This is a genomic window from Alcaligenes sp. (genome assembly GCF_050255915.1).
Lineage (GTDB): Bacteria > Pseudomonadota > Gammaproteobacteria > Burkholderiales > Burkholderiaceae_B > Alcaligenes > Alcaligenes aquatilis.
Genome location: NZ_JBFWIQ010000001.1, coordinates 412,446 through 505,241, shown reverse-complemented (window position 1 = coordinate 505,241; position 92,796 = coordinate 412,446). Strand labels below are relative to the sequence as shown.

General features: G+C 56.2%; 83 protein-coding genes and 2 tRNA genes (1 of these 85 cut by a window edge). 25 read left to right on the top strand and 60 right to left on the bottom strand.

Going from position 1 to position 92,796, the window contains the following annotated elements:
* Window positions 1–1,173: 1,173 nt before the first annotated feature.
* Window positions 1,174–2,637, top strand: a complete 1,464-nt coding sequence (gene rng / locus AB7E06_RS02250; protein WP_094196047.1) for a ribonuclease G — start codon at window positions 1,174–1,176, stop codon at window positions 2,635–2,637.
* Window positions 2,638–2,972: 335 nt separating this feature from the next.
* Here the strand turns inward: rng and AB7E06_RS02245 are convergent, their stop codons facing one another.
* The 3 genes from AB7E06_RS02245 to msbA all read right to left on the bottom strand — a co-directional run bounded on the left by AB7E06_RS02245 (window position 2,973) and on the right by msbA (window position 5,912).
* Complete coding sequence (locus tag AB7E06_RS02245; protein WP_395029508.1) at window positions 2,973–3,503, bottom strand: AAA family ATPase; 531 nt, start codon at window positions 3,501–3,503, stop codon at window positions 2,973–2,975.
* 126 nt (window positions 3,504–3,629) lie between these two features.
* Window positions 3,630–4,088: a hypothetical protein gene (locus AB7E06_RS02240; RefSeq protein ID WP_094196046.1), complete on the bottom strand. Its 459-nt coding sequence runs from the start codon at window positions 4,086–4,088 to the stop codon at window positions 3,630–3,632.
* A gap of 30 nt (window positions 4,089–4,118) precedes the next feature.
* A complete protein-coding gene (gene msbA / locus AB7E06_RS02235) occupies window positions 4,119–5,912 on the bottom strand; it encodes a lipid A export permease/ATP-binding protein MsbA (RefSeq protein ID WP_094196045.1) in 1,794 nt (597 codons plus the stop codon).
* Between the two features lie 148 nt (window positions 5,913–6,060).
* Between msbA and AB7E06_RS02230 the strand changes: the two genes are divergently transcribed.
* From AB7E06_RS02230 to AB7E06_RS02220, 3 genes are read left to right on the top strand one after another with little or no spacing between them, the layout of a single operon-like run.
* Window positions 6,061–6,966, top strand: coding sequence for a glycosyltransferase family 9 protein (locus tag AB7E06_RS02230; RefSeq protein WP_094196044.1), 906 nt, complete (start codon window positions 6,061–6,063; stop codon window positions 6,964–6,966).
* Window positions 6,963–7,727, top strand: a complete 765-nt coding sequence (locus tag AB7E06_RS02225) for a YdcF family protein (RefSeq protein ID WP_395029507.1) — start codon at window positions 6,963–6,965, stop codon at window positions 7,725–7,727. Before AB7E06_RS02230 ends, AB7E06_RS02225 begins: the two co-directional genes overlap by 4 nt.
* Window positions 7,724–7,984, top strand: a complete 261-nt coding sequence (locus AB7E06_RS02220; protein WP_094196042.1) for a YkgJ family cysteine cluster protein — start codon at window positions 7,724–7,726, stop codon at window positions 7,982–7,984. Before AB7E06_RS02225 ends, AB7E06_RS02220 begins: the two co-directional genes overlap by 4 nt.
* 62 nt (window positions 7,985–8,046) lie before the next feature.
* Here AB7E06_RS02220 and AB7E06_RS02215 read toward each other — a convergent pair whose 3' ends face one another.
* The 8 genes from AB7E06_RS02215 to hrpA all read right to left on the bottom strand — a co-directional run bounded on the left by AB7E06_RS02215 (window position 8,047) and on the right by hrpA (window position 21,394).
* Window positions 8,047–9,177, bottom strand: a complete 1,131-nt coding sequence (locus AB7E06_RS02215; RefSeq protein ID WP_395029506.1) for a glycosyltransferase — start codon at window positions 9,175–9,177, stop codon at window positions 8,047–8,049.
* 148 nt (window positions 9,178–9,325) lie between these two features.
* The gene (locus AB7E06_RS02210; protein ID WP_094196040.1) at window positions 9,326–10,510 is read right to left on the bottom strand and encodes a glycosyltransferase family 4 protein; all 1,185 of its coding nucleotides are present in this window, start codon (window positions 10,508–10,510) and stop codon (window positions 9,326–9,328) included.
* A complete protein-coding gene (locus AB7E06_RS02205; RefSeq protein ID WP_094196039.1) occupies window positions 10,507–11,223 on the bottom strand; it encodes a polysaccharide deacetylase family protein in 717 nt (238 codons plus the stop codon). Before AB7E06_RS02205 ends, AB7E06_RS02210 begins: the two co-directional genes overlap by 4 nt.
* Before the next feature lie 33 nt (window positions 11,224–11,256).
* Complete coding sequence (locus AB7E06_RS02200; RefSeq protein WP_108727883.1) at window positions 11,257–12,054, bottom strand: glycosyltransferase family 2 protein; 798 nt, start codon at window positions 12,052–12,054, stop codon at window positions 11,257–11,259.
* Complete coding sequence (locus tag AB7E06_RS02195; RefSeq protein WP_264672590.1) at window positions 12,027–12,869, bottom strand: polysaccharide deacetylase family protein; 843 nt, start codon at window positions 12,867–12,869, stop codon at window positions 12,027–12,029. Before AB7E06_RS02195 ends, AB7E06_RS02200 begins: the two co-directional genes overlap by 28 nt.
* Window positions 12,866–13,972 carry a glycosyltransferase family 4 protein gene (locus AB7E06_RS02190; RefSeq protein ID WP_264672589.1) on the bottom strand — a complete coding sequence of 369 codons (1,107 nt, stop codon included), beginning with the start codon at window positions 13,970–13,972 and terminating at the stop codon, window positions 12,866–12,868. The genes AB7E06_RS02195 and AB7E06_RS02190 overlap by 4 nt, the downstream gene beginning before the upstream one ends.
* A complete protein-coding gene (gene dnaE / locus AB7E06_RS02185) occupies window positions 13,969–17,445 on the bottom strand; it encodes a DNA polymerase III subunit alpha (protein ID WP_321278270.1) in 3,477 nt (1,158 codons plus the stop codon). Before dnaE ends, AB7E06_RS02190 begins: the two co-directional genes overlap by 4 nt.
* A gap of 157 nt (window positions 17,446–17,602) precedes the next feature.
* Window positions 17,603–21,394 carry an ATP-dependent RNA helicase HrpA gene (gene hrpA / locus AB7E06_RS02180; protein ID WP_395029503.1) on the bottom strand — a complete coding sequence of 1,264 codons (3,792 nt, stop codon included), beginning with the start codon at window positions 21,392–21,394 and terminating at the stop codon, window positions 17,603–17,605.
* Between the two features lie 72 nt (window positions 21,395–21,466).
* On the opposite strand from hrpA, the gene argA reads away from it, so the two are divergent.
* The 3 genes from argA (at window position 21,467) to AB7E06_RS02165 (ending at window position 24,962) form a co-directional block, all read left to right on the top strand.
* Window positions 21,467–22,822, top strand: coding sequence for an amino-acid N-acetyltransferase (gene argA / locus AB7E06_RS02175; protein ID WP_094196033.1), 1,356 nt, complete (start codon window positions 21,467–21,469; stop codon window positions 22,820–22,822).
* Between the two features lie 70 nt (window positions 22,823–22,892).
* A complete protein-coding gene (locus AB7E06_RS02170) occupies window positions 22,893–23,165 on the top strand; it encodes an oxidative damage protection protein (protein ID WP_009461661.1) in 273 nt (90 codons plus the stop codon).
* Between the two features lie 510 nt (window positions 23,166–23,675).
* A complete protein-coding gene (locus AB7E06_RS02165) occupies window positions 23,676–24,962 on the top strand; it encodes an EAL domain-containing protein (RefSeq protein ID WP_094196032.1) in 1,287 nt (428 codons plus the stop codon).
* A 105-nt stretch (window positions 24,963–25,067) separates the two neighbouring features.
* On the opposite strand, the gene phoU is transcribed toward AB7E06_RS02165, so the two are convergent.
* From phoU to alr, 12 genes are all read right to left on the bottom strand, one after another.
* Window positions 25,068–25,802 (bottom strand): phosphate signaling complex protein PhoU, encoded by a 735-nt coding sequence (gene phoU, locus AB7E06_RS02160; protein ID WP_009461659.1) that lies wholly within the window; start codon window positions 25,800–25,802, stop codon window positions 25,068–25,070.
* 87 nt (window positions 25,803–25,889) lie between these two features.
* Entirely contained in the window at window positions 25,890–26,573 is a 684-nt protein-coding gene (gene rpiA / locus AB7E06_RS02155) for a ribose-5-phosphate isomerase RpiA (protein WP_094196031.1), read from the bottom strand.
* Between the two features lie 39 nt (window positions 26,574–26,612).
* Entirely contained in the window at window positions 26,613–26,957 is a 345-nt protein-coding gene (locus AB7E06_RS02150) for a Spx/MgsR family RNA polymerase-binding regulatory protein (protein WP_427954930.1), read from the bottom strand.
* A 27-nt stretch (window positions 26,958–26,984) separates the two neighbouring features.
* Window positions 26,985–27,791, bottom strand: coding sequence for an ABC transporter permease subunit (locus AB7E06_RS02145; protein ID WP_427954907.1), 807 nt, complete (start codon window positions 27,789–27,791; stop codon window positions 26,985–26,987).
* Window positions 27,791–28,708, bottom strand: a complete 918-nt coding sequence (locus AB7E06_RS02140) for an ABC transporter permease subunit (RefSeq protein ID WP_108727887.1) — start codon at window positions 28,706–28,708, stop codon at window positions 27,791–27,793. The genes AB7E06_RS02145 and AB7E06_RS02140 overlap by 1 nt, the downstream gene beginning before the upstream one ends.
* Complete coding sequence (locus tag AB7E06_RS02135; RefSeq protein WP_094196027.1) at window positions 28,705–29,835, bottom strand: ABC transporter ATP-binding protein; 1,131 nt, start codon at window positions 29,833–29,835, stop codon at window positions 28,705–28,707. The genes AB7E06_RS02140 and AB7E06_RS02135 overlap by 4 nt, the downstream gene beginning before the upstream one ends.
* Before the next feature lie 5 nt (window positions 29,836–29,840).
* Window positions 29,841–30,947, bottom strand: coding sequence for a polyamine ABC transporter substrate-binding protein (locus AB7E06_RS02130; protein ID WP_094196026.1), 1,107 nt, complete (start codon window positions 30,945–30,947; stop codon window positions 29,841–29,843).
* Window positions 30,948–31,024: 77 nt separating this feature from the next.
* Window positions 31,025–31,744 carry a 3-deoxy-D-manno-octulosonic acid kinase gene (locus AB7E06_RS02125; RefSeq protein ID WP_094196025.1) on the bottom strand — a complete coding sequence of 240 codons (720 nt, stop codon included), beginning with the start codon at window positions 31,742–31,744 and terminating at the stop codon, window positions 31,025–31,027.
* Window positions 31,745–31,753: 9 nt separating this feature from the next.
* Entirely contained in the window at window positions 31,754–32,533 is a 780-nt protein-coding gene (locus AB7E06_RS02120; RefSeq protein WP_108727888.1) for a sulfite exporter TauE/SafE family protein, read from the bottom strand.
* 5 nt (window positions 32,534–32,538) lie between these two features.
* Window positions 32,539–33,924 (bottom strand): DNA repair protein RadA, encoded by a 1,386-nt coding sequence (gene radA / locus AB7E06_RS02115; RefSeq protein WP_094196023.1) that lies wholly within the window; start codon window positions 33,922–33,924, stop codon window positions 32,539–32,541.
* 9 nt (window positions 33,925–33,933) lie between these two features.
* Window positions 33,934–34,650: an SDR family oxidoreductase gene (locus tag AB7E06_RS02110; RefSeq protein WP_094196022.1), complete on the bottom strand. Its 717-nt coding sequence runs from the start codon at window positions 34,648–34,650 to the stop codon at window positions 33,934–33,936.
* Window positions 34,651–34,668: 18 nt separating this feature from the next.
* Window positions 34,669–35,799 carry an alanine racemase gene (gene alr / locus AB7E06_RS02105; protein WP_108727889.1) on the bottom strand — a complete coding sequence of 377 codons (1,131 nt, stop codon included), beginning with the start codon at window positions 35,797–35,799 and terminating at the stop codon, window positions 34,669–34,671.
* Between the two features lie 70 nt (window positions 35,800–35,869).
* On the opposite strand from alr, the gene hpnC reads away from it, so the two are divergent.
* Genes hpnC through hpnE form a run of 3 tightly spaced genes read left to right on the top strand, consistent with a single transcriptional unit; the run spans window position 35,870 to window position 38,883 of the window.
* Complete coding sequence (gene hpnC / locus AB7E06_RS02100) at window positions 35,870–36,730, top strand: squalene synthase HpnC (RefSeq protein ID WP_395029498.1); 861 nt, start codon at window positions 35,870–35,872, stop codon at window positions 36,728–36,730.
* A gap of 6 nt (window positions 36,731–36,736) precedes the next feature.
* Entirely contained in the window at window positions 36,737–37,600 is an 864-nt protein-coding gene (gene hpnD / locus AB7E06_RS02095; protein ID WP_094196019.1) for a presqualene diphosphate synthase HpnD, read from the top strand.
* On the top strand, window positions 37,597–38,883 hold the full coding sequence (hpnE, locus tag AB7E06_RS02090) for a hydroxysqualene dehydroxylase HpnE (protein WP_249461498.1): 1,287 nt from the start codon (window positions 37,597–37,599) through the stop codon (window positions 38,881–38,883). The genes hpnD and hpnE overlap by 4 nt, the downstream gene beginning before the upstream one ends.
* Window positions 38,884–39,114: 231 nt before the next feature.
* On the opposite strand, the gene speG is transcribed toward hpnE, so the two are convergent.
* The 5 genes from speG to alaC form a co-directional block, all read right to left on the bottom strand.
* The gene (gene speG / locus AB7E06_RS02085) at window positions 39,115–39,672 is read right to left on the bottom strand and encodes a spermidine N1-acetyltransferase (protein WP_427954901.1); all 558 of its coding nucleotides are present in this window, start codon (window positions 39,670–39,672) and stop codon (window positions 39,115–39,117) included.
* A 40-nt stretch (window positions 39,673–39,712) separates the two neighbouring features.
* The gene (locus AB7E06_RS02080) at window positions 39,713–39,892 is read right to left on the bottom strand and encodes a hypothetical protein (RefSeq protein ID WP_427954899.1); all 180 of its coding nucleotides are present in this window, start codon (window positions 39,890–39,892) and stop codon (window positions 39,713–39,715) included.
* Between the two features lie 94 nt (window positions 39,893–39,986).
* On the bottom strand, window positions 39,987–41,396 hold the full coding sequence (gene thrC, locus AB7E06_RS02075) for a threonine synthase (protein WP_125278009.1): 1,410 nt from the start codon (window positions 41,394–41,396) through the stop codon (window positions 39,987–39,989).
* On the bottom strand, window positions 41,396–42,694 hold the full coding sequence (locus tag AB7E06_RS02070; RefSeq protein ID WP_121738468.1) for a homoserine dehydrogenase: 1,299 nt from the start codon (window positions 42,692–42,694) through the stop codon (window positions 41,396–41,398). Before AB7E06_RS02070 ends, thrC begins: the two co-directional genes overlap by 1 nt.
* Window positions 42,691–43,878, bottom strand: a complete 1,188-nt coding sequence (gene alaC, locus AB7E06_RS02065) for an alanine transaminase (RefSeq protein WP_094196013.1) — start codon at window positions 43,876–43,878, stop codon at window positions 42,691–42,693. Before alaC ends, AB7E06_RS02070 begins: the two co-directional genes overlap by 4 nt.
* 166 nt (window positions 43,879–44,044) lie before the next feature.
* Between alaC and AB7E06_RS02060 the strand changes: the two genes are divergently transcribed.
* The 5 genes from AB7E06_RS02060 (at window position 44,045) to AB7E06_RS02040 (ending at window position 48,806) form a co-directional block, all read left to right on the top strand.
* Window positions 44,045–44,488, top strand: coding sequence for an Mth938-like domain-containing protein (locus tag AB7E06_RS02060; protein ID WP_094196012.1), 444 nt, complete (start codon window positions 44,045–44,047; stop codon window positions 44,486–44,488).
* The gene (locus AB7E06_RS02055; protein ID WP_108727897.1) at window positions 44,485–44,952 is read left to right on the top strand and encodes a peroxiredoxin; all 468 of its coding nucleotides are present in this window, start codon (window positions 44,485–44,487) and stop codon (window positions 44,950–44,952) included. Before AB7E06_RS02060 ends, AB7E06_RS02055 begins: the two co-directional genes overlap by 4 nt.
* A 52-nt stretch (window positions 44,953–45,004) precedes the next feature.
* Window positions 45,005–46,729: a PhoH family protein gene (locus tag AB7E06_RS02050; protein ID WP_108727898.1), complete on the top strand. Its 1,725-nt coding sequence runs from the start codon at window positions 45,005–45,007 to the stop codon at window positions 46,727–46,729.
* A gap of 116 nt (window positions 46,730–46,845) precedes the next feature.
* Entirely contained in the window at window positions 46,846–47,838 is a 993-nt protein-coding gene (gene pdxA / locus AB7E06_RS02045) for a 4-hydroxythreonine-4-phosphate dehydrogenase PdxA (RefSeq protein WP_427954928.1), read from the top strand.
* Entirely contained in the window at window positions 47,835–48,806 is a 972-nt protein-coding gene (locus tag AB7E06_RS02040; RefSeq protein ID WP_094196008.1) for a bile acid:sodium symporter family protein, read from the top strand. Before pdxA ends, AB7E06_RS02040 begins: the two co-directional genes overlap by 4 nt.
* A 304-nt stretch (window positions 48,807–49,110) precedes the next feature.
* Here AB7E06_RS02040 and AB7E06_RS02035 read toward each other — a convergent pair whose 3' ends face one another.
* The 12 genes from AB7E06_RS02035 to AB7E06_RS01980 all read right to left on the bottom strand — a co-directional run bounded on the left by AB7E06_RS02035 (window position 49,111) and on the right by AB7E06_RS01980 (window position 58,763).
* On the bottom strand, window positions 49,111–50,481 hold the full coding sequence (locus AB7E06_RS02035) for a replicative DNA helicase (protein ID WP_094196007.1): 1,371 nt from the start codon (window positions 50,479–50,481) through the stop codon (window positions 49,111–49,113).
* A 270-nt stretch (window positions 50,482–50,751) separates the two neighbouring features.
* Window positions 50,752–51,207, bottom strand: coding sequence for a 50S ribosomal protein L9 (rplI, locus tag AB7E06_RS02030; RefSeq protein ID WP_094196006.1), 456 nt, complete (start codon window positions 51,205–51,207; stop codon window positions 50,752–50,754).
* A gap of 18 nt (window positions 51,208–51,225) precedes the next feature.
* Window positions 51,226–51,498 carry a 30S ribosomal protein S18 gene (gene rpsR / locus AB7E06_RS02025; RefSeq protein WP_003802444.1) on the bottom strand — a complete coding sequence of 91 codons (273 nt, stop codon included), beginning with the start codon at window positions 51,496–51,498 and terminating at the stop codon, window positions 51,226–51,228.
* A gap of 89 nt (window positions 51,499–51,587) precedes the next feature.
* Window positions 51,588–51,905 carry a primosomal replication protein N gene (gene priB / locus AB7E06_RS02020; RefSeq protein ID WP_094196005.1) on the bottom strand — a complete coding sequence of 106 codons (318 nt, stop codon included), beginning with the start codon at window positions 51,903–51,905 and terminating at the stop codon, window positions 51,588–51,590.
* 13 nt (window positions 51,906–51,918) lie between these two features.
* On the bottom strand, window positions 51,919–52,317 hold the full coding sequence (gene rpsF, locus AB7E06_RS02015; RefSeq protein WP_003802446.1) for a 30S ribosomal protein S6: 399 nt from the start codon (window positions 52,315–52,317) through the stop codon (window positions 51,919–51,921).
* A gap of 143 nt (window positions 52,318–52,460) precedes the next feature.
* Window positions 52,461–53,264, bottom strand: coding sequence for a GTP cyclohydrolase FolE2 (gene folE2 / locus AB7E06_RS02010; protein WP_094198287.1), 804 nt, complete (start codon window positions 53,262–53,264; stop codon window positions 52,461–52,463).
* Window positions 53,265–53,413: 149 nt separating this feature from the next.
* Window positions 53,414–55,279, bottom strand: coding sequence for a 1-deoxy-D-xylulose-5-phosphate synthase (gene dxs / locus AB7E06_RS02005; RefSeq protein WP_094196004.1), 1,866 nt, complete (start codon window positions 55,277–55,279; stop codon window positions 53,414–53,416).
* A gap of 113 nt (window positions 55,280–55,392) precedes the next feature.
* A complete protein-coding gene (locus AB7E06_RS02000) occupies window positions 55,393–56,301 on the bottom strand; it encodes a polyprenyl synthetase family protein (RefSeq protein WP_108727901.1) in 909 nt (302 codons plus the stop codon).
* 1 nt (window position 56,302) lies between these two features.
* Window positions 56,303–56,569: an exodeoxyribonuclease VII small subunit gene (locus AB7E06_RS01995; protein WP_094196002.1), complete on the bottom strand. Its 267-nt coding sequence runs from the start codon at window positions 56,567–56,569 to the stop codon at window positions 56,303–56,305.
* Between the two features lie 194 nt (window positions 56,570–56,763).
* Window positions 56,764–57,615, bottom strand: a complete 852-nt coding sequence (locus AB7E06_RS01990; protein WP_427954890.1) for a sulfurtransferase — start codon at window positions 57,613–57,615, stop codon at window positions 56,764–56,766.
* A complete protein-coding gene (locus AB7E06_RS01985; RefSeq protein WP_094196000.1) occupies window positions 57,608–58,516 on the bottom strand; it encodes a DMT family transporter in 909 nt (302 codons plus the stop codon). The genes AB7E06_RS01990 and AB7E06_RS01985 overlap by 8 nt, the downstream gene beginning before the upstream one ends.
* Before the next feature lie 112 nt (window positions 58,517–58,628).
* Window positions 58,629–58,763 carry a hypothetical protein gene (locus tag AB7E06_RS01980; RefSeq protein ID WP_276310373.1) on the bottom strand — a complete coding sequence of 45 codons (135 nt, stop codon included), beginning with the start codon at window positions 58,761–58,763 and terminating at the stop codon, window positions 58,629–58,631.
* On the opposite strand from AB7E06_RS01980, the gene htpX reads away from it, so the two are divergent.
* Both htpX and AB7E06_RS01970 read left to right on the top strand, forming a co-directional pair.
* Window positions 58,762–59,643, top strand: coding sequence for a protease HtpX (gene htpX, locus AB7E06_RS01975; protein ID WP_094195999.1), 882 nt, complete (start codon window positions 58,762–58,764; stop codon window positions 59,641–59,643). The genes AB7E06_RS01980 and htpX overlap by 2 nt on opposite strands.
* 243 nt (window positions 59,644–59,886) lie before the next feature.
* On the top strand, window positions 59,887–61,551 hold the full coding sequence (locus AB7E06_RS01970; protein WP_094195998.1) for a Na/Pi cotransporter family protein: 1,665 nt from the start codon (window positions 59,887–59,889) through the stop codon (window positions 61,549–61,551).
* A gap of 104 nt (window positions 61,552–61,655) precedes the next feature.
* On the opposite strand, the gene polA is transcribed toward AB7E06_RS01970, so the two are convergent.
* Window positions 61,656–64,373 carry a DNA polymerase I gene (polA, locus tag AB7E06_RS01965; RefSeq protein ID WP_094195997.1) on the bottom strand — a complete coding sequence of 906 codons (2,718 nt, stop codon included), beginning with the start codon at window positions 64,371–64,373 and terminating at the stop codon, window positions 61,656–61,658.
* On the opposite strand from polA, the gene AB7E06_RS01960 reads away from it, so the two are divergent.
* The 4 genes from AB7E06_RS01960 (at window position 64,372) to hisM (ending at window position 67,344) form a co-directional block, all read left to right on the top strand.
* Window positions 64,372–65,040 carry a TIGR00730 family Rossman fold protein gene (locus tag AB7E06_RS01960; protein WP_094195996.1) on the top strand — a complete coding sequence of 223 codons (669 nt, stop codon included), beginning with the start codon at window positions 64,372–64,374 and terminating at the stop codon, window positions 65,038–65,040. The two genes, polA and AB7E06_RS01960, sit on opposite strands and share 2 nt — an antisense overlap.
* Before the next feature lie 102 nt (window positions 65,041–65,142).
* On the top strand, window positions 65,143–65,937 hold the full coding sequence (locus tag AB7E06_RS01955; protein WP_121738456.1) for an ABC transporter substrate-binding protein: 795 nt from the start codon (window positions 65,143–65,145) through the stop codon (window positions 65,935–65,937).
* 16 nt (window positions 65,938–65,953) lie between these two features.
* Complete coding sequence (locus tag AB7E06_RS01950; protein ID WP_042484236.1) at window positions 65,954–66,643, top strand: ABC transporter permease; 690 nt, start codon at window positions 65,954–65,956, stop codon at window positions 66,641–66,643.
* Window positions 66,643–67,344: a histidine ABC transporter permease HisM gene (hisM, locus tag AB7E06_RS01945; RefSeq protein WP_094195994.1), complete on the top strand. Its 702-nt coding sequence runs from the start codon at window positions 66,643–66,645 to the stop codon at window positions 67,342–67,344. The genes AB7E06_RS01950 and hisM overlap by 1 nt, the downstream gene beginning before the upstream one ends.
* A 99-nt stretch (window positions 67,345–67,443) precedes the next feature.
* Here hisM and AB7E06_RS01940 read toward each other — a convergent pair whose 3' ends face one another.
* The 10 genes from AB7E06_RS01940 to scpB all read right to left on the bottom strand — a co-directional run bounded on the left by AB7E06_RS01940 (window position 67,444) and on the right by scpB (window position 80,686).
* Window positions 67,444–67,902 carry a DUF1641 domain-containing protein gene (locus AB7E06_RS01940; RefSeq protein ID WP_203226718.1) on the bottom strand — a complete coding sequence of 153 codons (459 nt, stop codon included), beginning with the start codon at window positions 67,900–67,902 and terminating at the stop codon, window positions 67,444–67,446.
* Window positions 67,903–67,916: 14 nt separating this feature from the next.
* Window positions 67,917–69,107: an NAD(P)/FAD-dependent oxidoreductase gene (locus AB7E06_RS01935; RefSeq protein WP_094195993.1), complete on the bottom strand. Its 1,191-nt coding sequence runs from the start codon at window positions 69,105–69,107 to the stop codon at window positions 67,917–67,919.
* Window positions 69,108–69,470: 363 nt separating this feature from the next.
* Window positions 69,471–71,288, bottom strand: a complete 1,818-nt coding sequence (gene typA, locus AB7E06_RS01930; protein WP_427954883.1) for a translational GTPase TypA — start codon at window positions 71,286–71,288, stop codon at window positions 69,471–69,473.
* A 3-nt stretch (window positions 71,289–71,291) separates the two neighbouring features.
* Window positions 71,292–72,044, bottom strand: a complete 753-nt coding sequence (gene truB / locus AB7E06_RS01925; protein WP_022983561.1) for a tRNA pseudouridine(55) synthase TruB — start codon at window positions 72,042–72,044, stop codon at window positions 71,292–71,294.
* A gap of 33 nt (window positions 72,045–72,077) precedes the next feature.
* The gene (rbfA, locus tag AB7E06_RS01920) at window positions 72,078–72,491 is read right to left on the bottom strand and encodes a 30S ribosome-binding factor RbfA (protein WP_094195991.1); all 414 of its coding nucleotides are present in this window, start codon (window positions 72,489–72,491) and stop codon (window positions 72,078–72,080) included.
* 3 nt (window positions 72,492–72,494) lie between these two features.
* Complete coding sequence (infB, locus tag AB7E06_RS01915; RefSeq protein ID WP_427954880.1) at window positions 72,495–75,563, bottom strand: translation initiation factor IF-2; 3,069 nt, start codon at window positions 75,561–75,563, stop codon at window positions 72,495–72,497.
* 67 nt (window positions 75,564–75,630) lie between these two features.
* Window positions 75,631–77,115, bottom strand: a complete 1,485-nt coding sequence (gene nusA / locus AB7E06_RS01910) for a transcription termination factor NusA (protein WP_108727906.1) — start codon at window positions 77,113–77,115, stop codon at window positions 75,631–75,633.
* Complete coding sequence (rimP, locus tag AB7E06_RS01905) at window positions 77,112–77,603, bottom strand: ribosome maturation factor RimP (protein ID WP_094195988.1); 492 nt, start codon at window positions 77,601–77,603, stop codon at window positions 77,112–77,114. Before rimP ends, nusA begins: the two co-directional genes overlap by 4 nt.
* A 324-nt stretch (window positions 77,604–77,927) precedes the next feature.
* Window positions 77,928–79,754: a 23S rRNA pseudouridine(2605) synthase RluB gene (rluB, locus tag AB7E06_RS01900; RefSeq protein ID WP_427954877.1), complete on the bottom strand. Its 1,827-nt coding sequence runs from the start codon at window positions 79,752–79,754 to the stop codon at window positions 77,928–77,930.
* A 2-nt stretch (window positions 79,755–79,756) separates the two neighbouring features.
* Window positions 79,757–80,686 (bottom strand): SMC-Scp complex subunit ScpB, encoded by a 930-nt coding sequence (gene scpB, locus AB7E06_RS01895; protein WP_427954875.1) that lies wholly within the window; start codon window positions 80,684–80,686, stop codon window positions 79,757–79,759.
* 132 nt (window positions 80,687–80,818) lie between these two features.
* Here scpB and AB7E06_RS01890 point away from each other — a divergent pair.
* Both AB7E06_RS01890 and AB7E06_RS01885 read left to right on the top strand, forming a co-directional pair.
* A tRNA-Met gene (locus AB7E06_RS01890) sits at window positions 80,819–80,895 on the top strand.
* A 796-nt stretch (window positions 80,896–81,691) separates the two neighbouring features.
* Window positions 81,692–81,768: transfer RNA gene (locus AB7E06_RS01885), tRNA-Met, on the top strand.
* Between the two features lie 216 nt (window positions 81,769–81,984).
* On the opposite strand, the gene AB7E06_RS01880 is transcribed toward AB7E06_RS01885, so the two are convergent.
* Complete coding sequence (locus tag AB7E06_RS01880; protein WP_427954873.1) at window positions 81,985–82,950, bottom strand: hypothetical protein; 966 nt, start codon at window positions 82,948–82,950, stop codon at window positions 81,985–81,987.
* 129 nt (window positions 82,951–83,079) lie between these two features.
* Here AB7E06_RS01880 and AB7E06_RS01875 point away from each other — a divergent pair, with 129 nt between their 5' ends.
* Window positions 83,080–84,222: a GNAT family N-acetyltransferase gene (locus AB7E06_RS01875; RefSeq protein ID WP_230019158.1), complete on the top strand. Its 1,143-nt coding sequence runs from the start codon at window positions 83,080–83,082 to the stop codon at window positions 84,220–84,222.
* A gap of 5 nt (window positions 84,223–84,227) precedes the next feature.
* On the opposite strand, the gene phaR is transcribed toward AB7E06_RS01875, so the two are convergent.
* The 5 genes from phaR to AB7E06_RS01850 form a co-directional block, all read right to left on the bottom strand.
* A complete protein-coding gene (gene phaR, locus AB7E06_RS01870; RefSeq protein ID WP_094195972.1) occupies window positions 84,228–84,770 on the bottom strand; it encodes a polyhydroxyalkanoate synthesis repressor PhaR in 543 nt (180 codons plus the stop codon).
* Window positions 84,771–84,829: 59 nt separating this feature from the next.
* Window positions 84,830–85,567 (bottom strand): acetoacetyl-CoA reductase, encoded by a 738-nt coding sequence (phbB, locus tag AB7E06_RS01865; RefSeq protein ID WP_009457629.1) that lies wholly within the window; start codon window positions 85,565–85,567, stop codon window positions 84,830–84,832.
* A 126-nt stretch (window positions 85,568–85,693) separates the two neighbouring features.
* The gene (locus AB7E06_RS01860) at window positions 85,694–87,325 is read right to left on the bottom strand and encodes a PHA/PHB synthase family protein (protein WP_108727909.1); all 1,632 of its coding nucleotides are present in this window, start codon (window positions 87,323–87,325) and stop codon (window positions 85,694–85,696) included.
* Window positions 87,326–87,468: 143 nt separating this feature from the next.
* Window positions 87,469–88,236: a peptidoglycan editing factor PgeF gene (gene pgeF / locus AB7E06_RS01855; RefSeq protein ID WP_094195970.1), complete on the bottom strand. Its 768-nt coding sequence runs from the start codon at window positions 88,234–88,236 to the stop codon at window positions 87,469–87,471.
* A complete protein-coding gene (locus AB7E06_RS01850; RefSeq protein ID WP_125276929.1) occupies window positions 88,218–89,183 on the bottom strand; it encodes an RluA family pseudouridine synthase in 966 nt (321 codons plus the stop codon). The genes pgeF and AB7E06_RS01850 overlap by 19 nt, the downstream gene beginning before the upstream one ends.
* Before the next feature lie 95 nt (window positions 89,184–89,278).
* Here AB7E06_RS01850 and AB7E06_RS01845 point away from each other — a divergent pair, with 95 nt between their 5' ends.
* Window positions 89,279–90,076 (top strand): outer membrane protein assembly factor BamD, encoded by a 798-nt coding sequence (locus AB7E06_RS01845; protein WP_199827906.1) that lies wholly within the window; start codon window positions 89,279–89,281, stop codon window positions 90,074–90,076.
* Between the two features lie 253 nt (window positions 90,077–90,329).
* On the opposite strand, the gene AB7E06_RS01840 is transcribed toward AB7E06_RS01845, so the two are convergent.
* The 3 genes in view from AB7E06_RS01840 to AB7E06_RS01830 are tightly spaced (at most 51 nt apart) and all read right to left on the bottom strand, a layout consistent with a single transcriptional unit that may run on beyond the window.
* A complete protein-coding gene (locus AB7E06_RS01840; protein WP_108727911.1) occupies window positions 90,330–91,013 on the bottom strand; it encodes a TetR/AcrR family transcriptional regulator in 684 nt (227 codons plus the stop codon).
* A 51-nt stretch (window positions 91,014–91,064) separates the two neighbouring features.
* Complete coding sequence (locus AB7E06_RS01835) at window positions 91,065–92,360, bottom strand: TRAP transporter large permease (protein WP_094195966.1); 1,296 nt, start codon at window positions 92,358–92,360, stop codon at window positions 91,065–91,067.
* Window positions 92,361–92,362: 2 nt separating this feature from the next.
* Window positions 92,363–92,796: the 3' portion of a TRAP transporter small permease gene (locus AB7E06_RS01830; protein ID WP_108727913.1), read on the bottom strand. Its footprint extends 73 nt past the window's final position; the window shows 434 of its 507 coding nt (coding positions 74–507); its start codon lies beyond the right edge, outside the window; it ends in the stop codon at window positions 92,363–92,365.

The window sequence follows — 92,796 nt, the reverse complement described above, 5'->3', positions numbered from 1 at the left end:
GAGCAGAACCTAGAACTTTAACACAGAATTTTCTGATTTGTCAAGCTCCGGGTTTTACACCGTGTCAGTTACCTGACCAGTCATTCAAGCTTCGGTGCGGGCCTCTTGGCCAAGGCGGTGAAACTTGCCTAACTGCTCTCTGCGGCGCTTCCGGGAAAACCCTGTGTGTGCTGCAGCGAGAAAAGAACTATAGCACGATGATTTTCCGCCTTGCAAGCCTTCTTTGACATTTTTCTGGATATTTGAGGAGGAAAAATTCTGCAGAACGATGTAGCCGATTGATAACTATGAAGAATAACTATAAAAATAATTTTTTGATTAACTTCGAATTTTTGCCTACGGGCGGAAGACTTCAGCCCTCTACAGAGCAAAACATGGACTGACCGCTGTTTTCCTCAAAGAAATTCGTCAGATCATCCCCCCCACCCTCTGATAACTCTCCCTCCATATAGATAGGAGGGGAAATTCCTTCCCAAAATAGTCGTCTGTCGATGGATCGGCTGACTGACTGACTGACTGACTGACTGACTGACTGACTGACTGACTGACTGACTGACTGACTGACTGGATGGTTAGATGGTTGGATGGTTGGATGGTTGGATGGTTGGATGGTTGGATGGTTGGATGGTTGGATGGTTGGATAGTTGGATGGTTGGATGGTTGGCAAACAGGCTAGCGGCGGTAAACACACAGCGCCATGCCCTCGCCCCAAATCAAGAGTGTCTCTATATAGATAGGCGGTTGAGTGGCCTCCAAGATCGAGCACGATGCAGAGCTGTTAGCCGCTCGGGGCCCCGGTACGGGGTGTTGGGGCGAGTCAGACGACTTGCCGCAGTCGGAGTCACCATCGGGGATGCAAGCAGTCTGCTGTTTGAGCCCAAGGTTTGTGATTGGTCCGGGGGACCAATCACTGGGCGAGTTCAGACTGCGCCCTGATAGTGGCTCTGACAAGGGGACCGGCGCGTAGTCCGCCCCATCACCCCGTACCGGGGCCCTGAGCGGCGTCCTACATAGAGCGGCTAGAACCACATCCACCCCAAAGCAGCCTCCTGAACAAAGACAAGCAAAGCATTCATCACCCCTAAACACTCTATATAGTCATAAAGGCATAGCAGCCTCACTGACTTGGCCCTACACTAGCTCGGAACAGATATTCCTTTAGCGAAACTAACTATGCATGAAGACATCCTGATTAACGTCACTCCGTTTGAAACCCGTGTTGCCCTGGTCGAGCAAGGTGCTGTCCAGGAGATTCATATCGAGCGCAGCATCCAACGCGGCTATGTGGGGAACGTGTATCTGGGAAAAGTGGCTCGGGTTTTACCCGGCATGCAAAGTGCCTTTATTGATATAGGGCTGGAACGCGCGGCATTTATCCACGTGGCCGACTTGCGCCAGAATCGCGCCGAGCGCAATCAAGGTAGTGCGACCACACCAATTGAAAAGCTCCTGTTCGAAGGCCAGTCTTTATTAGTACAAGTCATCAAGGATCCTTTGGGCACCAAAGGCGCTCGTGTCTCGACGCAGATCAGCATTGCTGGCCGCATGCTGGTGTATCTGCCTTTTGATCCTCATATTGGTGTGTCGCAACGCATTGGTTCGGATGCTGACCGGATCGAGCTGCGCGAACGCGTCAGCCGTCTGATGCCCAAGGATGAAAAAGGCGGTTTTATCGTACGGACTCAAGCCGAATGCGCAACCGATGAAGAGATCAGTGCAGACCAGCTATACCTGCGCACCTTATGGACCCGTATTCAAGAGCGTATCCGCGAGCAAGGCGCCCCCTCTGTGCTTTATACGGACTTGAACCTGGCGCAGCGTGTTTTGCGCGATATGGTCACACCCAACACCCAGTCCATCGTGGTGGATTCGCGCACGGTCGTGCAAGAGATGAAGGAATGGGCACAGATTTATACGCCATCCGTGCTGGAGCGCATTAATCATCACAAAGGCAGCCGCGCCTTGTTCGATACCGCCCATGTCGATGAAGAGATCAACCGCGCCTTGTCACGTCGAGTGGATCTGAAATCGGGGGGTTACTTGATTATCGATCAGACCGAAGCTCTGACGACGGTAGATGTGAATACAGGTGGTTTTGTCGGCGGCCGCAACTTCGACGACACGATTTTCAAGACTAACCTGGAAGCAGCGATTGCCCTGGCCCGCCAACTGCGCCTACGCAATCTGGGTGGCATCATCATTCTGGACTTTATTGATATGGACGACCCCACTCACCGGGAGTCTGTCTTGCAAGAGCTGCAAAAAGCACTGGCCAAAGATCGTACTCGTGTGACGATCAATGGCTTTAGCCAGTTAGGTTTGGTGGAGATGACACGCAAACGCACGCGTGATTCCTTGGCGCACCAACTGTGTGAGCCCTGCCCCACCTGCCAATCGCGTGGTTCCGTACGTACGGCCCGTACCGTCTGCTATGAAATCCTGCGCGAAGTGCTGCGCGAGGCCAAGCAGTTCAACCCTAAAGAGTTCCGTATTCTGGCGGCTCAGGAAGTGGTGGATCTGTTTCTGGAAGAAGAAAGCCAGCATTTGGCCGTGGCGGGCGACTTTATCGGCAAGCCTATCTCCCTGGAAGTAGACCCGCACTACTCCCAGGAACAGTACGACATTATCTTGCTGTAAGTGCTCTGCTTTGGGATTGGCTGGGTAGCCAATCCCCTTCATCCCTTATCGCACGGCAAGATCTCTGCAGTCTGCAAGCAGGTATCACTCAATAGCGGTTTGGACTCAGTTGGCCAGCTCAATAGAACAAATCAAACAAATAGAGCAAAGCGCTTTATGTGCGCCATGAGTGGTTTGTCATAAAAGGCATCAACAAACACACCACTACACCCAGGCTAACGCTGTATTACAGCTCACTCGCGCGAGCATCGACACACACAAAGCCCAGACACACATGCAGAGGCAGTCAAGCAAACGGTATCTGGCAACTAACAGCCAGAAAACAAGCCCGTAGCCTATTCCGCAACCTGATGACGAATAACATTAAAGCCCTCTGACTGCTGCGGTGCTACAAAATAGCGGCTGAACAAATCAAACTGCGCTTCAGTTGCTTCAAAGGGATGTTCCCCACGGGCATTACGGGCATGCAAACGCGCTTTGCACACAGCATCAGCCACATCCAGATAATGCAGTTCGTGAGCCACGCCCGCGTTTTCAATCAACTCCCGCGCCCAAGCTCGTGTTGCCAGCGTGTTGGAGGGAAAATCCAGCACCACGGATACCCCGGCCTGCAACAGACCCGTAATATGCGGTGCCATGGCGGTACGCAACAAGCCGGAACAACGAGCGTAATCCTCCAAAGACCCAATTTGACTGGGATACAAGCTAGCCAGCCAAAAGTCTTCGCTGATCAGGACTGTCTTTGACTGCTCGGACAGTTTCTTGGCGAAGGTGGATTTGCCCGCCGCAATCTTGCCGCAAATCAGATAGAGCATTGTTGCCGTCACGGCGGTCTGTTTGACTTGGGTTGTAGAGGCAGAATCCATCATCTCTCTTATTAGAAGCAACTAAAAACAATAAACCCGCCTGAAAAGACGGGTCAAAAGCAGGTTTGTCCTGCCGTTTGGGCACCTCACGTATTGGAAGTGCCTCGTTGCGCAACGCTTGAACTATTACAGCGGTGCAACGGGGACAAAATCATCTTCGGGCAACACCTCTTTGGGCGCATCATCAGGATTGCACACGCCCGGAGCACGAATAGAGGTGAAGATTTCCTTGATTTCTTTTTTTACATCGGCACGGTAACTATAGACCTTGGCATCTACCCACCCCTTTTGCATCAAGGTCAGATCAATCAAAATACTGTTATCCCAACCCGCCCCCGGCTCCAGTTCATAACGCAAGGTGCCGTAGCTGGCCTGCCCCGGTTCCATCTTGAACACAGCGGCTTTGCCACACTCTGCCTGGTGCTTGAACAAGGCACGCTGAATGCTCACAAAATCCATATTGATGCGTCGCTCAGTCTTGAAAAAACTGGATCGACGCAAATCCTGTTCCCGCAATTCTGCATTCTGCTTGGCACATCCTGCCAACACAGCCAGCCCGGCCAGCGCAAGAATGATCTTCTTCATGATGTTCCTTATCGTGCAGCCTGAAGCCGCTTATTCGTTGAACTGAAACTGCATTTGGTAGAACCCGGCATACACACCATTGCGGGCCAGCAATTCGTCGTGACTGCCCTGCTCAATAATCCGCCCCTCATCCAGCACCAGGATTTGATCGGCATTTTGTACGGTAGACAGGCGATGAGCAATCACCAAGGTACTGCGCCCCTTCATCAAGGTTTCCAGAGACATCTGAACCTGACGCTCGGATTCGTTATCCAAGGCGGAGGTTGCTTCATCCAGAATCAAGATGGGTGCATTTTTTATCAGGGCGCGAGCAATGGCCAAGCGCTGACGTTGGCCGCCTGACAGGAAGTTGGCGTTCTCGCCAACCATCGTATCCAGGCCTTGAGGCAAACCCTCTACAAACTCACGCAGATTGGCTGCTTCCAGGGCCTCCCAGATACGCTCCGGTGAGACCTCGGCTCCCGCGCCATAAGCCACGTTTTGGCCGATCGTCGCCTCAAACAGCACCACATCCTGGCTGACCAAAGAAATCTGGCTACGCAAGCTGCGCAACGTCAGCTCTTCCGAGGGGATACCATCGACCCGCAACTGCCCGCTGCTTGGAATTAGAAAGCGCGGCACCATATTGGCCAGCGTGGTCTTGCCACTGCCGGAACGACCAACCAGCGCAATGGTCTGGCCGGGCTGCACCGCAAAACTGACCTCAGACAAGGTGTCGCGATGGGCGTTAGGGAAACGGTGAGAGACCGCATCAAATTCGATATGGCCACGAACGGGCTGCTTGAACTCCCGTGTTCCTGTGTCAGGCTCCGGATCCTGATCAACCAGCTTGAACACGCTTTCTGCCGCTACCAACATGCGCTGCATGGTGCCCGTAATATTGGTCAAACGCTTGATAGGGTCAAAAATCTGCCCCAAAGCAGCCATGAACGCCGCAAAACTACCGATAGTCAGTGTGCCGGTATTGGCCTGATACAAAGCCACAAAAATCACCCCGGCCACAGCGATGGACACAAACAACTGCGTAATGGGCGACAAGGCCGCATCCGCAGAAGCGGCGCGCATGGCAAAACGGCGCAGGCGCGCGCTCACGTACATGAAACGTGTGTTTTCACGCTCGTAGCCGTCAAACAGCTTGATGACACGCTGAGCATCAATGGCTTCGCTGACCACGCGGGTCAGCTCGGCGTTCATATTCACCGTATCGCGGTTAATGCGGCGCAAGCGACGCGACACCATCTTGGCAACAAAGACCGACGCGGGCATCACCAAAAACACGATGACCGTTAATTGCCAGGACATATAGAGCAAGACGCCCAGCAAGGCAATCACTGTCAGGGTTTCACGCACCACGACCGTGACCACCTCGGTAGCCACCCCGGTCATGGTGCCAGCATCAATCGTAAAACGGTTCAGCAAACGCCCCGTATCCCCTTGCTTGAACTCCGAGTCGGACAATCCCAGCAAGCGGGAGAACATGTCGCCACGTAAAGTCAGCAACATTTTGTTGGCGATCCAGGCAAACAGATAGGAGCTACCGTAACTGGTCACACCCCGCACAAACATCAGTCCGATCACGGCCAGCGGAATGGACCACATGTAATCAGGCTTGGCACCGGTAAAGCCATCGTCCAGCAACGGCTTCATGATCACCGCCAGCACCGGCTGGGTAGCCGAGGACAGACTGACCAGGATCAATGCCAACACCGCCACCTTCCAATAAGGCAGCAAACGGCTGTAAATGCGCCTCCAGAGATCGGATTTGACGGGATCGTGCCCAGCAGGCTTGATTTTGGTTTCTATGGCGTTGGACAACGAGGACACCCTATATACTATCTAATTGTGTTTATTCTAACGCTCATTGCCTGAATCGAGCGTCCCCGCTTTGGTTCGTTCTGCCTCGTTGTCCCTGTTCATGTCTGATCCCTCTGCCCTTTACCTACGATTGCCTAATTGGCTAGGCGATGCATGCATGAGCCTGCCGTGTTTACAGGCTCTGCTCGATACCGGTTTGCCCGTTGTGGTTTGCGCCCGTCCCTGGGCCCGCGAGCTGCTGTCGGCGTACCCTTTGCATGGCTTCATCCCCATGAGCAGCCACTGGCACCAGGATGCCAAAGCCATACGCCGCTATCGTCGCCAGCACGGCCATCGCCATGCGTATGGCCTGCTGCTGCCTGATTCGCTTAGCAGTGCGCTCAGCTTCAAACTGGCTGGCCTGCCAGCCTGCGGTTATCGGGACGACGGCCGTAGCCTTTTATTACGTTGGCCTTTAAATAAGCCGCAAAAGCGGTTGCACGCGGTGCAATCCTGGTTCTATATTGTTCAACAGGCTTTGAAGCTGTGGAATTTGAACCCGGCAGCCGAACAAGCCCCAGCCACCCTGGATTTGACGCTCAGCCCCCTGCAACGGCAAGAAGGCGACAACAGTTTGCGCCAAGCCGCCCTGCGCCCCGGTGACTATATTCTGATCGCCCCTACTGCAACGGGACTGCACAAAGGCCGCGTCAAAGTCTGGCCCTATTTCGACCAACTGACCCGACATCTGCAAGCCCAAGGCAAAACCGTCATTATGTGTCCTCCGCCCAACGAGCATGAGGCTGCCCTGCACAATGCGCCCAGCGCACGTTGTCTGCCGCCCCTACCCTTAGGGGCGTTTGCACGGCTTTGCCAACAGGCGCAGTGGGTAGTTTGCAATGACTCTGGCGTCTCCCATGTCGCCGCGGCCATCAAGGCGCAGCAGCTGACCTTATGTGGCGTCACCAACCCACAAGACACGGGCCCCTGGTCACCACGGGCGATCTGCCTGGGACGTGATGGCCAATGGCCTACGCTGAACGAAGTGGTGCAAGTGTTGGAGTCAGAACAGGAGCACCCATGAGCGTATCGAGCATCCTGACCAGCCTGGTCATTCCATTGAACTTGTTTGCAGCCCTATTACTTCTGGCAGTGTTGCTGTTTATCTTGCGCCAGCGTAAAACGGCTGCCGCCCTGGCCTTGGCCGGACTGCTCTGGACCGGTGCCTGGTCCCTGCCCGCCACCAGCCTGTATGCCGGTGGGTATCTGGAAAAAATGTATCCCTACCAGCCTGCTGAACAGGTGATGCAGGCCGATGCCATTGTGGTTCTAGGTGGCCACACTGCCCAAAACCGCAGTAATTGGTTCTTACCACAGACAGCCCAAAAGACATCGGCACGCGTAGAACGGGCGGCTGATCTGTATAAGGCAGGACGTGCGCCTTACATCGTCTTGTCGGGAGCAGCGCTGGACGGCGGCATCAGCGAGGCCAAGGTCATGGCCAACACCCTGAACAACCTGAATGTCCCCACCTCGGCCCTGCTGATGGAAAACGACAGCCTGACCACTCAACAAAATGGCGAATATACGGCCAAGCTGTTGCAAGAAAAGCAGGCCAAGCATGTCCTGCTGGTGACTTCAGCCTTGCACCTGCCACGTGCCATGGCCATTTTCCGCAAGCAAGGGGTTGATGTGATTCCAGCCGGTGCAGCCCCACAGTTAACGGTTCCGAACAGTCCCGGGTTTTCCAGGTGGAAACCCAATCTGATGGCCCTGCAGTCCAGCCGCTCCATCATTAAAGAATATGTCGGGATTCTGGTGTATTGGTCCCGAGGCTGGGCATGATTTGTCGCTCCGAATGCGGGGCCTGCTGTATCGCCCCCTCGATTTCCAGCCCTATCCCCGGCATGCCCCACGGCAAGCCAGCCGGTGTGCCCTGTATCCAGTTGGATGAGCAACTGCGCTGCCGGATTTTCGGCCAGCCCGAACGGCCTGCCTGTTGCTCTGGTTTACAGGCCTCGCCTGAAATGTGTGGCACCAAGCGCGAAGAAGCCTTGCTCTGGCTGGCAGAGTTGGAAACGCTGACAGCCCCCCAGCCCTAACGAGCGAGATAAAAAAAAGAGGTGTTCTGAAATACACTCAAAACGCCTCTTTGTATACACCCTTAATAAGCTGACGCTGACAGCGCCCGCGCTTTCAAATAGGCCTGATAGGTATCTACTGAAAAGCGTTGCGCGTCAAACCGCTTCTCTGCCCGCTTCCTGGCCCGTCTGCCCACCGTTTGCAAGCAATACTTCTGACACAGCATGTCTCGCACATGCGCTTCAATGGCCTCGACATCACCGCAAGGCACCACCCAGCCTTCATGCAAGTGTTCAATACTTTCAGGCAAGCCACCGGCATTGGAAATCAGAACTGGCAGCCCCAGTGCTAGGGACTCGTAACACGCGTAGGAGGCAGATTCTTTATAAGACAGCACAAAACCCACATCACATGCAGCCAACACCGAACGTACATCCTTGACCAATCCAGGAAAGAGCACTTGTTCGGCGCAACCCAAAGCCTGCACTTTTTCGCAGACGGCGGCGGCTGGCGGATCCCCCGCCACCACCACCCGGACTCGCTGTTTCAGCTCTGGTTCCAGACGAGCAACCGCCTCCACCAGCAGCAACCAGCCTTTTTCCAGATCGGTACCACCTACCGAGCCCAGCACCAGACAATTGTCAGGCAAAGTCGAGCCGAAGAGCGTCTGACGTGCGGCCCACTTTTCCTGCGGGCTCACTGGACAATAATGCTCCAGGTCCAGGCCGTGATAAATACGTTCCACATTGCAACGTCGGTAATCGGAATTAGCCAGTTGCCGCGCCACATAATCGCTAACGGCAATACAAAGATCCGTCCCAAAGCGCGCCCGCAAGCGGTTACCCACGCTATGGAGACGGTTGGTATTGTGTTTGGTCCAGATAATGACCGGAGGATTAGGCAGCGTTTTACAAGCGATCATGACATGGCGGTGATCGGTGCTGCCATTGCAATGCACGATATCAAAAGCCTCACGCTGCAAAAAACGGCGCAAACTCCATATCTCTGATAACGCCGTCCCGATACGGGCGGTGTACAGGCCCGGCAACACTCTGACGCCAGGTACCTGCAAAGCTTCACGATACAGTCGGCCTGTTGCCGGGACCGCCAGAGTGAAATCACACTGATGAGCCAGCCCACGCAACAAACCCAAAATATAGGTAACATGGCCTCCGCCATTACCGTGATGAATATCAGTGATCAGGACCTTCAAAACTCGCTCCGTCAGCGGCTATGAATGACAGGCAAATGCTCTGGCCGAGCATCTACGGGTCACAAAGTGTATCCGCTATTGCGCAAGCTGAACAATGACTGAACAGCAGTTTTGAAAATTTAATACCAATAACAAAGAAAACAGCGTTTTAAGCTTGGCGGCGAAGCAACACTTTTTGGTACAGCTCCTGATAACGACTTGCCACCGCAGGCCAACTGAACTGGGCCAGCAATTCCCGAGAGTTCTCGACCAGATTACGGGCCATCACCGGATCCTTGCTGATTTTCTCAATCGCTTGGGCCAGTTCCTGGGCATCTTCCGGATGGCTGAGCAGCAAGGCGTGATAACCACCCTGCACATATTGGGCAAAGCCGCACCACGGCGCCGGACTTAGGACGACCGGCAAACCATAGGACATGGCTTCCAGCGGTGCCATGCCAAAGCTGTCATTCAGGGTGGGATGCACGTAAATATCGGCAGCACGATAAAAGGGTTCGACGTTCGAGGTCTCGCCTTGCAAGATGACACGATCCTGCATATTCAGAGACTGCAACTGTTGGCGCATCTGATCTCGCAGGCCAGGTTTTCCACCCACCACCAACAGGCGGTAATGAGATGGCAATTTCGCCAAGGCCTCCAGCACCGTACTCAAGCCTTTGCGCAGGGGATTGCGCGCCACCAGCAGACAGACGACCTGCTCCTTGGTGAAACCCAAGGACTCACGCACTTTGGTACGCTCTTCCCCTTGCAAATCGGCTTGCGGCAAGGCCACGCCAGGAGCGATAACCGGATAATCGTGCACGCTGCCATAGGCTTGCTGCAATTGTTCGGCAATCAAGCCTGAAACGGCGACAACGGCATGAGGACCGGGCCGCAAACGGCGTTTTTCCAGACCCAGATAGCCCCAGACACGCGGGCTGAAGTAGGAACCCAGCTTTTTAAGCCAGGGCAAGGGTCGCACCCGCCAGTTGAAACGCACGGGGGTGACATGAACCACTTCCACGTCCCCGCACCACCCGTTCATGTGCGAATGCACAATATCAAAACCTTGGGCCGTGGCCTTGGCCGCCTTGCGGGCGAACAGGATGCCGCGTATCCAGCCAGGCCAGTGCGACCAATGACGGATAGGCACGTAGGCCAGCTTCAAGTCGCAACGACTGTCATACTCACGCGCAAACACGGTAATTTCGTGCTTTTCGGCCAGTTCACGCATCAGCTCCACGCCATAGGCCTCGGCACCGCCAAAGCGGTTACCAAAACGATCGACCACAAAAGCAATGCGTAAACGCTCGGCAATCGCAGCAGGCGTGTCGTGGATTTGATCTGAATTCATGAGCGGGAAACCGTACGGCGCTTGTCTTCCAGGCGTGTCACGCACTTTTGCACAAAGCGCAAAATATTGGTGGAACGCGAGACCGTCACGCGGGGCAGATCAAACAAGTCATCGTCCGAACGCGCCAGGCCACGATTGGTGGTGGTGGCGTTCAGATACCCTGCCTGGCGCACTTGCTCACGGATAGCCTGATTCTGATCGCCATAGGGATAGCAGAAAGCGCTGACTTCAACTTGCAGCGCATCTTGCAGCTCTGCCTTGGATTGCGCGATCTGGTAATGGGCAATTTCCGAGGACACATCAGTCAGATGCACATGGTCCAAGGTGTGCGAACCGGCTTCATGACCGGCATTTACCCAGGCGCGCAGCTCGGGCAAGGACATCAGACCGGAATGCGGCACACCTTTGGGTTGATCCCAGAAGTTGGAGCCGTCCAGATGCCGCGCAACAATGTAATTAGTGGCGGTAAAGCCCAACTCATCCAGCACCGGCATGGCATTTTGAAACACGTTACGGTAGCCGTCATCAAAGCTGATTCCCACAACCTTGCCCTGCTTTTCACCGCGCAGGTACGGCATCAATTGCGCCATGGACAAACCTTGATAGCCCAAGCGCTTCAGCCACGTCATCTGGCGCCGAAAGTCAGTGGGATGCACGGTCAAGCCTCGATACGGCGAACCTTTGGGAGCAGGCACCCCGACCTGGTGGTACATAAGAATCGGAATCATAGGCGGCATTATAAGGGGCTAATCAGACTTCTGACGGGTGTAATACCACAGCTTACTATATCGAAACAAGCTGCCTGCGGCGGCCATACACGCCAGGATGAAGCCTTGCGGGCCGTCCAGAAAGCCGCGTCGAACAATATAGTGACGTACAAAGGTCCAACTGGCATGACCGGCGATACCCGGCAAGCTAGTGGTCTTGCCCTTGGCCTGCATTTGACGGGCGGCATCCGAGGAATAGCGGTTGATCTTGTCAATAAAGACTTCAAGGCTGGCGTAGGGGTAATGCAGGAAATGCCCATCCAGAATCAGGACAGGATGTTCAGTCTGCACACTTTCATGGACTTTGGCATCGTTAAAGCGAGCGGTACCGCGCTTGAACAGGCGCAACACCCGGTCCGGCCACCAGCCACTATGACGCATCCAGCGGCCAGCAAATTCAGACAGGCGGGCAATCCGGTAAGCCGTGCCACGCGGCTGGGCTATTTCCTGCTGAATCAGCTGTGCCAGCTCGGGGGTAACGCGCTCATCCGCATCAATGGACAGCACCCATTCGCCCGTGGCCTGATCAAGCGCCCGATTCTTCTGCGGCCCAAAGCCGGGCCAATCCGGGGTAACCGTGACTTTCGCGCCCAGGGAACGGGCAATTTCCACGGTCTGATCGGTACTGCCCGAGTCCACCACAATGATCTCGTCCGCAAAGGCCACCGACTCCAGGCAGGCACGAATATGCGCCTGCTCGTTTTTGGTAATCAGGATAACGGACAGGCGCTTGCCGGAGGCGCTTCGCTCTACTTCTGTCGTTGACGACGACGCCATGCTTTCCACCTGTTGAAAATCGGACCAATCACGGGATGTACCGCGACATTCAGCCTGCGCCCGACTGACACGCCAGTCGTATCACGCACGGCGAAGCGATAAATATGCAAAGGATCGCTGCCAGGCTGGTTGGAGCCAAAGGCACGCGTCGTGTACAGATAGCGGAAACCTGCCTGCTGGGCGACCTGCACGTAATCTGGATCAAAATAACCTTGAGGCCAGCACAACTGATCGGAGACCGTACCCATATTGGCTCTCAAGGTTGTACGCGACTGCTCCAGTTCCCAACGCATCTTGTCATTCTTTTGATCGCGCTGTTCGCTCAAATCCCAGCGAGTATGGGTATGGGTGTGGCTGTGGAACTCAAACACGCCATCAGCCTGCATGGCGTGGATTTCACTCCAGCGCAAAATCACCTCGTCACTACGACCTTGCTCGATACGCGCTTCACATTCACGATGATCCGGGCACTCGGGCACGTCCTGGCCCTGGCCCAAATAAGGACGCACAGGCCCCTCATTGATCCAGCTCGTCACCAGGAAAATCACGGCATTGAAGCCATATTTTTTCAGCAAAGGATAGGCGTAGACCCAGTTATCCAGGTAACCATCATCAAAGGTAATCAGCACCGATTTGGGCGGTACACCCTGCCCTTGCAGATGGCCTACAAACTGCTCGGTTGTCAGGCTGGTCCAGCCATGCTTTTTCAACCATTGCAAATGCTGCTCGAAATGCTCGGGACTGGCATTGATCATGCCCCCTTCCGGGGTGACATGGTGGTACATCATGACGGGCACCGTGCTTGCCACTTTCATCCCTGAAGCTCCTTTAACCAGCGGTAGTAAGCGCTTTCCAGCCGGTCACCCATGGCAACCGGGGTAAAGCGCTCGTCGCTACGACAAAACAGGCGGCCTGCGGCTCCCATGTCCTGACGCAGCTCAGTGCTTTGAATCATTTTTTCCAATGCGGCGCGCCACTGCTTAGGGTCATGCAAGTCCGCCAAAAAACCGCTGTGACCGTCCAACATCATCTCCGGCACTCCACCGACGCGGCTGCCCAGCACGGGAATGCCAGCACACCCCGCTTCTACAAATACGGTGCCCGAGGCTTCCATATGGGTCGCCAAGGCAAAAATATCCAGATTGGGCAGAATCGAGGGCACATCCGCACGAGCGCCCAGCATATGAATCCGCTTCTGTAATCCCAGCTCCACAATCAAGGCCTGCAATTGCTCGTAGCCCGGCGAGCCGCCCCCCACCAGCACCAAGTGCAATTGAGGATAGCGGTCAAACAAGGGGTGCATAGCGGCAATCAGCTCACGATGGCCTTTCTCACGGCGCAACACGGCAACGCAGCCTACCAGCAAGGAGTCAGATGCCAAACCTAGCTCAGCGCGCAAATCCAGGGCGGGTGCCGAATCGATCACACTGGGGTCCACACAGGGGTAGACCACCTGGACATGCTCAGGCTTCACGCCGCGCTCGATCAGGTGATCGCGCACATAATCGCTGGGCGTGATCACTCGTTTGGGCACGATGGTGTAAGACATCAAGGAACCGACCTTCTTGGCCAGATGACGCGTGCGCACAATCAAAGGCGTCCCCGCCAAGCGTCCGGCCACGCCAGCCAGCATGGTGTCCCGGCGGCTATGGCTATTGAGCACATCAAACCGGCCTTGACGCAAGACCCGACGCAATTGGCGCACACCGCGCATGTAATTGGCCGGGCCATCCATCAACAGGGTATGAACAACAAAGCCTTCATCGCGCAAGCGCTCGGTAAGCTGGGCATGAGGCTGGCACGCGGCCTCCACCTGGTGCCCACGCTCACGCAAGATACGCATGGCACGCAGGATGTAATTCTCCTGACCGCCAAAGCTGGTGGCTGCTTCCGAGTGCAAAATGCGCAAGGGCTTCATCGGTAGCTGATCTCCACCTCGTGTGTGGCATCCCAGCCTTCCAACTGCTCCAGCAAGGAATCAGCCAGACGAACACGCCATTGCGGGCCTAGCTGCACCACACATTCGTAATCGGGGCGTTGCAACTGCACCTCTACCGGCACACCGCCCTGCTGCTCGGCTCGATGCGGCGCCAGCAAGGCTTGCAAACGCTGCGCGTCCGCATTGTTATTCAAAGCAATGCTCAAGCAACTGGCACGCGCTTCACGGGCCAACTGCAGATCAAAAATCGAATCGGCATTGATACGCAGACCGCCGGTGTAGTCGTCGTTGCTGACCTTGCCCTGAATGATGATCAACTGGTCTTCTTTCAGACGCTGGCGGTGCTCTTCAAACAGTTCATTGAAGATCGCCACTTCCAGTTGCGCCGAGCCGTCATCCAGCATGGCATACAGCATCTTGCCGCGACGGGTCATGCGTACCCGCACGGCTGACAGCACGCCAGCAAACCACTGCGGGCTGCGCGAGGCTTCCAGGCGTGCCAAGGGTGTCGGTGCGAAACGACGAACTTCATCCCGCCAGGCGTCAAACAAGTGGCCGCTAAAATAAAAACCCAGTGCCGTCTTTTCCTGACGCAAGCGATCTTGCAGGCTCCATGGGGCGACTTTCGCGACCTCGCCTTCCACGATATCGTTGGAGTCATCATCAAACAGCGAGGATTGATTCGCGCTACGCTCGGCCTGCTCAGCCGCTTCCGTGGCGGCACCAATACTGGCCAGCAAGGCGGCGCGGTTTTCGTCAATCGAGTCAAAAGCACCGGCGCGTACCAAGGCTTCAATCGTGCGCTTGTTGACCTGATGACGGTCCACGCGACGGCAGAAATCAAACAGGCTAGTAAAAGGACCGCCTTGCTTGCGAGCTTCCACAATCGCTTCAACGGCGGCCTGACCCGTCCCTTTCACAGCCCCCAGGCCGTAACGCATGGTACGCGGCGGCAAGCCTTTTTCTGTATAGCTGTCCTTGACCGGCTCAAAGCGGTAATTGGACGCGTTGATATCGGGTGGCAAGACTTCCACACCGTTAGCCAGCGCGTCTTTCCAGAAAATCTGCACCTTGTCGGTATCGTCCATATCGGACAACAAGGTCGCGGCCAGAAACTCGGCCGGATGGTGAGCTTTCAACCAGGCCGTCTGATACGCAATTAGCGCGTAAGCAGCCGAGTGACTCTTGTTAAAGCCGTAACCCGCGAACTTTTCCATCAGGTCAAACAACTTCACCGCCAGCTCAGGGTCGTGACCTTTCTTGACCGCCCCTTCCTCGAACAAGACGCGATGCTTGGCCATTTCCTCGGGCTTTTTCTTGCCCATGGCACGACGCAGCAAGTCGGCACCACCCAGTGAGTAGCCACCGATAATCTGCGAGATCAGCATCACCTGTTCCTGGTAGACGATCACCCCGTAGGTGCTGCTCAGCGTGCTTTCCAGATCCGGGTGGAAATAATCCACCTCAGCCCGACCGTGTTTCCGGTTCACGAAGTCCACCACCATGCCCGACTCCAGTGGCCCCGGACGATACAGGGCCAGCATGGCGATAATGTCTTCAAAGGTGGAGGGCCGTAGACTACGCAGCAGCTCCTTCATACCGCGCGATTCCAACTGGAACACGGCGGTGGTATTGCCTTCGCAAAGCAGTTTGTAGGAGGCGTCGTCATCCAATGGCAAGGCCATGATGTCGAACTCGCGCTTGTCGGCATTGAACTGGCGCACATAGCGCACAGCCCAGTCCAGAATGGTCAGGTTACGCAGGCCCAGAAAGTCGAACTTGACCAGACCGGCGGCCTCCACGTCGTCCTTGTCGTATTGCGACACGGCGTTGGCGTCGGGGCCGGACTGCGCGTACAGCGGGCAAAAATCAATCAGCTTGCCGGGCGCAATCAGAACCCCCCCGGCGTGCATGCCCACGCTACGAGTCAGGCCTTCCAAGGGGCGGGCCAGATCGATCAGGGCTTTGACTTCTTCGTCGTTCTCGTAACGCTCGCGAAAGGCAGGCTCATCGGCCAGCGCCCGTTCCAGCGTCCAGGGATCAGCAGGGTTGAAAGGAATCAGTTTGGACAAGCCATCGCACAGGCTGTAGGGCAGCTCCAGCACACGACCGACGTCACGCACCACGGCTTTCGCACCCAGGGTACCGAATGTGGCAATCTGGCTGACAGCCTGGCGGCCATACTTCTGTTTCACGTAATCAATCACGCGTTCGCGGTTGTCCTGGCAAAAGTCCACGTCAAAGTCAGGCATGGACACCCGCTCGGGGTTCAGGAAACGTTCAAACAGCAAGTCATAGCGCAAGGGGTCCAAGTCGGTAATCCCCATGCTGTAGGCCACCAGCGACCCCGCCCCCGAGCCCCGGCCCGGTCCGACCGGCACACCATTGTGCTTGCCCCAGTTAATGAAGTCCGCCACGATCAGGAAGTAGCCGGGGAACCCCATGGAGATGATGGTGTTGCACTCCCACATCAAGCGCTCTTCGTAGGTCGGGCGTTGCTTCTCGCGCTCCTGGGGATCGGCATACAGCTGCGTCAAGCGGATTTCCAGACCGTCCTTGGCCTGCTGGATCAAAAAGTCGCCCAGCGACATGCCATCGGGTGTCGGGAAGTCGGGCAGATAAGGTTTGCCTAACTCCAGCTCCAGGTTGCAACGCTTGGCAATCTCCAGCGTGTTTTGCAGTGCAACAGGAACGTCCGCAAAACGCTGCTGCATTTCATCCGTGCTGAGAAAGTATTGCTCTGGCGTAAAACGCTTCACTCGCTTGGGGTTGGCCAATTGCTCGCCTTCAGCAATACATACCCGCACCTCGTGCGCACGGAAATCGTCCCGTGCAATAAACTGAATCGGGTGCGTCGCCACCACCGGCAAATCCAGCTCTGCGGCCAAACGCATAGCGGCTTGTACATAAAGCTCATCGCCGTCCGCACCGCTGCGCTGCAGTTCAATATAAAAGGCACCGGGGAACAAGTCTTCCCAATGGCGGGCACAATCCCGGGCCAAGTCCAGATTGCCATCGGCCAGGGCATGGCCAATATCACCCATACGCCCGCCGGACAAGGCAATCAGGCCACTACACTCTTTCAACCAGGCGCGCTGTACCTCGGCACGTCCTTTGTACTGGTTGCCCAGCCAGGCACGGGTCAAGATGTCGCACAGGCTCAAATATCCTGCTTCGTTTTGCACCAGCAAAAGCAGGCGCGACGGTTTTTCGCGGTCTTCCTCGTTCTGCAGCCAAATATCACAACCCATGATGGCTTTCAGCCCGGCTTTACGCGCCGAGGTATAGAACTTGATCTGTCCAAACAAGTTGCACAAATCCGTCAACGCCAATGCAGGCTGCCCATAGGCCTGCGCTTTTTTGATCATTTCGGGAATACGGGCGATGCCGTCCACCACGGAGAACTCCGAGTGGGATCGCAAATGGACAAAGGAAGGGGTGGTTTCGCTCATGATGGAATTGTACTTAAGCCAATGGACATTGGTGGCCCTGAAGCGATGCTCAGGGTGAATAAGGGCAGGCAATATGTTTCGATTGGTTCACATCTGGCTGAACAACAAACGCACAATCACCCGCCCCCTACCGACCAATACCAAAACAACAAACAACCTAGCGCTGCAAGGCAGCCCAGGCTTTTTCCAGACGCTTGACCGAAACCGGCATGGGAGTTCGCAACTCTTGCGCAAACAAGGACACGCGCAACTCTTCCAGCATCCAGCGAAAGTCCCGCAAACCGCTATCGGTGGCGCCTTTGAGCGCCGCCACGGCACGCTGGTACTTCGTCAGCAAGACTGACATATCCTGCATCAAGCGTTGATCGCGGGCCGGATCGGCTCGCAGCTTGTCCACCCGGGTTTGTACGGCTTTCAGGTAGCGCGGCATATGAGCCAACTGCGCGTATTCATTGCTTTCCAGAAACATGGCGGGCATCAAGGCATTCAATTGCTGCTGTATGTCTTTCAAGGCCTCGGGGTGAGCTTTGATTTGCGCCAGTTTTTTCTGGGCGGCACTCCACTCATTCAGAATCTGACCGGCCAGACGCGCTACTTCCTGGGCCACCAGACCCAAGCGACTGCGACCTTCTTGTACGCGTGCCTCAAACTCGGCCTGGTTTTTCGGCCACGGCTCCATCATGCAGGACTGCTCCAGGGCCACATCAATAATCTGATCCCGCAATTGTTCCTGCGTACCCAGATTGATATACAGCATGCTGATGCGGGTCAGATCCGTAATGTTCTTTTCCAGAAAGCGCACTTGCTCGCGCAAGGCCAAACGGAACAAGCGACGCAAACCCAAACGGTGCTGACGCTGGGCCTGAGCTGGGTCGTCAAATACATCCAGATCGCAATGGGTTTTCTTGTCGATCAAGGCCGGGTAACCAATAAAGCTGCGACCTTTGCGCTTGATTTCCATCAGCTCGGGCAGTTCGCCAAAGCTCCAACTGGTCAGTTGCTCGTGATCCAGCACCTGCGCCACTTGCTCGTCGCTGGCAGCCATCTGCTGGAAGGACGCCTGCGCCTGACGGCCATGTTCGGCCTTGAGCTGGTCCAGATTACGGCCGCCCGACAACATGCGACCATGCTCGTCAATCACTCGGAAGTTCATGAACAAGTGAGTCGCCAACGTTTCCGGCTTGAAATCGCTGCGCTGTGGTCTTTGTTTGACGTGCGCCCACATATCCTGAGAAATCGCATCCAGCAGGCTCATTCCGGGATCGGATGCTTTTTCAAACCAGCGCTGGTGAAAGGCGGCCGCGTAATCGGGCAAGGGCACACAATGACGGCGAATACGCTGTGGCAAGGATTTCAGCAAAGCCAGCACTTTTTCCTTCAACATGCCGGGCACCAGCCATTCGCAACGCGCGGCGTCGATCTGGTTCAAGGCGAACAAGGGGACACTCAAGGTCACCCCATCGCGCACCGAACCCGGCTCGAAGTGATAATCCAGCGCCATCTTCACGCCCTGCCATTGAACCGAGCGCGGAAACACCTCGGTGGTGATACCGGCTGCGTCGTGCTGCATCAGCTCGTCGCGGTTCAGCTCCAGGCCCTTAGCCTGTTCCTTGGGCAAACCCTTGAACCATTTTTCCAATGTGGCGGTCTGGTACACGTCCTTGGGGATGCGCTGATCGTAAAAGGCGTAGATCAGTTCCTCGTCCACCAGAATGTCAGGACGACGCGATTGATGCTCCAAACGCTCTACCGCCTGAATTTGCTGACGGTTATGGCGCAGGAAAGGCAGGTTGGAATCAATCTCGCCCGGCACCAGAGCCTGACGCAAGAACAATTCACGGGCCTGCACCGGATCAATGCGGCCAAAGTGAATGCGACGGCCACTGTAAATCAGCAAGCCGTACAAGGTCGCACGCTCATTGGCAACGACCTGACCGGCCTTTTTCTCCCAACGAGGGTCGCCCCAGGTTTTACGCAGCAAATGGGCGCCAACTTTTTCAATCCATTGCGGTTCGATACGCGCCACACAGCGGGCAAACAGGCGCGTGGTTTCCATCAGCTCGCCGGCCAGAATCCAGCGGCCTGCTTTCTTGACCAGCTTGGAACCGGGGTGAATCACAAAACGCAGCTCACGCGTGCCTTGATAGACGCCGGTTTCTTCGCTCTTGTAGCCAATATTGCCGATCAGCCCCGTCAGCAAGGCCAGATGCACCTGCTCATAAGTGGCAGCCGAGGGATTGGCGACCCAGCGCTGTTCCTGCACCAGGCTACGCAATTGAGTATGGACATCACGCCACTCCCGAATCCGCAAGGGTGACAGCAGGGCCTGTTTAACGCTATTGGCAAACTTGCGCTGCGAGCTTTGCTCCTGTGACAAGGCTTCCAGCCAGTTCCACAGCTTCACATAGGACAGAAACTCGGACTTGTCGTCATTGAAACGGGCATGGGCCTGATTGGCCGCTTCACGTTCATGGACAGGACGATCTCGCGGGTCTTGCACGGACATGGCCGAGGCCACGATCAGCATTTCCGTCAAACAATGATGTTCGTGACCGGCCAGAATCATGCGGGCCACACGCGGGTCCACCGGTAGCTTGGCCAGGGAACGGCCAACTTTGGTCAGGCGCTGCTGTTCATCCAGCGCGCCCAGCTCTTGCAAGATTTGATAGCCATCGGCAATGGCGCGGCCAGTCGGTGGCTCCACAAAGGGGAAGGTTTCCACATCGTCCAGATGCAGGGCCTTCATGCGCAGAATCACCGAGGCCAGCGAGGAGCGCAGAATCTCGGGATCGGTAAAGGGGGGGCGGCTCTTGAAGTCCTGCTCGTCATACAGACGAATACAGATACCGGGACCAATACGACCACAACGCCCTGCCCGTTGGCTGGCCGAGGCCTGGCTGATCGCTTCAATGCGCAACTGCTCGACCTTGTTGCGCCAGGAATAGCGCTTGATACGCGCCAGGCCGCTATCGACCACAAAGCGTATGCCAGGCACGGTCAAGGAAGTTTCGGCCACGTTGGTCGCCAGCACCACACGGCGCGCATTGCCTTTGGGGCGGAAAATACGTTCCTGATCCGCCTGCGACAGACGCGCAAACAAAGGCAGGATCACTGTATTGATGGGCTTTTCTTTTTCCAGTGCCTCGGTGGCTTCACGGATCTCGCGCTCGCCGGGCAAAAACACCAAAATATCGCCAGTGCCGTGCCGGGCGCATTCCTGCACCGCATCCACAATGCCTTGCATCAGATCCCGCTCTTCCTCGGAGGCAGAACGGCGTTCTTCGGCATCGACCAAGGACGGGTCCAGAATCGGGCGATACACAATATCCACGGGATACAGACGGCCCGACACTTCAATCACGGGCGCCTTCTTGCCCTTGTGGGCAAAGTGCTCCGCAAAACGCTCGGCATCAATGGTGGCCGAGGTGATGATCAGCTTTAAATCCGGACGCCGTGGCAGCAACTGCTTTAAAAAGCCCAGCAGAAAGTCAATGTTCAGACTGCGTTCATGGGCCTCGTCAATAATGATGGTGTCGTAGCGGCTTAACAAGGGATCGCGCTGGGACTCGGCCAGCAAGATCCCGTCCGTCATCAACTTGATGGCCGAACGCGGTCCGGTCTTGTCGTTGAAACGAATTTGATACCCTACCCAGTCACCAATCTCCGATTGCAGCTCCTGGGCAATACGCTTGGCAACCGATGTAGCCGCCAGACGGCGCGGCTGGGTATGACCAATAATCTTGCCCTGCAGGCCGCGCCCCAGCTCCAGGCAGATTTTAGGTAATTGGGTGGTTTTGCCCGAGCCGGTTTCACCACACACAATGACCACCTGATGGTCTTTGATTGCCTGGGCAATTTCGGCCCGTCGGGCGCTGACTGGCAGGTCATCAGGATAGGAAATTGTTGGTAAAGAGGGTGGATTTTCAGTCAATTCGTCGGACTCGTGCATGAAAGGTAGTTTCTGGTACAGACATCATTATAATTTTGGCTTGAAACCATTTGGACGCAAAGATCCCCCGCAATGAACACAGACATCCCCGACTCGTACAACGCCATCGAAACACCTGATCAGTCCCAGGCACAATTTGTGCGATGGTTCAGGGAAGTGGCGCCTTATGTACACGACTTTCGAGGCAAGACGTTCGTGGTGGCTTTTGGGGGCGAGCTCATCAACGATGGATTGCTCTACACCCTGATCCCGGACTTGTCGCTGCTGTCGGCGCTGGGCATCAAGCTGGTGCTGGTGCACGGCTCACGCCCCCAAGTCAATGAACAGCTACGCCTGAAAGGGGAAACCACGCAATTTGGCCGTGGTACCGAGCCGACCAGCGCCGTCGCTCTGGAATGCGCCAAAGAGGCCGCCGGTGAAATTCGCCTGGATATTGAAGCCGCATTCAGTCAGGGTTTGCCCAACACCCCCATGTCACATGCCCAGATTCGCATTATTTCGGGCAACTTTGTGACCGCGCGTCCTGTGGGTGTCATTGATGGCCTGGACTTCAAGCACTCTGGCTCGGTGCGCAAACTTGATGTGGACGCCATGCGCGTCATCCTGAATCAAGGTGCGCTTATTCTACTCTCTCCCTTGGGTTTTTCTCCAACCGGGGAGGCCTTTACCCTGGATATGGAAGATCTGGCAACCAGCACGGCCATCGCGCTGCGCGCTGAAAAACTGATTTTCCTGACACCGGAACATATTGGTCACTCCAATAATCTGGATATTGACTCGGAACTGGCCCGTGCCGATGCCGATGGCCTGCTGGCCTCGGGCAAGCTGGATCAGGACTGCTCGACCTTTTTGCGCTATGCCTCGCAAGCAGTCAAACGCGGTATTGCCCGTGCACACCTGGTGCCCTACAAGCAGGACGGCAGCATTTTGCTGGAGATCTTCACCCACGATGGGGTGGGTACCATGGTGGTGGAAGATTCGCTGGACGATTTGCGCCCGGCCAATCTGGACGATGTGGGTGCAATTGTGCAACTGATCGAACCACTGGAAATTGACGGCACCCTAGTGCCCCGTGGTCGTTCTGTCATCGAGCGCGAAGTGGAGCAGTTCACGGTTCTGGAGCATGACGGCATTATTTACGGCTGCGTTGCCCTGATCCCCTACGAACAAGAAAGCATGGCCGAGATGGCCTGTCTCATCGTGCACCCCGAATGGCAAGGCTCGGGCGAAGGCGAAATCCTTTTGCGGCACACCGAGGCCAAGGCCCGTGCAGCCGGTTTCAAGCGCCTGTTCGTGCTGACCACGCGCACCTCTCACTGGTTTATCAAGCGTGGGTTTGTGCAAGGTGGCGTATCTGATCTGCCTAAAGGCAAACAGTCGCATTACAACCGATCGCGCAACAGCATGGTCTTTATTAAAAAGCTGTAAGCCGGTTTGACCGTCCTGCGCCCCTCAGTACAATACGCCCATCCACGCATTTGATTGAAAAGGAACACATATGGCACGCATGATTCACTGTGTGAAGCTGAAACAGGAAGCCGAGGGCCTGGAGTTTCCCCCCTACCCCGGCGAACTGGGCACCAAGATCTGGCACTCGATTTCCAAACAGGCCTGGGCCAACTGGATGGATGTGCAAACCCGTCTGGTGAACGAGAACCGCCTGAATCTGGCTGACGCCCGTGCCCGCACGTATTTGAAAGAACAAATGGAGCAGTATCTGTTTGAAGACAAGGATGTGGAAGCCGACGGCTTCACCGCCCCTTCCGCCTAGGGCCAGCCCCACTCGCTGACCACAGGCGACCGACCCCGGAGCATGACATCGTGCTCCGGGGTTTCTTTATTTCTGCTCCCGTTTCTTTGCCTTTCCCTGCCCAAGACGCAAACCACCCCCCCTTTCGCACGCCACCCATAACAGTAATTAAATGAAACACTGCGCGACAAGTCAGTTTCAGACTGGTTAAAAATCAAAAGAAATGGAAATTTTCTATAATTATGAATCGCCCTAAAGCACAAAATCACGGCTGGCCTTAATGTGCTTGCAGAGCACCCAAGCCAAGCATGGAGCGCAGCACAAACACAGGAATAATGCTGCAGGGAGCATGCCCTTCCCCAACGCTGCCGCCATGCCTTGGCACAGTCCTGCGCCAATTCAATACTGGCTCGCCTAGCCCGAGCCACACAGGCCCATCACGTGTCCATGTCTGAGCAACCAAGCTCGGCGCCTTGCGCCGGACCTGAACAGCACAGCCACTTACTGCTTTACCCACAGGAAAAGAAGTTCATGTGCCGCCTAGACCTCCCCGAGATTGCCCAGTACTCCACCCATTTGCGCCTGTGGCTGGTCAATCTGAGCTATCTGAAGGCTTTGTATGGGCCACAGTTCCATGCTTTCGTGTTGGACACGGTGCAGCAAAGGCTGCTGGATTGTGGGCTGAATACAGACGAGATCCTTATCCAGGGGGATTTTGTCCTGATTGCCCTCAAGCAACTGAGTAAGCAGAACCGCTTTGAACGCACCCACCCCAACGCACTGGCCCAATTGCTGGGCGCAGCCCTGGAGTGCGATCCCATCACTCAGGACGAGCACCGCATCTACTTGCATACACAGATGGCCTATCACTATGACAGCCGGCAGTACGATACGGATCTGCTCCACCCTCCAACGCCCAACCCCTGCTCTCACACCCATCCGGCCACGCTGGCGGCCTGGCACAAGGTCTGGGCCAAGACCTACCGGGACGACATGAGCCTGGCTGTGCGTATGCTGGATGATTTGCAAACCGGCATGTTGGTACTGGCTTTTCAGCCCCTCTTTCACCTAAGTGAGCACCACAAGAGCAAAGATTTTTATGAAGAGGCACTGATTCGCCACAGCAGCGGTACTGACTATTCCCTGCCCGAGGCAATTGCCGCCCTGGAGCGACTGGGACTGATCTCGCGGCTGGATCGCAGCGTCCTGGGCAGCGTGGTGAAACTGCTCAGCACGCAAACGACTCTGTGTCTGGGTGCCAACCTGTCCGCTGGTTCTTTGCAGGATGACTTGTGGTGGCAAGACTTGTTCAGCTATCTGGACAGCCGTCCGGATGTCGCCCAGCGTCTGATTCTGGAAGTAACTGAAACCGGCACCATTGCCCACAAACCCACCGCGCTGCGTCTGATTGCACAATTGCAGAATCTGGGCGTGCGCATTGCGCTGGACGATACCGGCTCAGGCAATAGTACGCTGGCCTTTCTGGCCCAGACCCACGCCGACATTATCAAAATTGATCGTTCTATTTTGCTGCGGGCACGCAGCCCCGGACAACCGGCCCACTTGCTGCGTAATCTGGTCAATGTCTGCGCCGATTACTGCCCCTATGTCGTGATTGAAGGGGTAGAGGACGAGACTGACCTTGAGTTGGTGCGCCAGTCTGGCGCACACGGCGTACAAGGCTATCTGCTTGCCCTGCCTACCCTGACGCCATCCTGGTGGGACTCACCCGCTTTGATCACAGTCCAAGATGCGGTGCTCGTTCGTACCCAGTTCTATCCCGGACACGTTCCCCAGGGCTACGGCTTTGGTTTCTGAAACATCGCCGTCCCGCTAAAAACCGGCTGCTTTTCACGGCGCTGAAAACCAACAAGCCTTGCATGAAACCATGCAAGGCTTGAAGCAAGAAGGCCGGGATCAGAATCAGGCTTTGTCTTCAGACTCTGGCTCGGGCAAAGGCTCGCCGCGCGCCGTGCGCTCGGTATTTTTCACACCAGTGTGACGCACATCGTCACCGCGCACCATGTAGATTACACGTTCAGCCATGTTCTTGGCGTGGTCACCAATGCGCTCCAGCGCACGAGCAATAAAGATCAGGTCAATAGAGTGCGAGATCGTACGTGGGTCTTCAATCATGTACGTGATGATGTGACGCAGCGAACCCTTCCACTCACGATCCACTTCCTTGTCACTGCGTACAATCTGTGCCGCGTGCACGGCATCCTGACGGGCAAAGGCGTCCAGCACGTCGTTGATCATGCCAGCCACCGAGGAGCTCATGTGACGCAGTTCGACCACCGGCTCATAGCCTGCGGTACCTTCGTGCAAACGGCGCGCCATCTTGGCGATGCGCTCGGCCTCGTCCCCACAGCGTTCCATGTCGGTCAGCATTTTGGAGATGGACAACAACATGCGCAAGTCAATGGCGGTGGGCTGATTACGGGCGATCAAGTTGGTGATGCGCTCGTCAATCTCCACCTCCAGGCGGTTGATTTCTTTTTCACGCTCGCGAACCTGGTCAACCAGCGACATATCCCCGGTTTGCAGGGCTTCGGTCGCACTGCGAACCATAGATTCAACAATACCGCCCATCTGCAAGAACAGCGAACGGGTGGCCTCCAGATCGGAGTGAAACTGCTTATTGGTATGTTCGTTCATAGTGGCCTTCTTTAACAGCAAAATGGCTCGCGCCAGCGCTTAATCCGTATATAGATTAAGCACCGATTATGACAGAGACATTAAATTTCAGAAACCGTCGCCAGACAGAGTACGCACACCTTGTTGACCGGCAATCAAGGCCACGCTGGCCGGGGCAATAGCGAACAGACCGCAACATACCACACCGGGCATATTGTTGATGCGCGCTTCCAAAGCGGCCGGATCTTCAATGGACAAGCCGGACACGTCCAGAATCAGGCCGCCGTTATCGGTGACAAAGCCCGCGCGCTCGACGGGATTACCGCCCAGGGCACGCAACTGACGGGCGACCGCATTTTTGGCCATGGGGATGACTTCCACCGGCAAGGGAAACGCACCCAGCCGATCCACCAATTTAGAGTCGTCCACAATACACAAAAACTTGTCCGAGACTGACGCCACAATTTTCTCGCGAGTCAGTGCGCCACCACCACCTTTGGTCATGTTCAGGGCGGCGTCGATTTCGTCAGCACCATCGACATACCAGTCCATGCGTTCGATGGTGTTTAAGTCTTGCACGTCAATACCCAGACTTTGCAGGCGAGCGGTCGAGCGCTCCGAACTGGAAGCTGCAGCCTTGAAGGCATGCTTGTGCGCCGCCAGGGCATCAATAAACAGATCAACCGTGGAACCCGTACCCACACCCAGAATCGAATCCGGAGTCAGGAAAGGAAGGACGTATTCAACGGCGGCCTGAGCCACCTGTTGTTTGAGTTCGGACTGTGTGTACATGGCAGATATAAAAATCGGGGGGCTGGGCCCCCCTTTGGTTTACTTGAGAAAACGAGCAGCAAATTTGCCTTCGTTAAAGCCCACGCTGACTTCACCCTCGGGTGTAATCAGCAAGGGACGGCGTACCAGGGCAGGAAACTCGGCAATCAAGGCCAGCCATTGGGCATCGTCCTGCGGTTCTTTACGTTCCGCCGGCAGATTACGCCAGGTCATGGAAGCGCGGTTGACCAGTTTGGGCCAACCGCCCAGCTCCTGCGCCCATTGTTGCAAACGGGCCGCTTCCAAGGGATGTTCGCGGTAATCCACAAAGGTCAACGACAGACCATGTTGCTCAAACCAGGCCATCGCCTTTTGGCAGGTGCTGCAGTTTTTCAAACCATACATCGTGAACACGGCAAGACTCCTTATCAATCAGGCGCGACGCTCGCGGCGTACCTGCAAGCGATTGGCGACGATCACAAAAATACCGATCACCAAAATCAGCAGGGTTGCCAGGGCGTTGATCTCGGGCTTGAGCCCCAGACGGACACGCGAAAAAACTTCCACCGGCAAGGTGGTAAAACCCGGGCCAGACAGGAAAGAGGCAATCACCACATCGTCCAGCGACAAGGTAAAAGCCAGCAACCAGGCCGCCATCAAGGACGGCACGATCGAAGGCAACACAACCTGGAAAAACGCTCGTAAGGGAGTCGCCCCCAGATCCAGCGCCGCCTCTTCCTGAGAACGGTCCAGCTCACGCATGCGCGATTGCAGAATTACAGTGGCATAGGAGGTACACAGCACCACGTGCCCGATCCAGATCGTGAAAATACCGTTCTGTTCCGGCCAGCCAAACAAGGAGTTCAGCTCCACAAACATGAGCAGCAAGGAAATGCCCAATACAACTTCCGGGATGACCAACGGTGCGCTGACCAAGCCGATATACAGCGCAAACCCCTTGAAGCGGCCCATACGAGCCAGCACATAGGCAGCCCAGGTGCCCAAAATCGTGGCCATGGTGGCCGTCAACACAGCAATCAGAAAAGACAGCTTGGCAGCACTGAGCAAGGCCCTGTCCTGAAATAGGGATTCGTACCAGCGCAAAGAAAAGCCCGACCAAGACGTCATGATGGCCGATTCATTAAATGAAAAGACGATCAGGAACAGAATCGGTATGTATAGAAAACCGAAGCCCAGTGTCAGGACCAGGGCACGCAACCAGGGATTAGGCTTGGTCATCAGCGGCCTCCCCGTTGCGTTTGCATTTGTCGCATCTGGCTGTACTGGAAAAAGATCAAAGGAATGATCAGCAGCAAGACCATCACGCAAGTCACGGCAGCGGCCATGGGCCAGTCTGCATTATTGAAGAACTCGGTCCACATGACGCGGCCCATCATCAAGGTATCGGCACCACCCAGCATTTCCGGGATCACGTACTCGCCCACTGCCGGGATGAACACCAGCATGGCACCAGCAATCACGCCGGACATGGACATGGGAAAAGTGATGTGCCAGAACGCCGACCAGGGACGGGCGCCCAGATCATAAGCCGCTTCCAGCATGCGCATATCCAATTTGACCAGATTCGCATACAAGGGCAGGATGAAAAACGGCAGATAGGCGTAGATCAAACCGATATAAACAGCCAGGTCGGTGCGGTAAATTTCCAAAGGCGCATCAATAATGCCTATCCACAGCAAGACCTGATTGAGCAGGCCATCGCCGCGCAAAATGCCTACCCAGGCATAGACGCGCAGCAGCATGGAGGTCCAGAATGGCAAAATCACCGCCAGCAAGAGCAGGCTACGCACAGCCGGTGCAGAGCGCGCAATGTAGTAGGCCACCGGGTAGCCGATCAAAATACAAAAGATCGTGGTGACAGCGGCCATCTTCAGGGAACTGACGTAGGTCGCCAAATACAGATTGTCGCTGAACAGCAGAATATAGCCGCGCAGGTTCAGGACAAAGGAAATGCTTTCCTCGGCAAACTGGGCCAAGGGCGTATACGGTGGCACCCCGAAATCAAGATCGGCAAAACTGATCTTGAGCACGAGCAAAAACGGCACCAGCAGAAACAGAATCATCCACAAGAATGTGGGCGCGACCACCAGCGTGCGACTGGTGGGCAGCAGTTTGCGCCAGGACAGGTTCTTCATGTGCTCAGTACCGTTGCGCTATCGTCGGACCAGGACACGTAGACTTCTTCATCCACACCCGGAGCATCAGGTTGAGCCAAGGTGCCGCTAGGCATTTGCGCTTCGATCAACATGCCGGCATCCAGACGAATCTGATAGCGGGTGTAACTGCCCATCCAGGATACGTGGGTCACAATGCCGTGGCCCCAGTTGGTATCCTCCGAGGGCAATTCGCGGCCCACCTTGATCTGCTCGGGACGAACGGACACGTAGACGTCCATGCCCAGCGGTTCGCTGATCCCGTGACTGACATACAAGGGCCGGTTCAACTCCTCACATTCAATGTGAACATGATCCGGCTCGTCCACCGTCACCACGCCAGTGAACAAATTGGTGGAGCCGATAAAGCCCGCCACAAAGCGCGAATTCGGAAAGGAGTACACATCGTAAGGCGTACCAGACTGGATGATCTGCCCATCGGACATCACCGCCAGCCGGTTGGCCATCGTCATGGCCTCTTCCTGATCGTGAGTGACCATAATGCAGGTCACCCCCACGCGCTCCAGAATCTTGACCAGCTCGATCTGCGTTTTCTGACGAATCTGCTTATCCAGAGCCGACATGGGCTCATCCAGCAAAAGCAGTTTGGGGCGTTTGACCAGGCTACGCGCCAGGGCTACACGCTGTTGTTGCCCACCCGACAACTGATTGGGTTTGCGGCGCGAAAAGCCCGCCATCTGCACCAGGTCCAGCGCCTCGAACACGCGCTCGTGGATCTCATTGCGGGGCACCCCCTCTTGCTTTAGGCCAAACGCCACATTGGCCTCGACCGACATGTGCGGAAACAGGGCGTAAGACTGGAACATCATATTGACTGGCCTCCGATAAGGCGGCAGGTCAGTAATGTCCTCGTTGTCCAAGTAAATCCGACCGGAAGTCGGCTCCTCAAACCCTGCCAGCATGCGCAGCAAGGTGGACTTGCCACTGCCCGAACTGCCCAGCAGCGCAAAAATCTCGTGACGAGCCACGTCCAGACTTACCGACTGGACGGCCACCGTGTCGCCGAAAATCTTGACGACTTCGTCCACACGCACAAAAGCATCCTCGCCATCCATCCAGGGCGAGGTTCCGGTACGGATATCTTGCATGATGCCTAGCGTCCAGACTTGAGTTCAGCCCACAGGCGCGTTTGCAGGCGCTGCACTTTCAATGGCTGAGGTTTGATCACGAATAAGGTCTTGGAGACTTCAGACGAGGGGTAAATCATGGGGTTGTCGGCCACTTCCTTGACCACGAACTTGCGCGCCTCTTTATTGGCGTTCGGGTAGAACATGGTGTTGGTAATGGCGGCATGAACCTCTGGTGTTTCAATGTAATTGATAAAGGCGTGGGCCTCTTTCACATTGTTCGCGCCCTTGGGAATAGCCATGGTGTCGAACCAGATAGGTGCCCCACCTTGCGGAATGTAGTAGTCGATGGCATACGGTTTTTTCGCCTGACGCGCACGGTCAGCCGAAATCATCACATCACCCGAGAAACCGTAGACCATGCACAGATCACCCGCAGCCAGTTCGTCGATATATCCCGAGGAGCTGAACTGACGCACGTAAGGACGAATGGTCTTGAGCAGATCCAAGGCCTCGCGGTAGTCCGCTTCGTTGCTGCTGTTGGGGTCTTTGCCAATGTAGTGCAGCACGGCGGGAAATACCTGGGCGGCTTCGTCCAGAATAGAAATGCCACAGCCTTTCAGCTTCTCGGCATTTTCCGGTTTGAACAGCATGTCCCAGTTGCCCAGGTCCACCTGTTCACCCATGATTTCTTTGACTTTGGTGACGTTGTAACCCAAGCCATTGGTGCCGTAGCCCCACGGGATCAGATACTCGTTGCCAGGGTCCACATCCGACAGCAAGGCCATGATGTCCGGGTCCAGATTGGACCAATTGGGGATCTGGCTTTTATCCAGCTTCTGGAACAAACCACCTTCGATCTGACGCGCAGCATAATGCGTGGAAGGAACCACCACGTCGTACCCCGATTTGCCCGTCAACAACTTGGCTTGCAAGGTGTCGTTATTATCGTAAACGTCATAACGCACGGTAATGCCTGTTGCTTCCTGAAAGCCAGACAAGGTATCGGGGGCCGTGTACTCAGCCCAGTTATAAACGTTAACAACCTGATTTTGTGCCTGTGCAACAGGCATGATGGCAGCAGCGGCCAGCAGGCCGGCGAGTACCTGTGGTGTGTTCATCCCAAAAGACATCACGAGTCCCCTTCCTATCGAAAGCGAAAAACCCAAAAGGCGAGATGATAAAGCTTTTTTAAAGCCCGTAGTCGTAATTAACGCTGCGTTTGGTGACGGTAAGCAGAAAACATCTGCTGCCACCACCTATCGCCACGCGGCCCACACACTTTGAGCAAAGATCGCCTGAGACGGTGCACATTACCCAGCGCCTGGGCGGGGCTGACAGGCCCCTGTCGTGCACGGTCAAAATCGATCAGCCAGACTTTGTCATTCGCATCCAGCAAAATATTGTAGGCGTTCAGGTCAGCATGCCAAACCTCGAATTGGTGCATGCGGACAATCTCGCGCGCCACTAGCTCAGGGCAGGCGCGATCCAGACACAAAGTCAAAGGCTGCACATCGGGCACCCGCCGGCTTATCAGGGCCGCACGGTACCAAAAACCCTGTCGCCACCACGCCCCTGCCAGCACCTCGGGAACAGCCAAACCCTTGTTGTGCAAATAAGACATCACTTGAAACTCTCGCCAACTGCGGGTATTGGATGCACCTTGCCAGAGATAGGCGGAATCATTGAAGCGAGCCACCAGACCACCACGACGATAATGACGTAATACGGCCTGACCAAAAGGGCCATTCACAAACCAGGCAGCCTGACGGCCGCCCTGCCCGACTTTGCTGGCCTGATCGCCATAGGAGGCCGCCTCGAACCAGCGTTGCAAGGCCGCCGGTTCCAGATCCAGTTGATTGGCCAACGCCGGCGCCAACAAGGCACCGCCACCGGGCAAAGCATAGACAGTTTCGGAATGGGTGCTCACAGCAGCTCCTCAGGCACGAACCAGCAACAAGGTCACGATCAGTACCAGCATGCAGGCAAAAATAAACTTCAGACGATTCTCAGGCAGGCGATAGGCCAGACGCACACCAAACGGCACCAGCATCAGGCTGCCTATCGCCATCGGTATCCCGATCTGCCAGGTTGCTTGGCCATGAAAAGCATAGGTCGCCAAGGCAACCAGCGTACCGGGAATAATCATGGACAGCGCCAAGCCTTGCGCACCGGTCTGGCTATAACCCATGCGACTGGTCAGAAAAGGCACTACCAGCACCGCACCGCCCACACCAAATACGCCCCCGGCCAAGCCCGCCATCATGCCTACCGCGATATACCACAGCTGGCCAAACGACTCCGGGTCCGGACGCGGCTTGTCACTGCGACGACGCCGCCGGGAAAAACCCAAACTCTGGTCGAAATAATACAGGGCAATGGCCATCACAAATACAGAGTAAATGCGACGCAGCAAGACCGCATCCATACCCAAGGCCAGACGCGCCCCCAGCCAGGTAAAGATGATGGAAGAAACCGCCCCCAGAGCAGCCCGGCGGAAATCAATATGATTGCGGCGATGATACTGACGCACGGTCAGCAGCACCGCTGGCACCACCATGATCAGAGCCGTCCCCTGAGCGGTTTGCTGATCCATGTCCAGAATCAGGCCCAGCAGCGGAATGGCCAGCAAACCGCCGCCTATCCCCAGCACACCACCGGCGTAGCCAATAAGCGCACCTCCCAGCAAACAAGCCAGGATCAACTCAAGATTTAACATGGCAATTACAGGTTGCGCAGACGATCGACGGCGTCCTCGACCCGATCTACCGCCCAGATTTCCAAGCCTTCAATCGCCTGGCGCGGGGCATTGCTCTTGGGAATCAGCGCGATGCTGAAACCCAGCTTGGCCGCTTCGCGCAAACGCTCCTGACCGCGCGGGGCCGGACGAATTTCACCGGCCAGGCCAATTTCCCCGAACACCACCAAACCGCGTGGCAAGGGACGGTTATTCAGGGAAGACAAAATAGCCAGCAGCACAGCCAGGTCGGCGGCTGGCTCAGTAATCTTGACACCCCCCACGGCATTAACAAACACGTCCTGGTCGTACGTAACCACACCTGCGTGGCGGTGCATCACGGCCAGCAACATGGCCAAACGGGAGCTTTCCAGGCCCACAGACAAGCGGCGCGGATTAGGTACATGCGCTGTATCCACCAGGGCCTGAATTTCCACCAGCAAAGGCCGTGTGCCTTCCTGAGTGGCCATGACGCAGGAACCGGCGACCGACTGTGAATGCTGCGACAAGAACAGGGCCGACGGATTGCTGACCCCTTTCAAACCCTTTTCCGTCATGGCGAACACGCCCAGCTCATTGACCGCGCCAAAGCGGTTCTTGAATGCCCGCACCATGCGAAAGGACGAATGCGTGTCGCCCTCGAAATACAGCACGGTATCCACGATGTGCTCCAGCACTCGTGGCCCGGCCAGCGTCCCGTCTTTAGTGACGTGACCGATAAAAATCATGGAGGTGCCGCTTTGCTTGGCCAAGCGGGTGAGCTGGGCTGCACATTCGCGCACCTGCGACACCGAGCCTGGAGCCGCACTGAGCTGATCGGAATACAGGGTTTGAATCGAGTCGATCACCACCACACTGGGTTGATGCGACTGCAAAGCCTGGCTGATGGATTCCAGACGAATTTCAGCCAGCAGATCCACGCCTTCAGTAGGCACACCTAGACGGCGAGCACGCAAGGCGACCTGTTCGGCGGACTCTTCGCCCGTCACATACAGCACTTTGGTTTGCTGGGCCAAGGCTGCCATGGCTTGTAGCAGCAACGTCGACTTACCGACTCCGGGATCGCCCCCAATCAGGATGACGCCCCCTTCCACCAACCCTCCGCCCAGGACACGATCGAACTCGCCTATGCCGGTAGGCACACGTGGCAATTCCCGTGCCTGTACCTCTGAAAGACTTTGAACCGGGCTGGAACCGGCCAGGGAAGCGAAACGGTGAGCACTGGCCGCCGCCGGTGTCTCCACCGTTTCCTGCAAGCTGTTCCACGCCCCACAGGCAGGACATTTGCCTGCCCACTTAGGTGTATCTGCCCCGCACTCTGTGCAAACAAATACAACTTTGGCCTTACGGGCCGCACGAGTACTGGTGGCCATAGAAATTCCTTACCGTCCGCCCAGACTGCCACCGCCATCCACGCCCAGATTCTGGCCGGTGATATAAGCGGCTTCATCGCTAAGCAGAAAAGTAACCGCCGCAGCCACTTCCGCGGCCTGCCCAAACCGCCCCAAGGGAATGGAGGACAGGCTGCGTTGTTCGGCTTCGCTGCCGACGGGATGATTGGCACGGAACAATTCGGTTTCGATCGGACCAGGAGAGACCGCATTGACGGTAATGCCGTAAGGGGCCAGTTCCAGCGCCCAGGTGCGGGTACAACCCAGCAAAGCACTTTTGGCCGCGGCATAGCTGGTGCGGTCGGCACCGCCGTGCACGACACGACTGCAAATATTGACGATGCGGCCTTCCTTGCGCGCTTTCATCGAGGGGATGAACGCCTGGGCCACTTGCACCGCCACACGCACATTCAGGTCAAACACCTGATAGAGGTTGCCCAGGTCCACCTGACCAATGGGCTCGGGTGCGACCATACCCACATTGTTCACCACCGCATCAACGGGGTATTTTTCGCGGATAACGCGCAGCATTTCCTCGGTTTCGCCTGCATTGCTCAAATCGCAGGAGTACAGATAACCGGGGAAATCAATATTCTCCGTGTGACGGGCCAGACCCACCACGTGGGCCCCGGCATCGGCCAGCCTTTGGCTGATTGCCCAGCCGATTCCTTTGGTAGCACCGGTAACGAGTACACATTTATTTTTCATGGCTATGCCTTATGGGTGTTAATCCTGGATGAAGCGCGGCACGCGTGGCGCGACCGCACAAATCAATTCGTAGCCCAGGGTTCCCGCTGCTGCGGCAACTTCATCCACACTGGGCCCGCCTTGACCGAACAACACCGCCTGGCTGCCTACTCCGGCGGCGGGCACCGGGGTCAGGTCTACTGCCAACATGTCCATGGAGACACGGCCAAGCAAACGGGTACGTACACCATTGACGGTAATAGGGGTGCCGGTTCCCGCATGGCGCGGGTAACCATCGGCATAGCCGCAAGCCACCACGCCAATGCGCATGGCCCGCTCGGCAAGATAGGTATGGCCGTAACCAATGCCCTCGCCCTGCTTGACGCCGCGCACACTGATGATTTCTGCAGCCAGCGTCATGCCTGGCTGCAAACCAAAATCATCGGCACTGCTCTCTGCAAAGGGGGAGCTGCCGTACAGGCAGATACCGGGACGTACCCAGTGATCCGGGCCGGAGGGCATGTACGCCCCCAGATCGGGGCTTAAGGTCGCGGCAGAATTGCACACACTGACCGGGCCGGGCAAACCGTCGGTAATCCGGTTAAAGCAGCGAATCTGCTCCAGCGTGGCGTCGATATTGTCATCGGCGCGCGCAAAGTGCGTCATGCGCCCAACCGTGCCCAGCTTGCCTGCTTTTTGCAGACGCTGGGCGCGCTCGAACGCGGCAGGGTAATCGTCCACGCTGAAACCCAGGCGGTTCATGCCGCTATTGAGCTTGACCATGGCATTCAAGGCTACCCCGCCTTTCCACTGCTCCAGCATCTTGAGCTGCTCGTGGCAATGGATGACGGTGGTCAGACCGAACTCGGCCAGCACCTCCAGATCTTCTGGCTGAAAAAAACCTTCCAGCAACATGATAGGGCCGGTCCAACCGGCAGCCCGACAGCGTATGGCCTCTTTTAAATCCAGCATCGCCATGCCTTCGGCGGCACTGAAAGCCCGCACCGCATTTTCGATGTCATGACCGTAAGCATTGGCCTTCATGACGGCCCAGATATGAGGCCGTTTTACACCCGATGGAGCCGTAGCGTTATTCAGGCTCTGAATAACCATATCGAGATTGTGACGCAGTGACGCAATATGAATGGTGGCCGAGATAGGACGTGGCATGGTTCTCCCCGAAGCAATACGAAAGTCTAAACCAGCCCTAGTGGAAACGAAAGCCGTATACTGGCGGACTATGTCTATCGAGCACTATGAAAACTTCCCTGTCGCCTCTGTGCTGCTACCTCGTCGGCTACGCCGACCGGTCACCGATATTTATCGTTTTGCCCGCAGCGCCGACGACATTGCCGATGAAGGCGATTTAAGCGCTGCCGAGCGCCTGGAACTGCTGGCGCAGTTCGAAGCCGGAATAGAACAACTGCAATATCACCAGCCTGTCCTGGCCGATACCCCGCACAGCGAAATTTTTGTCCCTTTGGCCAGCAGCATCAGCAACTTCCAATTGCCGCTCAAGCCTTTTTTGGACCTGCTGTCTGCGTTTCGCCAGGACGTGACCACCCACCGCTATCGCGATATGGCACAGGTGCTGGATTACTGTACCCGCTCGGCCAACCCGGTTGGCCGCTTGATGCTGCATCTGTACCAAGCTCACAGCCCAGAGCTGATCGAGCTGGCCGACTCCACCTGTACGGGGCTGCAACTGGTTAATTTCTGGCAGGACGTGGCGCTGGACTGGCACAAGAACCGTGTCTATATCCCGCAAGACCTGCTGGCCCAATATGATCTGGATGACGATTACATCCAGGCCCGCACGCAGTTGCTGCGTCAGCCCGAGGCCGATGCACGCTGGCAGGAAATGATGCAGTTGCTGGTGACCGATGCCCGTCAGCGCCTGCAAGCCGGACTGCTGCTGTCCTCCCACCTGTCCGGGCGCATCAGCCTGGAATTGAAAATGATGGTACTGGGCGGCCTGCGTATTCTGGAACGCCTGGAAGCGGTAAAGTTTGATGTCTTTAGCCATCGCCCCACCCTGTCCCGCATGGACTGGCTACGCCTGATTACCCGCGGCCTGAGCCGTACCTCTTACCGACCCTGAACGTCCATGAGCCCAGACGAGTATTGTCAGAACAAGGCAGCCCAAAGCGGCTCCAGCTTCTACTACGCCTTTTTGTTTCTGCCGCCTGAGCGCCGTCGCGCCATCACGGCGCTGTACGCGTTTTGCCGCGAGGTGGACGATGTCGTGGACGAGGTTCACGAAGAGTCCGTCGCCCGCATGAAGCTGGTGTGGTGGCGCACACAGGTGGCTGATCTGTATGAGGGCCGTGCCCATCACCCGGTCATGCAGGCCCTGGCTCCTCATATTGAAGCGTTTGGTCTGCCACAGGACGAGTTGCTGGCCGTGATCGACGGCATGGAAATGGATCTGGACCAGATGCGCTACCCAAGCTGGAGCGAGCTGGAACGTTACTGTTGGCACGCCGCCAGCGTGGTGGGGCTGCTGTCGGCGCGTATTTTCGGTCAAACCCAAGAACAGACCAGCGACTATGCACAAAAGCTGGGCCTGGCATTTCAACTGACCAATATCATCCGCGATGTGGGTGATGACGCCCGTCGTGGTCGCATCTACTTGCCCCAGGAAGATCTGGACAAGTTTGGGGTGTCGCCCCACGAGATTCTGGACCAGCAGCACTCGGACCGTTTCGAGGCCTTGATGGCTTTTCAAACCGAACGTGCTCAGGACCTGTACCGACAAGCCATGCGCGCCCTGCCTGCTGTTGACCGTCGGGCACAACGCCCGGGCCTGTTGATGGCAGCCATCTACCATGCCCTGCTGGTGGAAATTGCCAATGATCGCTGGCATGTGCTGGAACAGCGCATTTCGCTGACGCCCATTCGCAAGTTCTGGCTGGCCTGGAAAACCTGGGTATCGGGTGGCCGCAGCTTGCAACGCAAACTGGGCCGATGAAAGTCGCGGTTATCGGGGCGGGTTGGGCGGGTTGTGCCGCTGCCTGGCGACTGAAAACCCAGGGCCATCAGGTCAGTGTCTTTGAAGCCTCCCGCCATATAGGCGGGCGTGCCCGCCGTATCCACAGCCCCAATCTGGGGCGCGACACCGATAACGGCCAGCACATCATGCTGGGCGCCTACGCCGTCATTCTGGGCTTGATGGGGGAAATTGGCCTGGACGAAGCTTCCCGTCTGGAACGCAAGGATCTGGACGTGATCTCGGCCGATGGGCATTTCCGCCTACGCAATCGCCCCCTGCCCGCCCCCTTCCATGTATTGACTGGCCTGCTGGGTGCCCAAGGCCTGAGCTGGTCGCAAAAAATCAAGCTGGCGCGCTTGTGCCGCTGGCTGATGAAACAACAATGGCGCACCCCAGCCGGTCTGACCGTGTTGCAGCTTCTGGAGCAGCATCAACAAGACAAGCATGTCATCCGCTTATTCTGGCAACCGCTGTGTGTGGCCGCCATGAACACCCCGATTGAACAAGCCTGCGCCCAATTGTTTGCCCATGTCCTGCGCGACAGCCTGGGCGGTCCCCGACAAGCCAGCCAAACCTTGATCCCGCTGACAGACTTAAGCCAGCTCTGGTGCGAACCCGCCCTGCGCGATATTCAGCTACAGCTAGGCCACCGGGTACAAAGGCTGGAGCTAACAGAATCGGGCGTACACATTGATGGCCTGCAATTTGATGCAGCCATCGTGGCTTGTCCTCCCGTACAAGCTGCTCGCCTGCTGCATAGCCTGCCTAGCAGCCCAGCCAGCGAACAGTTGTTGGCGGATCTGGAGGCGTTTAGCTATATCCCTATCGCCACCCTGTATTTGGAACTGGAGCAAGCTTGGAACCTGCCCCACTCCATGTTGATGCTAGACGATAGCAGCGGCAGCGGTGGGCAATGGCTGTTTGATCACAGCGCCTTGAAACCAGGCAGCGGCGAAACGTTGGTAGGGATCGTCATCAGCGACGCGGTACGTTTGCAAGCCCTGGATCGTGAGCAGGCTATTGCCGCCATTATCGAGCAGGTGCGCGCTCAAACCCAGCATCTGCACGCCATGCCAGCCGTGCGCGCCAGCGAGCTGATTATCGAAAAGCGGGCCACTTTCGCAGCCATTCCCGGCTTGCGCCGCCCTGGGGTCACAACGCCGTGGCCAGCCATTCGTCTGGCGGGCGACTGGACCGATACCGGCTACCCTGGTGTGCTGGAAGGCGCAGTACGCAGTGGTCTGAAAGCGGCGCATCTGTAAGTACCCTCTCTGAGCGGATCACAGACAGAAAGAATATTCCTAGCATCTATCTTTCCAGCTACGCATTCATTCAGTCCTTGCTTTACCGCTAAGCGGGCTTGGCTTGGCTTGGCTTGGCTTGGCTTGGCTTGGCTTGGCTTGGCTTGGACTTTAGACTCGGCTTTAGTTGCCACTTTGGCTACGACGACCACGCGTAACCCCCCTCAAAACACGAGCTATCGAGGCAAGGCACTATTGCGCCAGGGGCGTCAACAAAGTCTGGGCTGGCTTGTTGGCTGCCAAAAAATCAGCCTGGAACAAACGCATACGCACCACATCCCGATATTGGCCGTTAATGAAGAACTCGTGCTTGAGCTCACCTTCCACCTGAAAACCAAACTTCTGATAGATATGGATAGCCTTGTGGTTTTCCTTGTCCACAATCAGCACGATCTTGTACAGGTTCAACACCCCAAAACCGTATTCGATAGCCAGCTTGGTCGCCCGCGAGGCAATTCCCTTACCCTGAAACTCCGGTGCAATAATGATCTGAAACTCTGCGCGGCGGTGTACATAATCAATTTCCACCAGTTCCACCACTCCCGATGGCTGCCCTTCCCACTCCACCACAAAACGGCGCTCACGCTGATCGTGAATGTGCTCATCGTACAGAGCTGCCAGCTCGCCATAGGTTTCGTAAGGTTCTTCAAACCAGTAGCGCATCACACTGGCGTTATTGTCCAGCAAGTGCACAAAGCGCAAATCCTCACGCTCCAGAGGGCGTAATTTAACGTGGGTCGGTTTACTCATGGTTTTTCTATCCTTTCTCTATGTTCGATAGACGAGCCGCCTATCTGCCTATACCAAAGGCCATAGACATCATGCCCGCATATTCCGTGTTTTTGATGAAGGCCTGATAGAAAAAGTTCAGTTGGCTGCCAAGCCGCAGCCCTGCCAGTCTTGTTGCTGCATAACCGGTCAAAAATGCAAAAACCCCGATTTCTGCTTTCCTGCCGAGCAAACTGAACATCAGTCAGGCCAGCAGGAAGATCAAAATCGGGGTTTGAAACGACGACCTAGCCGCTATGGCTGCGCCAGCAAAGAAGCAGCGCAGGTAGCTGGCATCAGGTGGGGGCGTGTTCCTCGATGTAGCGACGTACTTGAGCGACATCGGCATCCATCACGACCACTTTTTGCGGCAAATCTGCCAGACCGCGCAAGTGTTCAGGCACTGGCGCCGGCTGACCAATTGCTTCTTCGATCGTTTCGGAGAACTTGGCAGGCAGCGCGGTTTCCAGCACCAACATGGGGATGCCTTCTTCGCGGAAGTTCTGAGCCACCTTGACGGCGTCCGCCGTGTGCGGGTCGATCAGAGTCTGGTACTGCTGATTCACCTGGGCAATCGTGTTCAAACGATCCTGGTGCGAGCTGGCACCGGCCACAAAGCCGAACTCTTCCTGGAAGCGTGGCAGATGCTCGCTCAGGTCGAACTGGCCTTCTTTGGCCAATTGTTCCCACAATACCTTGACCTTGCTGCCATCACGGCCCAGCAGATCAAACACAAAGCGCTCAAAGTTGGAGGCGCGGGAAATGTCCATGGACGGGCTGGACGTAGCGTAAGTTTGCTCGGAACCACGCGGGCGATAAATGCCCGTGCGGAAGAACTCTTCCAGCACGTTGTTTTCGTTGGTGGCCAGAACCAGCTTGGCGATAGGCAGACCCATCTGACGAGCAATGTGGCCCGACAGAATATTGCCGAAGTTGCCCGAAGGAACGGCAAACGACACCTTTTGACCAGCCTGGTCCGTGCTGCGCAGCCAGCCCCAGAAGTAGTACACCACCTGAGCCGAAATCCGTGCCCAGTTAATGGAGTTCACGGCACCCAGATGCCATTTGGATTTGAACTCCAAATCGCCCGCCAAGGCCTTGACGATATCCTGGCAATCATCGAACACACCTTTTACCGACAGGTTGTGGATGTTGTCGTCTTGCAAGGAGTACATCTGAGCGCGTTGGAAAGCGCTCATGCGACCGTAAGGCGAGAGCATGAACACGCTGACGCCACGCTTGCCGCGCAAGGCGTATTCAGCCGCCGAACCTGTGTCGCCGGAAGTGGCGCCCACAATGTTCAGGGTGCTGTTGCGCTGTGTCAGCACGTACTCAAAAACCTGGCCCAGGAACTGCATGGCCATGTCTTTAAAAGCCAGGGTTGGACCTTGGGACAAGCCCAGCAAGGAGAAACCAGGTTCCAGTTCCTTGACGGGTACCACCTGCTCGCTGTCGAACACGCCAGGTGCGTAAGCACGTGCCGTCAAGGCGGACAGTTCATCAGCTGGGATATCGGTGACAAACAGGCCCAGCACTTTGGCTGCCAGTTCGGGGTAGCTCAGGGCGCGCCAGGACTCCAGCGTTTCTGCACTGACTTGAGGGTAGCTTTCTGGCATGGCCAGACCGCCATCCGGAGCCAGGCCTTCCAGCAAGATGTCCGAAAATGGCTGGGCCTTCATGCCGCCACGGGTAGAGATGTAATTCATTACAGGTTCTCCACGCGCAAACGGGTCACGGCAGACTGTACAAAAGGCAGATTCTGAATCTGGCTGATCGCGCCATTGATGGCACCTTCACGCGCCTCGTGCGTCAGGAAGATGATATCGGCCTGTTCGCCAGCCGGTTCCTGGAACATGGAACCGATCGAGATCGAGGCTTGCGCCAGAATACGAGCCACATCCGCCAGAACACCAGGACGGTCGTCCACACGCAAGCGCAGGTAGTACGAGGACACCACCTCATCCATAGGCAGGATGGGGGTATCGGACATGGCGTTGTGCTGGAAGGCCAGGTAAGGCACGCGGTGTTCGGGTTCTGCAGTTTGCAGACGGGTCACGTCCACCAGGTCGGCCACCACCGCCGACGCGGTTGGCAAGGCACCGGCACCAGCGCCGTAGTACACAGTCTGGCCCACGGCATCACCATGCACCAGCACCGCGTTCATGGCACCTTGCACATTGGCCAGCATGCTTTGCAGCGGAACCAGTGTGGGGTGTACGCGCAGCTCAATACCTTCTTCGCGGGCGCGGGTAATACCCAGCAGCTTGATGTTGTAGCCCAGGCGTTGTGCGTGTTGCAGGTCTTCCAGTGCCAGGCTGGTAATGCCTTCCACGTGGGCCTTGCTAAATTGCACTGGAATACCAAAGGCCAAGGAGGCCAGCAGGCTCAGTTTGTGCGCCGCATCCACACCTTCAATGTCGAAAGTAGGATCAGCTTCGGCGTAACCCAGACGCTGGGCATCGGCCAGGGCCTCAGCAAAGCTGACGCCACGGTTGCGCATTTCGGACAGGATGTAGTTGGTGGTGCCATTGATAATGCCGGCCAGCCACTGAATACGGTTGGCCGTCAGGCCTTCGCGAATTGCCTTGATGATGGGAATACCGCCAGCCACCGCAGCTTCAAACGCCACCATGACACTGCGCTCGTGAGCCGCAGCAAAAATCTCGTTGCCATGCTTGGCCAACAGCGCCTTGTTAGCGGTGACCACGTGCTTGCCCTGGGCAATGGCTTCCATAACCCATTCGCGTGCCAAGGTGTCGCCCCCCACCAGCTCGACCACAATATCGATCTCGGGGTTGCGCACCACGTCCATGCCGTCTGTGGTCAGGGTTACGTCGTCCCCCACCAGCGCACGTGCCTTTTCCAGGTCACGCACAGCAATAGCGACCACCTCAATACGGCGACCAGCGCGGCGAGCGATTTCATCTGCATTGCGTTTCAATACGTTCCAGGTGCCGCTGCCAACCACACCCAAACCCAGCAAACCTACTTTGATAGGACTCATTGAACAAATCCGTCCTTACGGAACATTTCTTTGATGCCGCGTACCGCCTGACGGGTACGTTGCTCGTTTTCGATCAGCGCAAAGCGCACATAGTTGTCGCCATACTCACCAAAGCCGATGCCGGGGGATACGGCTACTTTGGCATCGCTCAGTAAGCGCTTGGCAAACTCCAGCGAACCGATGTCCTTGTAGAACTCGGGAATCTTGGCCCAGATATACATTGATGCCTTGGGGACATCGACCATCCAGCCTGCTTCATGCAGGCCCTTGGCCAATACGTCGCGACGGCGGCGGTATTGCTCCACCACCTCCTTGACACAATCTTGTGGCCCTTCCAGCGCCGCAATGGCGGCCACCTGAATCGGTGTGAAGGTGCCGTAGTCGTGATAGCTCTTGATACGTGCCAGAGCATTGACCAGTGACGCATTGCCCACCATGAAGCCAATACGCCAGCCAGCCATATTGTAGCTTTTGCTCATGGTAAAAAACTCGACCGCTACATCGCGCGCGCCTTCCACTTGCATAATGGAGGGGGCCACGTAGCCGTCAAAGGTAATGTCGGCATAGGCCAGATCATGTACCACCAGAATATTGTGCTCGCGTGCCAGCGCCACAATACGCTCAAAAAAGGACAGTTCCACGCACTGGGCTGTCGGATTGCTGGGAAAACCCAGAATCATCATTTTGGGCTTGGGAATGGACTCCCGCACGGCTTTTTCGATTTCCTCGAAAAAATCCACGCCGGGGATCATGGGCACCGAACGAATATTGGCACCGGCAATAACGGCACCATAGATATGAATGGGGTAACTGGGATTGGGCACCAGCACAGTGTCGCCCTTGTCCAGCGTTGCCAGCATCAAGTGGGCCAGGCCTTCTTTGGAACCGATGGTAACGATCGCTTCACTATCCGGATCCAAGTGCACATTGTAGCGGCGCTCGTACCAATTGGTCACGGCGCGGCGCAGACGCGGGATGCCTTTGGAGACAGAATATCCATGAGTGTCAGGGCGGGTAGCCGCCTCGACCAGCTTTTCCACGATGTGCGCCGGTGTCGCTCCGTCTGGGTTCCCCATGGACATATCAATAATGTCCTCGCCACGACGGCGGGCGGCCATTTTCAGCTCGCCAGTAATATTGAACACGTAAGGCGGCAAACGCTCGATGCGCGGAAAGCGAATCATGGTATTCCTTAATGAGAAAAAGCGAAGACCCAGACCAAAAGGTAAAAGTTAATCAAAGAGTTTAATCCATGATTGACTTACTGAGAATCACTGCAAACAGATCAGGTGCCGCATCGACGCTGGCGCTTTGCGCTATCATCGAAGCTGAAAACCGGAGAGACTCATCGTGCAACTGCAACGCGAACACAATCCAGCCATGAATGCCATCACCGCCTACGGTGAGGACTACGTGGCGATCAACTTTCAAAACCACGATCATTCCATCTTCTTTAGCCCTGAAGGTCCGGTTCAGGACCTGGCCATTCAAAGCGCATCCGAGCTGACAGCCGTGCTGCTACGCCGGATTGCGGGACTGGAATCGGTCCAGCAAGACCCTATGGCCTTTCTGGACGACGCCCCGCCGGCGCGCCCGGACAACGCCCCCGAACTGATTTTGATTGGTACTGGCCAGCGCCAGCACTTTTTGCACCCGGCTGTCACGCAGGAAATGCTGCAGTGGGGCATAGGTGTGGAAATCATGGATACCCAGGCCGCTGCCAGAACCTACAATATCCTCATGGCTGAAGGCCGCAAAGTTGTTGCGGCCTTACTGATACAGGAAAAAGCATGACTGCCGTACAAATTGGTGCCCCTATCCCCGACTTTTCCGTGCCCTCCACCCAGGGCGAGTTCAGCGCGGCTGACCTGAAAGGTAAAATGACAGTGTTGTACTTTTACCCCAAAGACAACACGCCAGGCTGCACCACCGAGTCCCAAGATTTCCGCGACGCTCTGCCCGAGTTCCAGGCGGCGGGCGCGCAAATTATTGGCGCCTCGCGCGACTCGCTCAGCTCGCACGAACGTTTTATCGACAAACAAGCCCTGACGTTTCCTTTGCTTGCCGACACCGACGAGCGCTTGTGCGAACTGTTTGGGGTCATGAAAATGAAAAACATGTACGGTAAACAGGTACGTGGCATCGAGCGCAGCACCTTTTTGATCGACGCCCAAGGTGTGTTGATTCAAGAATGGCGTGGCATCAAAGTGCCCGGCCACGTCCAAGCTGTATTACAGGCTGTCCAGCAAGCCGCCTGAAACCTTACCGTGCCGGCCTGCGGGTCAGCACACAACCAGGAGTACGTGTTATATGCCGCTACCAACGTTGCCCACCAAGCTGGGAACCCTGCTTAGCGAAAAAGATGACAGTGTCATCCTTGCCGATCCACCCGTACCACTAGACGAACCCGAATCTCCTCCTGCCAGCCCCAATGCTCCAGCCCGCAAAGCCGCTGTTGAGCCACGTGCAAAAAAGACGGCGCCTGCCAAGACAGCGCCGGCAGCCCCGGCGGCCAAAACAGCTCCCGCCAGCGCCGCCAAGCCAGCTCCCAGCAAAAGTGCCGCCGCCAGTCCGGTCCAGCAACCCAAGCCCACGACCAACACGTCGGGCAAACGCACTCGTCTGGCCCCTACTCAGCGCAAACTGTTTGTGCTGGATACCAACGTTTTGCTGCACGACTCCAATTCGCTGTTCAAGTTTGAAGAGCACGACATCTTCTTGCCCATGATGGTGCTCGAAGAGCTGGATCACCAGAAAAAAGGCCTGTCAGAAGTGGCTCGCAATGCGCGCCAGGTTAGCCGATCCCTGGAAGGTCTGGTGGGCGATCATGGTCTGGACAAACCCATTAATCTAGATGGCATCGGCAATACCGAAGCGCTGGGCGCCGTTACCTTCCAGACCAGTGCCCTGGATACCAGCCTGCCCATCCAACTGCCGCTGGGCAAGGCTGACAACGCGATTTTGGCCGTGGTCAATGCCCTGACCCAAAGCATGCCCAAGCGCGAAGTGGTCCTGGTGTCCAAAGACATCAATATGCGCCTGAAAGCCAAGGCCCTGGGCCTGCTGGCCGAAGACTACCGCCACGATCACGTGCTGGATGATTCCGACTTGCTGTATGACGGTGTCATGCCCTTGCCGGACAACTTCTGGACCAAACACGGCAAGAATATGGAGTCCTGGCAACAGGGTGGCACCACCTTCTACCGCATCAGCGGGCCGCTATGCAGCCAGTTCATGGTCAACCAGTTCGTGTTTACCGAAGGCGATGATCCCTTGTATGCCCAGGTACGTGAGACCGCCGGCAATACTGCAGTACTGGCGACCTTGCGCGACTACAGCCACGGCAAAAACAATGTCTGGGGTATTACTGCTCGCAACCGCGAACAGAATTTTGCCCTGAACCTGTTGATGAACCCGGATTTTGATTTCATCTCCCTGCTCGGTCATGCCGGTACGGGTAAAACGCTGTTGGCCCTGGCCAGTGCGCTGACCCAGACCCTGGAGACCAAGCGCTACAACGAAATCATCATTACCCGTGCCACGGTGCCCGTGGGTGATGACATCGGTTTTCTGCCTGGTACTGAAGAAGAGAAAATGCAGCCCTGGATGGGGGCCCTGGAAGACAACCTGGAAGTCCTGCACCTGGGCACCGGCAAGTCCTCCGGCAACCTGAGCAATCCCCAAGGCACTGAGGCTCCGCGCAACTCCACCATGGAACTGGTGCGCTCCAAGATCAAGGTCAAATCCCTGAGCTTCATGCGTGGCCGTACCTTCATGAACAAGTTCCTGATCATCGACGAGGCGCAGAACCTGACACCCAAGCAGATGAAAACACTGGTGACGCGGGCCGGCCCTGGAACTAAAATCGTCTGCCTGGGCAATATTGCCCAGATCGACACGCCCTACCTGACCGAGGGCAGTTCGGGACTGACCTACGTAGTAGACCGATTCAAAGGCTGGCCGCATGCAGGCCACATTACCTTGCAACGTGGTGAGCGCTCCCGTCTGGCCGATTACGCCAGCGACGCACTCTAAACCGAATCTCTACTCACTCAAACCGGGTCTTGAACCCGGTTTTTTTTTACCGCCAGGCTACACCACGATCAACAAGCCGATCGAAGATGCAGCATGGGGGATTTTTAATGACTGTTATGAAACGTACCGCACAGCCCATCGGGCTTACCATGGGCGATGCCGCTGGCATAGGCCCGGAAATTATCGCCCGTCTGATGGTTGAAGGTTTGCCCCACCCGGCCGTCGTGTATGGCGATCCGGGTGCAATGCGTCGTGCCTTGACTCTGATTGGCGCTGCCCAGGACTGGCGGGTCGAAGAAGTAAAGCAACCCGTTTGCACGCCCAAAGGGGTGATTGCCGTACTGAATCGCTGGCAAGCCCTGCCCGAAGATCTGCCCTATGGCGAAGTTCACGCCCTGGCTGGACGTGGTGCCTACGAATACTTGTGCCACGCCATTGATGATGCCCAGGCTGGCCTGATCCGTGCCATCGTCACCGCCCCGCTGAATAAGCTGGCCATGCAAAAAGGCGGTATCGATGCCCCCGGCCATACCGAGATTCTGGCCGAGCGCAGCCACACCGAGCACTACGCCATGATGCTGGCCAACGAGCACTTGCGCTCCATTCTGGTCACCATTCATGAACCGCTGGCACGCGTCCCCTCCCTGATTACGAAAGCGCGCGTGCTGCAAACCATACGGCTGGCACAACTGGCCTGCACCCAGGCCGGAATCGCCAAACCCCGTGTGGCGGTGGCCGGTTTAAACCCCCATGCTGGTGAAGGCGGCAAATTTGGCCTGGAAGATAGAGAACAGATCAGCCCGGCTATTGAACAAGCCCGCGCCGAAGGCATCCAGGCCAGCGGCCCCTGGCCCGGCGATACGATTTTCATGCGAGCCCGTCAGGGGGAGTTCGATATTGTGGTGGCCCAATACCATGACCAAGGTCTGATCCCCATCAAGCTGCTGGGTCTGGACGAAGGCGTGAACGTAACCGTGGGCCTACCCTTTATCCGCACCAGTGTGGACCATGGCACGGCATACGACATTGCCGGACAGGGCAGGGCTGATGCTTCCTCCCTGGGCTATGCCTACCGTATGGCGCTTTCCATGAGCGCTCACCAAGCATGATCAAGCGTTTACCGATTGACCCGTTTTTGCTGAAACTGTTTGCCACGGTTGCGCTTGCCAGTCTGCTGCCCGCCCAAGGCTGGGGCGTGCCTTTGTTTCAACACATCACACAGATTGCGATTGCCCTGCTGTTCTTTCTGCATGGTGCCCGCCTATCACGCGAGGCTATCTGGGGTGGCTTGTCCCACTGGCGTTTGCACCTGCTGATTCTGTCCGTCACCTTTGTGCTCTTCCCTATTCTGGGTAGTGGCGTGGCCGCCGTACTGCGTCCCTGGCTGACAGACAATCTGTACCTGGGAGTTCTGTTTCTGGCTTGTCTGCCCAGCACCGTGCAGTCTGCGGTAGCCCTGACAGCAATGGCACGTGGCAACGTACCGGTTTCAATTTGCAGTGCCTCTGCTTCTACCTTGCTGGGCGTATTCATCACTCCCCTGCTGGTCGGCATCATGTTGGCCGGTGCGACCAGCGCCCAGGCAACGGTGTCGCTGGAGGCGGTGGGGAAGATCATGCTGCAACTGTTTTTCCCCTTTGTCTTCGGGCATCTGCTGCGTCCCTTGATAGGGGCCTGGGTGATGAAACGTCAGCAACTGCTGAAAGTCGTGGATCAGGGATCCATCCTGCTGGTGGTGTATACGGCCTTTTCAGGCGCGGTGGTGGGCGGCCTGTGGTCCTCCACCCCATTGAGTGCCTTGGGTCTGATTGTGCTGTCCAACGCCGTTCTGCTGACCTTGGCGCAAGTGCTGGCCTGGAACCTTGGGCGTTGGCTGGGCTTTTCCTTTGAGGACCGAGTCAGCCTGCTGATGTGCGGCTCCAATAAAAGCCTGAGCAGCGGCATCCCGATTGCCAATGTCATTTTCCCCAGTGCTATGGTCGGGCCCATCATCTTGCCGATCATGCTGTTTCACCAGTGGCAACTACTGGTGTGCGCGTGGCTGGCGAAAAGACTAGCTGCCCGCAGCGGAGATTAAAAAGGCATTGAGGCTGTTTAAACAGCCTCAATGCCTATCTATGCCCATCAATCGCCAAACCTCCAGCGCGCCGGCTTCTCCCCTGCTTGCAGGCTGTGGACAACAAAACTCAGATCCACCCTTCCAAAGCCAGAACAAGCCCACTCCCAGCCGAGCCGGTGGCGTTTGCTGCTGATGGCCTGCCTCTGGTCCGGTAAAACATAACAAAGGGGAGGCAAATGCCTCCCCTTAATTCTTCTGCGGTAGCCCGCTCCCGATGCCTAGCAACACTCACCAGCGAGTAGGCATCGCATACCAATCTTTACTACGTCGGCATGTAATCCAAAAAGCGCGTACTGGCGCCAGCAAAGGTCAGACGAACCGAACCAATAGGACCGTTACGCTGCTTACCAATAATGATTTCTGCCGTGCCCTTGTCGGGTGAGTCAGGGTTGTAGACCTCGTCACGGTAAATAAACAAGATCAAGTCCGCATCCTGCTCAATAGCACCCGACTCCCGCAAGTCACTCATCACAGGACGCTTGTTGGGCCGTTGTTCCAGACTTCGGTTCAACTGCGACAAGGCAATCAAGGGACAGTTCAGCTCTTTAGCCAAGCCTTTCAAGGAACGACTGATTTCAGAAATTTCCGTTGCCCGGTTTTCGCCACCGCTTGAGGACATCAGCTGCAAATAATCGATGATGATCAAGCCAAGCTGGCCACACTGCCGCGCCAATCGTCGAGCCCGCGCCCGCACTTCCATGGAGGACAGACCGGGCGTTTCATCAATGTAAATCTGGGCTTCCTGCACCTGCTGCACCGCGTGCGTCAAGCGCGGCCAATCATCGGCAGTCAGCTTGCCGGTACGCATGCGGTGTTGGTCCAGCAAACCGACCGAGCCCACCATACGCATAGCCAACTGCACCGCGCCCATTTCCATGGAAAACACGGCCACCGGCAAACCCTGGGCAATGGCTACGTGTTCGCCAATGTTCATGGAGAACGAGGTTTTACCCATGGAAGGACGACCCGCCACAATCACCAGGTCACCGGCTTGCAGGCCCGAGGTCATCTTGTCCAGATCCACAAAACCCGTAGGCACCCCGGTCACTTCCGAGTCGCCTTCACGATGGTAGAGCTCGTCAATACGCTCTACCACTTGGCTGAGCAAAGGCTGGATTTCCAGAAAACCCTGAGAGCCGCGCGCCCCTTCCTGAGCGATCTGAAACACGCGGGTTTCCGCTTCATCCAGAATCTGGCGGGCTTCCTTGCCCTGAGGGTTAAACGCAGCTGAGGAAATATCATCAGCTACTGTGACCAGCTTGCGCAGCGTGGAGCGCTCGCGCACGATTTCGGCGTAGCGACGAATGTTGGCAGCCGATGGCGTGTTGTGGGCCAGAGCATTCAGATACGCCAGGCCGCCCACCTCTTCCTGCTTGCCCGCAACCGACAGGGACTCGAACACCGTGACCACGTCGGCAGGACGAGCCAGACCAATCAAACGGGTAATGTGTTGCCAGATCAGCTTGTGATCAAAACGATAAAAGTCCTCGTCGGTGACAATGTCGGCCACTCGGTCAAACGCGGCATTATCGAGCAACAAGCCACCGAGCACCGACTGCTCCGCCTCAATGGAATGAGGCGGGACCCTCAGGTAATCCAATGTTGAATCGGATTTGGCTGACTTGCTTTCCATGCATATACCTTCAAATCAAGGAAAAAAATCGACGCCGCAGCCAACAGGATCTGTTGTGCGGTCTTAAACGTGTATCTGGGGGCAGAACAGTCAGGCTCAACAGCGTAGTGGGCTGACAAGACCGAAGACGAGGACACAGCCACGCGGCAGGCGTGCTGGCGCTACTCGGACTGAACGAAGAGAAAACAAAAAAGCCGGCTTGCACCGGCTTTTTCTTAGCTTGGCAGATACACCCCATGAAGGAATGTACCATGCGTCAACGCGCTAGTCTTAGGCTACGTCGCCTTGAACCACAACGTTGATTTCAGCAGTCACGTCAGGGTGCAGAGCAACCTGAACGGAGTACTCGCCAACGGCTTTCAGGTGGCCGTCGGGCAGACGAACCTGAGTCTTGACCAGGTCGGCAAAGCCCGCATTTTGCAATGCATTGGCGATGTCCATGGTGGTCACGGAACCGAACAGACGACCGTCCACGCCGGCTTTTTGAACCAGGGTGAAAGTTTGGCCGTTCAGCTTTTCGTTTTGAGCCTGAGCAGCGGCCAGCTTTTCAGCTTGCAGCTTCTCCAGTTCGGCACGACGTGCTTCGAACTCTTGCAGAGCAGCAGCCGTAGCACGGCGGGCAACTTTGCGTGGCAGCAGGAAATTACGGGCGTAACCATCACGTACGCGCACAACGTCACCCAGATTACCCAGGTTGGCGACTTTTTCGAGCAAAATAACTTGCATGACTAAGGTTCCTCTGGATTATTTGTGGTTGTCGGTGTACGGCAACAGAGCCAGGAAACGAGCGCGCTTGACAGCGGTGTCCAGCTGACGCTGGTAGTGGGCTTTGGTGCCCGTCAAACGTGCAGGGATGATCTTGCCATTTTCCTGGATGAAATCACGCAGGGTGTCCAGATCTTTGTAATCAATTTCTTCAACGCCAGCGACGGTGAAGCGGCAGAACTTGCGGCGTTTGAACAGTGGGTTCTGTTGTGCAAATTTGCGTTTTTTGTCTTTGCCTCTACGGAAAGCCATTTTGTGCCTCGTTAGTAACCGGGCTATACCCGGAAGAATTCAGTGTGAAGCGAGGTGTTGAACACTTCGCGACGATCGAGCCAGACCAGTCAAACCGTAACAGAGCCTTGTCCCGGAAAGTGGCGCTGGTAGTGCTGTATATGCAACACCAGACGCGTCGAGCCTTTACGGGCGGGAGCAATAAAACCTTGTAGTTGCAAACGGGCTCCCAAAGGAGTGTCTGCCAGACCCAATGCATTATTTCCCAGAGCCACTGCCTGCATCGTCAAAGCGATTTGCCGGGAGTGACCGGCTTCCATTACGGAAGATTCGTGTTCCAGAACCAACTCCAGAGCTGGGACACCCGCCGGCGTATAACGCAAGGGCTTGATGTCGATAAGCTGACCGGCAAGAGAGAACTGGTTCACGCAGTCGGAGCTATTACTCTTCAGCTTGAGCTTCAGCGTCAGCGGCTGCAGGAGCGCTGGCTTCAGTACTTGCTTTACGTGCTTCTTCGCGTTCGACGGACTTCATCATGACCGAAGCGCCTTCAGGGGCTTTCTTCGTGCCAGCGACGAGGTAACGCAAGATAGCGTCGTTGTAGCGGAAGGAATGCTCCAGTTCGTCCAAGGTGGACTGACCGCATTCGATGTTCAGGCACACGTAGTGAGCCTTGACCAGTTTCTGGATTGGGTAAGCCAGTTGACGGCGGCCCCAGTCTTCCAGACGATGAATAGCACCGCCTTCGGAAGTAACAATCGCCGAATAGCGCTCGATCATGGCGGGCACTTGCTCGCTTTGATCGGGATGCACAATGAACACTACTTCGTAGTGACGCATGGAACAACTCCTTGTGGATATCGCCTAGTACCTACTGCAAACACAGTCAGGCACCAAGCGCGACAGCCCGCCCATTCAATCCGGGTCGAGCAAGAAACCATAGATACTAGCACCAAGAAAGGCTGGCTGACAAGCCAAAAGCCTTAACCCTGCACGCTTGCGTAGGCAGAGTGATTATGAATCGACTCAAAATTCTCGGCTTCGATGCTATAACGCAACACTCCGGGCAGGCTACGCACACTGACGGCCACATCACGCACCAGGTCTTCGACAAACTTAGGATTGTCGTAAGCGTATTCGGTGACGTATTTTTCGTCAGTGCGCTTGAGCAAGCCCCACAGCTGACAGGACGCCTGTTCTTCAACCGACTTGATCAGCGTAGGCAAATCCAGCGCAGCCGGATCCGCAAACACGGCCTGCACAGTGACGTGCGAGCGTTGATTATGGGCACCGTACTCTGAAATTGCCTTGGAGCACGGGCACAGGCTGGTGACGGGAACCAGCACAGATAATTCAAATTCGGGCTGGGCATCCACACCGACGCGCGCCGTCCAGCTAACGGTGTAATCCATCAGGCTGGCTACTCCCGATACGGGCGCCACTTTTTCCAGAAACACGGGGAAGGTGGCCGTCATGTCGCCACGCCCGGCACCGAGCAAGGGCAACATGGTCTGGGCCATCTGCACAAAACCGGCAGGCGTCATGGCTTGACGACGATACTCTTCCAGCAAAGCCACAAAGCGCGACATATGGGTGCCTTTTTCTTCGGGCGGCAAGGCCACCGTCAACTCCCATTGCGCCACGGTGGGCACGGCCTGCCCCTGCAGGTCCAGCATCATCGGATGCCGCACCCCGCGCACACCCACGCGCTGAATCGCAACACGGCGTGTATCCATGCTGCTTTGCACATCTGGCATGGCCAAAGGCGATTCCGACACTGTATTCATATCCATCAGGTTCAGCCACGACAAAGCCGCAACCTCAAATAAAAACAATAATGAATTATTATCTTACGCTTATAGCAAGCGAGCTTCGATAACCTTAGCAAGAACACGCATATTGGGGTATTTAACACCTCAAATACGTCGCAATTGCCTTACACCTCAAACAAACTTGAGAAACGCTCACGAATTGAACGCTCGATGCCTGCGGCATCCAGACCCAGATCCTGAGCTATTTTCTTCTGATCACCGTGGTCAATGAACTCGTCAGGGTAGCCCAGTTGCAGCACGGGCATCACCAGCGCATCACGGCTGACAAACTCCAGTACCGCGCTGCCTGCGCCACCCATCAAACAGCCTTCTTCCACCGTCACAAAAGCCTGATGGCTTTGTGCCAGCTCTTGCAGCAAGGCTTCGTCCATGGGTTTCACAAAACGCATATCCACCACGGTAGCGTCCAGAACCTCGGCCGCTTTCAGGGCCTCGTGCAATACGGGTCCGAAAGCCAAAATGGCCAGATTCTTGCCTTGGCGACGCAAATTGGCCTTGCCCAGCGGCACAGTGTTCAGCGCCTGGTCTACTTCAGCACCGATACCTGCTCCACGCGGATAGCGCACCGAGCTGGGGCCTGGATGCTGGTAGCAACAGGTCAGCAACAAGCGGGTTTCGTTCTCGTCCGACGGGGCGGCGACCACCATGTTTGGAATGCAGCGCAAAAAGGCGATGTCGTAATTACCGGCGTGCGTTGCCCCGTCTGCGCCCACAATACCGGCACGGTCCAACGCAAACGTAACATCCAGATTCTGCAAAGCCACGTCGTGAATCAGTTGATCATAGCCACGCTGCAAGAAAGTGGAGTAAATCGCCACAACAGGTTTTTGTCCTTCACAGGCCAAGCCACCCGCAAACGTGACGGCGTGCTGTTCGGCGATACCCACATCAAAATAACGACGGGGAAACTGCTGCTCGAACTCCACCATGCCACTGCCTTCACGCATGGCAGGGGTAATACCGTATAGGCGCTGGTCCTGCTTGGCCATATCGCACAACCACTGGCCAAAGATCTGCGTAAACGTCGGGCGCGGCTTGGTCGTTGGCTTAACCAAACCCACCGAAGGATCGAACTTGCCAGGGCCGTGGTAGAGCACCGGGTCGGCCTCGGCCAGCTTGTAACCCTGCCCTTTACGGGTCACCACATGCAGGAACTGCAAACCACCCAGATCACGCAGATTGCTCAAGGTAGAGACCAGCGCGTCCAGATCATGGCCGTCAATCGGGCCTACGTAATTAAAGCCCAGCTCTTCAAATAGCGTGGCCGGAGACAAAATCCCCTTGGCATGGCCTTCAAACTTGCGCGCCAGATCCAGAACGGGCGGCACATGCTGCAAAACAGCACGGCCCACATTCTTGGCAGCGGCGTAAAAGCGGCCCGACATCAGGCGAGCCAGATAATGGTTCAGGGCACCTACCGGCGGGGAGATCGACATGTCATTGTCGTTCAGCACCACCAGCACATTCACATCGGGGGTGACACCGGCATTGTTCAGGGCTTCAAAGGCCATGCCAGCGGTCATCGCGCCATCGCCGATCACGGCAATGTGCTGACGCTCGATCCCGGCATTGCGCGAGGCCACGGCCATACCCAATACCGCGGAAATCGAGGTCGAGGAATGTGCGGTGCCAAAGTCGTCGTACTCGGACTCGGAACGCTTGGGGAAACCGGAGATGCCATCTTGCTGACGCAAGCTTCCCATCTGATCGCGCCGGCCAGTCAGAATCTTGTGCGGATAGGACTGATGACCCACATCCCACACGATACGGTCATGGGGCGTCTCGAACACATAGTGCAAGGCGGTGGTCAATTCAACCGTGCCCAGATTGGACGACAAATGCCCACCGGTTTTGGATACGGACTGCAGAACAAACTCGCGCAGTTGTCGTGCCAGCTCGGGAAGATCACGTTGATCAAGCTGGCGCAAGTCGGCGGGAGACTGAATCTGCTCTAGGGAAACGGTTGTCATACTAAAGACGTCTATCCGGGCAAATAAGTGAAACGACTGTCCAAAGACAATCGCCAATCGGCTATTGTAAAACGCTTCGCGGCCTGTGCCAAAGTAGCACAGGCCCACGTCGCTTAATGATTGCGGCCCACGATATAGTCAGCCAGTTGCATCAGGCGCGCAGCGGCAGGCCCCAAGGGACGCAAAGCCAACTGAGCCTGCTCATTCAGGGCACCGAGCAACTCGCGCGATCCGTCCATACCCAGGATGGAGACATAGGTAGGCTTGTTATCGGCCGCATCTTTACCGGCTGTCTTGCCCAGCGTGGCGGTATCGGCTGTCACATCCAGAATATCGTCCACGACCTGGAAAGCCAGACCGACGGCCTGGGCATACTCTTCCAAACCATTACGCACAGTGGATGAGGCACCCGCCACAATACCACCCAACAACACGCTGGCCTGCAACATGGCGCCGGTTTTCATGCTGTGCATTTCTTGCAGTTGATCGCGGTCCAGGGCAATGCCCACGCTTTCACAATCAATCGCCTGACCACCAGCCATGCCGGCACTGCCCGCAGCCTGAGCCAATTGGGTAATGGCTTGCACGATCAAGGCAGGGGCAATCGGCATTTGCGCCAACAGCTCGAAGGCCAAGGGCTGTAAGGCATCGCCTGCCAGCATGGCGCAGGCTTCATCAAACTGGACATGGGTAGTTGGGCGACCACGACGCAATTTATCGTCGTCCATGCAAGGCAAATCATCATGAACCAGCGAGTAGGCGTGAATCAACTCCACCGCCGCCGCAGCCAGCTCCAATGCTTTCAGTTGGGCAGCCGCCATAGGCTTGCCTTGCAGGGCGGCCTCGCCTGCGGCATAGACCAAGGCAGCACGCACACGCTTGCCACCACCCAGCACACTATAGCGCATGGCTTCGTGCAAACGAGCAGGTTCCTGGCTGACAGGGGGCAAGGACTGATCCAGTACGGTCTCAGTTTGCTCAACCCGCGCCTGCAGCCAATCAGAAAAACTGGTAGAACTCATCTTAACTATCTCCAACAGCCTCATCCCCCGACAAGGGACGCAGCAGATTGCCCTGCAATACACTGACCTGTTCCTGGGCAAGGTCTAGTTTGCGCTGACACAATTGGGCTAACTCCACACCCTGCTCGTAAGCCTGCAAAGCCTGCTCCAGCGGCAGCGCCCCGCTTTCCATGCGAGCGACCAGCGCTTCCAATTGCGCCAGAGCGGACTCAAAATCCTGCTGGTCTGGCGCCTGGGCACTTTGATTATCATCGCGAGATTTAACCATAACTATTCCTGATCAATGAGGGCCGTCCGGACTACCTGAGGCCACAATTGGATGTGGCATTGTACGGGAGCCTGTGGCTTGCTGCCCTCCCACGAGGACGCTTTTTACCGGGGGCGCCGAGCCTTAGAGTCACCTGACAGTAAAAAAGCCGCTTTGGGGCGGCTTTCTCAGCACCAGAAGTCTCTTGCCTTTGACTAGCTGCGCGCAACAGGCCGGCTGGCGTCACTGACCCATTCACTCCAGGAGCCTGGATAAATGCTGGAGCCGGACAGCCCCGCCAATTCCATGGCAAAAAGATTGTGACAAGCCGTAATACCCGAACCACACTGATGGACCACCATCTCTGCCGAAATCGTCCCCAGCAAGTCCTGATACTCCTGACGTAGCTGCTCAGCCGGCTTGAAGCGCCCTTGTTCATCCAGATTATTAAGGTGCGAACGGTTCAACGCGTCGGGGATATGACCTGCGACCGGGTCCATCGGTTCCACATCTCCGCGATATCGTTCGGCAGCGCGCGCATCCAGCACAGTGAAAATAGGTTTGGACAGGTTCTTCAGTACCTGATCCGTTTGCACGGTAGGCATGGCCGCCTGTTCAGGGATGCTCAATTCAGCCGCTGCCGGGGCGGGCGTAGCCGGGCCGCTTTCTTGGGCTCCGCCCAGTTGTTGCCAGGCCTGCCAGCCACCATCCAGAATGGCGACCTGGGGATGCCCCAACCAACGCAGCATCCACCACATATGGCTGGCAAACAAGGAACCCTGGGCATCGTAGACCACAACCTGCATGCCGTCACGCAAGCCGCTTTGCTGCAAAAGCTGGGCCAGCACCTGACGACTGGGCAAAGGATGACGGCCATTCAGCCCGGTCTTGGGAGCAGCCAGATCAACCTCGTGATCCAGAAACACCGCACCCGGAATATGCCCCTGCTCATAAGCGCGTCGTCCTGCTTGATGGTCGATCAAGTCATGGCGTACATCCAGAATCAAGCACTCTGAGTTATTCAGATTGGCCTGGACTTGTTCTGCGCTAATCAGAAATTCAAACACGTTCTGCCTCCTTGACGGGAGCCCGCTCGGCTGCCGCGGCCTGACCTCGCAAGATACGATCCTCGCTGTAGGTGCGCCAGGCTGACAACAGGCCAGACCCGATAATCAATGCCATACCTGCCCAGGCTACCCCGTCAGGCACATCCCCCCAGAAAGCGATACCAATCAGGGCGGCGAAAATAATGGTGGTGTATTGCAAGGCTGCGGTCAACAAGGCCGAACCCAGTCCAAAAGCACGCGTCATGGTCAGTTGCCCAAACAAGCCAGACAAGCCTACGCCCAACAGGGACAGCCAGGCGCGCCAGCTCAGTTCGCGCCAACCTTCCCACAAAAGGCCAACCAGACTGGAGCATACGACAAAACAGGAAAACAGCAGCACGGTGCGCCATTCAGGCTCACCTGAACGTCCTAGAGCACGTACCTGCATCATGGCCACCGCGCTCAAAGCGCCGGCGCATAGGCCCAGCATTGCCGCCCACCATTGATCAGGCGTAATACTGGGACGCAGCACACCGATCACACCCAAAAAACCCAAGAGCACCGCAATCAGACGCACAGGGTCGCGCTGGGTGCCACCCCAGGCCAGCATCCAGAAAGCAATAAATAAGGGAGCGGTGTAATTCAGGCTGACGGCCGTGGACAAGGGCAGATTTGCCAGGGCCAGAAAACCCAACCACATGGAACTGACCCCGGAAACGTTACGCCGGATATGCAGCTTCCAACTTTGAGGGGCCAGCCGCAAACCACGGCTCTTGGCCCAGAACACTAACAGCAGGACCGAGGGCACACCCCGGAACAAAACGATTTGTGCCATCGACGCCCCAGCATCGGCGGACACTTTGACACAGGCCCCCATAATGGCAAACATGGCGCAGGCTACCAGCATCCACAATGACTGCATGTGATCAGACCAAATCAGTAATAAGGGAAAGCCACTACTATACTCTCCGCCTTGCAAAAGTGGCTCGGTAACCCCATATCCAGACCAGTTAGACCACAGCTTGAAAGACAGCTCAAGAAACTATCTTGATCAAAAGCTGACTAAAGGCTGAATCTTTTATTATCACGCCTGGAATCAAGGCTAAAATTCGGGCCGATCGTCTTTCCACGGTCACGATTTCTTTTGTCATACCGGAATCCGCATTCATGAAACGAATTGTCCTTTTTTTAATAACCAACTTGGCCGTCATGCTGGTGCTCAGCGCCTCCATGAATATTTTGGGTGTGGGACGTTACCTGAACGCGCAAGGTCTGGATCTGACTCAATTGCTGATTTTCTCGGCCTTGGTCGGTTTCACCGGCGCCATCATTTCCTTGCTAATGAGCAAGTGGATGGCCAAGCAAAGCGTGAACGCGCGTGTCATTGATCCCAACGCCCCCGCCAACGCGGAAGAAGCGTGGCTGGTCGATACCGTGCACCAACTGGCGGACCGCGCCGGTATTGGCCGCCCAGAAGTGGCTATTTACGACGGCGAGCCCAACGCGTTTGCCACTGGCGCCTTCAAGAACGATGCTCTGGTCGCCGTGTCCACAGGCTTGTTGCGCGGCATGACCGAAGAAGAAGTCATGGCGGTGCTCGGTCATGAGGTTGCCCACATTGCCAACGGCGACATGGTCACCCTGACCTTGATCCAGGGCGTGGTGAATACCTTTGTGATCTTCCTGGCCCGTCTGGCTGGCTACTTTGTGGACCGCGTGCTGTTGCGCAACGATCGCGACGTGGGCATGGGTTACTACGCCTCGGTTTTTGTGTTTGAGCTGATTTTTGGCGTGCTGGCCTCCATCATCGTGGCCTGGTTCTCCCGTCAGCGTGAATACCGCGCCGATGCCGGTTCCGCCCAGTTGCTGGGTTCGCGCCAGCCCATGATCCATGCTCTGGCCCGTCTGGGTGGCATGGCTCCTGGTGAGCTGCCCAAGAACTTTGAGGCCTCCGGTATTTCGGGTGGTCGTTCGATCAGCGCGATCTTTGCATCCCACCCTCCTATCGCGGCACGTATCCAGGCTTTGCAAAACGCCCAATCGGTCTAAGCACACCGGCAGCCTGAACGGCACAACCCAACAAAACGCCCCAAAAGCCTATGTGCTTTTGGGGCGTTTTCATTTCTTAGTGCAAACTGCCTCCTATGCCATGCATAGCTCCCCTGAAAATATCAGACTAACCAGAGTCAGTCTGCCCCTGTAGTCCAAGCGCGGCATAATCCCAAGACCTGAGTGTGCTCCCCCGAATTCTGAGACTCACGCTTGTAAGATGCGCTGGGCTATTATTTAGCCATGAAAGAAATCTTCGCACTTCTCGATTTCGGGGGATATATCGCTTTGCTCCTGTGGGGTATCCACATGGTGCAAAGCGGTGTGCAACGCGCCTTCGGTGCCGAACTGGGCATCTGGATGGGTCACGCATTGGGTCGCCCCCGTCGCGCCTTTTTTGCGGGTGCGGCCATTACCGCCGCCATTCAAAGCAGTACCGCCACCGGTCTGATGATTACCAGCTTTGCCGCCACCGGCATGGTTGCCCTGGTTCCGGCCCTGGCCGCCATGTTGGGCGCCAATGTGGGCACGACGCTGATCGTGCAACTGCTGTCCTTCAAGATGACCGCGCTGGCTCCTGCCCTGATTCTTCTGGGTGTTTGGTTGTTCCGCTCGCAAGAGCCTGGACGCCGACGCGACCTGGGCCGCGTCTTTATTGGCCTAGGCCTTTTGCTGCTGTCCTTGCATGAGTTAGTGGGCCTGTTCTCGCCCATTCAGGACGCCCCCCTGCTGCAAACCATTCTGGAAGCTCTGGCAGGCAGTCCCATGACGGGTATGTTGCTGGCGGCACTGCTGACCTGGGCCGCGCACTCCAGTGTGGCTATTGTGGTGCTGATCATCTCGCTGGCCAGCCATCAGCATATGGACCCGCAGCTAACCTACGCGCTGGTGCTGGGTGCTAACGTGGGTACCGCCATCAACCCGATTCTGGAAGGGGCTGGCAGCACGAAAGACCCAGCCAACAAACGTGTGCCCATAGGCAACTTAGGCACACGTGTGTTTGGCTGTCTGATTGGCATGATTGTGTTGCCCTGGATTCCGGATTTGATGAGCTGGTTCACCGATGAACCCGCCCGTGCCGTGGCCAACTTCCACACCTTCTTCAATCTGGCCGTGGCGGCCTTGTTCCTGCCTTTGCTCAAACCCTATTCGCGCCTGCTGAGCCGTTATCTGCCCCGTCGCACCGACCCGGATGATCCTGGCCTGCCTTTGTATCTGGACCAATCTGCCCAGGAAGTCCCTGCGGTGGCCCTGGGCAATGCGGCGCGGGAAGCACTGCGCCTGTCTGATATGTTGCAAGAGATCCTGGACACGGCCCGCCAGAACATGCTGAGCAATAGTGCCCAAAGCATTAACCATGCGCGCTATATCAGCAATGCCGTCAACCGTCTGGAGCCATTGATCACTACATATCTGGCCAGCATGGATCAGGAAAACCTGAACAAGAAAGATACGCGTCGCCTGAACGATATTCTGACTTTTTCCACCAATATCTCGCACGCCGCCACCATCAGCGTCAATGGCTTGCTCAGCCATACGGCCAAGCTGCGCAAACAGGGCTGGATACTGCAAACGGAAGAGCAAGCCGAGATCGGCAAGGTCATGGACAGGCTAATTCGCAACCAACGTCAGGCCGCAGCCCTGTTTGTAGCCGAGGACGTCAAAACGGCCCGCTTCCTGGCGTTTGAAAAAGACTTTTTCCGCGAACTGGAAGTTGCAGCTGCGGACCGTCATCTTCGCCAGATCAAGGCCGGTCAGTTGGACGTTGCCGAGCAAGGCTCCTTGTATCTGGAGATCTTGCGTGACGTGCGCACCATTAACTCCTATCTGGTCAGCGCGGCAGCCTATCCGATTCTAGCCAAGCACGACGAGCTGCTTCCCAACCGGGTACGCTCCAACGAGGACTAGATACATCATCAAAGCGTGCCACACCCGGCCCGCGAAACTCCAGCGACTCGAAAACAAGCAAGGCGACCATCAGGTCGCCTTGCTGTTGAGTCTATCAAAAGCCTTTAGTGCGCCTGTTCCCAGTTATCGCCCACCCCCACCTCGGCAACCAGTGGGACATCCAGCTTGGCCACATTGCACATCAGGCCAGGCAGGTTTTCACGCAAAATATCCAGCTCGTCCTCAGGTACATCGAATACCAGTTCGTCATGGACCTGCATCACCATCTGCGTGCGCAGGCCCTTTTCTTCCAGCCAACGCTGCACAGCCACCATGGCCATCTTGATCAGGTCAGCCGACGTGCCCTGCATCGGTGCATTAATGGCGGCACGCTCTGCACCGGCCATGCGCGGCCCTTTTGCACCTTTCAGTTCCGGCAGCCATAGGCGGCGACCAAACACGGTTTCCACATAACCTTGCTCATGAGCCTGGGCTTTGATGCGAGTCATATAGCTGGCCACGCCAGGATAGCGAGCGAAGTAGCGATCAATATAAGCACGGGCAGCATCACGGGTAATGCCCAGGTTGCTGGCCAGACCAAACTCACCCATGCCGTAGATCAGACCAAAGTTAATCGCCTTGGCGGCACGGCGCTGGTCAGAGCTAACATCTTTGGCATCCACACCAAAAATCTCGGCAGCGGTCGCTGTGTGCACGTCCCCACCCTGCTCAAAGACCTGCTGCAAATTGGCGTCACCCGATACATGCGCCATCACACGCAATTCGATCTGGGAATAGTCAGCCGAGACCACTTTGCCCAACTCGGACACGAAGGCGGCACGAACACGACGCCCTTCTGCCGTACGCACCGGAATGTTCTGCAAGTTAGGATCGGAGGAGGCCAGACGCCCGGTTATCACGGCAGCCTGTGCATAACGGGTATGCACACGGCCACTGTCCGGATTCACCATTTTGGGCAGTTTGTCCGTATAAGTGGACTTGAGCTTGGCCAGACCACGGTACTCCAGCAGCACCTGCGGCAAGGGGTAATCCTGAGCCAAGCGGGTCAGGACGTCCTCGTCAGTAGACGGAGCACCACTGGCCGTTTTACGAACCACTGGAATACCGAGCTTGCCGAACAGAATCTCGCCCACTTGCTTGGGGGAGTTCATGTTGAAAGGCTGGTCGGCTAACTCGTAAGCCTTGTTTTCCAGCTCCAGCATTTTTTGGCCCAGCTCGTGGCTTTGACGCGCCAAGGTAGGCACATCAATCTTGACGCCATTGCGCTCCACAATCGTCAGCACATCCGAAGCCTGCACTTCCAGCAAATAAATACGCTCCAGACCTTCTTGCTTGGCCACTTGAGGACGCAGGCACTGATGCAAACGCAAGGTGTAGTCCGCATCTTCACAGGCATAGTGAGACGCAACAGGGATGTCCACCTCGTCAAAACCGATCTGCTTGGCACCCTTGCCGCAAATATCCTCGTAAGACGTGCCTTTCAAACCCAGCCATTGCAAGGCCAGCTCATCCATGCTGACGCGCTTGTGCGACTGCAAGACATACGCCTGCAACATGGTGTCCTCGCGGATACCGCGCAAGCTGACTTTTTCATTGAGCAGGACATGCGTATCGTATTTGGCATTGTGCAGGACCTTGGCCGCCTCTGCGTTTTCCAGCCAGGGACGTAGAGTTTCCAGCACATCGTCTTTATTCAACTGCTCTACATCCAGCGAACCACGGTGAGCGACCGGCACATAAAAAGCCTGACCCGCCTTGACCGATACAGACAAGCCCACCAGACGCGCCATCAAAGGGTCCAAGGACGTGGTTTCCGTATCCAGCGCCACCAGCTCGGCCTTCTCCAGCAGGCTTAGCAAGGACTGCAATTGCTCTTTCGTCGTGACGGTCTGATAATCCAGCTCAGCGGGTGCCGCAGGCGTTTCAGCCTGGACGCGTGCATCCTGGGCAGGCACGCGCTTGGGATCATCCGTCAATTCACGCAACCAGCTGCGGAAACCATAGGTTTCATAGATATCCTGCAACACGGCATTGTCACGGGGCTCCGGCTCCAGCGCACCGAAGTCACCCGTAAAACCAGGCACCTCACAATCGAGCTTGACCGTCACCAGCTTGCGCGTCATTTCAAAGTTAGCGCTGAAATCGCGCAGATTCTGGCCAGCCACACCCTTGATTTTGTCGGCATGCTGCAACAACTCATCCAGGCTGCCATATTCACCTAACCACTTGGCGGCTGTCTTGGGGCCCACCTTGGGTACGCCCGGAATATTGTCCGAGGTGTCGCCAATCAGCATTAAATAATCGATAATCTGATCTGGGCGTACTCCGTACTTATTGGTGACCCCCTCTATATCCAGCTTTTCGTTACTCATGGTGTTGACCAGCTGCACATGCTCATTGACCAGCTGGGCCAGGTCCTTATCTCCGGTAGAGACCACCGTCTCGATGCCGTTTTCGGCCGCCAGACGAGAAAGTGTGCCGATGATATCGTCAGCCTCCACGCCGGACTGACAAATCAGATGCCAGCCCATGGCGCGTACCGCTTTGTGAATAGGCTCTATTTGCTCCGCCATATCTTCGGGCATGGAGGGCCGGTTAGCCTTGTATTGATCGTACAGATCGTCCCGGAAGGTGCGGCCCTTGGCATCGAAAACGCATACCATATAGTCGGCCTGATAATCCTGTAGCAGGCGGCGCAACATATTGATGACCCCGTACAAGGCGCCTGTAGGCTGGCCTTGCGCGTTTCGCAGATCAGGCATCGCATGGTACGCTCGGTACAGATAGCTGGAACCATCAACGAGCAACAAGGTTTTTTTCATGTCTAACAATAAAATCGTCCGTTTACCGGCCTCTGAGCAGATTCCTACCATCATGAAGGAGCTGCAAACTGCGGTCGATACATTAAAAGAAATGGGTGCTGGCGTAAGTGTTTTCGGCAGCGCACGCATCAAACCCGGCCATCCTTACTACGAACTGGCCCAGAAACTGGGCCGTCGGCTGGCCGAAGCGGGCGTCACCCTGATTGCAGGCGGCGGCCCTGGCCTGATGGAAGCCGCCAATAAAGGCGCATACGAAGCAGGCGGGCAAAGTGTTGGCCTGAATATACGCTTGCCCCACGAAACCACCAACAATCCTTACCAGACGCACAGTCTTCAGTTCGAATACTTCTACTCGCGCAAGGCGACCTTTTTCATGCACAGCTGGGCCTACATTGCCCTGCCTGGCGGCTTTGGCACCCTGGACGAGCTGTTTGAAGTCATGACCCTGGTTCAAACAGGCAAAGTCCCACCCGCCCCCATTGTACTGATCGGCACTTCCTTTTGGTCCGGCCTGATCGACTGGATTGGTGAGCATTTAATGGAGATGGGGCTGATTGGCCCCAAAGACCTGAATTTACTGGTCCTGACCGACGATTTGGACGAGGTCATGGGCTACATCAACCAATGCTGCGTGCTGCCTAGGGCGGAACCCGCATTGCCCCAGTAAGGCGTACGGGTTAAATTTGCAGTCTTTCTTCGGCCCTCCATCAGCAGGGCCGAATTTGTATTGAATGCCACAAGCTAGTCGATATTTGCCGGAGTCCTTCACATGAACAAAATGATTGCCCGCCTCCTGATGGTGGCTTTTTGCAGTGCTTTAGTACCCGCTGCCGCTCACGCAGACGAACCATCCGAAATCCGTTTTGCCACGGAAGCGGGCTATCCCCCTTTCGAGTTTCTGGACCCCAGTGGCGAGCTGCAAGGCTTTGATATCGATATCGGCAACGAAATCTGTAAACGCCTGCAGGCCAAGTGCGTGTGGATCGACCAGTCTTTTGACAGCTTGATCCCCGGCCTGCAAGCCCGCAAGTTCGATCTGGCCAACTCCACCATGACAGCTACAGAGGCGCGCGCCAGGGTCATCGACTTTAGCGAGCCCATGTACATCGTGCCGGTGCGCCTGGCCGCACGCAAAGGCAGCGGCCTGGAGCCCACCGCCGAATCCCTGAAAGGCAAGCGTGTGGGCGTGCAGCAAGGCACCACCATGGAAACCTATGCGCGCCAGAACTGGGCCAATAACGGTGTCACCATTGTGGCTTACCCCAGCTATACCGATGCCTTCAATGACCTGGCCGGCGGCCGGGTTGACGCCACTTTCCAGGAAGCCCAGAACGCCATCGAAGGCTTTTTGAGCAAACCGGCCGGCGCCGATTTTGAGCTGACCGGCAGTACCGTGGACGACAGCCCCATTTTGAACGAACCCATTGCCATGGGCATTCGTAAAGGCAACAAAAAACTCAAAAAAACCATTGATGAAGTTCTGCGCGAAATGAAGGCCGATGGCACCATGCAGACCTTTGCCGACAAATACTTCCAAAAAGAAAACATTCGCATTGCGCCCTGACCTGGATACCTGAACCATGTTGCTTTACGGTTATGGGCCACAGTTGCTGGTCGGCACCTGGGAAACCATCAAACTGGCTGTGCTCTCGCTGCTGGTTTCCCTGGTACTCGGTCTGGTCGCTGCCCTGATGAAACTGTCTCGCGCTTCGCTGCTGCGTTGGGTGGGCGGTTTGTATACCACCTTGATTCGGGGCGTCCCGGACCTGGTGCTCTTGATGTTGTTCTTTTTCAGCCTGCAAATCTGGTTGAACGAACTGACAGACTGGCTGGAATGGGACATGATCGAGATCGATCCCTTCGGTGCCGGTGTGGTCACCCTGGGCTTTATTTATGGTGCCTACTTTGCCGAGACCTTTCGCGGTGCCCTGATGGCCATCCCCAAAGGCCAGATGGAGGCGGGCAAGGCCTGTGGCTGGAGCGCCTGGCAAGTTCTGCACCGCATCCAGATCCCGCAAATGATGCGCTACGCGCTGCCCGGACTGGGCAATAACTGGCAAATCCTGCTCAAATCCACCGCACTGGTGTCTTTGATCGGCTTGAGCGATGTGGTCAAGATTGCCCAAAACGCGGGGAACGCGACCTTCAATTCCTTCTTGTTTGTGGGTATCACCGCCCTGATCTATCTGGGCCTGACCGCTGTGAGCAATATCGGGCTGGGCTACCTGGAACGACGCTACAACATTGGCGTGAAAGGAGCGCAGTTCTAATGGATGTTCTGAACGAATTCTGGCGCGCCTATCTGTACCAAAGCAATGGTCAGCTCTCGGGCCTGGCCATGACCCTGTGGCTGCTGGTGATTTCGGTTGTGATCGGCTTTTTCCTGTCGATTTTCATGGCCATTGGCCGCGTTTCCGGCAAAGCCTGGCTGTCGCGCCCTATCGGTGCCTTCACTTATTTTTTCCGTGGTACGCCCTTGTACGTGCAGATCCTGCTGATCTACACCGCCATGTACAAGCTGGCCATTGTCAAATCGGTGCCTGCACTGGAAGCTTTCTTCATGAGCGGCTTTAACTGCATGATTCTGGCGCTGACCTTGAATACAGTCGGCTACACCACCGAAATTTTTGCCGGTGCCATCCGCTCCATGCCTTCTGGTGAAGTCGAGTCGGCCCGTGCCTATGGCATGTCCGGCTGGACCTTGTACCGCCGCGTGATCTTGCCGCAAGCCCTGCGTCGTGTCCTGCCGGCTTACAGCAATGAAGTGGTCCTGATGCTGCATGCCACCTCACTGGCCTTTACCGCCACGGTTCCCGACCTGCTCAAGATCGCGCGTGATGCCAATGCAGCCACCTATCAGACCTTCACCTCCTACGGGATTGCCGCATTGATTTACCTGTGCGTGTCTTTCATTTTGGTGGGTGCCTTCCGGATTGTGGAAAAGCGCCAAATGGCGTTCTTGAATCACTAAACGCTGAGGTGCTGAGGTGCTGAGGTGCTGAGGTGCTGAGCAAAAAAATGGGCCGCTTGCAAAAGCGGCCCATTTTTCTTTAGTGACACAAGCGCCCTGTCAATCGCCCGTATGATCCAGGTTCTGATAGCGCATCTGACGTCCCATCACACCGGCCATCATCAAAAAGAAAGTCAGACCGCGACGCACTTCTGGCTCCTTGGCCAGGCGTATCAGGCCCATCAGAGTCGGGGTCGTCTCCGTCGCTCGCACTTGATCCGCAGCCATACGGGCCGCGTTTCCAACTGACCAGGCGGCTCCTACGCCCTCCTCAAAGCCCTTCATGAGCTTCTCAAGCATATAGTCGTCCGTCATGTCCACCAGATCGGCCAGCAGGGACACGGCATCCACCACCCGATTCAAACGACCACCAGCCAATAAGGGTTCTATCTTGCCGATCAACTCATCCAGGCCCTTGATGCCCGGATCCTCTCCAAGCAGGCTTTCCAGGGCAGAGGGGGACTTCTGAGCCGCACCCGCATCGCCGGGGTTCAAGGATTTATCCGATACCGAATTCATCTGTCTCTCCTGACTTAGACCAAGCCACGGGCCACGGCCCAGTAAATACCCCGATTAAAGCCCTTGCGCAGCAGGCCACCCAGCTTGGTGGGCGGCGTAGGATGCACATCCTCCTTGTAGTCATACCAGAGCGGCATCCCCCCCTCCAGACCCATTTGGGCTACCGCCACCACACGGCCGTCGTATTCGTCACAAGTACGCCCGAATCGTAGCTCGGAGGCCAGATTATTGACCACCACAGGCGACTGGTTGTGACATGAGCCACCTGCTTTACTGATGGGCAGGTCCACCGTGTCACCCAGCACGTACACATTGTCCAGGCCCAGCACCTTCATGGTTTGGTGATCGGTGGGGACCCAGCCCTCGTTGTCGGCGGCTTGAGAGATCCCCGAATCACGAACCGCTGCAACTGCCGTAATTGGCGGTGTTGCCATCAAAAGGTCAAATGGCTCTTCTGCCCCTTCCTCGGAATACGCAATCTTGCGTTCAGGGTCCACTCGGCTCAAGGTAAAACCACGTTGATGCTTGATATCCCTATCCTCAAAAATTGGCGGCAAGACCTGGCAAACCTCGTTCTGCATGAACAGGCAATTACGCAGGAGCTGGGAGGTGGTGGGATAGGTATAGGCAATCTCCACCTTGTCCCGTACGCCACGACGACGCAGGTATTCATCCAGCATCAAGGTAGTTTCTACCGGCGCGATGCCGCACTGATGCGGAACATTATGGGTTTTGGGGAAGGTGACGGTAACCAGCACGCGGCCTTTCTCCAGCCTGCTCAGGCGGTCAGCCAACTGACGGGCAGGGGCGTGCTGATAGAAATGATCACCGCCCTCTTTCAGGCCCTCGATTTTTTCCGGTGATGGCACACAACCCGTAGACAGCACCAGATAGTCGTAATCGATCTTCTTACCGCTGGCGCAGTGCAAACGGCTGGCTGAGAAATCAAAGCCACTGACCTCCTCCAGCTGGAAATCAATTTCAGGGCGTAAAAGGGAAATTTGCGGTCGCCGCAGCTCGTCCCGGAAAAAGGCATCAAAAGCCACATACATAAAAGCGGGCTTGTAATAATGCCAGGGGGAATTGGACAACAGGGTAACGCGGACTTTGCCCGAACGAATTTCCGGGTATAGCTTGGTCACCAGATGATTGGCGGTCATCGTACCGCCAATACCACCACCTACAATCACAATATGCTGCACCATCAGTATTCTCCTTAATGGGGGAAACTGTGAAGCGCACCCTGATTCACAAAAAAATCAAGCAAAAACAGGATGATACACAGCAATCACTGAGACTATGCAAAGCGAGCTTGGTAATGTGTCCAGCCAATTTTTATCAAATAGGTATTAAGCAAAAATTAAAACGGCCGTTTCTTTTTTGATGAGTTATCCAATCAAATTTATTTATCTCACACCCTTTGCCGATTTAAAAAACAAGCTGGGGCGATTATGCATACACCCCAGCCTCTTAATAACTTTCTCACATATGGCCCAACCCTGCCAATATAGAATAAAAAAAACGCCTGCATCAAGCAGGCGTTTTCTCCTATCGCAAAACCCGAAGAATTAACTTTCGCGTTGACTGCGACGGCGCTCGTGTTCTTTCAGGTAACGCTTGCGCAGGCGAATGGACTTGGGAGTCACTTCAACCAGCTCATCGTCATCCAGGAAGTCCACGGCGTATTCCAGGCTCAAGCGGATAGGTGGAACCAGATCAATGTGCTCGTCCTTGCCGGAAGCACGCACGTTGGTCAGTTTCTTTTCCTTGATGGGGTTAACCACCAGGTCGTTGTCGCGGCTGTGAATACCAATGATCATGCCTTCGTACAGGGCATCACCGGGAGACACAAACATGCGACCGCGATCCTGCAGTTTCCACAAGGCGTAGGCCACGGCATCACCGTCGTCCTGGCTGATCAGCACGCCGTTACGACGCTCGCCAACCGCGCCTTCACGCATGGGGCGGAACTCGTCAAAGGTGTGGCTCATCAGGCCAGTACCACGTGTCAGCGTCATGAACTCGCCCTGAAAGCCAATCAGGCCACGAGCGGGAATACGGTACTCCAAACGGGTACGACCACGGCCATCGGCAACCATATCCTGCAAGTCACCACGACGGCGACCCAGCTCTTCCATCACGCCACCTTGGTGGCCGTCTTCGACGTCCACGGTCAGTTGCTCGTAGGGCTCCATCTTGACGCCGTTTTCTTCACGAATCAGCACGCGTGGACGCGATACGGCCATTTCGTAGCCTTCACGACGCATGTTTTCGATCAGAATGGTCAGGTGCAACTCACCACGACCGCACACTTCAAACACGGTATCGTCGTCGGTTTCGTTAACGCGCAGCGCCACGTTGGATTTCAGCTCGCGATCCAGACGGTCGCGCAGCTGACGGCTGGTCACGAACTTGCCTTCACGGCCAGCCAATGGCGAGGTGTTCACCATGAAATTCATGGTCAGGGTAGGCTCGTCAATGCGCAGCAAAGGCAAGGCGTCCTGGTGAGCAGGATCGGTTACCGTGCAACCAATGCCCAACTCTTCAATACCGTTGATCAGCACGATGTCACCGGCTTCGGCTTCATCTACCGACACACGCTCCAGACCCTTGAACTTCAGAACCTGGTTGATGCGGCCCTTGATGACTTCGCCATCAGGACCAAATTTCACGACTACATCCTGAGCAGCGCGCACGCGGCCACGGTTCACACGGCCTACACCGATCTTGCCCACGTAGGAGCTGTAATCCAGGGAACAGATCTGCAGTTGCAGGGGTGCGTTGACGTCGTCTTCACGTTGGGGCACGTGTTCCAAAATAGCGTCGAACAAAGGACGCATATCGCCTTCGCGCACGTTTTCGGTCAAACCGGCGTAGCCCGACAGACCCGATGCGTAAATGATGGGGAAATCCAGCTGTTCGTCGGTAGCGCCCAATTTGTCGAACAGATCAAAGGTGGCGTTGATCGCGAAGTCAGGACGGGCGCCAGGGCGGTCAACTTTGTTGACCACCACAATCGGACGCAAACCCAGTTCCAGCGCTTTACGAGTCACGAAACGGGTTTGAGGCATAGGGCCTTCCACCGCGTCCACCAGCAACAGCACGCCATCAACCATGGACAGCACGCGCTCGACCTCACCACCGAAGTCAGCGTGACCGGGGGTGTCGATAATGTTGATGTGGGTGCCTTCGTATTCGACGGCACAGTTCTTCGCCAGAATGGTAATACCGCGTTCTTTCTCGATATCGCCCGAGTCCATGACACGTTCGGAGATATGTTCGTTGTCACGGAACGTACCTGCCTGTCTCAACAATTGATCGACCAGGGTGGTCTTCCCGTGGTCAACGTGGGCAATAATGGCCACATTGCGCAATGCGCGTCTCATAACTCATCCTTCTGATTGAAGTTTTTTGGGCAAAATCTCGGTAGGCAAGCTCTCGATGGCCAGCAAGGCCGACATCGGGTCTTCCATCGCCTGCAACCCATCCAGGGTGTAGGCGTCGTCGATATGAAAAGGTCCTAATTCTGTCCGGCGCAAGGCCGTCAGATGGGCAAAACACCCCAGAGCACGTCCAATGTCTTGCGCCAGGGTCCGGATATAGGTTCCCTTGCTGCAACGTACAAACAAACGCGCCGATTGCGGCGTAAAGTCTTGCACCTGCAAATCGTGAATCACGAGATGTCGTGCCTCACGTTCCAGCTCTATACCCTGACGGGCATATTCATACAGGGGCTTGCCATCGCGCTTGAGCGCGGAATACATGGGCGGCACCTGCGTAATGGGTCCTCGGAAAGCAGGCAATACTGCTTCCAGCGCCTCGAGGGTGACGCCGGCAAAATCTGCCGGAGCCTGAGACACCACATTGCCGGTCAAGTCGCCTGAATCGGTTTCTTGTCCAAACTGCAAGGTAGCTTCATAGGCTTTGTCTGCTTCCAGCATCGTGGCAGAAATTTTGGTAGCCCGGCCAAAACAGCAAACCAGCAAACCCGTCGCAAACGGGTCCAAGGTTCCGGTATGGCCAGCTTTGCGGGCATCCAGAGTGCGGCGGGCACGCTGCAAAGCGTGGTTGCTGGACATTCCGTCGGACTTGTCCAGTAGCAGCACACCATCAATCAACTGCCCGCGTTTTCGCGTAGCCATTGTGTGTCAATCCGTGAAGAAACAACAGCCGCGTCAGGGCTGTTCGTCTGGTTCGTCCGACTTGGACGCGGAGCCAGTCAATTGGCTATCGGCCTGGTTGGCGCTGTCGATGAGCTTGGAGAGCTCCATGCCGCGTTCCAACTGTCGGTCGTGATGAAAATGCAAAGTTGGAACGGTATGGATGTGCAGCAGCTTGAACAGCAGCGAGTGCAACCAACCGGCCTTCTCGGTCAAAGCCGCCTGAGCGACTTCGGGCTCGGCGCCCAGCACCGAGTAATACACTTTGGCGTGTGCGTAGTCAGGAGACAGCTCCACGCCGGTCAAGGTAATCAAACCAGCGCGGGTCATGTCGATCTCGCGCTGGATCAGGACCGCCAGATCCTTCTGGATCTGGTCGGCCAGGCGCAGGTTGCGCCCTGGGTTTGGTTTGGACTTGTGTCGTGCCATAAATTACAGTGTCCGGGCGATCTCTTTGATCTCGAAGATCTCAAGCTGGTCGCCCACTTGGATGTCGTTGTTGCCACGCAGTGTGATACCGCAATCGAAGCCGGAACGCACTTCCTTGACATCGTCCTTGAAGCGGCGCAGGGAATCCAGGTAGCCACTCCAATGCACCACGTTGTTGCGCAGCAAGCGAACTTGCGAGTCGCGACGGACCACGCCTTCGGTAACCATACACCCGGCGATGTTACCAATACGTGACACGTTGTAGACTTCGCGAATTTCAACCATGCCGATGACTTCTTCGCGCTGCTCGGGAGCCAGCATGCCGGACAGAGCCGCTTTGACCTCGTCCACCGCATCGTAAATGATGTTGTAGTAACGCAGATCAATGCCGTTGGCTTCGGCCAGTTTCTTGGCGCTTTGCTCGGCACGGACGTTAAAGCCGATTACCACCGCGTTCGATGCAATAGCCAGGTTGACGTCGCTCTCGGAGATGCCACCCACAGCCGCGTGTACCACCACCACGCGCACTTCGTCGGTAGACAACTTGACCAGCGACTGCACCAGAGCTTCTTGCGAACCTTGCACGTCGGTTTTGATGATCAGCGACAGGGTTTGCGTACCTTCACCCAGGTTGTCGAACATGGACTCCAGCTTGGCGGCCTGTTGACGCGACAGTTTCACATCACGGAACTTGCCTTGACGGAACAGGGCGATCTCACGGGCCTTACGCTCGTCAGCCATCACAACCAGTTCGTCACCCGCTGCTGGCACTTCGGTCAGACCCTGGATTTCCACTGGAATCGATGGGCCAGCCGAGTTCAGCGACTTGCCGGTTTCGTTCAACATGGCGCGAACGCGACCAAAGGAAGCGCCAACCAGTACGCTGTCACCGCGGTTCAAGGTACCGCTTTGCACCAGAATGGTGGCCACTGGACCGCGACCCTTGTCCAGACGGGCCTCGATCACTGTACCCTTGGCAGGCGCATCAATCGGAGCCTTCAACTCCAGCATTTCCGCTTGCAACAGGACGTTTTCCAGCAACTCGTCGATGCCCTGGCCGCTCTTGGCCGACACAGGAATAAAGGGCACATCGCCACCGTATTCTTCGGGCACCACTTCCTCGGCTACCAGCTCTTGCTTGACGCGCTCTGGGTTAGCTTCGGGCTTGTCGATCTTGTTGATCGCCACCACCAGTGGCACGCCAGCGGCGCGAGCGTGGTGAATGGCTTCACGAGTCTGAGGCATCACGCCGTCATCTGCAGCCACCACCAAAATCACGATGTCCGTAGCCTTGGTACCGCGAGCACGCATGGCCGTAAAGGCTTCGTGACCGGGGGTATCCAGGAAAGTGGCGGTGCCGCGATCCGTTTTCACGTTGTAAGCACCGATGTGCTGCGTAATACCACCGGCTTCGCCCGACGCGATCTTGGCGCGACGGATGTAGTCCAGCAGCGACGTTTTACCGTGGTCAACGTGACCCATCACGGTTACCACTGGAGCACGAGGCTTCAGTTCAGCATCGTTTTGGGCATCCGTATCCACCAGGAAGGCTTCAGGATCGTCCAGCTTGGCGGCAATGGCCTTGTGACCCAGCTCTTCGACCAAAATCATGGCCGTTTCCTGATCCAGCACCTGGTTGATGGTGACCATCTGACCCAGTTTCATCAGGTGCTTGATCACCTCGGCTGCCTTGACGGCCATACGGTGAGCCAGGTCGCTGACCGAAATGGTTTCAGGCACGTGTACTTCACGGGCAATGAATTCTGCCACTTGTGGTTCGCGACGCTCGGCCTGAGCATTGCGGCCACCACGGCCACCCTTGCCACGGCCTGCCTTGGCGTTGGCTTTCCAGCCTTCACGACCACCACCGGCACCGGCGGAGGCCACATCAGCCTTGGAAGGCTGCTTCTTGCGGCTGGCATCGCTGGTCCAGCCAGGCGTACTGTCAGTCTTGACGGGTTTGCCTGGAACCTTCTCAGCCTTGGCGCCTTTGACCTCTTTTTTCTGAGCGCCCTTGGCACCTGCCTTGCTATCAGCCTCTGGCTCGGGAGCACGCAAGACTTTACGAGGACGGTTCAACATATCGCGCAACGCAGCGGCTTCTGCCTCTGCTGCCTTACGGGCGCGATCACGATCCTGGTCTTGCTCCACATCGGCGGCAACAGGAGGAATCACCGGGCCACGCACGGCACGGCGCTGGCTATTGGTGGCCATATCCCGAGGTTTTCCAGTCGAAGTGGGCGTTTTTGTCCCTTGAGGGTGCTGATTTTTATTCACAGAGTTAGCTTGACGGGCGTCGTTCACAGATTTAGTAGGTTCCACAGGCTTTTCTTGGGCCGTAGGAGAGGGAGCCGATTCGACCCTTTCCTGAACAGGCTCTGCAGCGGCTTCGGAGGGTTCCGATGCCGCAGGGGCTTGTTCCTGAGGCTGGGGCTCGGGTTGGCTTGGGTTTTCCTGCGCAGCCACAACGGGCTCTGCAGGAGCAGCAGGTTCGGGCGCGGGCTCAACAACAGGAGTCGGCTCAGGAGCGGCGACCACCTCGGGCTCAGGCTCTGGCTCAGGCTCTGGCTTGGGCTCAGGCTTGGACTCGACAGGGGCTTGCTCTTGCACAGGGGTCTCGGGAGCGGCGACCACAGGAGCCACGGGCTCGCTGACAGGCGCGGCGGGCGCCTGTTCAACAGCCGGCTTTTCCTGACTGGCCGCTTGGGCCTGAGCAGCTTGCTCCTTTGCATTTTCCTGTGCCAATGCCGCATTGGCTTCTGCCACCAGCTCGGAGGGATCACGCTTTACAAACACACGTTTTTTGCGTGTTTCCACCTGAATCGTGCGGGAACGACCCGACCCGTCATCCTGACGGATCTCCGATGTTTGACGACGAGTCAGGGTGATCTTCTGACCTTCCTGACTGCCGTGCGAGCGGCGCAACGATTCAAGCAGCTTCGCCTTATCCGAATCAGTGATGGCGTCATCAACTGATTTGAGCTCAATACCTGCGCTACGCAACTGCTCCAGCAGAACATTCGCAGGCATTTTCAGTTCTTGAGCGAACTGGGCGACAGTGTTACTCGACATTCGACTCTCTCTTGCTTTACTACAACTATTCTTAATGAATACAACGCGCGGGACCTAGCTAGACATATCAGGCCTCGTCGTCAAACCAGTGGGCACGGGCACGCATGATCAGGTCGCTGGCTGCATCTTGCGCCAGGCCGGTCATCTCGGACAGTTCGTCCGTTGCCAGTTCCGCCAGTTCATCCAGCGTTGTAATCTCGTTTTCAGCCAGTACGGCGATCAGCTCGGGCGTCATGCCCTCGATTCCTGCCAGTTCCTTGACCGCGGTCTGTACCAATTCTTCCTTGGCAATGGCCTCGCTCAGCAGTGCATTGCGGGCGCGGGCACGCAGCTCGTTGACGGTTTCCTCGTCAAAGGCCTCGATATCCTGCAATTCCTGCATAGGCACGTAAGCGATTTCCTCCAAACCGGTAAACCCTTCGTCGATCAGAATATCGGCCACGGCTTCGTCCACATCCAGACGGGACATGAACATGGCGCGCAATTCTTCGCGCTCTTCATCCTGTCGGTTGCGGCTTTCTTCCGGTGTCATGATGTTGATCTGCCAGCCGGTCAACTCCGATGCCAGACGCACGTTCTGACCACGCGAACCAATCGCCTTGGGCAGATTTTCTTCGTCTACCACCACGTCCATGGCGTGTTTGTCTTCGTCCACCAAAATGGATTCGACATGTGCCGGAGCCAAGGCACCGATCACAAACTCGGCCGGATCATCGGCCCACAACACGATATCGACCTGTTCGCCGCCCAGCTCGTTACGCACGGCAGTAACGCGCGAACCTCGCATGCCCACGCAAGTACCGATAGGATCGATACGCTTGTCGTAAGCAATAACGGCGATCTTGGCACGCACACCCGCATCACGGGCAGCGGCCTTGATTTCCAGCAGACCCTGTTCGATCTCGGGTACTTCGTTCTCGAACAGTTCTTTAATAAAGTCAGGAGCGGTACGCGACAAGATGACCTGTTGGCCACGAGCGGCGTAATCCACTTTCTGTACCCAGGCACGAACGCGATCGCCCACACGGATATTTTCCTTGGGGATCATTTCCGAACGAGGCAAACGCGCCTCGATCTTGCCCATTTCGATAATGGCATCGCCCTTATCCATGCGCTTGACCGTACCGGAAACAATCGTTTCACCGCGCTCCAGGAAGTCGTTCAGAACCTGCTCGCGCTCGGCGTCGCGGATTTTTTGCAAAATGGCCTGTTTGGCCGCCTGGGCACCGATACGACCGAACTCGATAGGTTCGAGCGGCTCTTCGATGTAATCGTCCACTTGCAGCTCGGGATCGATTTCCTGGGCGTCCGACAACATTTCCTGTTTATCGGGCTCTTGCAGGCCGGCCTCGTCGGGCACGACCAACCAACGCCGGAACCCTTCGTGGGCGCCGGTCTCCCTGTCGATTTCCACACGGATATCGACATCCTCTTTGAAGCGCTTTTTCATGGCCGAGGCCAGGGCGCTTTCGAGCGCGGTGAACACGACATCACGCGCTACGGATTTTTCACGCGCCAGCGCATCGACCAGCAATAGAATTTCGCGACTCATCGCTTCTTACCCTTGAAATCAAGAACGGGATCCAATTTGGCACGATCCACCTGGTCATAGGTGAATTCGACCTGCGTCAGCTTGCCCGATGCTTCGTCCAGTTCCAGCCTAAAAACGGTATCCAGCGGAACACTAGTCGGTAGCGCCCCTTCAGGAGCGTGGAGCGTACCCACAAACACTTTCCGATTATCGAGTGCTTCGTGCAGGCGCACCTGCACCCGACTGCCCGCAAAACGCACGTAATCACCAATGCGCAGCAAGGGGCGATCTATCCCCGGCGAAGTCACTTCCATGCGGTTATAGTCCACGTTTTCCACTTCGAAAACGCGCGATAATTGTTTAGACACCCATTCACAGTGTTCGATACGCACCCCTTCCGGGTGATCAATGACGATGCGTAACAAGCCTAGCGGCGCACGCTCCACGTCCACCAGTTCGTACTCGGTACCCGCCAGGGTCTCTTGTGCCAAAGCCAGAATGTCTGCCATAAAATCCAAAAAAAATGGGCTGTACGCCAGCCCATGGTCACCATGCTCACTTGAGGGTCAAGCGGGCCCTGGTCTTGCGCATTGCCAACGTCAAACTCGGGATAGTTGCAGGCGCAACCGAACCGGATGATCCACGCGGTCTTTTCTTTGAAAGACCGCCCTATTCGCTGGCGCGCAGCATCAAAAAAGACCCAGCCGACACAAACGTCTCTGAGCCAAGTTCTATATTCTACCAGAAAACCGGAAAATACGTGCATTCACACGGCCTTACAGGCCCAAACCGCAGGGTTTGGGCCACAAACTCAAAGTCCGCGCGACTTGGCTTTACCGACGCCCGCGTCCCAGGTGGGACTCATGAGCGGCCGAGCCGGCTGGCTGCCAGTCATCATCACGACGGCTGACACGGCGCACCACTGTTGTTTTCTTCACATGTGCCTTAGGCGCTTGCCCGGCACCGGCGCGATCGGAAGTACTGCGACGGGCCGAAGGCGCACGCCCCTCCTGGCCTCCGCGAGCCTGGCCACGGGCTTGCTCATTACGCCCCGGTTCACCGCGCGCCTGATCGCCACGCGCTGGGCGGCGGCCATTGTGTACGCGCGCACCTTCCTGCGAACGCCCCTCGCGACCGCGGCCTTCGTGTGCACGCCCCTCTGAAGAGCGCCCTTCTGCCGAACGACCGCGCTGCTGACCACGAACACCCTGCCCGCTGCGCGCAGTACCACGCCCTTGACCACCGTGCTCACGACGACCACCATCGGGATGACCATTGGCCAAACCACCGCTGATGAACAAGGCGCCGCTGACGGACTCATTCACACGTACATTGTTCGAGGAGCGACCGCGACCTGCCACACGACCACCACGGCCCATGCGAGCACCGCTCAGGCCGTTATGCTCCAGCGTACCGAAGCCGGGGGGCAAGGCACTGTCATGAGACAGAGGCTGGCGTTCGCGACGCTGGTGACCACCCTCGTCATCCGATTCTTTCACCAAACCCAGACGCAGCATAAATGCCATCACCACATCAGCGTCCAACTCCTCCCAACGACCACGGCGCAAGTTCTTAGGCAGGCCCACATCACCAAAACGTGTCCGGATCAAACGGCTAACCGTCACACCCATCGCCTCAAACATACGACGCACTTCGCGGTTACGACCTTCGTGGATCGTGACGCGATACCAACGATTGCTGCCCTCGCCTCCCAGGAACTCGATCAGGCCGAACTTGGCCACGCCGTCTTCCAACTGCACGCCATCACGCATGGACTGCATTTGCTCTTCGCTGAGTTCGCCCAGAACACGTACTGCGTATTCACGTTCGGCGCCGTAGCGTGGATGCATCATGCGATTAGCAATATCGCCCGAGGTAGTAAAAATCAACAAACCCTCAGTATTCAGATCCAGACGACCGACGGACAACCACTTGCCCACTTTCAGAGACGGCAGGCGACCGAACACCGTGGCGCGACCTTCGGGATCATCGTGCGTCACGATTTCCCCAGCAGGCTTGTGATACAGAATCACGCGTGGGGGGCGCTTGGTGTTGGCACGATTGATCAACTGACCATTAATACGCACTTTGTCGTCTGCGCTGACACGTTGCCCGATATGAGCAGGCTCGCCATTGACAGAGACACGGCCCGCAACAATCAGCTCTTCCATATCGCGGCGCGAACCAATACCAGCCTCAGCCAGCACTTTGTGCAATTTGGGCTGCACCAAATCGCTACCCATGTATTTACCCAGACGCTGCGACAGACGATTTTGCTTGTCCAGGTGGCTGAATGCGATGTCATCATCACCATCCAGAATCACAACTGGTGCCTCGTCAGCCGCGTTTGAATAGCGAGCATCCTGAGCGCTGCCAGGGCGCTTGCCGGCGCCACCGCGTGCATCTTGGCGACGACCCGCCGGCGCAGGTTTGCGTCGATTATTCTGTGAGCGGGCCGGACGGGCTTTGGCCTCGTCTGGAGCGGTCGCCAAAGCCTGTTCATTCTGGCGAGGAGCAGACTCTTGTGCTGCATCGCCACGACGGCGGCGAAACGGGGTGCGCAACTTACGCCCTTGGCCTTTCGCGCGGGGATTCTTGGGGTCGGCCGCGCCTGAGGCGTCCGACGTAGAGGCTGTGTTCGTCTCGTGCGAATCAGTCATTTTTAATCATTTACTCCAGAGTTTTTTATTTCATCCGGTACCTGTACATCCGATAGGCCAGCCGCAGCCTGGGCCTCATCCACGGGGTCCGGTGTCGTATTCACTTCAGCTTGTTCAGTTTGTGGCAGCTCCGCATCTGAAACTGCCCCAAGCAAATTGTCCTGACTGCCTGACTTGGAATCCGCTTCGGACCCCAGCTCAAGCTGAGCAACAGAAGCCTGCAGCGGCTCCATACTCACTTCCAAAGCAGCGTCCTGTTCTGCTTCTTGTTCTATTTCTTGCCCTGCCTCAGAACCAGCCTGCTGCGTTGCCACAGATGCAAACGCTTGCTCTGCAGCCTGCTGTGCCGCCTGCTCCCGGCTCTGATCCTGATGATCTTCACCCTGCTGATGATCCAGCCCTTGATCCGATGCATTGCCCTGCTCTGCCGTCGCAGCCGCTTGCTCGCTGGGCAAGGACGACAGCACATCCAGGGAATCCAGAGCTTCAACTGCGGGCAACTCATCCAAAGAACGCAGCCCCAGATCATTCAAAAACTGACGGGTCGTTCCCAGCAATGCCGGGCGTCCGGGTGCGTCACGATAGCCCAGAACTTCAATCCAGCCCCGATCTTCCAGGGTACGCACAATTTGAGTCGACACACTAACACCACGTATGTCCTCAATGTCCCCACGGGTAACAGGTTGCCGCCAAGCAATAATCGCCAAGGTTTCCAGCACGGCCCGCGAATACTTGGGCGCGCGCTCCAGACTAAGACGGGACAAAAATACTTGCATGGCCGGGCGACTTTGAAAGCGCCAACCCGAGGCAACCTGAACCAATTCCAGGCCACGCTCTTTCCAATCCAGTTGCAAGATAGCCAGATAACGGCGCAGATCATCCGCGCTCAGCGGCGGGGAGACAAACATTTTGCGCAACTCGGCGCTGTTCATGGGCTGCTGCGCACACAGCAAAGCCGTCTCCAGGACTCGGATTATTTCACTTTCAGTCACTACTGGGAAGCCTCACTTTCTGGCGATACTTGCATAAAACAAAAATTCCATGTTAGTATTTATCTTTTCCGGCGCGGGGTGGAGCAGCATGGTAGCTCGTCGGGCTCATAACCCGAAGGTCGTAGGTTCAAATCCTGCCCCCGCAACCATCATCCGGAACTGCTTAGCAGAATCAAACAAGCCAGCCAATTCGCGCTGGCTTTTTTGTTGCCCGCCGTTTTGGTCTTCAATCTTGCGCTCGGCGCAGTCCAGCGCCAGAACACGCAGACCAGCCTTCAACACCGTAGCAAAAATCACAAGCACTGCATGCATCCGAATCGCCACCGAGCTTTGTACCGGAGCGGACGCGCACGCAAACACACCGCCCTGGCCAACGCCAGAAACAGCAGCATTAAACGCAATTAAAAATTTTGTGTAAGCACACATGCTGATGATGAGTATGTCCGCAAGCCCTATCGGACTGGATTTGAATTGGCGCTTCTGAGATTTACAGGGCGCGAAAACAGCACAACAACATTTGGGGCAATAACTGATCGGGGCAATGCAGGTCTATAGTGTCAAATGCCAACATCAAGGCACCAACAGACCACCGCAGGGGTTATCGATTGCCTAAACCTGAAGCAAAGCCAGAAACAGAGAAATTCGTTTTGCCGGGACATCCCGCCTAGTAGGGGAGCCGACTGCTATCACAGCTAGATGCCAGCCAATACGAGCTGGTCGCTATACAGGGAGCCGCTTGCGCGTTTGAGCTTTTAGAAATGCCAGTCCGGCTGAACCTGTAAGCACAGTCTGTATTACACCATTGCGACCGGCAAGACGCAAGAAAATTGAGGGCCGTTTTATCCTGCCCTCATGCCCTTCCCAGTAGCCATCGGCAAATATTAATGAAATAAACAAGCCACACTATGTACATAATCAAAAACTATGTTATAGTTACTTTTCTGACGCGGGGTGGAGCAGCATGGTAGCTCGTCGGGCTCATAACCCGAAGGTCGTAGGTTCAAATCCTGCCCCCGCAACCAAATTTAAAAAACCGTCGCTTATGCGGCGGTTTTTTTTCGTCCTGCTCCAAGGTGCTCGCCTGATCAGGCGTTGCTGCTTGCGACACGTTAAGCGACATGGCCTGGATACGTTCAGTCCTCCCAAGCCATACCTATAGCTTGAACAGCGCTCACACGGCTAATCACAAAAGCCGGAAGAGAACCTCCGGCCCCTAAAAACCCCGTGCTTGACGTCAACTAATTCGATGCCTCTGCTCGGCCAAGGCGGAACAAATGCAAACCATAGCGCAAATGATCACGCAACCAGACATAGGCTGCAGGAACCTGTCCTGTATCAAATCTGGCTTGTAAGCTCAGGCCAGCTAATAATTTACGCGCTTGATCAACAGACACGCCAGGCTCCAGGCGTACCACTGGCCAGGAGGGATCCATGTTCATCTCCAACGACAAGCGCCCATGGGGTGCGGGCAGTTGGGCGATGAATGCCAGCAAAGCATCACGACTGTCTCGATCCGCCACCGAATCGGGCATCAGTTGCACCGCACTGCGTGCTGCCAACAAGGCCTTTTCAATAGCGGGGCGCGGGTCCTCGTGCATACTCATGCTCAAGACCACTGCGGGCATGACCATGAACTGGATCAGATTTTGATTATCCAGATACAGATTCAGGCTTTTAAGCTCCGCCTGTTCAAGATCGTCTGCCCCCAAGGCGCGCCCTACTGCAGACTCAACACCAAACTGAGCCTGAACACGAACCTCCCTCAGGTGCTGGCTACGCAATCGCGCTTGCTCCAGAGACAATTGCGCTGACGCTGAGTCCCACTTGTAGGCAAGGGAGAAATCCATCGGCTTTGCCTGTAGACGCATAATGTAATCTTGCCCTGGCAGCAGCCCGGTCAGAACATAGATCCCGCTTATTCTTAAATCCATGGAATCAGGAATCTCTTGCTGCTCAGAATAGGAGGCTAATCCCTCATCGCGCAACACCAGCTCGTCAAAAGCCAACAGCATGGACGAAAAACCAGCCGACCACTGCCCATTCTGAACTCGACAAGCTCCATCCTCATCCTGCATCTGCAACTCATCACCAGATTGCGGCTGCAAAGCGACATAATTACGCAAATACTCACAAGCCGGCCCCGCTTGAACCGAACTGGCCAGCACCATCGCGCTGCCCAACATCAAGGCAATCTTTTTCTTCATGAACCCCTCGTAGTGGGCAAGCGCCGGCAACCCTGCCAAACAAGCCTTCCCTTTGCATGAAACGCTGGCTAGTATACAAAGCCGTCAGGGCCTATGCCCTACTCCTGTTTCAAGATAGGCCCCACTGCTATGGTCAGCACTGAACCGATCCAGTTTTCACTTTGCACCCAACTGAACAAGCTCGACTCAGCAAGCTGGGATGCGCTATCGGGTCATCACCTCTTGCTCCGCCATGCCTTTCTAAGGTCGTTGGACGACGCTGGCTGCGTTACCCCACAAACAGGCTGGTCACCGCATTACCTGTTGATGCATCGTGGACAGACGCTGTGTGGCGCCGTGCCCCTGTATCTGAAACACCATTCCCGGGGAGAATATGTGTTTGACCAAGGCTGGGCTCAGGCCTATCAACGTCACGGCCTGGACTATTACCCCAAGCTCTTGTGCGCCATCCCTTTTACGCCCGTCAGTGGCCCGCGTCTTTTGGCTCACTCTCATGAAGATCGGGTTCTGCTGGCCCGACAACTGATTCAACTGACACAGAACAATCAGTTGTCCTCCGTGCATGTGCTCTTTCCCAATCCGGACGACAGGCAAGCTCTGGAGCAGGCTGGCTTCATGATTCGCCATGATGTGCAATTTCACTGGCAGAACCAGGACTACGCCAGCTACGAGGACTTTCTAGCTTCGCTGACCCAGCAAAAGCGCAAAAAAATGCGACAGGACAGCCGCAAGGTGTACGAACAAGGCCTGTCCTTTGAACACAAGCAGGGTCAAGAAATTAGCGAACAAAATCTGGACTACTTTTACCAGTGCTACGCCAACACCTACCAAGAGCGCGGGCAACATCCTTATCTAAACCGGGATTTCTTTGCCCGCCTGCACGAGCAGTTACCCGAATCCCTGGTATTGATTCTGGCACAACAACATGGACAAGAAGTCGCCTGCGCCCTGTCGCTACGGGACGGACACACGCTTTATGGACGTTACTGGGGCTGTACCCGCTACGTGCCTGGCCTGCACTTTGAGACCTGCTACAACCAGGCAATCCAGTTTTGCATTACACAGCAACTGCGTGTTTTTGAAGGTGGCGCTCAAGGCGAGCACAAGCTCTCGCGTGGCTTGTTGCCCACGCCCACCAGCTCGGCACACTGGATTGCAGATCCTCGCTTTGCCCACGCCATTGAAGCGTTTGTGCATGAAGAAGCGGGCCATGTGGCCCGCTATCAGGAAACTCTCAGCAGCCATACCCCGTTTAAAACGCTGGCAGGCTAAAAAAATCAGTCTTTCTTGTCTTTGCCCGGTGGCACAAAGGGAAAGACCGAGAACATCTGCCGAGTCTGATCCTGCATCTGGTCCTGCATCTGCACGAACAGATTCTTGCTTTGGTCGATGTAGCTGTTCATGACGGTTTGCATCACAGGGGCCTGTAGGCTCATGAATTGCGCCCAGGCCTCGGGGCCGAACTGCCCGCCATACACGCCCTTGGACTGTTCGGTCATGCGCTCCTGAATTTCCATGAAAGCCTGAATGTTTTTTTCCAGATACGAGCCCATGACCCCCTGCATGGCATTGCCATAAAAGCGGATGATCTGCATCAGCACCGGAGTGGAAAACATCGGGATACCCCCGCTTTCTTCCTCAAGAATGATCTGCAGCAAAATACTGCGCGTCAGGTCCTCGCCGCTTTTGGCATCGACGACCGCGAACTCCTCGCCTGACAGAACCAGTTGCTTGACATCGACCATCGTGATGTAAGCACTGGCCTGTGTATCGTACAAGCGACGATTGGGGTATTTCTTGATGAGTCGAGGGGATCCCATGCTGGTGCTTACTTCCTAATCAATAAAACAAAAACACGCGCTATACACTGCAACAAGCCTTAGCTCATGTGCAAGCCACCGTTCAGGGAGAAATCCGCGCCAGTGGCAAAGCCGGAATCACCCGAGGCCAGCCAAGCGACCATAGACCCGATTTCATCGGGCGTGCCCAAGCGCCCCACCGGAATGGTAGCCACGATTTTCTCCAGCACATCGGGACGAATCGCGCGGACCATGTCCGTACCAATATAACCGGGGGAAATAGTATTGACCGTCACCCCCTTATTGGCAACCTCCTGAGCCAGGGCCATGGTAAAGCCGTGGATCCCGGCTTTGGCCGTCGAGTAGTTGGTCTGGCCAAATTGCCCTTTTTGCCCGTTCACCGAACTGATGTTGATGATGCGGCCCCATTGGCGCTCTACCATGCCATCAATCACTTGTTTGGTCACGTTGAACAAGCTATTCAGGTTGGTGTCGATCACTGCGCGCCAATCTTCCTGGCTCATTTTACGGAAGGTTCCGTCGCGTGTAATCCCGGCATTATTGACCAGCACATCGACACGGCCAAAATCGGCAAATACTTTTTTAAAGGTCTCGACGGTCGAATCCCAGTCTGCCACGTTGCCCACCGAAGCATGAAATGTGTAGCCCAGCTCGGCTTGCTCGCCCAACCATTTCTGAAAATCACGGTTGGGGCCACAACCTGCAATTACGGTAAACCCGTCTTTGGCCAGGCGCTGACAAATGACTGTCCCTATCCCTCCCATACCACCAGTTACGTAAGCTACTTTGCTGCTCATATCCATCTCCTGAAAGGGGTGACAACGCTCGAATCCCTGTGCCGGCCCGGGCAATGAAAAAGCCTGGCGTCGGGATCAAGGAAGCAGGCTGATTACCCTGCTCCCGAAACCTGAAAAACTGAAGAATTAACTGGCGCGCACTTTCACATAACTGCCGGGCGCCTCTTCCAGCACGGGATAACGCGCATGGCCCAATCGACGTTTTGCGCGACGCCGTGAGCCCGACAAGGGCGCAAGCCAAGCAATCCAGTCCGACCACCAGCTACCGGGTACGGACTGAGCCCGTTCCATATACTGCTGGGCATCCAGCGTGGCGACCGGCTCGCCGTCTTGCAGCACCCAATAATTACGACGCTGCTTGGCAGGCGGATTGATCACGCCCGCAATATGGCCAGACGCTCCCAACACAAACCGATGCTGGGCCGCCGGCAATGCCCGCAAGGACGCATAGGCAGACTGCCAGGGCACGATATGGTCATCTTTGGAGCCATACAGGTACACAGGCAAATCGAGCTGACTCAGATCGGCACGGTGCTCTCCCACGGGGACGCCCCCCTTCTGAATCAGGCGATTTTCCAGATAGGTATTACGCAAATACCAGGTAAAGAAAGGACCGGGCAAATGGGTGCCGTCGGAATTCCAGTACAGCAGATCAAATGCAGGCGGTTTTTTGCCCTGCAAGTAATTGCTGTTCACATAGTTCCAAACCAGCTCGGCGGGGCGCAAGAAAGAAAAGGTACTGGCCAGTTCGCGGGCATTGAGCAAACCGCCCTGCCCCAACTGCCACTCCCGAAACGCGACCTGTGCCTCGTCGATGAAGACGTTCAGCATACCCACGTCAGTAAAGTCCAACATGGTGGTCAACAAGGTCATGGAAGCGGCCGGATCCTGGCCTTTATTGCGCGCCAGTGCCAAGGCACTGGCCAGCAAGGTGCCGCCAATACAAAAGCCCAGCGTATTGATTTTTTCCTGTCCCGACAGTTCCTGGCTGACGCGAATCGCCTCCAGCACGCCTTGCTCCAGATAGTCCTGCCAGCTCAGGGCATGGATATGGGCTGCATCGTTCGGCTGGGGATTGCGCCAGGACATCAGATACACCGTCAGCCCCTGATCCAGGGCATGGCGTACGAACGAGTTCTCGGGTTGCAAGTCCAGAATGTAGAACTTGTTAATACACGGGGGCACGATCAGCAAAGGCACGGCATGCACCATGCTGGTGGTGGGTGAGTACTGAATCAGCTGGAAAATATCATTCTGGAACACCACGGCACCTGCAGTGGTGCCCACGTTTTGCCCCAACTGAAACTGGCTTTCATCCGTTTGGGTCATGCGCCCCTTTTGCCAGTCATCCATAAAGTTGGACATGCCTTCCAGCACCGACTGGCCGCCCGTATCCATCATGGTTTGTAGAGCCTGGGGGTTGAGCATCAAGTAATTGCTGGGCGACATGGCCTCGGCCCACTGCATCATGGAAAAGCTCAGACGCTCCCGCTGTGCGGTGTCCAGCTCCATCAGGTCCAGCATCTCGTTCATGGCCTGAACGCTAAGCTGCCAGACATGGGCATTGAACAAGGCGGTAGGATTACGCTGCCAGGCGGCATCCGCAAACCGACGATCCTGCGGGGCAGGCAAGGCTCCCCGTTGAGCCTGGTCCCACAGCTCCTGCCACTGCTGCATGTAACGAGCCTGGAGTTCAGCACAGCCGGTAGCATCCATCGGTTTGCCAAAACCTTGAAAAGCACTGTTATTACTCGACATCTGCCACCTGTAAACGAATTGCAAATACGCTTAGAGCATGACGTTCGTCACAAAGGCAGTCAATTGGGGTAATTAATTAGGCTGGCGCGCCAATAGACGGAATTAAAAATTCCATATGGTATTTAAAAACGAGCAAAAAACCGTTAACGCGGGTTCAGGCGAGCAATCGTGGCTTGTCGGCCAGTCAACGGCGAGCGCCGATAAGAATAAAACAAATCATTATCTTGAAACGTGCACAGGCCACTTAAATGCACAGTTATTTTTCCGGGGCTCAATTTTTCCAATCGGTGGCGTGCAATACCGGGCAAATCCGCCTGCCATTTTCCAGGGCGCTTTCCCCGAATAAAAAAGGCGGCCAATTCAGGCTCGTCCAGAACATAGGCATCAAAGACCTCCTGCCCGACTTCGAAGTGCTCCTGGCTAATCGCCGGCCCAATCCAGGCTTGCCAGGATTGCGCTTGGGGACAACGGGCGGCCATCGCCTGCCAGGTATTTTCCAAGACTCCGGCTTGCAGCCCACGCCAACCGGCATGGGCCACACCGAGCACCTGGGCTTGCTCATCCCAAATGACAACCGGCAGGCAATCCGCCGTCAAGATGGCCAAAGTGCGATCCCGGCGCGTGGTGATAGCGGCATCAAACTGCCTGGGCACGGCAGGCAGGACCTCCTGATCCGCATCCAGCACGTCTGTACCATGTACCTGTGCCAACCAGATGGGCTCCGCACTCAAAAAGTCCGCAAGCCGCTGCCGATTGACCTGCACCCGCTGCGGATCATCGCCGGTATTCAAGCCCAGGTTCAGGCTGTCGCGCTCGTCCTGACTGACGCCACCGGCCCGAGTCGTACAAAAATAAAGCAGCCCCGCTTGTGCGGGGCCGCTAACCGTAGAAATCAACGTTGAGTGTGCCATTCAATAGACTCTACAACAGACTGATAATCAGCCGGTGGCTCTGCCGAGAAGCTGCGGCGCTCGCCCGTATCGGGATCTTCAAACTCCAGCACGTGCGCATGCAGCATTTGACGCTGTGCCCCCGCAACCACGCGGCCACCATAGAGGGTATCGGCCAGCAGGGGATGCTTGATCGAACTGAGATGGACACGAATCTGGTGGGTACGCCCTGTCTCCAGTCGGCAAGCCACTTCGGTGACCGCTTCTTCACCCACATAACCCTGACGCAACATTTGATAATGCGTTACGGCATGCTTGGGGGCAACGGATGGTCCAGTGCTCATGCGCACTGGCACGCGCAAATCGCGTCCAATTGGCTCATCTACCGAGCCCTGGCCCGGCAAGACACCATGGACCAACGCCAGATACTGGCGTCCCATGCTACGCTCTTGCAGTTGTCGGACAAAGTGAGTTTGTGCGACTTCTGTGCGAGCCACCACCAGCAAGCCGGAAGTGTCTTTGTCCAGCCGGTGTACAACACCGGCACGGGGCACCTGTCGCAAAGTGGGAAAGCGAAACAGCAAACCATTGAGCAAGGTGCCGCGCCAGTTACCCGCGCCAGGGTGCGTGACCAGACCGACTGGCTTGTTTACCACCAGCCAGGAGTCACTTTGAGCCACAATCTCGAAGTCCACGTCATCGGGCTCAAAAGCCATGTCTTCTGGGGCCTGTTGCTCCCAGACCAGCACGGTATCACCGGGGTAAACCGTATGCTTGACCTTGACGGCCTGGCCGTTGACGAGAACATGCCCGCTCTCGACCCAGGACTGTAGACGGCTGCGCGAATGCTGAGGCAGTAACCGCGCTAAAGTCTTGTCCAGACGATCGGGAGACGCAGTGATGGGAAGGATAAAACGCAGTGCGTCGGAAGAAACAACACTATCTTTTTCAGTATCTGTGTCAGGCATGGCGACAAATCATATAATTGAGCAGCAATGCTAACACCAAGGACGCTTTTGTGACTCGCCTGAACCTGAACTTGCCACGTATTCGTGGTACCAAGCTGGCCCAAGTAGCCGCATTAATGCTGGCTGCCACTTTGCTTGCTGGCTGCGGCACTACCAAAAAAGAAGTTGACCCCACCTCGGGTTGGACCGCCGAGCGTTTGTATAAAGACGCCCGTGAAGAAATGTCGGCCGGCAACTGGAAAGACGCGCGTACCCGCCTGGAAGCCGTCGAGTCCCGCTACCCCTTCGGCACATATGCACAGCAATCGCTGATCGACCAGGCTTACATTAACTGGAAAGACGAAGAGCCTGGCAAAGCCCTGGCCGCTATTGACCGCTTCCAGAAGCAGTACCCCAGCCACCCCGGCACCGACTATATGCTGTACCTGAAAGGACTGATCTCTTTTACGCCTCCTAGCGCTGCCCTGTCCAACATTACCCAGCAGGACCCCAGCGAGCGTGACCCTAAAGGTCTGCGTGAATCCTACGAAGCCTTTAACGATCTGCTGCAACGCTACCCCGACAGCCGATACGCACCCGATGCCGCCAAACGTTTAACCTGGCTGGTCAGCACCATCGCTCAGAACGAAGTACATGTGGCCGAGTACTACTACAAACGTGGCGCCTACGTTGCCGCTGTTAACCGTGCCCAAACCGTTATTACGGACTTCAAGGGTGTGCCCATCGCCGAACGTGCGCTGTACCTGATGTACCTGTCTTACGACAAGATGGGCCAGACCGAGTTGCGCGACACCACCAAACGCGTGATGGACCAAAACTTCCCTGACTCAAAATACTTCACGGAAGGCTTGGATACCAAGGTTAACTACTGGAACCCCATCAACTGGTTCTAAGCCTTGCAGCAAAGCAGCACAAGATGATACGGACTGCCTTTGTGAAGCGGCAATAAAACGTCTCACTGAACGCAGTCCCAAAAAGGGCCGAATCCTCTTCAGGATTCGGCCCTTTTAGTTTCCCGACTTCAAACTGATATTCCTTGGCAACTCGCTTTGCCCTGCTCCTCAGAGCAAGAACTATCAGTCAGGACGCTCCTTCCTCTGTGGCCCCCTAGGCACGCCTGACGCCCACCGGCTCCAGAGCATCCAACTATCCCACCACTTTCTTGGCATTGTCCTTTTGCACGCTATACATGCGCTCTGCAAAAGCCTTGGCCTTGGCCGGATCCAAAGGCTGGCCACCCAAGATCTTCATGGTGTCATTCAAATACACCATACGATCTTCCAGATTTTCCTGCAGGCCAATCAAGTAATAGCCAATCTGACAAAAGTACGTTGTCCGTGCTCGGGTCTGAGCTTCTATCTGTTCCAACCCCATACGCTGAAAGAAATTAGCCAAGGCATTCATGCAAGCCTTGTCCGCCCGCGCTACCGCCTGACGCACCCGCTCGGAGCGCCTTGCCCAATCACGCATGGCCATATCCAGACCCGGTTCGAAACGGGACACGTCCAGCCAGGTGGAGAACAGGGACAACATGCCATCTTGCAAATTGTCCACATTCTCTAGCGCCAGCATGGTAGAGCGCATATTCTTTTGCTCCCAAAAACCGACCAGCCCATCAAGCAGATCGTCCCTGTCCTTGAAATGCCAATAAAAACTTCCCCGTGTGACGGCCATGACCTGGGCCAGACGGGTGATGCGCACCGCCTCCACACCTTCTTGCATAAACAAGCGAATGGCGGCCTCCAGCCAATCCGCCCGCGTCAAATGCACATTAGGCTCGCTCAACGCCCCGGCTTGGGCCACACGTTCAATCAATTCCTTATCGCTCATATCGCCTGCTTGTAGAGTCGCTTTAATCGCCAAAGTATACCGGCGCTCCTCTTACAACAGGCCCAGCATTCGTGGAAACGCCAAGGAAACGGCGGGCACAAAGGTGGTAATCAACTGAACCGGAATGGCTACAAACACAATCATGGCAATGGCCGGACTAAAAGAGCGGTGTACCGCTACTTTACTGATACGGCAGGACATATACAGCACAGGTGCCATCGGCGGACTGTTGGAACCTACGATTACTGCACATGCCACAATCGCGGCAAACTGTACCGGGTTGACCTCTGCCGCCCCCACCAACGGCAGCAGCAAGGGAGCCACCACCACGGTCAAGGACACGTCATCGATAATCATGCCCACCAGAACCAGAAAGATATTCACCATCAAAAGAATTCCGATGGGACTATCGACCAGACCGGTCACAAAAGTGGCCAGGTCCTGTGGCACGCCTTGCGCAACCAGAATTCGGCCAATCAGGAAAGAGAACAGCAAGATCAGGATGACCGTCCCCGTGGTCTCTGCCGTACGTACAAAACTGTCGCACAGCTTGCGCAAGGTCAGCTCACGGTACACAAAGCAGCCAATACCGATGACCAGCACAACAGCTACCGCAGCCGCTTCTGTGGGCGTGAAGACTCCCCCATAAATCCCGCCCAGAATCAAGGCAGGAATACATAAGGCGGGGATGGCATAGAACAAGGTTTTGAGCGAATAACGCCCTTGAGTTTCGTGCGCAGGCTGAGCAGGCGACTCCTTGAACCAGCGTCCAGCCACGACATAATTAAACAAAATCAAACCAAACATCAAGAGCAAGCCCGGTCCGATCGTCGCTGCAAAGCAGGCCACCACGGATTGCTGGGTCACCACGGCAAACAAAATCATGGTAATGGACGGCGGGATCAGAATGCCCAGCAAGGAGGAAATACCCAATAAGGCCGCCGAATACTGACGAGGATAACCACGTTGCTCCATGGGGTCGACCAAGATGGTGCCAATGGAAGCCACTGCCGCCGAGGCAGTCCCCGAAATCGCCCCGAACACCCCGGAAGCCAGAACCATGCTGGCCCCCATGCCACCACGACGATTCTTGACCAGCATTTCGGCAAAACCCACCAAACGATGAGCAATCCCGCCTGCCTGCATCAAATAACCTGCCATGATGAACAAGGGCAAGGCCAGCAGAACCAGGGAGTTCAAGGAACGGAATCCTTGCAGCATCAAGGTATTCAAATTGACGTCATAGACCAAGGTCAACATTAACAACGTGCCAGCAAAGGACCAGGCCACCGGCACCCCCACCCCCAGCAGGAACAGCAGCAAGAGAACAGAAAATCCAGCATGCATAATCAATCGTCTCCCTGGCGCAAGGCCATCAAAGACTGATAAACATCGCGCAAGGCATACAACAGGCTACCGACTGCGTTCAGGCCAATTGCAGACTGAGGCACCCAGACAGGAATCGACAGCTCCGCCATGGTGGCGGAGAAGCGGGAGCCCCACATGAACATGCGCAAGGTCCAATAAGCGAAGGCCACCACAATAATCAGTACCAGTACCGACACAATAAAACGGTGAATGGCACGCGCTTGTGGCGTTTTCAAACGATGTGACAGATAGTCCACCACCAGATGCTGACGGGACTGACTGGCGATCAGCGCCCCGGTCATGTACAGCCAGATCGCCGCCACCATCACAATGGTGTGCACTCCTGTTGCCGGCCAGTTCAGGTAGTAACGTGCTGCCACCACATAGGCCAAACCTGCCGCCACCACGATGCTTG

Excerpts from the sequence above, each read along its gene's own strand:
- phbB (WP_009457629.1), bottom strand. The coding sequence starts at position 85,567 with ATGAGCAGCAAAGTAGCTTACGTAACTGGTGGTATGGGAGGGATAGGG.
- hisM (WP_094195994.1), top strand. The coding sequence starts at position 66,643 with ATGGATGTTCTGAACGAATTCTGGCGCGCCTATCTGTACCAAAGCAAT.
- phaR (WP_094195972.1), bottom strand. The coding sequence starts at position 84,770 with ATGGGATCCCCTCGACTCATCAAGAAATACCCCAATCGTCGCTTGTAC.
- argA (WP_094196033.1), top strand. The coding sequence starts at position 21,467 with ATGAACACAGACATCCCCGACTCGTACAACGCCATCGAAACACCTGAT.
- AB7E06_RS01880 (WP_427954873.1), bottom strand. The coding sequence starts at position 82,950 with ATGAAGAAAAAGATTGCCTTGATGTTGGGCAGCGCGATGGTGCTGGCC.
- rpiA (WP_094196031.1), bottom strand. The coding sequence starts at position 26,573 with ATGTACACACAGTCCGAACTCAAACAACAGGTGGCTCAGGCCGCCGTT.
- rplI (WP_094196006.1), bottom strand. The coding sequence starts at position 51,207 with ATGCAAGTTATTTTGCTCGAAAAAGTCGCCAACCTGGGTAATCTGGGT.
- AB7E06_RS02050 (WP_108727898.1), top strand. The coding sequence starts at position 45,005 with ATGCCGCTACCAACGTTGCCCACCAAGCTGGGAACCCTGCTTAGCGAA.
- AB7E06_RS02110 (WP_094196022.1), bottom strand. The coding sequence starts at position 34,650 with ATGAAAAATAAATGTGTACTCGTTACCGGTGCTACCAAAGGAATCGGC.
- folE2 (WP_094198287.1), bottom strand. The coding sequence starts at position 53,264 with ATGAATACAGTGTCGGAATCGCCTTTGGCCATGCCAGATGTGCAAAGC.
- AB7E06_RS02000 (WP_108727901.1), bottom strand. The coding sequence starts at position 56,301 with ATGAGTTCTACCAGTTTTTCTGATTGGCTGCAGGCGCGGGTTGAGCAA.
- AB7E06_RS01940 (WP_203226718.1), bottom strand. The coding sequence starts at position 67,902 with ATGAATTCGGTATCGGATAAATCCTTGAACCCCGGCGATGCGGGTGCG.
- htpX (WP_094195999.1), top strand. The coding sequence starts at position 58,762 with ATGAAACGAATTGTCCTTTTTTTAATAACCAACTTGGCCGTCATGCTG.
- AB7E06_RS02225 (WP_395029507.1), top strand. The coding sequence starts at position 6,963 with ATGAGCGTATCGAGCATCCTGACCAGCCTGGTCATTCCATTGAACTTG.
- AB7E06_RS02035 (WP_094196007.1), bottom strand. The coding sequence starts at position 50,481 with ATGGAAAGCAAGTCAGCCAAATCCGATTCAACATTGGATTACCTGAGG.
- AB7E06_RS02145 (WP_427954907.1), bottom strand. The coding sequence starts at position 27,791 with ATGACCAAGCCTAATCCCTGGTTGCGTGCCCTGGTCCTGACACTGGGC.
- AB7E06_RS01875 (WP_230019158.1), top strand. The coding sequence starts at position 83,080 with ATGGTCAGCACTGAACCGATCCAGTTTTCACTTTGCACCCAACTGAAC.
- AB7E06_RS01950 (WP_042484236.1), top strand. The coding sequence starts at position 65,954 with ATGTTGCTTTACGGTTATGGGCCACAGTTGCTGGTCGGCACCTGGGAA.
- AB7E06_RS02140 (WP_108727887.1), bottom strand. The coding sequence starts at position 28,708 with ATGAAGAACCTGTCCTGGCGCAAACTGCTGCCCACCAGTCGCACGCTG.
- AB7E06_RS02130 (WP_094196026.1), bottom strand. The coding sequence starts at position 30,947 with ATGTCTTTTGGGATGAACACACCACAGGTACTCGCCGGCCTGCTGGCC.
- AB7E06_RS02055 (WP_108727897.1), top strand. The coding sequence starts at position 44,485 with ATGACTGCCGTACAAATTGGTGCCCCTATCCCCGACTTTTCCGTGCCC.
- thrC (WP_125278009.1), bottom strand. The coding sequence starts at position 41,396 with ATGAATTACATCTCTACCCGTGGCGGCATGAAGGCCCAGCCATTTTCG.
- AB7E06_RS01960 (WP_094195996.1), top strand. The coding sequence starts at position 64,372 with ATGTCTAACAATAAAATCGTCCGTTTACCGGCCTCTGAGCAGATTCCT.
- AB7E06_RS02080 (WP_427954899.1), bottom strand. The coding sequence starts at position 39,892 with ATGTTCAGTTTGCTCGGCAGGAAAGCAGAAATCGGGGTTTTTGCATTT.
- alaC (WP_094196013.1), bottom strand. The coding sequence starts at position 43,878 with ATGATTCGCTTTCCGCGCATCGAGCGTTTGCCGCCTTACGTGTTCAAT.
- nusA (WP_108727906.1), bottom strand. The coding sequence starts at position 77,115 with ATGAGTCGCGAAATTCTATTGCTGGTCGATGCGCTGGCGCGTGAAAAA.
- AB7E06_RS01955 (WP_121738456.1), top strand. The coding sequence starts at position 65,143 with ATGAACAAAATGATTGCCCGCCTCCTGATGGTGGCTTTTTGCAGTGCT.
- hpnC (WP_395029498.1), top strand. The coding sequence starts at position 35,870 with ATGTCTATCGAGCACTATGAAAACTTCCCTGTCGCCTCTGTGCTGCTA.
- alr (WP_108727889.1), bottom strand. The coding sequence starts at position 35,799 with ATGCCACGTCCTATCTCGGCCACCATTCATATTGCGTCACTGCGTCAC.
- AB7E06_RS02070 (WP_121738468.1), bottom strand. The coding sequence starts at position 42,694 with ATGAGTCCTATCAAAGTAGGTTTGCTGGGTTTGGGTGTGGTTGGCAGC.
- AB7E06_RS01970 (WP_094195998.1), top strand. The coding sequence starts at position 59,887 with ATGAAAGAAATCTTCGCACTTCTCGATTTCGGGGGATATATCGCTTTG.
- scpB (WP_427954875.1), bottom strand. The coding sequence starts at position 80,686 with ATGAACAGCGCCGAGTTGCGCAAAATGTTTGTCTCCCCGCCGCTGAGC.
- AB7E06_RS01995 (WP_094196002.1), bottom strand. The coding sequence starts at position 56,569 with ATGGTTAAATCTCGCGATGATAATCAAAGTGCCCAGGCGCCAGACCAG.
- AB7E06_RS02120 (WP_108727888.1), bottom strand. The coding sequence starts at position 32,533 with ATGTTAAATCTTGAGTTGATCCTGGCTTGTTTGCTGGGAGGTGCGCTT.
- AB7E06_RS02170 (WP_009461661.1), top strand. The coding sequence starts at position 22,893 with ATGGCACGCATGATTCACTGTGTGAAGCTGAAACAGGAAGCCGAGGGC.
- AB7E06_RS02040 (WP_094196008.1), top strand. The coding sequence starts at position 47,835 with ATGATCAAGCGTTTACCGATTGACCCGTTTTTGCTGAAACTGTTTGCC.
- rng (WP_094196047.1), top strand. The coding sequence starts at position 1,174 with ATGCATGAAGACATCCTGATTAACGTCACTCCGTTTGAAACCCGTGTT.
- AB7E06_RS02240 (WP_094196046.1), bottom strand. The coding sequence starts at position 4,088 with ATGAAGAAGATCATTCTTGCGCTGGCCGGGCTGGCTGTGTTGGCAGGA.
- truB (WP_022983561.1), bottom strand. The coding sequence starts at position 72,044 with ATGGCTACGCGAAAACGCGGGCAGTTGATTGATGGTGTGCTGCTACTG.
- AB7E06_RS02135 (WP_094196027.1), bottom strand. The coding sequence starts at position 29,835 with ATGCAAGATATCCGTACCGGAACCTCGCCCTGGATGGATGGCGAGGAT.
- AB7E06_RS02220 (WP_094196042.1), top strand. The coding sequence starts at position 7,724 with ATGATTTGTCGCTCCGAATGCGGGGCCTGCTGTATCGCCCCCTCGATT.
- hrpA (WP_395029503.1), bottom strand. The coding sequence starts at position 21,394 with ATGCACGAGTCCGACGAATTGACTGAAAATCCACCCTCTTTACCAACA.
- pdxA (WP_427954928.1), top strand. The coding sequence starts at position 46,846 with ATGAAACGTACCGCACAGCCCATCGGGCTTACCATGGGCGATGCCGCT.
- AB7E06_RS02230 (WP_094196044.1), top strand. The coding sequence starts at position 6,061 with ATGAGCCTGCCGTGTTTACAGGCTCTGCTCGATACCGGTTTGCCCGTT.
- AB7E06_RS02195 (WP_264672590.1), bottom strand. The coding sequence starts at position 12,869 with ATGAAAGTGGCAAGCACGGTGCCCGTCATGATGTACCACCATGTCACC.
- AB7E06_RS02190 (WP_264672589.1), bottom strand. The coding sequence starts at position 13,972 with ATGAAGCCCTTGCGCATTTTGCACTCGGAAGCAGCCACCAGCTTTGGC.
- rpsF (WP_003802446.1), bottom strand. The coding sequence starts at position 52,317 with ATGCGTCACTACGAAGTAGTGTTCATTGTGCATCCCGATCAAAGCGAG.
- AB7E06_RS02150 (WP_427954930.1), bottom strand. The coding sequence starts at position 26,957 with ATGTATGGTTTGAAAAACTGCAGCACCTGCCAAAAGGCGATGGCCTGG.
- pgeF (WP_094195970.1), bottom strand. The coding sequence starts at position 88,236 with ATGGCACACTCAACGTTGATTTCTACGGTTAGCGGCCCCGCACAAGCG.
- AB7E06_RS02165 (WP_094196032.1), top strand. The coding sequence starts at position 23,676 with ATGTGCCGCCTAGACCTCCCCGAGATTGCCCAGTACTCCACCCATTTG.
- AB7E06_RS02245 (WP_395029508.1), bottom strand. The coding sequence starts at position 3,503 with ATGGATTCTGCCTCTACAACCCAAGTCAAACAGACCGCCGTGACGGCA.
- rpsR (WP_003802444.1), bottom strand. The coding sequence starts at position 51,498 with ATGGCTTTCCGTAGAGGCAAAGACAAAAAACGCAAATTTGCACAACAG.
- AB7E06_RS02205 (WP_094196039.1), bottom strand. The coding sequence starts at position 11,223 with ATGTACCACCAGGTCGGGGTGCCTGCTCCCAAAGGTTCGCCGTATCGA.
- dxs (WP_094196004.1), bottom strand. The coding sequence starts at position 55,279 with ATGACAACCGTTTCCCTAGAGCAGATTCAGTCTCCCGCCGACTTGCGC.
- rbfA (WP_094195991.1), bottom strand. The coding sequence starts at position 72,491 with ATGGCACGACACAAGTCCAAACCAAACCCAGGGCGCAACCTGCGCCTG.
- typA (WP_427954883.1), bottom strand. The coding sequence starts at position 71,288 with ATGAGACGCGCATTGCGCAATGTGGCCATTATTGCCCACGTTGACCAC.
- dnaE (WP_321278270.1), bottom strand. The coding sequence starts at position 17,445 with ATGAGCGAAACCACCCCTTCCTTTGTCCATTTGCGATCCCACTCGGAG.
- infB (WP_427954880.1), bottom strand. The coding sequence starts at position 75,563 with ATGTCGAGTAACACTGTCGCCCAGTTCGCTCAAGAACTGAAAATGCCT.
- AB7E06_RS01835 (WP_094195966.1), bottom strand. The coding sequence starts at position 92,360 with ATGCATGCTGGATTTTCTGTTCTCTTGCTGCTGTTCCTGCTGGGGGTG.
- AB7E06_RS02200 (WP_108727883.1), bottom strand. The coding sequence starts at position 12,054 with ATGGCGTCGTCGTCAACGACAGAAGTAGAGCGAAGCGCCTCCGGCAAG.
- phoU (WP_009461659.1), bottom strand. The coding sequence starts at position 25,802 with ATGAACGAACATACCAATAAGCAGTTTCACTCCGATCTGGAGGCCACC.
- hpnE (WP_249461498.1), top strand. The coding sequence starts at position 37,597 with ATGAAAGTCGCGGTTATCGGGGCGGGTTGGGCGGGTTGTGCCGCTGCC.
- AB7E06_RS01860 (WP_108727909.1), bottom strand. The coding sequence starts at position 87,325 with ATGTCGAGTAATAACAGTGCTTTTCAAGGTTTTGGCAAACCGATGGAT.
- AB7E06_RS01840 (WP_108727911.1), bottom strand. The coding sequence starts at position 91,013 with ATGAGCGATAAGGAATTGATTGAACGTGTGGCCCAAGCCGGGGCGTTG.
- radA (WP_094196023.1), bottom strand. The coding sequence starts at position 33,924 with ATGGCCACCAGTACTCGTGCGGCCCGTAAGGCCAAAGTTGTATTTGTT.
- AB7E06_RS01980 (WP_276310373.1), bottom strand. The coding sequence starts at position 58,763 with ATGAATGCGGATTCCGGTATGACAAAAGAAATCGTGACCGTGGAAAGA.
- AB7E06_RS01935 (WP_094195993.1), bottom strand. The coding sequence starts at position 69,107 with ATGGTGCAGCATATTGTGATTGTAGGTGGTGGTATTGGCGGTACGATG.
- speG (WP_427954901.1), bottom strand. The coding sequence starts at position 39,672 with ATGAGTAAACCGACCCACGTTAAATTACGCCCTCTGGAGCGTGAGGAT.
- AB7E06_RS02210 (WP_094196040.1), bottom strand. The coding sequence starts at position 10,510 with ATGAATTCAGATCAAATCCACGACACGCCTGCTGCGATTGCCGAGCGT.
- AB7E06_RS01850 (WP_125276929.1), bottom strand. The coding sequence starts at position 89,183 with ATGCCTGACACAGATACTGAAAAAGATAGTGTTGTTTCTTCCGACGCA.
- rluB (WP_427954877.1), bottom strand. The coding sequence starts at position 79,754 with ATGACTGATTCGCACGAGACGAACACAGCCTCTACGTCGGACGCCTCA.
- AB7E06_RS01985 (WP_094196000.1), bottom strand. The coding sequence starts at position 58,516 with ATGCAGTCATTGTGGATGCTGGTAGCCTGCGCCATGTTTGCCATTATG.
- rimP (WP_094195988.1), bottom strand. The coding sequence starts at position 77,603 with ATGGCAGACATTCTGGCTTTGGCACAAGAGACCCTGGCGGGTACCGAG.
- polA (WP_094195997.1), bottom strand. The coding sequence starts at position 64,373 with ATGAAAAAAACCTTGTTGCTCGTTGATGGTTCCAGCTATCTGTACCGA.
- hpnD (WP_094196019.1), top strand. The coding sequence starts at position 36,737 with ATGAGCCCAGACGAGTATTGTCAGAACAAGGCAGCCCAAAGCGGCTCC.